This window comes from Nocardia sp. NPDC052566, from assembly GCF_044547285.1.
Lineage (GTDB): Bacteria > Actinomycetota > Actinomycetes > Mycobacteriales > Mycobacteriaceae > Nocardia.
This window is the reverse complement of record NZ_JBIUAF010000009.1, coordinates 114007-227431: the sequence shown is the minus strand read 5'-3', so window position 1 is coordinate 227431 and position 113425 is coordinate 114007. Positions and strand designations below refer to the sequence as shown.

The 113425-nt window shown below is 67.8% G+C and carries 109 protein-coding genes, 1 tRNA gene and 1 pseudogene (2 of these 111 running past the window's edge); 41 read left to right on the top strand and 70 right to left on the bottom strand.

The annotated features are described in order from the left end of the window. Nucleotides 1–556 carry the 5' portion of a translation initiation factor IF-3 gene (gene infC / locus ACIG5A_RS41705; RefSeq protein ID WP_397250990.1) on the bottom strand. 89 nt of this gene lie to the left of the window's left edge, so only the first 556 of its 645 coding nucleotides appear in the window; its start codon is at nt 554–556; its stop codon lies off the left edge, out of view. Between the two features lie 389 nt (nt 557–945). Here infC and ACIG5A_RS41700 point away from each other — a divergent pair, with 389 nt between their 5' ends. From ACIG5A_RS41700 to ACIG5A_RS41675, 6 genes are all read left to right on the top strand, one after another. Further along, nucleotides 946–1473, top strand: a complete 528-nt coding sequence (locus tag ACIG5A_RS41700) for a DinB family protein (RefSeq protein ID WP_397250765.1) — start codon at nt 946–948, stop codon at nt 1471–1473. A 5-nt stretch (nt 1474–1478) separates the two neighbouring features. Next, nucleotides 1479–1820 carry a DUF1844 domain-containing protein gene (locus tag ACIG5A_RS41695; RefSeq protein WP_397250763.1) on the top strand — a complete coding sequence of 114 codons (342 nt, stop codon included), beginning with the start codon at nt 1479–1481 and terminating at the stop codon, nt 1818–1820. A gap of 81 nt (nt 1821–1901) precedes the next feature. Further along, on the top strand, nt 1902–2612 hold the full coding sequence (locus ACIG5A_RS41690; protein ID WP_397250761.1) for an alpha/beta fold hydrolase: 711 nt from the start codon (nt 1902–1904) through the stop codon (nt 2610–2612). Between the two features lie 69 nt (nt 2613–2681). Then, nucleotides 2682–3302, top strand: a complete 621-nt coding sequence (locus tag ACIG5A_RS41685; protein ID WP_397250759.1) for a TetR/AcrR family transcriptional regulator — start codon at nt 2682–2684, stop codon at nt 3300–3302. 51 nt (nt 3303–3353) lie between these two features. Then, nucleotides 3354–4889 (top strand): FAD-dependent monooxygenase, encoded by a 1536-nt coding sequence (locus tag ACIG5A_RS41680; protein WP_397250757.1) that lies wholly within the window; start codon nt 3354–3356, stop codon nt 4887–4889. Nucleotides 4890–4964: 75 nt separating this feature from the next. Continuing rightward, complete coding sequence (locus ACIG5A_RS41675; RefSeq protein ID WP_397250755.1) at nt 4965–5672, top strand: alpha/beta fold hydrolase; 708 nt, start codon at nt 4965–4967, stop codon at nt 5670–5672. A gap of 46 nt (nt 5673–5718) precedes the next feature. On the opposite strand, the gene uvrA is transcribed toward ACIG5A_RS41675, so the two are convergent. The 4 genes from uvrA to ACIG5A_RS41655 all read right to left on the bottom strand — a co-directional run bounded on the left by uvrA (nt 5719) and on the right by ACIG5A_RS41655 (nt 12503). Continuing rightward, nucleotides 5719–8754, bottom strand: coding sequence for an excinuclease ABC subunit UvrA (gene uvrA / locus ACIG5A_RS41670; protein WP_397250753.1), 3036 nt, complete (start codon nt 8752–8754; stop codon nt 5719–5721). 154 nt (nt 8755–8908) lie between these two features. Beyond that, a complete protein-coding gene (locus ACIG5A_RS41665; RefSeq protein ID WP_397250751.1) occupies nt 8909–9289 on the bottom strand; it encodes a hypothetical protein in 381 nt (126 codons plus the stop codon). A 62-nt stretch (nt 9290–9351) separates the two neighbouring features. Beyond that, entirely contained in the window at nt 9352–11454 is a 2103-nt protein-coding gene (locus ACIG5A_RS41660; RefSeq protein WP_397250749.1) for a glycogen debranching N-terminal domain-containing protein, read from the bottom strand. Beyond that, nucleotides 11451–12503 carry a glycosyltransferase gene (locus ACIG5A_RS41655; protein ID WP_397250747.1) on the bottom strand — a complete coding sequence of 351 codons (1053 nt, stop codon included), beginning with the start codon at nt 12501–12503 and terminating at the stop codon, nt 11451–11453. Before ACIG5A_RS41655 ends, ACIG5A_RS41660 begins: the two co-directional genes overlap by 4 nt. 403 nt (nt 12504–12906) lie before the next feature. Here ACIG5A_RS41655 and ACIG5A_RS41650 point away from each other — a divergent pair, with 403 nt between their 5' ends. Then, on the top strand, nt 12907–13539 hold the full coding sequence (locus ACIG5A_RS41650) for a response regulator (protein ID WP_397250745.1): 633 nt from the start codon (nt 12907–12909) through the stop codon (nt 13537–13539). Here the strand turns inward: ACIG5A_RS41650 and ACIG5A_RS41645 are convergent. Next, the gene (locus ACIG5A_RS41645; RefSeq protein ID WP_397250743.1) at nt 13536–14321 is read right to left on the bottom strand and encodes a sigma 54 modulation/S30EA ribosomal C-terminal domain-containing protein; all 786 of its coding nucleotides are present in this window, start codon (nt 14319–14321) and stop codon (nt 13536–13538) included. The two genes, ACIG5A_RS41650 and ACIG5A_RS41645, sit on opposite strands and share 4 nt — an antisense overlap. A 211-nt stretch (nt 14322–14532) precedes the next feature. Here ACIG5A_RS41645 and ACIG5A_RS41640 point away from each other — a divergent pair, with 211 nt between their 5' ends. Beyond that, nucleotides 14533–16263 (top strand): GAF domain-containing sensor histidine kinase, encoded by a 1731-nt coding sequence (locus tag ACIG5A_RS41640; RefSeq protein ID WP_397250741.1) that lies wholly within the window; start codon nt 14533–14535, stop codon nt 16261–16263. A 5-nt stretch (nt 16264–16268) separates the two neighbouring features. Here the strand turns inward: ACIG5A_RS41640 and ACIG5A_RS41635 are convergent, their stop codons facing one another. Further along, complete coding sequence (locus ACIG5A_RS41635) at nt 16269–17456, bottom strand: beta-ketoacyl synthase N-terminal-like domain-containing protein (RefSeq protein WP_397250739.1); 1188 nt, start codon at nt 17454–17456, stop codon at nt 16269–16271. 219 nt (nt 17457–17675) lie between these two features. Here ACIG5A_RS41635 and ACIG5A_RS41630 point away from each other — a divergent pair, with 219 nt between their 5' ends. The 3 genes from ACIG5A_RS41630 (at nt 17676) to ACIG5A_RS41620 (ending at nt 21774) form a co-directional block, all read left to right on the top strand. Beyond that, entirely contained in the window at nt 17676–19025 is a 1350-nt protein-coding gene (locus ACIG5A_RS41630; protein ID WP_397250737.1) for a diguanylate cyclase domain-containing protein, read from the top strand. 22 nt (nt 19026–19047) lie between these two features. Beyond that, entirely contained in the window at nt 19048–19368 is a 321-nt protein-coding gene (locus ACIG5A_RS41625) for an antibiotic biosynthesis monooxygenase family protein (RefSeq protein WP_397250735.1), read from the top strand. 69 nt (nt 19369–19437) lie between these two features. Then, entirely contained in the window at nt 19438–21774 is a 2337-nt protein-coding gene (locus ACIG5A_RS41620; protein ID WP_397250733.1) for a HelD family protein, read from the top strand. Between the two features lie 154 nt (nt 21775–21928). Here the strand turns inward: ACIG5A_RS41620 and ACIG5A_RS41615 are convergent, their stop codons facing one another. Further along, nucleotides 21929–22381 (bottom strand): universal stress protein, encoded by a 453-nt coding sequence (locus ACIG5A_RS41615; RefSeq protein ID WP_397250731.1) that lies wholly within the window; start codon nt 22379–22381, stop codon nt 21929–21931. 294 nt (nt 22382–22675) lie between these two features. Beyond that, nucleotides 22676–23548, bottom strand: coding sequence for a DUF6597 domain-containing transcriptional factor (locus tag ACIG5A_RS41610; RefSeq protein ID WP_397250729.1), 873 nt, complete (start codon nt 23546–23548; stop codon nt 22676–22678). 67 nt (nt 23549–23615) lie between these two features. Here ACIG5A_RS41610 and ACIG5A_RS41605 point away from each other — a divergent pair, with 67 nt between their 5' ends. After that, complete coding sequence (locus ACIG5A_RS41605) at nt 23616–24086, top strand: VOC family protein (RefSeq protein WP_397250727.1); 471 nt, start codon at nt 23616–23618, stop codon at nt 24084–24086. A 13-nt stretch (nt 24087–24099) separates the two neighbouring features. Here ACIG5A_RS41605 and uvrB read toward each other — a convergent pair whose 3' ends face one another. After that, nucleotides 24100–26265, bottom strand: coding sequence for an excinuclease ABC subunit UvrB (gene uvrB / locus ACIG5A_RS41600; RefSeq protein ID WP_397250724.1), 2166 nt, complete (start codon nt 26263–26265; stop codon nt 24100–24102). Nucleotides 26266–26532: 267 nt separating this feature from the next. Between uvrB and ACIG5A_RS41595 the strand changes: the two genes are divergently transcribed. Beyond that, a complete protein-coding gene (locus ACIG5A_RS41595; protein ID WP_397250722.1) occupies nt 26533–27162 on the top strand; it encodes a DUF402 domain-containing protein in 630 nt (209 codons plus the stop codon). A gap of 58 nt (nt 27163–27220) precedes the next feature. Next, complete coding sequence (locus ACIG5A_RS41590) at nt 27221–27742, top strand: DUF402 domain-containing protein (protein WP_397250720.1); 522 nt, start codon at nt 27221–27223, stop codon at nt 27740–27742. Here ACIG5A_RS41590 and coaE read toward each other — a convergent pair. The 6 genes from coaE to ACIG5A_RS41560 form a co-directional block, all read right to left on the bottom strand. Further along, the gene (gene coaE / locus ACIG5A_RS41585) at nt 27729–28940 is read right to left on the bottom strand and encodes a dephospho-CoA kinase (RefSeq protein WP_397250717.1); all 1212 of its coding nucleotides are present in this window, start codon (nt 28938–28940) and stop codon (nt 27729–27731) included. The genes ACIG5A_RS41590 and coaE overlap by 14 nt on opposite strands. 549 nt (nt 28941–29489) lie before the next feature. Next, nucleotides 29490–31034: a phospholipase C gene (locus tag ACIG5A_RS41580; RefSeq protein ID WP_397250715.1), complete on the bottom strand. Its 1545-nt coding sequence runs from the start codon at nt 31032–31034 to the stop codon at nt 29490–29492. Between the two features lie 124 nt (nt 31035–31158). Continuing rightward, nucleotides 31159–32541, bottom strand: coding sequence for an SPFH domain-containing protein (locus tag ACIG5A_RS41575; RefSeq protein WP_397250712.1), 1383 nt, complete (start codon nt 32539–32541; stop codon nt 31159–31161). A gap of 87 nt (nt 32542–32628) precedes the next feature. Further along, nucleotides 32629–33318: a hypothetical protein gene (locus ACIG5A_RS41570; protein ID WP_397250710.1), complete on the bottom strand. Its 690-nt coding sequence runs from the start codon at nt 33316–33318 to the stop codon at nt 32629–32631. 182 nt (nt 33319–33500) lie between these two features. Then, complete coding sequence (locus ACIG5A_RS41565; protein ID WP_397250708.1) at nt 33501–34256, bottom strand: MBL fold metallo-hydrolase; 756 nt, start codon at nt 34254–34256, stop codon at nt 33501–33503. 72 nt (nt 34257–34328) lie between these two features. Continuing rightward, nucleotides 34329–35030, bottom strand: coding sequence for a TetR/AcrR family transcriptional regulator (locus ACIG5A_RS41560; protein ID WP_397250706.1), 702 nt, complete (start codon nt 35028–35030; stop codon nt 34329–34331). 89 nt (nt 35031–35119) lie between these two features. Here ACIG5A_RS41560 and ACIG5A_RS41555 point away from each other — a divergent pair, with 89 nt between their 5' ends. Further along, on the top strand, nt 35120–35794 hold the full coding sequence (locus ACIG5A_RS41555) for an NAD(P)-dependent oxidoreductase (protein ID WP_397250704.1): 675 nt from the start codon (nt 35120–35122) through the stop codon (nt 35792–35794). A 115-nt stretch (nt 35795–35909) separates the two neighbouring features. Further along, nucleotides 35910–38141, top strand: coding sequence for an MMPL family transporter (locus tag ACIG5A_RS41550; protein ID WP_397250701.1), 2232 nt, complete (start codon nt 35910–35912; stop codon nt 38139–38141). On the opposite strand, the gene ACIG5A_RS41545 is transcribed toward ACIG5A_RS41550, so the two are convergent. Next, nucleotides 38119–38751 carry a TetR/AcrR family transcriptional regulator gene (locus ACIG5A_RS41545; protein WP_397250699.1) on the bottom strand — a complete coding sequence of 211 codons (633 nt, stop codon included), beginning with the start codon at nt 38749–38751 and terminating at the stop codon, nt 38119–38121. The two genes, ACIG5A_RS41550 and ACIG5A_RS41545, sit on opposite strands and share 23 nt — an antisense overlap. 128 nt (nt 38752–38879) lie before the next feature. Here ACIG5A_RS41545 and ACIG5A_RS41540 point away from each other — a divergent pair, with 128 nt between their 5' ends. Next, on the top strand, nt 38880–39467 hold the full coding sequence (locus ACIG5A_RS41540) for a hypothetical protein (RefSeq protein ID WP_397250697.1): 588 nt from the start codon (nt 38880–38882) through the stop codon (nt 39465–39467). 96 nt (nt 39468–39563) lie between these two features. On the opposite strand, the gene ACIG5A_RS41535 is transcribed toward ACIG5A_RS41540, so the two are convergent. The 9 genes from ACIG5A_RS41535 to ACIG5A_RS41495 form a co-directional block, all read right to left on the bottom strand. Beyond that, entirely contained in the window at nt 39564–40988 is a 1425-nt protein-coding gene (locus ACIG5A_RS41535) for an MATE family efflux transporter (RefSeq protein ID WP_397250695.1), read from the bottom strand. A 7-nt stretch (nt 40989–40995) separates the two neighbouring features. After that, complete coding sequence (locus ACIG5A_RS41530; RefSeq protein ID WP_397250693.1) at nt 40996–42087, bottom strand: PLP-dependent cysteine synthase family protein; 1092 nt, start codon at nt 42085–42087, stop codon at nt 40996–40998. Continuing rightward, nucleotides 42084–43448 (bottom strand): alanine racemase, encoded by a 1365-nt coding sequence (locus ACIG5A_RS41525; protein ID WP_397250691.1) that lies wholly within the window; start codon nt 43446–43448, stop codon nt 42084–42086. The genes ACIG5A_RS41530 and ACIG5A_RS41525 overlap by 4 nt, the downstream gene beginning before the upstream one ends. Then, nucleotides 43439–44416, bottom strand: a complete 978-nt coding sequence (locus tag ACIG5A_RS41520) for an ornithine cyclodeaminase (RefSeq protein ID WP_397250689.1) — start codon at nt 44414–44416, stop codon at nt 43439–43441. Before ACIG5A_RS41520 ends, ACIG5A_RS41525 begins: the two co-directional genes overlap by 10 nt. Continuing rightward, the gene (locus ACIG5A_RS41515) at nt 44413–45093 is read right to left on the bottom strand and encodes an ABC transporter ATP-binding protein (RefSeq protein WP_397250687.1); all 681 of its coding nucleotides are present in this window, start codon (nt 45091–45093) and stop codon (nt 44413–44415) included. Before ACIG5A_RS41515 ends, ACIG5A_RS41520 begins: the two co-directional genes overlap by 4 nt. 2 nt (nt 45094–45095) lie before the next feature. Beyond that, a complete protein-coding gene (locus ACIG5A_RS41510; protein WP_397250684.1) occupies nt 45096–45953 on the bottom strand; it encodes an ATP-binding cassette domain-containing protein in 858 nt (285 codons plus the stop codon). After that, nucleotides 45950–46693, bottom strand: coding sequence for an ABC transporter permease (locus ACIG5A_RS41505; RefSeq protein WP_397250988.1), 744 nt, complete (start codon nt 46691–46693; stop codon nt 45950–45952). The genes ACIG5A_RS41510 and ACIG5A_RS41505 overlap by 4 nt, the downstream gene beginning before the upstream one ends. 223 nt (nt 46694–46916) lie before the next feature. Next, nucleotides 46917–47936, bottom strand: coding sequence for an ABC transporter permease (locus tag ACIG5A_RS41500; RefSeq protein WP_397250682.1), 1020 nt, complete (start codon nt 47934–47936; stop codon nt 46917–46919). Further along, a complete protein-coding gene (locus ACIG5A_RS41495; RefSeq protein ID WP_397250680.1) occupies nt 47906–49513 on the bottom strand; it encodes an ABC transporter substrate-binding protein in 1608 nt (535 codons plus the stop codon). Before ACIG5A_RS41495 ends, ACIG5A_RS41500 begins: the two co-directional genes overlap by 31 nt. 424 nt (nt 49514–49937) lie before the next feature. Here ACIG5A_RS41495 and ACIG5A_RS41490 point away from each other — a divergent pair, with 424 nt between their 5' ends. Next, nucleotides 49938–50426 carry a hypothetical protein gene (locus ACIG5A_RS41490; protein WP_397250678.1) on the top strand — a complete coding sequence of 163 codons (489 nt, stop codon included), beginning with the start codon at nt 49938–49940 and terminating at the stop codon, nt 50424–50426. Between the two features lie 68 nt (nt 50427–50494). Here the strand turns inward: ACIG5A_RS41490 and rpsA are convergent, their stop codons facing one another. After that, nucleotides 50495–51961, bottom strand: a complete 1467-nt coding sequence (gene rpsA, locus ACIG5A_RS41485; protein ID WP_397250675.1) for a 30S ribosomal protein S1 — start codon at nt 51959–51961, stop codon at nt 50495–50497. Between the two features lie 245 nt (nt 51962–52206). Between rpsA and ACIG5A_RS41480 the strand changes: the two genes are divergently transcribed. Then, nucleotides 52207–53055 carry a methyltransferase domain-containing protein gene (locus ACIG5A_RS41480; protein WP_397250673.1) on the top strand — a complete coding sequence of 283 codons (849 nt, stop codon included), beginning with the start codon at nt 52207–52209 and terminating at the stop codon, nt 53053–53055. A 51-nt stretch (nt 53056–53106) separates the two neighbouring features. Here ACIG5A_RS41480 and ACIG5A_RS41475 read toward each other — a convergent pair whose 3' ends face one another. The 4 genes from ACIG5A_RS41475 to ACIG5A_RS41460 form a co-directional block, all read right to left on the bottom strand. Then, nucleotides 53107–53307, bottom strand: a complete 201-nt coding sequence (locus ACIG5A_RS41475) for a cold-shock protein (RefSeq protein WP_397250671.1) — start codon at nt 53305–53307, stop codon at nt 53107–53109. 87 nt (nt 53308–53394) lie between these two features. Continuing rightward, nucleotides 53395–53547, bottom strand: coding sequence for a hypothetical protein (locus ACIG5A_RS41470; protein ID WP_397250669.1), 153 nt, complete (start codon nt 53545–53547; stop codon nt 53395–53397). A 9-nt stretch (nt 53548–53556) separates the two neighbouring features. Beyond that, nucleotides 53557–54441 carry an SPFH domain-containing protein gene (locus ACIG5A_RS41465; protein ID WP_397250667.1) on the bottom strand — a complete coding sequence of 295 codons (885 nt, stop codon included), beginning with the start codon at nt 54439–54441 and terminating at the stop codon, nt 53557–53559. A gap of 57 nt (nt 54442–54498) precedes the next feature. Further along, nucleotides 54499–55896 carry an FAD-binding oxidoreductase gene (locus tag ACIG5A_RS41460; protein WP_397250665.1) on the bottom strand — a complete coding sequence of 466 codons (1398 nt, stop codon included), beginning with the start codon at nt 55894–55896 and terminating at the stop codon, nt 54499–54501. A 71-nt stretch (nt 55897–55967) separates the two neighbouring features. Here ACIG5A_RS41460 and ACIG5A_RS41455 point away from each other — a divergent pair, with 71 nt between their 5' ends. Further along, nucleotides 55968–56867, top strand: a complete 900-nt coding sequence (locus tag ACIG5A_RS41455; RefSeq protein WP_397250663.1) for a LysR family transcriptional regulator — start codon at nt 55968–55970, stop codon at nt 56865–56867. A gap of 218 nt (nt 56868–57085) precedes the next feature. Here ACIG5A_RS41455 and ACIG5A_RS41450 read toward each other — a convergent pair whose 3' ends face one another. The 5 genes from ACIG5A_RS41450 to ACIG5A_RS41430 all read right to left on the bottom strand — a co-directional run bounded on the left by ACIG5A_RS41450 (nt 57086) and on the right by ACIG5A_RS41430 (nt 61993). After that, complete coding sequence (locus ACIG5A_RS41450; RefSeq protein WP_397250661.1) at nt 57086–58048, bottom strand: phosphotransferase family protein; 963 nt, start codon at nt 58046–58048, stop codon at nt 57086–57088. 70 nt (nt 58049–58118) lie between these two features. Continuing rightward, nucleotides 58119–58871 (bottom strand): amino acid ABC transporter ATP-binding protein, encoded by a 753-nt coding sequence (locus tag ACIG5A_RS41445; protein WP_397250986.1) that lies wholly within the window; start codon nt 58869–58871, stop codon nt 58119–58121. 20 nt (nt 58872–58891) lie between these two features. Next, nucleotides 58892–59851, bottom strand: coding sequence for an amino acid ABC transporter permease (locus ACIG5A_RS41440; RefSeq protein ID WP_397250658.1), 960 nt, complete (start codon nt 59849–59851; stop codon nt 58892–58894). A 3-nt stretch (nt 59852–59854) separates the two neighbouring features. Continuing rightward, on the bottom strand, nt 59855–60718 hold the full coding sequence (locus ACIG5A_RS41435) for an ABC transporter substrate-binding protein (RefSeq protein ID WP_397250984.1): 864 nt from the start codon (nt 60716–60718) through the stop codon (nt 59855–59857). Between the two features lie 183 nt (nt 60719–60901). Then, nucleotides 60902–61993 carry an isocitrate/isopropylmalate dehydrogenase family protein gene (locus ACIG5A_RS41430; RefSeq protein WP_397250982.1) on the bottom strand — a complete coding sequence of 364 codons (1092 nt, stop codon included), beginning with the start codon at nt 61991–61993 and terminating at the stop codon, nt 60902–60904. A gap of 133 nt (nt 61994–62126) precedes the next feature. Here ACIG5A_RS41430 and ACIG5A_RS41425 point away from each other — a divergent pair, with 133 nt between their 5' ends. Together ACIG5A_RS41425 and trxA are read left to right on the top strand one after the other, a co-directional pair. After that, complete coding sequence (locus tag ACIG5A_RS41425; protein WP_397250656.1) at nt 62127–62648, top strand: 2'-5' RNA ligase family protein; 522 nt, start codon at nt 62127–62129, stop codon at nt 62646–62648. Between the two features lie 47 nt (nt 62649–62695). After that, nucleotides 62696–63067, top strand: coding sequence for a thioredoxin (trxA, locus tag ACIG5A_RS41420; protein WP_397250654.1), 372 nt, complete (start codon nt 62696–62698; stop codon nt 63065–63067). Nucleotides 63068–63139: 72 nt separating this feature from the next. Here trxA and ACIG5A_RS41415 read toward each other — a convergent pair whose 3' ends face one another. Then, nucleotides 63140–63610 (bottom strand): 2-keto-3-deoxygluconate kinase, encoded by a 471-nt coding sequence (locus ACIG5A_RS41415; RefSeq protein WP_397250652.1) that lies wholly within the window; start codon nt 63608–63610, stop codon nt 63140–63142. 481 nt (nt 63611–64091) lie between these two features. On the opposite strand from ACIG5A_RS41415, the gene ACIG5A_RS41410 reads away from it, so the two are divergent. The 6 genes from ACIG5A_RS41410 to ACIG5A_RS41385 all read left to right on the top strand — a co-directional run bounded on the left by ACIG5A_RS41410 (nt 64092) and on the right by ACIG5A_RS41385 (nt 70955). Then, a complete protein-coding gene (locus tag ACIG5A_RS41410; RefSeq protein WP_397250649.1) occupies nt 64092–65243 on the top strand; it encodes a hypothetical protein in 1152 nt (383 codons plus the stop codon). Nucleotides 65244–65248: 5 nt separating this feature from the next. Further along, nucleotides 65249–66457 (top strand): hypothetical protein, encoded by a 1209-nt coding sequence (locus tag ACIG5A_RS41405; RefSeq protein WP_397250647.1) that lies wholly within the window; start codon nt 65249–65251, stop codon nt 66455–66457. 11 nt (nt 66458–66468) lie between these two features. Further along, nucleotides 66469–67641, top strand: coding sequence for a hypothetical protein (locus ACIG5A_RS41400; protein ID WP_397250645.1), 1173 nt, complete (start codon nt 66469–66471; stop codon nt 67639–67641). A 131-nt stretch (nt 67642–67772) separates the two neighbouring features. After that, the gene (locus ACIG5A_RS41395; RefSeq protein ID WP_397250643.1) at nt 67773–69263 is read left to right on the top strand and encodes a serine/threonine-protein kinase; all 1491 of its coding nucleotides are present in this window, start codon (nt 67773–67775) and stop codon (nt 69261–69263) included. 229 nt (nt 69264–69492) lie between these two features. After that, nucleotides 69493–70002 carry a DoxX family protein gene (locus ACIG5A_RS41390; RefSeq protein WP_397250641.1) on the top strand — a complete coding sequence of 170 codons (510 nt, stop codon included), beginning with the start codon at nt 69493–69495 and terminating at the stop codon, nt 70000–70002. 287 nt (nt 70003–70289) lie between these two features. Beyond that, complete coding sequence (locus tag ACIG5A_RS41385; RefSeq protein ID WP_397250639.1) at nt 70290–70955, top strand: hypothetical protein; 666 nt, start codon at nt 70290–70292, stop codon at nt 70953–70955. 533 nt (nt 70956–71488) lie between these two features. Here the strand turns inward: ACIG5A_RS41385 and polA are convergent. The 8 genes and pseudogenes from polA to ACIG5A_RS41345 all read right to left on the bottom strand — a co-directional run bounded on the left by polA (nt 71489) and on the right by ACIG5A_RS41345 (nt 82611). Continuing rightward, a complete protein-coding gene (gene polA / locus ACIG5A_RS41380; RefSeq protein WP_397250637.1) occupies nt 71489–74239 on the bottom strand; it encodes a DNA polymerase I in 2751 nt (916 codons plus the stop codon). A 122-nt stretch (nt 74240–74361) separates the two neighbouring features. Continuing rightward, nucleotides 74362–76038: a DUF885 domain-containing protein gene (locus ACIG5A_RS41375; protein ID WP_397250635.1), complete on the bottom strand. Its 1677-nt coding sequence runs from the start codon at nt 76036–76038 to the stop codon at nt 74362–74364. A 77-nt stretch (nt 76039–76115) separates the two neighbouring features. Next, nucleotides 76116–76811, bottom strand: coding sequence for an ABC transporter ATP-binding protein (locus ACIG5A_RS41370; RefSeq protein ID WP_397250980.1), 696 nt, complete (start codon nt 76809–76811; stop codon nt 76116–76118). A gap of 180 nt (nt 76812–76991) precedes the next feature. After that, nucleotides 76992–77954: pseudogene (locus ACIG5A_RS41365) on the bottom strand (ABC transporter ATP-binding protein); the annotation flags it as partial. Further along, a complete protein-coding gene (locus ACIG5A_RS41360; protein WP_397250633.1) occupies nt 77951–79378 on the bottom strand; it encodes a branched-chain amino acid ABC transporter permease in 1428 nt (475 codons plus the stop codon). The gene ACIG5A_RS41360 and the pseudogene ACIG5A_RS41365, both read right to left, overlap by 4 nt. Then, nucleotides 79375–80427 carry a branched-chain amino acid ABC transporter permease gene (locus ACIG5A_RS41355; RefSeq protein WP_397250631.1) on the bottom strand — a complete coding sequence of 351 codons (1053 nt, stop codon included), beginning with the start codon at nt 80425–80427 and terminating at the stop codon, nt 79375–79377. The genes ACIG5A_RS41360 and ACIG5A_RS41355 overlap by 4 nt, the downstream gene beginning before the upstream one ends. A 104-nt stretch (nt 80428–80531) precedes the next feature. Beyond that, nucleotides 80532–81785, bottom strand: coding sequence for a branched-chain amino acid ABC transporter substrate-binding protein (locus ACIG5A_RS41350; protein ID WP_397250629.1), 1254 nt, complete (start codon nt 81783–81785; stop codon nt 80532–80534). 208 nt (nt 81786–81993) lie between these two features. Next, nucleotides 81994–82611 carry an ANTAR domain-containing response regulator gene (locus ACIG5A_RS41345; protein WP_397250978.1) on the bottom strand — a complete coding sequence of 206 codons (618 nt, stop codon included), beginning with the start codon at nt 82609–82611 and terminating at the stop codon, nt 81994–81996. A gap of 222 nt (nt 82612–82833) precedes the next feature. Here ACIG5A_RS41345 and ACIG5A_RS41340 point away from each other — a divergent pair. The 4 genes from ACIG5A_RS41340 (at nt 82834) to ACIG5A_RS41325 (ending at nt 85456) form a co-directional block, all read left to right on the top strand. Continuing rightward, a tRNA-Leu gene (locus tag ACIG5A_RS41340) sits at nt 82834–82920 on the top strand. Between the two features lie 633 nt (nt 82921–83553). Next, the gene (locus tag ACIG5A_RS41335) at nt 83554–84066 is read left to right on the top strand and encodes a monooxygenase family protein (protein ID WP_397250627.1); all 513 of its coding nucleotides are present in this window, start codon (nt 83554–83556) and stop codon (nt 84064–84066) included. Between the two features lie 181 nt (nt 84067–84247). Continuing rightward, nucleotides 84248–84874 (top strand): low molecular weight phosphatase family protein, encoded by a 627-nt coding sequence (locus ACIG5A_RS41330; protein WP_397250625.1) that lies wholly within the window; start codon nt 84248–84250, stop codon nt 84872–84874. A gap of 102 nt (nt 84875–84976) precedes the next feature. Continuing rightward, on the top strand, nt 84977–85456 hold the full coding sequence (locus ACIG5A_RS41325; protein ID WP_397250623.1) for a hypothetical protein: 480 nt from the start codon (nt 84977–84979) through the stop codon (nt 85454–85456). Nucleotides 85457–85531: 75 nt separating this feature from the next. On the opposite strand, the gene ACIG5A_RS41320 is transcribed toward ACIG5A_RS41325, so the two are convergent. After that, nucleotides 85532–86353: an acyl-CoA thioesterase gene (locus tag ACIG5A_RS41320; protein ID WP_397250976.1), complete on the bottom strand. Its 822-nt coding sequence runs from the start codon at nt 86351–86353 to the stop codon at nt 85532–85534. Nucleotides 86354–86438: 85 nt separating this feature from the next. After that, nucleotides 86439–87857: a pyruvate kinase gene (pyk, locus tag ACIG5A_RS41315; protein ID WP_397250621.1), complete on the bottom strand. Its 1419-nt coding sequence runs from the start codon at nt 87855–87857 to the stop codon at nt 86439–86441. Nucleotides 87858–88122: 265 nt separating this feature from the next. Between pyk and ACIG5A_RS41310 the strand changes: the two genes are divergently transcribed. Continuing rightward, on the top strand, nt 88123–89502 hold the full coding sequence (locus tag ACIG5A_RS41310; RefSeq protein WP_397250619.1) for an FAD-binding oxidoreductase: 1380 nt from the start codon (nt 88123–88125) through the stop codon (nt 89500–89502). 7 nt (nt 89503–89509) lie between these two features. Here the strand turns inward: ACIG5A_RS41310 and ACIG5A_RS41305 are convergent, their stop codons facing one another. The 10 genes from ACIG5A_RS41305 to ACIG5A_RS41260 form a co-directional block, all read right to left on the bottom strand. Then, on the bottom strand, nt 89510–90103 hold the full coding sequence (locus ACIG5A_RS41305) for a TetR/AcrR family transcriptional regulator (protein ID WP_397250617.1): 594 nt from the start codon (nt 90101–90103) through the stop codon (nt 89510–89512). Nucleotides 90104–90146: 43 nt separating this feature from the next. Continuing rightward, complete coding sequence (locus ACIG5A_RS41300; RefSeq protein WP_397250615.1) at nt 90147–90824, bottom strand: amino acid ABC transporter permease; 678 nt, start codon at nt 90822–90824, stop codon at nt 90147–90149. A gap of 14 nt (nt 90825–90838) precedes the next feature. Next, the gene (locus ACIG5A_RS41295) at nt 90839–91594 is read right to left on the bottom strand and encodes a transporter substrate-binding domain-containing protein (RefSeq protein ID WP_397250613.1); all 756 of its coding nucleotides are present in this window, start codon (nt 91592–91594) and stop codon (nt 90839–90841) included. Between the two features lie 250 nt (nt 91595–91844). Then, entirely contained in the window at nt 91845–92300 is a 456-nt protein-coding gene (locus tag ACIG5A_RS41290) for a TM2 domain-containing protein (RefSeq protein WP_397250611.1), read from the bottom strand. Nucleotides 92301–92449: 149 nt separating this feature from the next. Further along, a complete protein-coding gene (gene lgt, locus ACIG5A_RS41285) occupies nt 92450–93658 on the bottom strand; it encodes a prolipoprotein diacylglyceryl transferase (protein WP_397250609.1) in 1209 nt (402 codons plus the stop codon). A 28-nt stretch (nt 93659–93686) separates the two neighbouring features. After that, entirely contained in the window at nt 93687–94487 is an 801-nt protein-coding gene (trpA, locus tag ACIG5A_RS41280) for a tryptophan synthase subunit alpha (protein WP_397250607.1), read from the bottom strand. Beyond that, complete coding sequence (gene trpB / locus ACIG5A_RS41275) at nt 94484–95755, bottom strand: tryptophan synthase subunit beta (protein ID WP_397250605.1); 1272 nt, start codon at nt 95753–95755, stop codon at nt 94484–94486. The genes trpA and trpB overlap by 4 nt, the downstream gene beginning before the upstream one ends. Further along, nucleotides 95752–96570: an indole-3-glycerol phosphate synthase TrpC gene (gene trpC / locus ACIG5A_RS41270; protein WP_397250603.1), complete on the bottom strand. Its 819-nt coding sequence runs from the start codon at nt 96568–96570 to the stop codon at nt 95752–95754. The genes trpB and trpC overlap by 4 nt, the downstream gene beginning before the upstream one ends. Nucleotides 96571–96672: 102 nt before the next feature. Continuing rightward, nucleotides 96673–97359 carry a TIGR02234 family membrane protein gene (locus ACIG5A_RS41265; protein WP_397250601.1) on the bottom strand — a complete coding sequence of 229 codons (687 nt, stop codon included), beginning with the start codon at nt 97357–97359 and terminating at the stop codon, nt 96673–96675. After that, on the bottom strand, nt 97356–98903 hold the full coding sequence (locus ACIG5A_RS41260) for an anthranilate synthase component I (RefSeq protein WP_397250599.1): 1548 nt from the start codon (nt 98901–98903) through the stop codon (nt 97356–97358). The genes ACIG5A_RS41265 and ACIG5A_RS41260 overlap by 4 nt, the downstream gene beginning before the upstream one ends. Before the next feature lie 203 nt (nt 98904–99106). Between ACIG5A_RS41260 and ACIG5A_RS41255 the strand changes: the two genes are divergently transcribed. From ACIG5A_RS41255 to ACIG5A_RS41240, 4 genes are all read left to right on the top strand, one after another. After that, a complete protein-coding gene (locus tag ACIG5A_RS41255; RefSeq protein ID WP_397250597.1) occupies nt 99107–99418 on the top strand; it encodes a hypothetical protein in 312 nt (103 codons plus the stop codon). Between the two features lie 215 nt (nt 99419–99633). Continuing rightward, nucleotides 99634–100095 (top strand): peroxiredoxin, encoded by a 462-nt coding sequence (locus ACIG5A_RS41250; protein WP_397250595.1) that lies wholly within the window; start codon nt 99634–99636, stop codon nt 100093–100095. Nucleotides 100096–100151: 56 nt separating this feature from the next. Then, nucleotides 100152–100739 carry a permease gene (locus ACIG5A_RS41245; protein WP_397250593.1) on the top strand — a complete coding sequence of 196 codons (588 nt, stop codon included), beginning with the start codon at nt 100152–100154 and terminating at the stop codon, nt 100737–100739. 201 nt (nt 100740–100940) lie between these two features. Continuing rightward, entirely contained in the window at nt 100941–101360 is a 420-nt protein-coding gene (locus ACIG5A_RS41240; protein ID WP_397250591.1) for a MarR family winged helix-turn-helix transcriptional regulator, read from the top strand. A gap of 21 nt (nt 101361–101381) precedes the next feature. Here the strand turns inward: ACIG5A_RS41240 and hisI are convergent, their stop codons facing one another. Together hisI and ACIG5A_RS41230 are read right to left on the bottom strand one after the other, a co-directional pair. Further along, nucleotides 101382–101729: a phosphoribosyl-AMP cyclohydrolase gene (gene hisI / locus ACIG5A_RS41235; protein WP_397250589.1), complete on the bottom strand. Its 348-nt coding sequence runs from the start codon at nt 101727–101729 to the stop codon at nt 101382–101384. A 23-nt stretch (nt 101730–101752) separates the two neighbouring features. Then, entirely contained in the window at nt 101753–102166 is a 414-nt protein-coding gene (locus ACIG5A_RS41230) for a MarR family winged helix-turn-helix transcriptional regulator (protein ID WP_397250587.1), read from the bottom strand. A gap of 77 nt (nt 102167–102243) precedes the next feature. Between ACIG5A_RS41230 and ACIG5A_RS41225 the strand changes: the two genes are divergently transcribed. Beyond that, a complete protein-coding gene (locus tag ACIG5A_RS41225; RefSeq protein ID WP_397250585.1) occupies nt 102244–102609 on the top strand; it encodes a DMT family transporter in 366 nt (121 codons plus the stop codon). A 35-nt stretch (nt 102610–102644) separates the two neighbouring features. Continuing rightward, nucleotides 102645–102962: a DMT family transporter gene (locus ACIG5A_RS41220; RefSeq protein ID WP_397250583.1), complete on the top strand. Its 318-nt coding sequence runs from the start codon at nt 102645–102647 to the stop codon at nt 102960–102962. An 84-nt stretch (nt 102963–103046) separates the two neighbouring features. Here ACIG5A_RS41220 and ACIG5A_RS41215 read toward each other — a convergent pair whose 3' ends face one another. From ACIG5A_RS41215 to hisD, 10 genes are all read right to left on the bottom strand, one after another. Further along, nucleotides 103047–104018, bottom strand: coding sequence for a TIGR03564 family F420-dependent LLM class oxidoreductase (locus ACIG5A_RS41215; RefSeq protein ID WP_397250581.1), 972 nt, complete (start codon nt 104016–104018; stop codon nt 103047–103049). Nucleotides 104019–104161: 143 nt separating this feature from the next. Continuing rightward, nucleotides 104162–104935, bottom strand: coding sequence for an imidazole glycerol phosphate synthase subunit HisF (gene hisF / locus ACIG5A_RS41210; RefSeq protein ID WP_397250579.1), 774 nt, complete (start codon nt 104933–104935; stop codon nt 104162–104164). 4 nt (nt 104936–104939) lie between these two features. Continuing rightward, nucleotides 104940–105746, bottom strand: a complete 807-nt coding sequence (locus ACIG5A_RS41205; protein ID WP_397250577.1) for an inositol monophosphatase family protein — start codon at nt 105744–105746, stop codon at nt 104940–104942. Nucleotides 105747–105756: 10 nt separating this feature from the next. Next, on the bottom strand, nt 105757–106488 hold the full coding sequence (priA, locus tag ACIG5A_RS41200) for a bifunctional 1-(5-phosphoribosyl)-5-((5-phosphoribosylamino)methylideneamino)imidazole-4-carboxamide isomerase/phosphoribosylanthranilate isomerase PriA (protein ID WP_397250575.1): 732 nt from the start codon (nt 106486–106488) through the stop codon (nt 105757–105759). An 11-nt stretch (nt 106489–106499) separates the two neighbouring features. Further along, entirely contained in the window at nt 106500–107057 is a 558-nt protein-coding gene (locus ACIG5A_RS41195; protein WP_397250573.1) for a hypothetical protein, read from the bottom strand. 95 nt (nt 107058–107152) lie between these two features. Further along, the gene (locus tag ACIG5A_RS41190; protein WP_397250571.1) at nt 107153–107521 is read right to left on the bottom strand and encodes a hypothetical protein; all 369 of its coding nucleotides are present in this window, start codon (nt 107519–107521) and stop codon (nt 107153–107155) included. Then, entirely contained in the window at nt 107518–108150 is a 633-nt protein-coding gene (gene hisH, locus ACIG5A_RS41185; protein ID WP_397250569.1) for an imidazole glycerol phosphate synthase subunit HisH, read from the bottom strand. Before hisH ends, ACIG5A_RS41190 begins: the two co-directional genes overlap by 4 nt. Continuing rightward, on the bottom strand, nt 108147–108761 hold the full coding sequence (hisB, locus tag ACIG5A_RS41180; protein WP_397250567.1) for an imidazoleglycerol-phosphate dehydratase HisB: 615 nt from the start codon (nt 108759–108761) through the stop codon (nt 108147–108149). Before hisB ends, hisH begins: the two co-directional genes overlap by 4 nt. 31 nt (nt 108762–108792) lie before the next feature. After that, a complete protein-coding gene (locus ACIG5A_RS41175; RefSeq protein WP_397250565.1) occupies nt 108793–109926 on the bottom strand; it encodes a histidinol-phosphate transaminase in 1134 nt (377 codons plus the stop codon). A 74-nt stretch (nt 109927–110000) separates the two neighbouring features. Next, entirely contained in the window at nt 110001–111338 is a 1338-nt protein-coding gene (gene hisD, locus ACIG5A_RS41170; RefSeq protein WP_397250563.1) for a histidinol dehydrogenase, read from the bottom strand. Nucleotides 111339–111571: 233 nt separating this feature from the next. On the opposite strand from hisD, the gene ACIG5A_RS41165 reads away from it, so the two are divergent. Beyond that, on the top strand, nt 111572–112228 hold the full coding sequence (locus ACIG5A_RS41165; RefSeq protein WP_397250561.1) for a Uma2 family endonuclease: 657 nt from the start codon (nt 111572–111574) through the stop codon (nt 112226–112228). 8 nt (nt 112229–112236) lie between these two features. Here the strand turns inward: ACIG5A_RS41165 and ACIG5A_RS41160 are convergent, their stop codons facing one another. Further along, nucleotides 112237–112659 (bottom strand): hypothetical protein, encoded by a 423-nt coding sequence (locus ACIG5A_RS41160; RefSeq protein ID WP_397250559.1) that lies wholly within the window; start codon nt 112657–112659, stop codon nt 112237–112239. Nucleotides 112660–112888: 229 nt separating this feature from the next. Between ACIG5A_RS41160 and ACIG5A_RS41155 the strand changes: the two genes are divergently transcribed. Beyond that, nucleotides 112889–113425, top strand: the 5' portion of a protein-coding gene (locus tag ACIG5A_RS41155; RefSeq protein WP_397250557.1) for a TerD family protein. The gene runs 45 nt beyond the window's last position; 537 of the gene's 582 nt are visible here — the first part of the coding sequence; its start codon is at nt 112889–112891; the stop codon falls past the right edge of the window.

The following is a 113425-nucleotide window of genomic DNA, read 5'->3' as shown; positions in this document are numbered from 1 at the left end:
GCGGCCGGGCCGTCGACTCCTGCTGAGCCTTCACCCGCGTCTTCGCACCCTTGTGGGGAGCGAGGACCATGGTCATATTCCGGCCGTCCTGCTTGGCCGAAGTTTCCACGAAACCCAGGTCGGCGACGTCAGCGGCGAGCCGCTGCAGCAACCGGTAGCCCAGTTCGGGTCGCGACTGCTCACGTCCGCGGAACATGATCGTCACCTTGACCTTCGACCCGGCCTCGAGGAAGCGCATCACGTGGCCCCTCTTGGTCGCGTAATCGTGGTCGTCGATCTTCGGGCGGAGCTTCTGCTCCTTGATCACGGTCTGGACCTGGTTCTTCCGGGACTCACGCGCCTTCTGCGCCGTCTCGTACTTGAACTTGCCGTAGTCCATGATCTTGCAGACCGGCGGACGGGCATCCGGGGCAACCTCGACGAGGTCGAGATCCGCCTCCATGGCGACGCGTAGTGCATCTTCAACACGCACGATCCCAACCTGCTCGCCGCCAGGTCCGATGAGTCGGACCTCGGGAACACGGATGCGATCGTTGATGCGGGTCTCAGTGCTGATGGGGCCTCCTAGGTCAAGCGGTGTCGTCATAACGACCGCACGCAATAACTGCAACCCCTGTTCAACACGAAGGCCCCGGTGCGGTATTCCGCCACGGGGCCCGATGTCGACCGGTCAACGCCCACGAGGCGCACCCTCGTGTTCGACCTCGCACGCCGGTTCTCCGAAGAGAACCCTCGCACAAGAAACCCGCCCCCGAGAGGGCGGGTGACCGGGACCGTTGCCCTGTACGATCGCTCGTCGGTAACGGTGGGAGTCGGGCTCCACTTATGTGCCCCGATGAATCCCGGGGCGGTCGTCAGCGGAAAGTCTAGCATTGCCTTCGGCTATGACCGAATCGGGTCGAAACTCGCTTGCTCCCGCCCCGTCCGCCTGCCACGCTCGCCCGCGTGTCCACCTCCCGCCGCGACCTGCTCCGCTGGCAGTTCGACCTGACCTGGTCGCTCACCGAGATCCACCTCGACGCCCTGCGCCCGGACGAGTTCCTCTGGGAACCCGCACCGCTCACCTGGACGGTACGCCCCGATGCCGAGGGGGTGTGGTGGCCGGATTGGGCCGAGACCGAACCCGATCCCATCCCTGTCCCGACCATCGGCTGGCTCACCTGGCATATCGGCTGGTGGTGGGGCGCCGCCGTGCGCGATATCGAGGGCAAGCCCCCACTCGCCAGGGAGCGAGTGCCGTGGCCCGGTGACGGTGCGGCGGCTATCACCTGGCTGCGCGACCTGCGCGCGGAATGGGTGCGCGCGCTCGATGAACTCACCGAGACCGACCTCGATCGCCCCTCCGCCCACCCGTGGCCCGCCGACGCCGGGCTGACCGTCGCGCATCTGGCGGGGTGGGTGAACGCGGAGCTGATGAAGAATGTCGCCGAGATCGGCCAGGTGCGGCTGCTGCGGGCGGCATCGCTAGCCTGATGGGCATGACTGAAGAGCTCGACACCTCCGTGCGCGAACTGGCCGACATTCCCGCGGTAGAGGTGATCAGCCGTGCCGCGGTGATGCTGATGAGTTCGGCGGCGGAGAAGCTCGGGCTCGCCGACGAGGATCCGGACAACAGCCCCCGCCGCGATCTCGACGAGGCCCGCCGCGTCATCACCGCGCTGGCCGGCCTGGTCACCGCCTCGGTGGAGTACCTCGGCCCGCATGCCGGTCCGATCCGCGAGGGCTTGCAGTCGCTGCAGCGCGCGTTCCGCGAATCGTCGGCCCACCCGGACGAGCCGGGCAAGGGCCCCGGCGAGAAGTACACCGGTCCCGTCTTCTAAAGGGGGCCCACGCACGCGGGGTGCGGCGTTATTGCGCCGAATCACCAACGGCGGCAAGCGATCGGTGGAAATATCCGTCTCGTGACGACGCCGATCCTGCTCGTGCCAGGCTTCTGGCTCGGCGCATGGGCTTGGGACGAGGTCGCCGCCGAGCTGCGCGGACGTGGCGACGAGGTATACGCGCACACCCCGCGCGGGGTGGATCCGGCGGACCCGGAACGGCTTTCGGTGACGTTGGCAGAGCAGGCGATGGGGATCGTCGAGGCGATACCGGCGGGGCGGCGGGCGGTGCTGGTGGCGCACAGCGGGGCGGGGGTCACCGGATATCTGGCGACGGATCTGGCGCCCGGACGGTTCGAGCGGGTCGTCTATGTCGATACCGCGCCCGCGCATGAGGGGTTCGCGGTCAATCCCGGACTGGATCCGGCGCTGCGCGAATGGGAACTGCCGCAGTGGTCGGAGTTCGCGGCCAGCGGCGCGAGCCTGGACGGCCTCGACGACGCGGCACTTGCGCGGTTTCGCGCGCGGGCGATATCGGAGCCCGCCACCATCGCGGCGGCGCCGCTGCGGCTGAGCGACAGGACCGCACGCCTCGCGATCCCGTCGACGGTGATCTGCTGTAGCTTCAGCGCCGATTACGCCAGGCAGCAACGGGATTCGGCGGATCGCACGATGTTCGACGAGCTGAATCCGGTGGACGCCGACTACGCCGATCTGCCGACCGGGCACTGGCCGATGTTCTCCCGGCCGAAGGAACTCGCCGAGCTCATCCACACGCTCGCCCATCCCTGATCCAGGCGGCCAAAAACTTTCCCACTGGGAAACGTTGCCCAATGGGCAACTTTTACCTACGCTGGTGTCATGCCAGAGGAACCGACGCTCGGCCTGCGGGAACGCAAGAAGCTCGACACCCGCAAGGCGCTGAGCGATGCGGCGCTCGAGCTCGCCTTCGAACGCGGCATGGACAACGTCACCCGTGAGGACATCGCCGCCCGTGCGGGCGTCTCGGTACGCACCTTCAACAACTACTTCGCCGGCAAGCACGAGGCGCTGGCCTACCGGCAGCTCGAGCGCATGCGTCGCACACTGACCGCGTTGCGAGCGCGTCCGGCCGCGGAACCGATCTGGACGGCGATCACCGCGGCCGTCTTCGAGGTGCTCGAGGCCGACGGCGCCGGTCTCGCACCACCGAATCCCGAACAGCTACAGGAGATTCGCAAAGTGTCCAGTGCGGCCGAGATACGCGCAGCGGTGTCGAAGGATGCGTCCAGCGACTGGGTCGAGGCGATCGCCGAGCGCACCGGCACCGATCCGCGCCACGACATCTACCCGCGCCTGGTCGCGGGCGCGGTCGGTGCCGTCTACGAGGCCGCTATGGACGCCTACATGCACGCCGACCCGCCGGTCTTGATCACCACGCTGCTGCGCCGCGGCTTCGACGCGGTGATCGCCGGACTACCTGATCCGTCGGCCGGTCGCTGACCAGCCACTCCCCCAACGGGATTCGCAACCATAAATCGAGGTGTATTCGTCATGCCCGAAATATCTACCGACGTAGTCATTTCCGGTGCCGGACCGAACGGGCTCATGCTCGCGTGTGAGCTGGCCCTGGCTGGGGTGCGGCCGATCGTGCTGGAACGACTCGCCGGGCCGAGCCCCGAGCCGAAGGCGAACGGCCTTGTCGGTCAGTTGATCCGGTTGCTGGACATGCGGGGGCTGTATCACGAATTCGGCGGCGCGCCCGGCGCTCCTCAGCCGATACCGGCGTACATCTTCAGCGGGCTGCCGGTGTCCTTCGCCGCGATGCCGGACAATCCGATGTATGCGCTATTCCTGCCGCAGCCCCGGCTCGTCGCCCTGCTGGACAAGCGCGCCCGCGGGCTCGGCGTCGACATCCGGTGGGGCCATGAGCTGACCGACTTCGCCCAGCACAGGACCGGTGTCGATATCACCGTACGCGGACCCGACGGAACCTACGCCATCACCGGCGCCTTCCTGATCGGCGCCGACGGCGGAAAGAGCTTCGTACGCAAGCGATCCGGCATCGAGTTCCCTGGCAGCACCACGAATGGCCTCGCCAGGATCGCGCACGTCCATCTGCCCGAGGAATTCCGGACCACGGACGGAACCACCTTCGACATTCCCGGGTTCGGCCCGCTTCCGTTCGGGCACAACCGTTTCGACACCGGCATGTTCGCCTTCGCCGAACTCGAACGCGGCAGGCCGATACTCGCGACAACGGAGTTCGACGGCGATCCCGTGGCCGAAGACGTGCCGATGACGCTCGACGAACTGCGCCACAGCCTGCGGCGGGTGCTCGGCGTCGAGGTGCCGATCGAGCCGCCGCGTGGGCCGGGCCCACATGCGCTGCGCCGGATGGATGCCGTCAACACCAGGCAGGCGGAGCGCTACCGTGACGGAAGAGTCCTCCTTGTCGGCGATGCCGCGCATGTGCACTCCGCGATGGGTGGGCCAGGCCTGAACCTCGGCATGCAGGATGTCGGCAACCTCGGCTGGAAACTCGCGGCGCAGGTAAACGGCTGGGCGCCACTGGGATTGCTCGATACCTATCACTCGGAGCGGTATCCGGTCGGCGAACGCGTCATGACGAGCTCACTGACTCAATCCGCGCTCATGCGACCGGGGCCGGAAGCGGCCGCCGCGCGCGAACTCTTCGCCGAACTGCTCAGGACGCCGACGGGCGCCGCCCACATCGCCCACCTGCTCGCCGGTTCCGATACCCGCTACGACATCGGCGACGATCATCCGCTGTCCGGGCGGATGGTGCCCGATCATCAGGTAGTCACCCCGGACGGGTCGAGGCGGGTCGCCGAACTGCTGCGCGCGGCGCGTCCCGTCCTGCTCGACTACACCGGCCGCGCCGCCGATCCCGCCGCGGGCTGGCGCGACCGCGTCGACGTGGTCACCGCGACCAGCCCCGGCGCACCGGCCGCGGCGATACTCGTCCGCCCGGACGGCTATGTGGCCTGGGCGGCGGACGAGCTCGGCGACGACGATGCCGTCCGGCTCCTTGCGGCGCTGACCCGCTGGTTCGGCGCGGCGCGCTGACCCGAGACGTATTGTGCGAGTTGCCATCCCGTCACCCGATCAGGACGCTTGACCAACTTGTGCCATGCTCTAGCGATGGCACGGTTACTCCTGGCTCCTGGATTCTGGCTCGGCGCGTGGGCGTGGGATGAGGTCGCGGATGTGCTCCGCGCGCACGGCGACGAGGTGCGGGCGCTGACCCTGCCCGGCCTCGACCCGGACGACGAGAACCGGCTGGACGCGACCCTATCGATGCAGGCACAGGCGATCGTCGACGCGGTCCCCGCGGACGAGACCGTGGTACTCGTCTCGCACTCCGGCGGCGGCGCGTGCGCCTACATGGCGACCGACCTTGCGCCGGAACGGTTCTCGCACTCGATCTATGTCGACACCTCACCGCTACCGAACGGCTTCGTGATCAATTCCGCCCTCGATCTCGCGGTGCGCGAATATCCGCTGCCGGATTGGCCACAGCTCGAGGCCGAGGGGAACAGCCTCGACGGGCTCGGCGAGGCGATGCTCGCGGCGTTCAAGGAGCGCGCGGTCTCGGAGCCGACCGGTATCGCGGGCGGACCGCTGGAGCTGAGCGACCGCACGGCGCGCCTATCCGTCCCGACGACCATCATTTGCAACAGCTTCACCGCCGAAATGGTGGTGAAACTGCGGGACGCGGGCGAACTTCCGATGTTCAGCGAACTCGCGCGGATCGATGCGGAGTACATCGACCTGCCGACCGGGCACTGGCCGATGTGGTCCAAGCCGAAGGAACTCGCCGACCTGATCCACACCGTCGCCAACCGCTGACCGCAGCGCGGCCGCCCCGGAAGTCCAAGGGCGGCCACACTATCGGCTAGCGCAGCGCGGCGGCCTTCTTCGACAGCCGCTTGGCCGCGACGCTCGCCTTCGCCGCCGGATCCGTCTTCGCCACGGCGGTATTCGCCGCCTTCGCCGGAGCCTTCTTGGCCGCGGTCTTCTTCGCCGCCGCCTTGGTCGCCGCGGTCTTGCTCACCGCCGCCTTCTTCGGCGCGGCGGGCTGGGCGAGCACCTCGCGCAGGAACTGCCCGGTGTAGCTGTCCGCCACCTCGGCGACATCCTCCGGCGTGCCCTCGGCCACCACGGTGCCACCGCCGGAACCACCCTCCGGCCCCATATCGATCACCCAGTCGGAGGTCTTGATGACGTCCAGGTTGTGCTCGATGACGATGACCGTATTGCCCTTGTCCACCAGCCCGTTGATCACCTTCAGCAACTTGCGGATGTCCTCGAAGTGCAGACCCGTCGTCGGCTCGTCGAGGATGTACACGGTGCGGCCGGTCGAGCGCTTCTGCAGTTCGGCCGACAGCTTCACCCGCTGCGCCTCACCGCCCGACAGGGTCGGCGCGCTCTGCCCGAGGCGCACATAGCCGAGGCCGACATCGACGAGCGTCTTCAGGTACCGATGGATCGAGCTGATCGGCTCGAAGAATTCGGCGCCCTCCTCGATCGACATGTCGAGCACCTCGGCGATGGTCTTGCCCTTGTAGTGCACCTCCAAGGTTTCCCGGTTGTACCTGGCGCCGTGGCACACCTCGCACGGCACATACACATCGGGCAGGAAGTTCATCTCGATCTTCAGCGTGCCGTCACCCGAGCACGCCTCGCAGCGGCCGCCCTTCACGTTGAAGGAGAACCGGCCCGGCTGATAGCCGCGCACCTTGGCCTCGGTGGTGGCCGCGAACAGGGTGCGGATCTTGTCGAAAACACCGGTGTAGGTGGCGGGATTCGAGCGCGGCGTGCGCCCGATCGGCGACTGGTCGACCTGCACCAGCTTGTCCAGATTGTCGAGGCCGTTGATCCTGGTGTGCCTGCCCGGCACCTGCCGCGCGCCGTTGAGCTTGTTCGCGAGCACCGTCGCCAGGATGTCGTTGACCAGCGTCGACTTGCCGGAACCCGAGACGCCGGTGACCGAGGTGAGCACGCCGAGCGGGAAGCCGATGTCGATGTTCTTCAGGTTGTGCTCGTTCGCGCCGACCACGGTGAGCTGGCGCTTCTTGTTGATCGGGCGGCGCACCATCGGCACCTCGATCCGCTCCCGGCCCGAAAGATAGGCGCCGGTCAGTGAATTCGGGTCGGTGAGCAGTTCCTGATACGGGCCGCTGTGCACCACCTGGCCGCCGTGCTCGCCCGCGTACGGGCCGATGTCGACCACCCAGTCCGAGGCGCGGATGGTGTCCTCGTCGTGTTCGACGACGATCAGAGTATTGCCGAGATTGCGCAGCCTGGTGAGTGTTTCGATGAGCCGCCGGTTGTCGCGCTGGTGCAGGCCGATGGACGGCTCGTCCAGCACGTAGAGCACGCCGACCAGGCCGGAGCCGATCTGGGTGGCGAGCCGGATGCGTTGCGCCTCACCGCCGGACAGCGTGGCCGCGGCCCGGCCGAGGCTCAGATACTGCAGGCCGACGTCGAGCAGGAAGCCGAGGCGCGCCTGTACCTCCTTGAGCACCTGCCCGGCGATGGCGGCCTCGCGGTCGCCGAGGGTGAGCGAGTTCAGGAACGCCGAGCATTCCCCGATGGACAGGTCGCTGACCTCGGCGATCGACTTGCGCTCACCACCCGCGGCGATGGTGACGGCCAGGATCTCCGGGCGCAGCCGCGCGCCGTTGCACACCGGGCACGGCACATCGCGCATATACCCGTCGTAGTGCTCCTTCATCTGCTCGGATTCGGTGCTCTCCATCCGCCGCTGCAGGAACGGCATCACGCCCTCGAAATCGGCGTAGTACGAACGCTTCCTGCCGTACCGGTTGGTGTAGGAGACGTGCACCTGATCCGAGCTGCCCTCGAGCACGGCCTTGCGCGCCTTGAGCGGCAGGTCCTGCCACGGCGTATCCATCGAGAAGCCGACGGCCTCGGCCAGCCCGGACAGCAGCCTGGTGAAATATTCGGCGGTCTGGCCGCGCGACCACGGCGCGATGGCGCCCTCGGCCAGGCTCAGCTCCGGATCCGGCACGACCAGATCCGGGTCGACCTCCTTGCGGATGCCGAGGCCGGTGCAGTCGGGGCAGGCGCCGTAGGGCGAGTTGAACGAGAACGACCTCGGCTCGAGATCCTCGATATCGAGCGGATGGCCGTTCGGGCAGGCCAGGCGCTCGGAGAAGCGGCGCTCCCGATCGTGCGCGTGCTCGTCGCGATCGACGAAGTCGAGCACCACGATCCCGTCGGCCAGCCGCAGCGCGGTCTCGATCGAATCCGTCAGGCGCTGTTTGGAACCGGGCTTGACGGCGAGGCGGTCCACCACCACCTCGACATCGTGCTTCTCCTGCTTCTTCAGTTTCGGCGGATCGGTCAGCGGGTACACCACGCCGTCGACCCGGACCCTGGAGTAGCCCTGGGTGTTCAACTGGTCGAACAGGTCGACGAATTCGCCCTTGCGGGTACGCACCACCGGCGCGAGCACCTGGAATTTGATGCCGGGCTCCATGGCGAGCACCTGGTCGACGATCTGCTGCGGCGTCTGCTTGGCGATCAGCTCGCCACAGACCGGGCAGTGCGGCGTACCCGCGCGCGCGTAGAGCAGGCGCAGATAGTCGTACACCTCGGTGATGGTGCCGACGGTCGAGCGCGGGTTGCGGTTGGTCGACTTCTGGTCGATCGACACCGCGGGCGAGAGTCCCTCGATGAAGTCGACGTCCGGCTTGTCCATCTGCCCGAGGAACTGCCTGGCGTACGCGGACAGCGATTCGACGTAGCGCCGCTGGCCCTCGGCGAAGATCGTGTCGAACGCGAGGCTCGATTTACCGGAGCCCGATAGCCCGGTGAACACGATGAGACTGTCGCGGGGCAGGTCGAGGTCGACCCCCTTCAGGTTGTGCTCCCTCGCTCCGCGCACAGTGAGGCGTTCCGCCACCAGGTGAGTCCCTTCTCGATCGTGTTCAGCATGCCGACATGGCCCCCGCCCGTCATGCTAGGCCCGACCACCGACAAGTTCGGCCGAGCACCCACCACCTGCGTAAACAATGGGCGCCCGGCGAACGGACTCGAATCGGACCAGCCGGACCGGCTCAGGCGGGCTCGCCTCCCATCTTGCCGGTCAACAGCGCGGTGATCTGCCGCATTCCGGCGTGCAGGGTCGCAAAGCCCTGGCGCATTTCACTCTCCAGCGACGTGAATCGCAGGTCCAGTTCGGCGAAACCGCGATCCACCTCGGTGCGGAGTCCATCAAGCTTCTGACCGTGTTCGATCTGCGTCTCCCGTAGCGCGTTCATCGAACCCTGATGTGCGCGCAACGTGGCACGCACATCAGAGACGTCTCGGTCGGCCCCCTGGGCCAGCACCTGCGCCGTGGCAGCGTCCCGGCACGCCTCCACCGTGTTCCGGCGCAGGCCCGCGACCTCCCCTTCCAACGCGGTGACCCGCGCTTCGAGCTCCTTGTCATTCCCCATGTGACGAGGCTATCGAAGCACTCCGACAACTTCGACTGTCATCCGAAGCGTCGCGGTTCGCCTCAGTGCTCGGGTCGGCGCAGGTCGCCGGACAATCCCTGGACATGCCAGCCGTTGTTGTCGATGGTGACGGTCAGCACATCCGAGCCGACGCGCAACCCGCTGACCCGCAACGGCTGATAGCGCTCCGGGACCACCGGCGCGACCGAGAGCACGCCCTCGGGCACGCTCGGCTCCAGCCGCAGCAGCGTGCGCAGGAACAGCAGCGGTGCGGCGGAGGCCCATGCCTGCGGCGAGCACGAGGTCGGATACGGCACCGGCGCGTCGAATTCCCCTCGATCGAAACCGCAGTAGAGCTCGGGCAGCCGATGCCCGAACCGGGTCGACGCGTCGAGCACCGCGTCGATCACCCTGGTGGCGTGCGAGGTGAACCCGTAGCGCATCAGCCCGGCGGCGCAGAAGGCGTTATCGTGCGGCCACACCGATCCGTTGTGATAGCTGACCGGGTTGTACGCGCCCATCGAGGTGGCCAGCGTGCGGATACCCCAGCCGCTGAACATCTCCGGCGACAGCAGGTGATCGGCGACCCGCGCGGCCTTGTCGTCGTCGACGATGCCGGTCCACAGGCAGTGCCCGATATTGGAGGTGAGCGCGTCGATCGGCCGTTTGTCCTTGTCGAGCCCGATCGCGAACCAGCCCTTGTCCGGCAGCCAAAATGCCTGATTGAACGCGGCTTTCAGCTTGGCGGCCTTGGCGCGCCAGCCCTCTGCCGCGGCGTGATCACCGACGCCGGCGGCGAGCGCGGCCCTGGCCAGATAGGCCGCGTATACATAGCCCTGCACCTCGGCCAGCGCGATCGGCGCCTCGGGCATGGTGCCGTCGGCGAAGTTCACGCCGTCCCAGGAGTCCTTCCAGCCCTGGTTGGCCAGCCCGTGTTCGGCGGCGCGCGCGTATTCGACGAAGCCGTCGCCGTCCGCGTCGCCGTACCGCTCGATCCACTCCAGCGCGCGGTCGGCGTGCGGCAGCAGCTGATCGCGGGTGCTCGCATCCAGCCCCCAGCGGTGCAGCTCACCGAGCAGCATCACGAAAAGCGGTGTGGCGTCGGCGGTTCCGTAGTAGGCGGTATCACCGCCGAGCAGCAGCGTCGCGGCACGGCCGAACCGCACCTCGTGCGGAATCCGGCCGGGCTGCTCCTCGGTGGCCACCCGCTCCCGTGTTCCTTGCAGCCCGGCCAGGCTCTGCAGTGTGCCGACGGCGAGCCGCCGGTCCAGCGGCAGCACCATCCACGAGGTGAGCAGCGAGTCGCGGCCGAACAGCGCCATGAACCACGGCGCACCGGCGGCGACCACCGCGCGCTCCGGATGGTCGGGATCGAAGATGCGCAGCGCGCCGAGGTCGACAACCGTGCGCTGCAGCGCCGCGGCGAATGTCTCGTCCTCGGTGTGCACCGTCGGTGAATTCTCGTACCACTCGCGCAGCCGCTGCGCGGGCGCACTGCGGCTGACCGGTGTGCCGCAGGGATAGCGCGGCGTGCCCGCCAACGAGCCGAGCGCGGGCAGGTACTCGACGCACGCGTTCCACACGCCACGCGCGGCAAGCTGCACTTGCCAGCGCAGTTCGCGCCCCGACGCCTTCGCCTCGGAGCCGCTGACGGTGACCGCGAGATCCAGTTCGGGGCGGCCGATCTCGATCGCGCCGCCGAGCGCCGAGGCGGTGGTGACCACACCCTCGCCGGTGCGCCCCTCCTTCACCTCGAACAGGTCGGCGAAGTCGGCGTCCACCTCGAGCACCACGGTGCAGCCCATCGGTTCACCGGACAGGTTGCGGATGGTGAGGTCCTCGCGCATGCCCTCGCCGACGTGCCTGCCGACGATCACCAGCGCGGTGCTGTCCGCCCGCCCCGCGTGCGGCGGGGTGCGGGCGAGCAGCGTCGCACTGTAGGGGTCGGCGTATTGGACGGTCAGCGGTTGCGGCTCGAGGCCGTCAACGGTCAGCCGCCAATGCGAGAGCACCCTGGTATCGCGAACGAACAAGCCCTCCGGGCGATTCGGGCTGATGGCGCCGCCGGTCTCGCTGATGCAGAAGGTCGAGCCCTCCACCAGCGTGACCCCGGCGCCGACCGCCTGCGGGCCACCCGGCTCGCCATCGCCCCACGGCGTTGTCATGAAACCGGAGCGGGCACAGCGGCCCGGTTCATCCGCTCACCCGTCAGAATTTTGCGATACAGCCGCTCGTGATCACGAGCCATGCGTAGCCTTCCGAAGTTTCGTTCCGCCGAGGTGCGGCATGCCTGCCGGTCGATCGTATCCACTTGGTCGAGCGCGTCGACCATAGCATCGACATCCCGGCAAAGGAATCCGGTCCTTCCATGGTCCACGATCTCCGGCGCCGCGCCATTGGGGAAGGCCAGAACCGGTGTGCCGCAGGCCAATGCCTCCGCCATGACCAAACCGAACGGTTCGGGCCATTCGATCGGATTGATCAGCGCATCCGCGTGCCTGACCAGTTCCACCCGCGGCGCGAGCGGTTCCTCCCTCGGCTCCGGATCGTCGGGACCCATCAGCGGGCGGACCCGCTCGTTGTAGTAGCTCCGCTCCTCCGGTTCACGAATCTTGGTGATCATCACCAGCTTCCGGCGCGCGAGGCGGGCCACCTGGACCGCGCGGTGCACCCCTTTCTCGGGGTTCATCCGCCCGACGAACACGACATATCCGCCACCGCCCGGTCCGTATTTGTAGGCGGACAGGTCGATACCGTGCGGGATCACCGCCGAGATGGGCACGGTGCCCGCGGCCCGGTGCTGTGCGTGCGAGATCGCGACGATGTGCGAGTGCCGCGCCATCGAGCGGAACAGCTCCTGCCGCATCGGGGTGAACGGGCCGTGATTGGTCACCACCACCGGCGGACCGTCCGCGCCCGCACCGATGAACGGGCCGAGCGAGGTGTGGTCGTGGATGATGTCCATCCCGGCGAAGGCGTCGTACGCCGCCAGGACGTGCATCAATTCCGCTTCCCCGACACCGATTTGAGGCGTCGGGTGTTCGAACAGGTGGTAGCGGCGCACCGGGCAGGTGGAGTCACCCACCGTGAACAGGTGTACGTCGTGGCCGAGTACGGCCAGACCTTCGGCGAGATTTCCGACGACCGCCTCGGTGCCACCGTAGGCGGGTGGGGGTACCGGAACCCAGGGCGGGACGATCAACCCGATCTTCATCGGCGCTGCTCGCCGACGGCGTCATCCCAGGTCTCGTCTAGTTGGCGGTCTAGCGGTGGAGGTCCCCATTGCGCGCCACATCCATTGCAGCGCGGCAGGTCTCGGGTGTCATAATTGCGAACCGCAATCGATCCACAACCGGGACAGGTTTGCGATGAGCCGAAGATGGTGCCGAAATTCAAGGTAGCTGAATATGTCATGGTCCGAGGACTCTCATGCATGGGCCCGTTCGGCCCCAATGCCACAAAGCCCTCTCTGGTCGACTTCATTGCAATCATACTCGGAACCTCCTTGGCCACTCACGCTTTTAGGGACGTTTCGTGGTTGCGCATACCCATTCCGGACTACTTTGATCGCAGTGCGACAAAACCGGATCGGGGTGCGGCAAAAACCGGAGGCGGCAATGATCACTGTGTTCCTGGTGGATGATCACGAAATCGTCCGGCGCGGGCTGGTCGATCTGCTCGACAGTGATCCCGAGCTGACCGTGATCGGACAGGCGGGCGAGGTCGCGCAGGCGATGACCGGCATTCGCTCGCTACGCCCCGATGTCGCGGTCCTCGATGTGCGGTTACCCGATGGCAACGGCATCGAACTATGCCGCGATCTGCTCGCCGAATTCGACGGCCTGCGTTGCCTGATCCTCACGTCCTATACCGACGAGCACGCCATGCTCGACGCGATTCTGGCGGGCGCGAGCGGTTACGTCGTGAAGAACATCAAGGGCATGGAATTGGCCGAGGCGATCAAACAGGTCGGCGCGGGGCGATCGCTGCTGGACAATCGCGCGGCCGCCGCGTTGAAAGCGCGGCTGCGGCGCAGCACCGAACACGACGGCCCGCTGGCCGGGCTCACCGAACAGGAGCGCAGGCTGCTCACACTGCTCGGCGAAGGGCTGACCAATCGGCAGATCGCGGCGCGAATGTTCCTGGCGGAGAAGACCGTCAAGAACTACGTGTCCCGGCTGCTGGCCAAGCTCGGCATGGAGCGCCGCACCCAGGCCGCGGTGCTGGCGTCCAAATTGCGTGAGAACTAATGGAATTCGCGACGTCCGGCGGGTACCACGATGGTGAGGTCGCCGTCGTAGCGCCGGTACAGCAGCCTGCCACGGCCACTGACCGCCTCGGTGAAGAACAGGTACGGCAGCCCGTCCCGGCATAGCAGATCGGCCGCCGCATCCTCGGTCAGCATCGGCGCCGGTTCCGAATGTACAAGCAGCGGAAGTGAATTCGCCGTGAGCGGACGTAGCGTCGGCACGGTCGGCGGCGTGCCGGTGCGCTGGCGGGCCAGCCGGACGCCGAGCTGATCGGCCCAGGACACCACGGCGTCCTCACCGGTTTCGGCGTCGATGAACAGGTAGGCGTCGTAATCCATCGCGTCCATCACCGCGATCGCCTCGGTGGGTGTACCGGTGAGCAGGGTGCACCGCTTGCGGCGAATGATGGGGCGCGGCTCGGTGATCCGCGCCAGCGGCGGGCGGGCCGGATCCGGCAACTCCCGTGACTGCTTCATGGTCAGCCTCGCGATCTGGCGATCGAGCCGTTCGGCGGCGAAGGTCACCGCGAAACCGCGCGGTCCGCTCACCTGGATCCGGGTCGGCGCGCCGCGGAGCCGAATGTTGGCCTGTACCAACGTCGGTTCTTCCGCACTCGTCGGTGCGGTGACCCGCACCCGCACCGCGGTGTCCAGCCGATGGCGGCGCAGTATCAGCCCGATCGCGCGAACCGCCCTGGTCACGTCCGCGGGTGGCACCGCACCGCTGGTGGTCACCGCGAGCTCGGGGTCCGCGGCAGTCGCCCATAGCTCCGACGAATTCATAGGGCACCTCTGCTTTCTAATCTCCCGGCCCGCTCATGCCATCACCGCAATGCCGCCGCGAACAGGGCCGAAAGTCCCCGATCGGCCAACTAGACTGTGCCGAGGCGCTGTTCACGCGTCGTCACCCCGGCGGGAGCGACGGGCCCGGAGGCGGCAGCTCGCGTCACCACGGAGGGACCCGTGAGCGCCGGCACATGACACAGGAGCCGCCATGACCGATGACACCGGCACCGGCCCCTATTCGGTGCGCGACACGCTATCTCAACTTTCGCAGCTTCGGCTCCGCGAACTGCTCAGCGAGGTCACCGAACGCGTCGAAGTGATCATCGACTCGCGCGACCGGATGGACGGCCTGGTCGAGGCGATGCTCACCGTCACCTCCGGCCTCGACCTGGACGACACGCTGCACGCCATCGTGCGCACCGCGACCAACCTGGTCGACGCGCGCTACGGCGCGCTCGCCGTGCTCGGGCACGACAAGCAGGTCATCCAGTTCATCGACGAGGGCTTCGACGACGCGATCCGCGAACGCATCGGCAGGCTACCCGCCGGCCACGGCGTACTCGGCCTCGTCTTCACCCAGACCAAACCGCTCCGGCTCGACGATCTGACGAAACACCCTGTCTCCGTAGGCATCCCACCACATCACCCGCCGATGCACAGCTTCCTCGGCGTCCCCGTCCGCATCCGCGACGAGGTGTTCGGCAGCCTCTATCTCACCGAGAAGGCGGGCGGCGCGCCGTTCACCGAGAACGACGATGTGCTCGTACAGGCGCTCGCCGCCGCCGCGGGCATCGCGGTCGACAACGCGCGGCTCTACGAATCGGCGCGCACCAGGCAGGCCTGGATCGAGGCCACCCGCGATATCGCCACCGAATTCCTGGCCGACACCGAATCCGAACGGGTGCTCGCCCACGTGGTCGATCACGCGCGCACACTCACCGGCTCGTCCCAGTCCTTCCTCGCGGGCACCGCGGCGCCCGGCGGGGTGACCGAGCTGGTGGTCACCCAATGGTCGGGGCCCGACGCCGGATTCAACGGATCGACCGTGCACGTCGAGGGCACCGCGCTCGGCGCGGCGTTCACCGGGCGCGCCGCGCTGCGGTTCGCCGAGGCCGATCCGGCCGACCTCGGCGTCGAATTGCCCGATGCCGGACCGGCGCTCGTCTTACCGCTGTGCACACCGGATTCCACCCTCGGCGTGCTCGTCACCGTGCGACCCACCGGTTCCGCGCCGTACTCCGACGAGCTGGTCGAGCTCACCGCGGCGTTCACCGATCAGGCCGCGCTGGCCATGCAGCTCGCCGAAACCCAGCGCAGGATGCGCGAACTCGACATACTCGCCGACCGCGACCGGATCGCCCGCGATCTGCACGACCACGTGATCCAGCGGCTGTTCGCCATCGGCCTCACCCTGCAGGGCGCGCTGCCGAAGGCGCCGGTTCCCGAAGTGCGCCAACGGCTCGCGACGGTGATCACCGATCTGCAGGAGGTGGTGCAGGAGATCCGGACCTCGATCTTCGACCTGCACGGCGGCCAGCGCACCGAGCTGGCCCAGCGGATCGAGGACGCGATCCGCCAGCAGACGGTGGAGACCGCGCTGCGCGCCACCGTGCAGATCAGCGGCCCGCTGTCGGTGCTCGATCCGGAGCTGGCCGATCACGCGGAGGCGGTGGTGCGCGAGGCGGTGAGCAACGCGGTGCGCCATTCGGGGGCCGACACACTCACCGTCGAGATCAGCGTGGCCGACGATCTCACCATCGTGGTGACCGACAACGGCTGGGGCATCCCGAACCACGTCATCCGCAGCGGGCTGCGCAATCTGGAGCAGCGGGCCGAAAAGGCCGACGGCAGTTTCGGACTCGGGCCGGGGACCCATGATCAGGACGGCCTGCCCGGGACCAGGCTGCGCTGGTCGGTACCGCTGCCGCGCGACGAATAAACGGCCTACACCTCGCCCAGGATCACCATCGAATTGTGGCCGCCCATCCCGAGCGACAGCTTCGCCGTGATGCCGCCCTCGAACGGTACGGGCCCGTCGAGCAGCCGGGGATGGGCGGGCGCCACGATCGGCGCGGCGGGAACAACACCGCGCTCGTAGCCGAGCGCGGCGGCGGCCACCTCGACCCCGGCCGCGGCGCCCTGGCAGTGTCCGGCAAGCGGTTTGAGGCCGTAGACGTGCGGGCGCTCGTCGAACAGCCGCGCCATCAGCGCGCGCTCGGCCGCGTCGCACTGCCTGGTTCCGGTGCCGTGGGTATTGAAATACGCGACGTCGGCTGCGGTGATGCCCGCACTCGCCAGTGCCTTCTCCGCGCAGTCGAAGATCTGCGTATGCGCCGGATCGACCGAGACCACGTGGTAGGCGTCGTTGGTCATCGCGCCGCCGAGGATGGCGGCATACGGTTGCGGCGCCCTGCGGCTCAGCACGAACGCCACCGACGCCTCCCCCATGCTGAATCCCCTGCTGCCCTGCTGGAACGGGCGGCAGGCGTCGAGCGGGTCGGCATCGGTCACCGCGGCGCCGAGCCGGACGAAGTGCTCGACCATATCCGGCGTCGCCGACATATCGGTCGCCACGCAGATGACGTCGTCGGCGATGCCCGCGTCCAGCCACAGCTTGGCGGTGACCAGCGCGACATTGGCCGAACTGCACGCGGCGGACACGTTCATCGACGGCCCGTGGAATCCGTATTCCTGCAGCAGCACCGAGATCGGGGTGGACGGCAGCAGCCGCATGTAGTCGCGCGAGCGGCGGTGCCCGTGGTCGACGAGGTAGAAATCGCGCCAGTTCACCACGTCGCCGAGCACGATCGCGTGCACGAGCCCCACGGTGCGCCCCGGCCGCCAGCCGCGCGCGATCGCGTCATCGATGGCCTCGCGTGCCGATTCGTGCATGGCGCGCCCGTAGCGGCTCGTGCTCACGGTGGGATCGCCGCCATCGGGGACCAGGGCCACCCACGCGTTCTCGGTGCGGCTCGGCCCGTAACCGCCCTGGACACTCGCCGCCGACTTGCCGCTCAGCAAACCCTGCCACAGTGCCTCCCTGCCCCAGCCGTAGCCGCTGACGGCACCGATTCCGGTGATCGTCATATGATCTTGATGCAGCTGTTCGACTTTCGGGCTGGCACCCGGCATAGCTTCGCTCCTTCGCCGGTTCCCGCGGACCGATCAGCCATCGGCCCGACAATCATCGTGTGGAGAACCGGATTCTGTAATGATCACCAGACGGAACCCGATGAAGTGCCCGAACTGTGATCGAAGCAATAGCGTCGACGGTGTGATCTTGTACACCTCGATACCAGAATAATCCCATGTTCCAATGGCCATGAACGGGTCGACGATCGGGGGTTTCGAGTGGGAGAGGACAGGGCGGCCGCGACCGTCGGCGCCGTCGAGCAGCTCGCCGAGCGGTATCGCTCGCTCGTCGAGCACACGCCCGACGGCATCTGCGTGCACGAACGCGGCGTCGTCGTATACGTCAATCCCGCTACCGTGCGGTTATTGGCGGCGGACAGTGCCGACGAGGTGATCGGCAGGCCGCTGACCGACTTCGTCCACCCCGCCTCCATTCCTGGCATGCTCGAGCGGATAAGCCATCTGAACACCAAGGGCGCGGCGTCCGATCCCACCGAGATGACGCTGATCCGCTCCGACGGCGCGCTGATCCAGGTGGAGACGGTGTCGGTGCTCACCGCATGGCACGACCATCTGGCCTATCAGGTGGTCATCCACGACCTCACCGCGCAGCGCTTGGCCGAGGCCGCGCAGCGCAGGGCCGAGCAGCACTTCACCACCGTCGTCTCGCAGCTGGAGGAGGGCGTGGTCGTCATCGATCCGGAGGGCAGGATCGAATCGATCAACCCGGCGGCCAAACGCATCTTCGGCACCGAGGACATCGATGACGCCGACGTGCTCGGCCAGGTGATCCAGTCCCTACCCCTGATCCTGCTCGACGCCAACGCCCAGCCGCTGCCGCCGACCAGGCATCCGATCGCGCGCACGCTGGCCACCGGCGAGACCATCACCGGCTACATCTTCGGCGTCGACCGGGTGGACGGGCAGCGCCGCTGGCTCTCCGGCAGCAGCAGGCTGCTCAATCCGGGTGATCCGGACTCCTCCGCGGTGTCCTCGTTCGCCGACATCACCGAATTCCGGGCCAGCCGAAGGCAATTGGAGTACCAGGCGACCCACGACTCGCTGACCGGGCTGGCCAACCGCTCGCTGATCCTGTCGCAGCTGGCCGCCGCGCTGGCCAGCAGCGAGGATCTACCGGTGTCCACGGTGCTGTTCATCGACCTGGACGGCTTCAAGGCGATCAACGACACGCTCGGCCACGCCATCGGCGACACCGTACTGCAGATCGTGGCGCAGCGATTACAGCGCGCGCTACGCGCGGACGATCTGGTCGGCAGGCTCGGCGGCGACGAATTCCTGGTGCTGCTGTCCGGGATGTCGCGGCATACCGATATCGACACGCTGGTGAGCAGGCTGCGCTCGACCATGGCCGAGCCGATCATCGCGCGCGGGCACCGGATCGAGGTGAACGCCTCGATCGGCGTCACCCCGCTCACCCTCAACGACGCACGCACCCCCGAGGCCGTGCTGCACGACGCCGACCTGGCGATGTACCGGGCCAAGCCGACCGGGCACCGCGAGGGCACGGTCACCAAGAGCCGACGGCCCAACAGCACCCACGCGTCCTGATCCGGCCTGACAAGATCGAACCGTGATCATCGAACACGCGCTGCTTCCGGTGCTGCCCGATCGGACCGAGGAGTTCGAGGCGGCCTTCGACCGAGCACGGCACATCATCTCGGCCATGCCAGGGTTCCGGTCGCTGTCGCTGTCGCGCTGCGTCGAAGCGCCGGCGACCTATCTGCTGCTCGTCGAATGGGAGCGGCTGACCGATCACACCGAGGGTTTCCGCGGCTCGCCGGAATACCTGGAGTGGAAACGGCTGTTGCATCACTTCTACGAACCGTTTCCGACGGTGCGGCATTTCGATCCGGTACCTGCGGGTGCGGCGGACCCCGCGAAGCCGCAGTAGAGTAGATAGCTCTGTTTTCGAGCGTTCGCACGCATGCGCCCGGCTCATCGCGGTGACAAGGAGTCCAGTTTGCACGACCGCCTTACCCAAGACCGTGCCGAGCGCGACGGCACCGCCGAGCGAACCCGGGAAGTCGAGCAGGAACAGGCCCACCTGTCCGTGCTCTACGACCGCCTCGACGCCATGCGCGACTACGCGCGCAACCGGCTGCGCACCGTACTGCTGGAGACCGGCGGCACGCCGCAGGCCCGCACCGAGCGCGAATCGTTCAGCCACCTCTACACCGAGGATCTGGCCAAATACGATGCCGCCGAACACGGATTGTGTTTCGGCCGCATCGATCTGGCCACCGGCGCCGACACCGCCGATCAGTCCGACGGTGACGGGCCGCGCTATATCGGCAGGCTCGGCATCCTCGACGAGAAGGACGACTACGCGACGCTGCTGCTCGACTGGCGCGCGCCGCTGGCCCGCCCGTTCTACCTGGCCACCACCGCGACGCCGGACGGGGTGACCAGGCGCCGCCATATCCGCTCGCGCAATCGCACGGTCACCGCGGTCAACGACGAGTACCTCGATCTCGACACCGCGCAGCAGGCCGGCGTGGTCGGGGCCGACGGTGGCGTCGGCAGCGAGAGCGCGCTGCTGTCCGCGCTCAACGCCGCGCGCACCGGGCATATGAACGACATCGTCGAGACCATCCAGAGCGAGCAGGACGCGATCATCCGCTCCGAGCACAAGAGCGTGCTCGTGGTGCAGGGCGGGCCGGGCACCGGCAAGACCGCCGTCGCGCTGCACCGCGCCGCGTACCTGCTCTACACCTACCGCCAGCAGCTGGCGAAGGCCGGCGTGCTGATCATCGGCCCGAACGCCACCTTCCTCGACTACATCGGCCAGGTGCTGCCCTCGCTCGGTGAGACCGGCGTGCTGCTGTCCACCATCGGCGACCTGTATCCGGGCGTCGAAGCCACCCGCGAGGATTCGCTGCGGGCCGGCGAGATCAAGGGCGCGCTCGGCATCGTCGAGGTGCTCAAGCAGGCGGTGCGCGACCGGCAGGAGATTCCGGCCGAACCGATCCGGCTCAGCTTCGACGGCTATCCGGTGCAGCTCGACCGCAAGATCGTCACCAGGGCGCGCGGCCGGGCCCGCTCCTCGCGGCGCCCGCACAACCTGGCCAGGCCGATCTTCGCCGCGTCGGTGCTCGACGCGCTCACCGATCAGCTGGCCCAGACCATGGGCGCGGACCTGTCCGGCGGCCAATCCCTGCTCAGCCGAACCGATCTCCAGGAGATCAGGGACGAGATGCGCTCGGATCCGGAGATCCAGGCGGCCATCGGCAAGCTGTGGCCGATCCTGTCGCCGCAGGAGGTGCTCGCCGATCTGCTCGCCGATCCGGCCCGGCTCGACCGCGCCGCAAGCGGTTTGAGCGCCGCCGATCGCGCGGAGCTGGTGCGCGCCGACACCGGCGAGTTCAGCGCGGCCGACGCGCCGCTGCTCGACGAGCTGGCCGAACTGCTCGGCGTCGACGACAGCGAGGAGCGCGAGCGGGCCAGGCGGCGCTGGCGGGCCCAGGTCGCCGAGGCGCAGGACGCGCTGGACATCCTGACCGGTTCCGCCTCCCAGGACCTCGAGGATCTCGACAACGAGCTCGACGCGGAAATCCTGATGGCCTACGACCTGATCGATGCCAGCCAGCTCGCCGAACGCCAGAACGTGCGCACCAGGCTGACCACCGCCGAGCGCGCCGCGGGCGACCGGACGTGGACCTACGGCCACGTCATCGTGGACGAGGCGCAGGAACTGTCGGAGATGGCCTGGCGCATGGTGATGCGGCGGATCCCGAACCGGTGGGTCACCGTGGTCGGCGATGTCGCGCAGACCGGCGATCCAGCGGGCACCTCGTCGTGGCAGGCGATGCTGGAACCGTATGTGGCGCGGCGCTGGAAGCTGACCGAGCTCACGGTCAACTACCGCACCCCGGCCGAGATCATGGACGTCGCGGCGCAGGTGCTCGCCGCCATCGATTCCGGCGCCACCGCGCCGCGCTCGGTGCGCGAGACCGGCAATCCGCCGCGTGCCTACGCGGTGCGCGAGGCCGAATTACTCGGCACGGTCAAGGAATTGGTCGCGAACGAGGACGGGCCGGGCACCACCGCGGTGATCGCGCCGCACGCACTCGTCGCCGAATTCGCCACGCTGGCCGACGAATCGGTCCGCGTGCTCACCGTGCACGATGTGAAGGGCCTGGAGTTCGACGCCGTGTATCTCGTTGAGCCGCAAGCCATTCTGGACGAGTCACCGCGGGGCCTGAACGATCTCTACGTGGCGCTCACCCGCGCCACCCAGCGTCTGGCCGTCGTGCACACCGGCGACCTGCCGCCGGTGCTCGGCGCACTCGCCCCGTAACGCCAACAGCCGCACACCTTTCTGATCCGCCCGTCGAATCGCCTGCGAATCGGCGTGCGGGAAATCAGAAGGTGTGCGGGCTGCCTCCGACTCCGCTTCGCGTCGCTCCGGCCCGGCGCGAAGCGACCTCCGGCCGCTGCGGCTGTGAGGAGTGCTAGCGGACGGTGTGCACGATCAGCACGTCCGAGCGCGACTTGCGGGCCACGTCGGACGGGACGGAGCCGAGCAGGCGCCCGGCCAGGGTGTTGAGGCCGCGGTTACCGACCACGAGCAGATCGGCCTCGACCTCCTTGACGAGCGAGAGCAGCGATTCGACCGGCTCGCCGACGATGGCGCGCTCGACAATGTTCTTGGCGCCGACCGCGACGGCCTTGTCGCGCGCGGTGCGCAGGATGTCGTTGGTGGGTGCGGAACCACGCACCTGGTAGGCCTCGTCCTTGAGGACATCGGCGGCGGCCGCGAGATCGCGGTCGTCGGTCGGGTAGTACGCGCAGGCCACGACGAGGGTCGCGTCCGAGACCCCCGCCAGCGCCGCGGCCTTCTCGACGGCGACGTACGACGAGTCCGAGCCATCGGTACCGACGACAATGGTCCGGTAGGCGGTCATTCTCTCCTCCAACTGTGGGTCGGGTGCGGCGCACAGTTGCCCCAGTAGGTCGGGCACCGGCGCAGCGACTGGGGTCGACCCTAGCGGCAAATGGACTGTAAGTAACAGAAAACGCAACACATCACACTCGCGAGTGTTGTGCCTTTCCCACCACAATCACCGCAGGTCAATCGACCATGGCCTGATCAACCTGCGCATACCCAAACGGCGCCGCCGAAACCTGTGATCGTGCACAACAGATACGAACGCTATTGTGCCGCTGGGATATTCATCACAGAACAGAACTCCCGCCCGTCATATCTTCGAGGTCACCTCGTTGCGCGAGCGCAGCGTGTTCTTGGCATATTCCAGCGGCGACATTCCGACCTCGGCGGTGAACTCGCGGGAAAAATGGGCCTGATCGAAATAGCCGAGCTCGGCGGCGAGCGCGGCGAGGTCATCGGTGCGCCCGCGCGCGAGCAGATCGGCGCCGTCCTGCAGGCGGTAGCGGCGCAGCACCCACTTCGGCCCGGCGCCGACGTAGCGGCGAAACATCCGCTGCAGCGTGCGAATCGGGATGTCGAAGCGGTCGGTGATCTGATCGACGCGGGTGAGTTCCGGATCGTGTTCCATCGCGTCCACGATGCGCAGCACCAGCCGGTAGGTGTCGTCCGCGGCGGCGCGGTGCCCGGCGAAATGGTCCTCCACGATCGCGCGGCGCCGCTCGTTCGCCGAGGCCGCGAGCACCCGCTCGGTCAGGCCGTCGGTATCCGGCAGCACCTGCGACAGCGCGACCGCCCTGTCGCGGAACGCACCGACGTCCATACCGGTGAACGCGCCGAAACCGCCTGCGCGGAAACGCATCCCGAAGGTCTCCCCCTCGCCCGACAGCTCCCTGACGTACTTCGTCGTGCACACGCCGTTGACGAAGCCGCCGCTCTGCGTCTCGGTGCGCTCGAAGGTGACGTTCACACACGGGAACGGCAGCACCTCGGCGAAATACGGTGCGCGCCCGCGTAGATCCCAGCGCACCGCCCAGTACCACTCGACGTACTCGGCCATCCGAGGTCCGGCGGACAGCCGCGCCAGCGCGCGATGGCGCGCCTGCTCCCCCGGATGCAGGATGCCCTTCTGATCCGCGAGCGCCGGCACCGGCACCGGCGCGATCGGGTCGTCAGCGGCGGTCACGAGAGGCTCCGCCGCGGTGTCGCTTTCTTACAAGACCGGCGCGACGCCGCCGAGCAGACTGATCCGCATGACGAACACCGTGAACCCCATCGCCGAGGGCTACCACTCCATCACCTGCTTCCTGGCCGTGCCCGACGGGAACAGGGCGATCGAGTTCTACTCCGCCGTCCTCGGCGCCGAAGTGATCACCCGCAACGACCTGCCCGACGGGCAGCCCGCGCACGCCGAGCTGAAGATCGGCGATTCCACCCTGCAGCTCGGCATGCCGATGCCGGACAACAACGTCCTCGCCCCGAACGGCGAATGGGTGCACACCTCGATCGTGCACTACTGCCCCGACGTCGACGCGGTCATCGCGCGCGCCATCGAACACGGCGCACGCACCGCGGAGGAGCCGCAGACCTTCGTCACCGGAGACCGCTTCGCCGTGATGATCGATCCGTTCGGCCACCGCTGGGCGATCATGACCAAGGTCGAGGAGGTCTCCCGCGAAGAGGCCGAGCGCCGGGTTACCGAATGGATGGCCACCCAGGGCTGATCCGCGCACCGGCTCAGCTCAGGCCCGCGGCGTCCATGCCGCGCAGCTCCTTCTTGAGATCCGCGATCTCATCGCGCAGGCGGCCCGCCAGTTCGAACTGCAATTCCCTTGCGGCATTCATCATCTGGGCCGTCATCTCCTTGATCAGGTCGGCGAGTTCGGCGCGCGGCATCGCCTTGATGTCGCGGCCCTCGTAGACGCCGGCGCTCACCGCCCGCCCCGGTTCGCCCTGGGCGCGGCGGCCGCGGCTGGCGTTGCGGCCGGAGCCGCCGACCTCGACCACCTCGTCGCCCGCCTCCTGATACACCTGATCCAGGATGTCGGCGATCTTCTTGCGCAGCGGCTGCGGGTCGATGCCTGCCGCCTCGTTGTAGGCGACCTGCTTGGCCCGGCGGCGATCGGTCTCCTCGATGGCGTGCTGCATCGAATCGGTGATCTTGTCCGCGTACATGTGCACCTCACCGGAGACATTGCGCGCGGCACGGCCGATGGTCTGGATAAGGCTGGTGCTACTGCGCAGGAAACCCTCCTTGTCCGCGTCGAGGATCGCGACCAGCGACACCTCGGGCAGATCGAGGCCCTCGCGCAACAGGTTGATGCCGACCAGCACGTCGTATTCGCCGAGGCGCAGCTGACGCAGCAGCTCGACGCGGCGCAGCGTATCGATCTCGGAGTGCAGGTAGCGCACCCGCACGCCGAGGCCGAGCAGATAGTCGGTGAGATCCTCGGCCATCTTCTTGGTGAGCGTGGTGACGAGCACGCGCTCGTCACGTTCGGCGCGCTGGCGGATCTCGCCGACCAGATCGTCGATCTGCCCCTTGGTCGGCTTCACCACGACCTTCGGATCGACCAGGCCGGTCGGGCGGATCACCTGCTCGACCACCTCGCCGCCGACCTGCCCGAGCTCGTACGGGCCCGGCGTGGCCGACAGGTAGACCGCCTGGCCGATCCGGTCGGCGAACTCCTCCCAGGTGAGCGGCCGGTTGTCCACCGCGGACGGCAGCCGGAAGCCGAACTCCACCAGGTTGCGCTTGCGCGACATATCGCCCTCGTACATGCCGCCGATCTGCGGCACCGTCACATGCGATTCGTCGATGACGAGCAGGAAGTCCTCGGGGAAGTAGTCGAGCAGCGTCGCAGGCGCGGAACCCGCTGGACGCCCGTCGATATGGCGCGAGTAGTTCTCGATGCCGGAGCAGAAACCGACCTGCCGGATCATCTCCAGGTCGTACTGGGTGCGCATGCGCAGCCGCTGCGCCTCGAGCAGTTTGCCCTGGCGTTCCAGCTCGGCGAGCCGCTGCTCGAGCTCGGTCTCGATATCGCGCACCGCGCGGTCCATCCGGTCCGGCCCCGCGACATAGTGGGTGGCCGGGAAGATGCGCAGCATCTCCACCTGGCGCACCACATCACCGGTGAGCGGGTGCAGGTAGTACAGCGCCTCGATCTCGTCGCCGAAGAATTCGATGCGCACCGCGAGTTCCTCATAGGACGGGATGATCTCCACGGTGTCGCCGCGGACGCGGAACGAGCCACGGGTGAACGACACGTCGTTGCGGGTGTACTGGACGTCGACGAGCAGCCGCAGCAGCGCGTCGCGATCCACCTCGGCACCGACCTCGACCTGGATGGACCGGTCGAGGTAGGACTGCGGCGTGCCGAGGCCGTAGATGCACGACACCGAGGCGACCACCACCACATCGCGCCGCGACAGCAGGCTCGACGTCGCCGAGTGCCGCAGCCGCTCGACATCGTCGTTGATCGAGCTGTCCTTCTCGATATAGGTGTCGGTCTGGGCGATGTAGGCCTCGGGTTGGTAATAGTCGTAGTACGAGACGAAGTACTCGACCGCGTTGTTGGGCAACATCTCCCGCAACTCGTTGGCCAGCTGTGCCGCCAGCGTCTTGTTCGGCGCCATCACCAGTGTCGGGCGCTGCAGCCGCTCGATCAGCCACGCGGTGGTCGCCGATTTACCGGTACCGGTGGCGCCGAGCAGGACGACATCGCGCTCGCCCGCCGTGATCCTGCGCTCCAGCTCCGCGATGGCCGCGGGCTGATCGCCCGCCGGCTTGTGCTCGCTGACCACCCGGAACTCGCCGTCGGTGCGCTCGATCGCGCCGACCGGGCGGAATTCCGAATGCGCCAGCGGCAGCTCACCAGGGATCTCGGTTGCGAAAGCCATGGTCCCAAGCCTAGAGCGCCCCACCGACAAGTTCGCCCCCGCCGGACATGCCCGGCCTCGGGGTATCCCCGCCGCCCGCGGACGGCGGGACGCCCGCGGGATCCGGCACGGGATCCCAGCCAACTCACAGCCAATCGTGACGCGTCCGAAATGTCCGTTGCCGCAACGTTATTCGCGATCCAGCGGCAAAAATCTTCGCCCGCGCACCGCGTTGTCCAGGTGTACCCTGAATTGGTTGTTCGGACGTGGGAAGGGACGGACAGGCCAATGAGCGCACTTGTTCCACTGCTTGTCGCAGCACCGGCGGTCACCGGGATCGCGGGCTATGTGGCCCGCGATCTCCGTGCGGTATGGCCGGTACACGGCACCAACGGAACCGCGATCGCACCACCCGGCCCCGCCAGACCCAAGGTCGAATACTTCAATCTCGCCGAGCTGACCAACACCGATGCCAAGGGTTTCGTCCGGCAGGTCGAGCGCTTCCACGTCGAGCCGTGGGGGCTGTACATGGCGCGCACCGTCGACGGCCCGCAGTTCCACTACCTCGAATCCTGGCTGCTGCCCGAGCTGTCGCTGCGCGCGACCATCGCGCATCGGCACGCGGGCGATCACCGGGACAAGGACTACTGCCTCGACGTCGGCGAGTTCGCCAAGATCGGCCCCAAGCGCTGGAAGGCCGTGGACCACTACCTCGACGTGGTGGTGCCGCGCGGCCGCCACGCCGAACTGCGCGGCGTCGGCGACCTGCTCGCCGCGCACGCGGCGGGGCTGATAGATACGGCGCAGGCGCATCGGGCGCTGGACCGGGCGACCGCCGCACTGGACGGCCTCGCCGCGCACGAGCACAGCGTCGACCGGTGGCTCGCCGCCCAGGACATCCACCTGACCTGGATGTAACCAGCCGCAACGCACGGTACGACTCGACGGGAGCCTCGCGCCGGTAGATTCTGATTGCATGACACAGGCATCAGTGGATATCCACCGGCCCAAGGTCGAGTATTTCGATCTCGCCGGCCTGACCAACACCGACCCGAAGGGTTTCGTGCGGCCGGTCGACCGCTACTGGGCCGAGCCGTGGGGCCTGTACATGGCACGGACCTCCGACCATCAGCAGTTCCACTACATCGAGTCCTGGCTGCTGCCCGAGCTCTCGCTACGCGCGACGGTGTTCCACTACAACCCGGAACACCGCCGCGACCAGGACTACTACCTCGACCTCGGCGAATACGCCCAGGTCGGGCCCACCAAGTGGAAGTCGGTGGACCACTACCTCGACATCGTGGTCCGCACCGGCAGGGAGACCGAGCTGCTCGATGTCGACGAGCTACTCGCCGCGCACGCCGCGGGCCTGATCGGCGCGGCCGAGGCCGAGGCGGCGGTCGCGCACGCCGCGATCGCGATCGATGGGATCGCGGCCAACGGCTACACCTTCGAGGGCTGGCTCGAGTCCCTCGGCATCACCCTCACGTGGCTGTAGCGTCGCGCCACGCCGCGGCGCGCGCATACGCCGCGTCGAACCACGGCTCCTTCACGTCCAGGTAGGCGATGGTCGCCGCCTCGCCGGTCAGCCCGGCCGCCTTGGCCTCGCCTTCGCGCTTCACCTCCAGGTATTCCGCGCGTGCCGCGGCGTCGGCGCGTAGCCAGTCGCGAAATGCCAGCGCGAACCGCTGGCCCGGCGATCCGTCGACGCGGATGTGCACGTTGGCCAGCCGCCCCGGATCGGCATTCTGGTGATATCGCTTGGCCCACAGCGCGATATCGGTCCCGGCCGGATCCTGCGGCGTCGGTTTGGGGCTGTCGTGCGTGATCTCGGGCCGGACCGGAAAACCGGCGGCGCCCAACGCATCTCGCACACCGTCGGCGACGGCCAGATCGGCGACGGTGATCTGCAGATCGATCAGATCCTTGGCGGGCAGACCGGGCACGGAGGTGGAGCCGATGTGATCGATCCGCGTCGCGGCGGCGCCACAGGCCAGCCACAGCCGGGCGATCAGCCGCTGCGCCTGGGCGGGCCATTCCGGATTCGGTTCGGCCAGCCGCAATTCGGTGCGCCTGGCCGGTGTCGCGGTGCGCAGGTTGCGCTCGAACGGCACCAGCCGCCGCTCCCACAGCCGGCGCACCTCGGCGTCGACCGCGCCGGATTCGCCATTGTTGTCGAGCAGCACGTCGGCGACCGCGCGCCGCTGCTCATCGGTGGCCTGCGCCGAAATACGCGCGCGCGCATCGGATTCGGCGACGCCGCGGAATTCGACCAAACGCCGGATTCGCGTTTCGGCGTCGACGTCGACGACGAGCACGAGATTCATCAGCGGGGCGAGGCCGTTTTCCACCAGTAATGGAATATCTTGCACGACAATGGCATCCGCGGGCGCGGCGGAAATCAGTTCGCCGGTGCGTTTGCCGACCAATGGATGGGTAATGGAATTCAGCTTCGCGCGCGCCTCGTCGCTGCCGAATGCCTTGGCCGCCAACGCGGGCCGGTCCAGGCTGCCGTCGGCCGCGAGTATGCCCGCGCCGAACGCCTCGACCAGCGCGGCCAGCCCCTCGGTCCCCGGCGCGACGACCTCCCTGGCGAGCACGTCGGAGTCGATGATCACCGCGCCGAGCTCCGCGAGAATCCGCGCGACCGTCGACTTGCCCGCTCCCATGCCTCCGGTGAGGCCGATCCGCAACATTCGACCAGTCTCGCATCCGCGCGCACCGCGAGACGCACCCCCGTGGCCCTACCGCATCGATCCCTGCCTAATACCCCGCGGCACACCGTAATCCACATACCGACCGACCATTTGGCCGATCCGTGACGACGCCGAGACCAATTCGCAACATTTCCGCCGAGACCCCGGTTCGGCGCGAGAACTTTCCGACACGCCGGGGCAATTGCTTGCGCAAAATCCACTGCCCAGCACTTTCGTTCGGCTAATCTTCGCCGTGGCGATCCAGGCCAGAACCAGCAAGCAAAGGAACACCATTGGGCACCAGAAACAACCAGACGGGTCGCCACCGCCTGGGTATGGCGGGCGGAGTGCACTGCATCCGGATCCCCGCCGTCGCGGCCGCGCTCGAGGAGCACCGCCGCACATGGTTCACCGCGTTGATCAGCCCCGCCCGACACAGCTTCGCGGCCATGCGAAAACGCTCTGCCGCTATGTCTGTCCACTGGGTGCCTGCCACCGCCAGCTGAACCCCAACTTGTGACGTGGCCCAGCCGCCCGGCTGGGCCACAGTCATGCCCGGACGATCCCGCTCGGCCTGCGCCTGGTTCCCGGCTGCTGGCGCGGCATCGCGTTGGGCGGCACCGGATACGGAATTCCCTTGGTGAGCGAACCGAGCCCGATATTCGGACCGCATTGCGCGACCGCCGCATCCATCTTCGGTTTCGGATCGCTGAATACCGGCTTCGCCGCATTCGGCGTCGAGCCGAAATCGAAGGCGGAGGTCATGTCGCCGGTCACACCGCGCCGCCATGGCGTCAAATTCGGCACATCGACGCCGAAGCGGGTTTCCAGCAGCCGCAGCTGCGAGGTGTGGTCGAAGGTCTCCGAGGCGACGAGGCCGCCGCGGCTGTACGGCGAGATCACCAGGCCGGGCACGCGGTAGCCGAGCCCGATCGGGCCTGCGATGCCCTTCGACGCGGCGACCCGGTCCAGCGGTACCGTGACGAATTCGCCGGGGGTGCCTGGCGGCGCGGTCGGCGGTGTGACGTGGTCGAAGAAGCCGCCGTTCTCGTCGTAGCTGATGATCAGCGCGGTCTTCTCCCACACCTTCGGATTCGAGGTGAGGATGTCGAGCAGCTGCACGATGCCGTAGGCGCCGAATGCCGCGGGCAGCGCGGGATGCTCGCAGTTGATCAGCGACGGGATCACCCAGGACACCGCGGGTAGTCGGTCGGCGGCGACATCGGCCTGGAAGTCGTTCGGGTACACCGGGGCCAGGCCGCGGCGGGCCAGCTCGGAATTCGGGTCGCTCGACTGGGTGAAGCAGCCGAGCATGCCGTCCAGGATCACCGAGGACAGCGGGCCGACGTCGCGGTTGTTGTAGACCTTCCAGCTGACGCCCGCGTCGGACAGGTTTTCCGGGTAGGTGCGCCAGCTGTACACGTGCTGCGGGATCAGCGCCGGCGTCTCCAGCAGCGGGCCGCCCGCCGTTCCGTCGGGATCGATGGTGGCGCTGATCCAGTACAGCCGGTTCGGGTCGGTGGGGCCGAGCACCGAGCAGTGGTAGTTGTCGCACAGGGTGAACGCGTCGGCGAGTTCGTGGTGGATCGGAATGTCCTCGCGCAGGTAGTAGCCCATCGCGGCGGGCGCGTTCGCCGGGCCGACGCTCTCGATCGACATCGGCATCCACTGATCGTTGCGGCCGCCGTTCCACGCCCGGTGCATCCCGGCCCACGAATGGTCGGGATCGTTGATGCACTCACCGTCGAGGGTGGCGCCGCGCGTGGTGTCGAGCCGGAACGGGTTGACGAACCCGTCCGGCGCCGGGCCCGCACCCGGCGTCCAGCCGTACTGCTGCCACGCCGTCGACGCCTCGTCGAAGCCGCGCACGCCCGACATGGCGCCGAAATAGTGGTCGAAGGACCGGTTCTCCTGCATGAGCAGCACGAAGTGCTCGATATCGCCGAGCCCGCCCATCCCGGCCGGATCGGCCGCGTAGGCCCGCTCGATGATCGGGTTGGCCCAGGACGCCAGCGCGCCCACCGCTCCCGCGGCCGCGGCCTTCGCCAGGAATTGCCTGCGATTGAGGCCGCTGAACGGACTTGCTGCGCACATATGGGGAGAGCCTTTCTGCCGGGCCGCCGGTTCGCGCCGACCCTACCGCCATGTTGGTCGCATGTCCGACTGAGGTTGCGACGGTGTTGCGGTGGCAGCTTACCGAGCGCGGCCGAGGCGGGCCCTACTGGCGCGCCCCTTCGGAAGACCTTGGCGCGGACCAGGTTTCGACGATGCCGGAGAGCTGAGTGAGCACAGCGGACAATCCGGACAGATCGCCACCGATCTGAATCGACTTCACCTCGGCGGGCACGGGCAGCTTCTCGACGATCTCCGGCAGCGAGTCCACCAGCGCGGCCCTGGTCGCCTCGGCGCCGCGCTCGTTGGCGTTCACCACCCGGATGCGCTCGCGCTCCAACTCCAGCAGGGCCACCTCGTGCGCGCCGCGCGCGGTGGCGGCGGAGCGGGCCAGGTCGGCATCGAGTTCCGCACCGCGCAATTCCACCTCGCGGCGCATGTTCTCCAGCCGCTCCGCATGCTGTTCGCGCTGCAGGCGCAGCGCATGTAACGCCGTCTGCTGAGCGAGATCGGCGACGGTGCGCTCGTCATCGTGTTCACGGGTGGTGCGACGCAGCCGTTCCGCGGCCTCCCGGTCGAACCGGGACGCTGCATGCTGATCGCGCAGCTCGGCCAGCTCGCGCTCGTTCTCGATCCTGCGCTCCTCGGCGGCCCGCTCGGCCGCCATCTCGCGAGCCGAAATCGCTTCTCGCGCAGTCAGTTCCGCGAGCCTGGCGATCTGATTCTGTTCGCTGCGGTACGGCTTCTGCAGGTTCTCCCACAGTGTGGACGAGCTGACCACCGCCTCCTTGATCTGCACGGTGACGATGCGCAGCCCGAGCCCGGCGCTGCCCTCGGCCACCGCCTGCAGGCGCGCGGTCAGCTCTTCGATGATGGGTTGCTTGTCGCTCAGCACATCCCGCACCCCCATCGTGGACACCTTGTCCTTGATGGCGGCCTCCGCCTGCTCGCGCAGCTGAATATTGACCAGCCGCATGGGATCCACCGCGTCGGAGAAGTCCAGCTTGCGGTAGGCGGTCGCGAAATCCTCGATGATCCACTGCACATAGCCCTGCACCAGCACGCCCTGCAGCTCGCGGCAGATGCAGTAGGCGTTGATCAGGATGGTCTGCATCGCGCCGGGCACAACGAGATACGAATCCGTCGCCGGGTTGAACCGGAACGACACCCCGAGCCCGATATGCAGCGGCTCGGCCCGCCCGCGCCGGGTGTGCACCACGAAAGCGTTGGGCGGCACCAGCACTGTGCGCCACCGCCACGTACCCGTCACCCTGACCTCCACCGGCCCGGGACCATGCCGGTCCGGAACCGGTTCGAGCCGATCCGCCCGCTTGCTCAGCACACCGCGCCGCGGCGAAGGCGGTGGTGCGCCCGCGAACCCGGCAGCGGCGGGGGCCGCGGGCATCCGCGAGCGCAGATCCCCTTCCAACGCCGCCTGCTGCGCGACGACCTGATCGAGATAGGCGTTCTTGCCCGCATTGCTCACCATGGCGGCACACCCTACCGCCGAATCCGGCCCCTCCCAATAGATCTCACACCTGATCGGGCACGACTCGCCGGTGGCGCGCCGGGATGGTCAACGCAGGCGGTCCTTGGCGGTGTTGAGCCAGTTCAGCCCGTCGCGCACAGTGGGTGAGCGGTGTGGACCGTCGTTGATGACCGGGGCGTCCCTACCGGCCTGCGGCGATGTTCCGAACGGCTGCGCCGATCCGTGTTCGGAATGTCCAGCGTCCCTGCGGGATTCGTTCGCAGTGGAGCCGGAGTCGCCGAGCAGCCGATCCAGCGGTGACCCCGGTCCGGTCCGGTCCGGCGCGAACGGGACACCGGTGGACAGTGCGCGCAGGCCGAGCGTCAGCATCTCCCCCAGCATGCCGATGCCGATCGACAGGGTCGTCGGGCGGGCGTCGTGATGCATGCCCATCGCGGCGCCCAGCGCGTTGACCCCGAAGCCCACGCCCATGGACACGAGCCAGACCACGACGGTCCCCGAGGTGTAGCGCTGCCACAGGTGCCCGTCACGTTCGAAGATCCCGATGGTAGTGCCGCGGATCGCGCCGAACACGATACCGACCACGCCGCCGACGACCAGCCAGGTGATATCGGTGCCGTTGAGGTCGGCCACCTTGGTCACGCTGTACACACCGACCGCCACCAGGATCAGCGGCGTGCCGAAGGTATCCCTCGCGTTCATCGGCTCACCACGGAATCGCTTGATCACCAGGGCGATCACGCCGACGATCACGAGGATCAACAGTCCGGTACTCATCGCGCCTCCCAGCAGCATATGCGTTGTCGCTGGGAAATCTACGAGCGACGAGGCGTCCCGAAGTCCGCCGAACGGAGGACATCCAGGAGGACCCGGGGATGATCCGCCGCCCGAGCGGACCTGGCTGCGCCATCAGCGTGCCGATCGGCGCGGCAGCCGATTCGACTGTCCCTGAACCGGACTCAGCCCGCGCGGAAGGTCGAGCCGGGCGCGGCATACGCGATCGGGCCGGTGTAGCGCGTGGCAGCGCGCGCGATGGCGTCGTCCGGGGTGAGGAACGGCCCGGCGTGCGTGAGGACCAGCCGCCGTGCGCGCGCGGAAGTCGCGGTGTCACCGGCATTTTCGGGGGTGTGGTGATCCACTGACGGTGTCGCGCTGTCCGCCTCGCACAGCAGCAGATCGCACTCCGCCGCCAGCTCGGTCAGATTCGCGCACGGTGCGGTGTCGCCGGAATAGGTCAACGCACGTCCACCGATTTCGACGCGCACCGCGAATGCCGGAATGCCGTGCGCCACTTCACTTGTCGTGAGCGACAGCGCACCGACCTCGGCCTTGTGCCCATCGTGCAGCTCGTGCACCTCGAACGCCGACTCGATCGGGCTGCGCGTCGGCCCGTTGGTGAGGAAGTGCGCCAGCCGCTCGGCAGTGCCTGCCGGGCCGTACAGCGGAATCGGCGCGGCCAGGCGGATATCCGCGTAGAGCAGCCCGTAGTAGGCGGTCAGCAGATCCGCGCTGTGATCGGCGTGCAGATGCGAAATCCAGATCGCGTCCACCTCATCCAGCCGGATATGCCGCCGCAGTTGCGCCAGGCTCCCGGTCCCCGCGTCCATCCACAACCGCGTCCCACCACCGGACACCAGGTACCCGGAGCACGCGTTGTCCGCACTCGGATACGGCGTGGCGCTCCCCAGCACCGTCACCGCTAGATCACCACTCACGAGTCGACCCTATGCGCCGTCAGCGAATGGCACACCGCGGCACGCTCGGTCGGCGCGCATCCCGGTCGGGTGTCAGAGTCCGAGGGAGCGGACGAGATCGAGCATTTCGGCGTGGTAAAGCTTTGCGGGGTCCTGTGATTGCGGGATCAGGTGGCCGTAGACCTCCAACGCGATGAGCCCGTGCATGCGGCCCCACATACGCAGCGCGAGGGCGAGGCCGGAGGGCGGCAGGCTCGGGAATTCCGCGCGGACGTGGGCGGCCAGGTCGGCGTCGAAGTCGGCCCAGTCGACCTCATCGCCGGCCTGTAGCCGCTGCGCGTGCGGCCATGCGGCGGCGACCAATTCGACCAGGCCGGTGCACGCGCGCATGCCGGCTTCCGCGGCGGGACCGCCCTGCGGCGGCTGGTAACCGAGCACCGGATCGCCGTAGATGAGCCGGAAGCCCGCAGGGTTGGCGACGGCCCAGCGGCGAACGGTGCTGCCCCAGGCGATGATCCGGCCCGCGGCGTCCGCGGCGGGCAGTGCGTCGCGCGCGGCTTCCACCTCGTCGAGCAACCCGGTGTAGACCTCGGCGATGAGCATGGTGATCAGGTCGTCGCGGGTGGCGTAGTAACCGTAGATGGCGCCCGCGGTCATCCCCATCTCCCGGGCGATGGCGCGCAACGAGATCGCGTCCGGGCCGCCCTCGGCCAGCAGGCGCAGCGCGATCGCCTTGATTTCCTGCGCCGTCTGCGCACGTAAACGCTCTCTTCGACTCTGTACGACCTCGACCACATTTGACACTCTACAGCGTTTGGCTACTATCAGCCGTGTCATTTCTGAACGGCGTGTAGTAAATCGACACTGTGTAGAGCGAGGGCATCATGGATATCGGAATCTTCGGCGCGACCGGCGTGATCGGCAGCCGCGTACTGACCGAGGCGCGCGAGCGTGGCCATCGGGTCACCGCCTTCACCAGGGACGCCGCCCGCATTCCCGCCGAGCACGGCGGCGCCGATTGGCGGGTCGCCAACTGGCTGGACATCGACAGCGTCGCCGCGGCCATCGACGGGCTCGACGTGGTGATCAGCGCGATCAACGCGGGCCACGGCGTCGACGGCACCATCGCCGAGGCGGACAACTTCGTCATCGCGGCGCGCGCGATGATCGGTGCGCTGCACCGGCATCCGTCGGTGCGGCTGATCAATCTCGGCGGCGCGGGCAGCCTGGAGATCGCACCGGGACTGCTGCTCGTCGACGGTCCGGATTTCGATCGCGGCCTGGTCGAGAACCTGCGCGTGCCGGTCGAATACCGCAAAGCGGTGCAGGCGGGCGTGGACGCGCTGAACCTGTACCGCCTGTCCAACCGCAACTGGACCTACGTGAGCCCGTCCTCCGGTCGCATCAATCCGGGCGAGCGCACCGGCCGTTTCCGCATCGGCGGCGATCAGCTACTGCTCGGCGGCGGCGATATCTCGGCGGAGGACGTCGCCGTTGCCCTGATCGACGAGGCCGAGCTGCCCCGGTTCGTGCAGCGCCGCTTCACCGTCGGCTACTGACTCCCGACGTGTCGCAGCTCACTCCTGATAGTCACTTGCACCCCGTTCCTCCGGGTTCCTAGACTGACGGGCAATACCTGACAGTCACTTTCAGGTAGCGACTTCAGGAGATGCGATGACCCGAGCAGCCGTGATCGAACGGCCGGACCGCCCGGAGCCCGCCGAACGGCTCGGCGTCGTCGGGCGCTGGGGCGTGTTCATGGCCCGGCATCGCAAGGTCGTGCTCGGTGCGTGGCTGCTGCTGGTCGTGGTGTGCGGCGCGGCCTATCCCGCGCTGCACGCCCGGCTCGGCGCGCCCGACTACTCCGTACCGGGCTCCGCGTCGCGCGAGGTGGATCGCCTTGTCGCCGAACACTTCCGGCAGCTCGGCACCGAGCAGGACCTGGTCGTCTTCCATTCGGATCGATACACCGCCGACGCGCCGGAATTCCGCGCCGGTATCGACCGCGCGCTCGATACCGCGCGCCGGACCGACGGCGTCGTCGGGGCGATCGGCCCCTTCGAAGGCAATCCGGCACTGCAGATCTCGGCGGACCGGCACACCGCCTTCGGCATCGCGGGCATCGATGGGTCGATGTCGGAGCGGGTCGCGGCGGCGAGCAGGCTGCAATCCGCGCTCGCCGCCGTCTCCGCGGCCGAACTCCAGGTCACGACCACCGGTTACGGCCCGGTCGAGGCCGGCCTGATGCGGATGGAGACCGCCGATATGCAGCGCGGCGAAGCGATCGGCCTGCCGGTGGCCGCCGCGGTGCTCGTTCTCGCGCTCGGCGCGGTCGTCGCGGCGACGGTGCCGATCGCGGTGACCGCGGCGGGCATCGCCGTCGGCGTCGGAGTCCTGTTCGGGCTCACCACCTTTCTGACCTTCGATTCGCTGGTGCTCTCGGTGGCGACGATGATCGCCACCGGCACCGCGATCGACTACGCGATGTTCATCGTCAGCAGGTTCAACGAGGAACTCACCAGGCGCGGGGTGCGTGACCGGGCGGCACGGGGTGCGATCACGCAGGCGGTCGGCGTCGCGCTGGATACCACCGGGCGGACCATCCTGGCGTCGGGCCTGATCGTGATGATCTCGCTGTGCTCACTCGCCGCGGTGGGACTGCCGATGTTGAACGGGGTGGCGATCGGCGTGGTCACCGCGGTCGTCGCCACGCTCACCGCGGCGTTCACGCTGCTGCCCGCGCTGCTCGCCACGCTCGGGCCCGCGGTGAATCGCGGTGCGCTGCCTGCCCGATTGCGCCCGGCCGAGACCAAGTCGGCGGCCGCGTCGAGCGCGTGGGCGCGCTGGGCGCGGCTGGTGATGGGACGGCCGGTCGTATTCGGCGCGCTCGGCGTCGCGCTGCTCACCGCGGCGGCGCTGCCGCTCACCGGCATCGAGTACGGCATCGACATGGGCCTGCGCTCACTCGACGGGAAGGCCACCGGGCAGGCCACGGCGCTGGTGCGCGACAACTTCGGGCCCGGGCTGCTCGCCCCGATCTCGGTGCTCGCGACGGGGACGGACGACACCCCGCTGAGCGACGAAGGCCGTTTCGCCGCAAACCAATTCGTCACCGGTCTGAGCGGCGATCCCCGAATCGCCCGGGTGCTGACGCAGCAATCCGACGGACGGTTGCTGGCGACTGTGGTGCCGCGAGAATCGTTCGACTCCACCACCGTTGCCGAACTGACCACCGATATCCGTTCCCGCGCAACGGCGATCGAGGGCGCGCGGGTACTGGTCGGTGGTACATCTGCGACCTTCGCCGATGTCTCGCAGCGGATCACCGCCCGCTTCCCGTGGGTGATCGCGCTGGTGCTGACGGTATCGCTGGCCTTCTTGATCGCCGCGTTCCGCAGCATCGTGCTCGCGGTCAAGGCGATCCTGTTGAATCTGCTCGCCACCGGCGCCGCACTCGGCATTACCGTCGCCGTATTCCAGTACGGCATCGGCGAATCCGTGCTCGGCTTCCACAGCGCCGGGTTCCTCCAGGTCTATCTGCCGATGCTGGTGTTCGCGGTGCTGTTCGGACTATCGATGGACTACGAGGTGTTCCTGATCCGGCGGATGAAGGAAGCGTGGGATCGGCATCGGGACAATACCGAAGCGGTCGCCGACGGGCTGCAGCGCACCGCGCGCCCGATCACGGCGGCGGCCGCGATCATGGTCGCGGTGTTCGCCAGCTTCGTCACCGCGGATGTGCTGGAGCTGAAGCAGATCGGGTTCGCACTCGCGGTCGCCATCGCCATCGACGCGCTGATCGTGCGGCTGGTGCTCGTCCCCGCGTTCATGCAACTGTTCGGCCGCTGGAACTGGTGGCTGCCGCGGCTCCCGAGCCGCGCGGCTAGCGGAATATCGACTCGATGAGGTCGAGCACGGTGGCGATCACCTCGGCGTAGACCTGGCGCAGCGAACCGGCGAAACCCGTTCCCGCCCAATGATCCAGCCCCGCCACGCAGCCCCAGACGGCGGTGGCGGCGGTCATCCTGACCCGTAGATCGTTGGCGTCGCGGCCCGAGCGCTGCGCGAACAGCACGCGGAACTGATCCTCCATCTCCCGCATCTGCCTGGTCTGACCGTCCTTCACCTCCGGAATGGTCAGCACGTAGTGCAGCCGGCTGCGCATGCGCGCCTCGGTCTCCGCGGTGACCATCGACTCGATCAGCGCGGGCACCAGCGGGCGCCCGATGGTGACCAGCGCGCCGATATCGAGGACGGCGCCGTCGCCGACGGTCCGCAGCACCTCGAGCACCTGCGGATCCTGTTCGTCGTAGAGGACGAGCATCTCCTTGGTGCCGAAGTAGCGATAGATCGAGCTGGGCGAGACACCGGCCGCGGCCGCCACCCGCTCCACCGTCACCGCCCGGTAGCCGTGCTCGTCGAACAGATCCAGCGCGACCCGCTGGATACGGCTCATCGCCTCGAGCTTCCTGCGCTCCCACAGAGTCGCGGCGGATTCCACGCTGACCTCGGACATCACCAGCGAGGATACCCGCGCGGGACAGCAGGCCGAACTTGTCGTACCCCGCTGCGACAATAGTTCTAGGTCGGACATCGATCGAGTTGCCGCCCAACGTAATCCGCAACTCGACAGAAGGGGGCTCCATGCCCGACGTCCATGCTTCGGCGCCCGACCCGCACGACCCGATGTCGGCCGATCACGACCGCCTCGCCGAGCTGGCGGCCGAGATCGAGCGGCACCGGTATCTGCTGCGCCACGCGGCGGACGACTATCGCGTGCGCGTCATTCAGCGCGTGCGGCACCTCGATCCGCCGGATCAGCAGCTGGTGCTCGATCAGGCGGAGCGTTTCATCGACGCGCTGATGATCAATCCGGTGCGGCACGGCGATCTCGATCTCGACGCCTACCGCGCGATCCGCGACGGTGCGCCGGTGGAGTTCGATCCGGAGCTCAGGACCTACGTGCTGCGGCGGGCGGGTCGCCCGCCGCTGGTGATCCGGCCGGGTCTGCCCGAGCATCGGCTCGGCGTGATCGCCCGGCTGGCCGGGCTCGGGCTGCGGCTGGAGCAGATCCAGGTGGTCGCGGTGACGACGGCGCAGATGGTGCCGCCGCACGAGGCGGCGGTGGCGCCGGACCAGGCGCCCGAGGTGAAGAGGGGCACCACCAAGCCCTCGCGGCGGATACCGCGCACCCGCGCGCCGGAACCGCGGAACGCGCGGCCGGGACACTGATCCCGGCCGCGCAAACCCCGCTCATTCGCCGAGCGCAGTCGAATGGCCCTGCGACACGCCGCAATCAACGGCCTGTCGACTGCGCTCGACGGATGTCTACCAGCCCGCCCGAGCCTTCCCGGGGACCGCGGCACTCGCCGGATCGAGCAGTGCCGCGGCCTCGGCCGAGCGGGTGCGGAACGAGCGCCAGACGAGCAGCGCGGTCGCGCCGAAGCCGAGGCACAGGCCGAGCCACACACCGGGCCCGCGCCAGTCCAGCCAGTAGCCGAACACCGCCATGGCGGGCACGCCGACCGCGAAATAGCCGATCAGCGTGTTCCGCATGCCCGCCGCGGTGTGCCCGATCCCGCGCAGCAGCCCGATGGCCAGGTTCTGCGCGCCCTTGCAGTACTGCTGCGCGATCGCGAACCACAGCAGGGTGGCGGCCGCGGCCGATACCGCCGCGTCGTCGCGGTGGCCGCCGAGGAACGGGGCGAGCACCGCCGCGGGGAACAGCAGATAACCTGCGCCGACCACGGTCATGAAGGCGAAGCCGAGCGCGAAGGCGCGCCGGGCGATTCCGGCGACCTCGCCCCGTCTGCCCTGCCCGACCACGCGGCTCACCAGAATCGACGAACCTTGGGACAGGCCGATATTCACCTGGTACACGATGTAGGCCAGCTGGTTGACGATATTGCTCGCCGCGAGCGCGACCGGGCCGAAACCGCCCATCAACAGGGTCGCGATCGAGGTGATCGCGGCCTCCGCGCCGTAGGTGAGCGCGATCGGCGCGCCCATCCGCACGATGCGCAGCATTGTCGCGCGCTCGGCGTGCCAGGCGCGCAGCGAGAGCAGCGGAGCCAGTACCGGGTCGCGGCGCACCGTGCGCAGATAGGTGAGGCAGGTCCACAGCTGAACGAGGGTGGTGGACAAGCCGATTCCCGCGAGGCCGAGTGTCGGCATGCCGAGCCAGCCGAACAGGAACACCGCGTTCAGCAGCGCGTTGACGCCGATGGACAGCAGCGTCACGCGCAGCAGCGACCCCGCGCGGCGCAGCCCGACGGCGAACTGGCGCAACACATTCAGCCACAGCATGGGAATCAGGCCGGGTGCCAGCGTCCAGATGATCGGCCTGGCCAGCTCGACGACGGCGGGGCGCTGGCCGAGCGTGCCGAGCGCACCGCCGAGGCCGATCAGCACGGCGGCCCCCAGCAGCGAGGTCAGCGTCGCGACGGCCAGCGCGGCACGCACGTACCCACCGACCTCACGCCGCGCCCGCTCATCGAGTTCCGTTGTCCCCGTGCGCTGTTCACCGCGCCCGGCGGCTGCCGCGATCAGATTGCCGACGCCGGTGACCATGCCGACGCACATGGTGCGCACCTGGTTGTACAGCAGCAGCGCGAGCCCGCCCGCCGCCACGGCGGCGATACCGAGCACGCCCATCATGGCCAGGTCGACCGTGGTGAGCGCCACCTGGGCGAGCTGAAGTCCGGCGATCGGCGCGGCGAGTGCGAGAATCGCGCGATAGGGGCGAATCGTCATGCGGCGCTCACGCTCCCGTCGTCGCGGTATCGAGGGCGGCAAGCCGCACCGATTCGTCGTAGGCGCGCAGCAGCCGGATCATCCGCTGATGCGCCGCCTGGTCGTAGACGCCGCGGTCGATCAGCCACTGCTCGTCGTACACCGTGTCGAGGTACTTCTCGCCCGCATCGCACACCAGCACCACCACCGTGCTGCCCGCGGGCAGATGCACCAGCCGCCGCAGCGCGAGGTGGATCGCGGCGCCCGCGGTGCCGCCGACCAGCAGTCCGGTGCGCCGCGCCACCACACGCGCGGTGGCGAACGCGTCGGTATCGCCGACCCGGCAGCCCTCGTCGATATGCTCGTAACGCACGTTGGCGCCGACCGGGAAACCCGCGGGGCTGCCCGAACCGGTCTGCCAGTACGGCGCGGCCGCGCCACCGAAGATGATCGAGCCCACCGGCTCGACACCGATGGCGTACACCCGGGAACCGAACCGGCGCAGCTGTTCGGCTGTACCGCACAGCGATCCACCCGTGCCGACGGCGCCGACCAAGTAGTCGACATCGGTGCTCAGATCTGCCAGCAGTTCCCCCGCCAGCTCACGGTAACCCGCGTTGTTGTGCGGGTTGTTGTGCTGATCGGGCCGGAACGCGCCGGTGCGCGTGGCGATTTCGCCCGCGACGCGGCGGCGCTCCACCGTGCTCGGCCCGCCGCTCTCGGCGCTGTCCACGTAGACCAGTTGTGCGCCCATGGCTTTCATGGCGCGCAACTTGTCCTTCGCGGCGTGGCCGTCCACCACCGCGGTGAAGGTGTAGCCGCGCTCCAGCGCGAGCAAGGCCAAGCCGGTGCCGGTGTTGCCCGAGGTCGGTTCGACGATATGCCCGCCGGGGCGCAGGTCACCGCTGCGTTCGGCCTGCAACACCATTTCCCGCGCCATCCGCACCTTGGCGGACCCGGTCGGGTTGAACTGCTCCAGCTTCAGCAGCAGCCGGGTGCCCGCACCGGTCCTGGCCAATTCGAGCAGCGGGGTCGCGCCGATGAGGTCGGAGGCGCGGTGCACCACGTTCTCGCGCAGCCGGGGCAGCGCGGGCAGCTCGGCCACTTTCGGTATCGTCATCGGTCGAGCCGCCATCGAATCCGGCTGCCCGAGATACTGATCTCGACCTTCGGCGGCAACGGCAACTGATGGAATTCGCTCTCGTTCTTGTCCATCTGGTAGCCGGCGGTGTTCGGGTAGATGAGCAGGTCGCCGTGCTCGGGTCGCTGCGGCAGCGGCACTTTGCGCCAGGTGAGCACGTCGTATTCCATGCAACTCGCGCCGCCGACGCAGCTGGCGATCGGTTCCGCGCCTGGATCGCGGTAGCGCGGCGCCAGGATCGGATCGGGCAGGAATTCGCTGCCCTTCCACTGCTCGGAGACACTCATGCTCAGCCCGTGCACGGTGGTGATGCCGTAATCCGCGTTCTGCTTGTATCCGAGCACCGGGAACACGGTGCAGCCCGCATCGATGAGCAGTGCGCGCCCCGGTTCGAGGAACAGCTCGATATCGTTGTCGCACAGACGCGTTGCCAGGGTCCGGCCGTCGATCGTGGTGGCCAGGACGGCGTCGAGCATGGCGGCGCCCGTCGGCTCCTGGGCGTACGGGTAGAACTTCTCGAAACGCTTTCCGGCGTGGAACCATTCGGCGCGCTGCCGTTCGGTGAAATCCGCCCAGTCGTCCGCGTCGAGGTAGCTGCACGCGAAACCACCGCCGATCGAGATCGCGGTGACCGGCAGCCCGCGGGCCTTCGCCGCCCGGCACCGGTCGATCAGCGCGTGCGCGAACTCGGCACGCGGACGCACGTCGTAGCCGTCGAGATGGAAAGAGTAGCCGAGCAGTTCGACCACCGAGGTCAGCTGGGCGCACCGGTCGATCGCGCGCTCCATATCGTGCTCGGACAGGCCGAAACGGCTGTGCGGTGCGGTGGGCGGCAAGCAGCGCAACAGGATACGCACGCGGCCGTCGGCGGCCGCGACCTGGGCGAGCCGCTCCAGTTCGTCCAGGGCGTCGATCGCGATCACACAGTCGTGGCGGGCGGCGAGCCGCAGCAGCGCGGTCGTTTTGGCCGCGCCGGTCACCCCGATATCGCGGCCACGGACGCCGTGCGCGAGCGCGTGCACCAGCTCGGGTTCGCTCGCCGCGTCGACGGCGCCGCGCAGGTCGGCCGTCGCCCGTAACCAGCAGCCCGCCTTGTTGGCCTTCTTGCCGTAGTACACCTGACCTCGAACACCGTGCGCCGCAAGCACTTCTTGGAACGCACGGAGGTTGTCCTCGAACCGGCGCGGGTAGACGAGATGGAACGGGCCGCCGACGGCGTGGTGGATATCGAAGAGCAGATGCCGGTCCTCACGTACCCGGCGTAGCCACTCCTGTTCCAGCGCGGGCAATGTCGGCAGATCGGTGGATGCGGCGCGCAAGACCGCCGTGGTCACTTCCACAGGTGCACCCGCTGTCCGCGACCGGCGGCCACCGCACGAGTCGCGAGCGCGTGCGCGACCGGGATATCGGTGATGATCATCCCGCTGGAGAAGGCGAACACCCGATCGGCGTCGTCGCGTCGGCCCACCGCACGGCCCGCCACGATATCCGGCAGTTCCGCATCGATCACCACCTCGCCATTCGAACCCGCCAATCGCGTTCCGGTGACACCCAATTGGCCCACACTGGTGGCGATCGCATAGTCGGCGCCGCGCAGCGCACCGCTGGCCACGCCCTTGCTGGCCACCGAGATCAACAACCCGCCCGGCTTCAACCATTCGGTGTGCACCCGGGGGTGCGCCGCCCGGCCGGACGCGACGACCACGATGTCGGAGTGGGCGACCGCCGACGGCACGTCGTCGACCAGTTCGATCTCCCGATCCGGGAAGTACCGCCGCATGGTGGCGATGCTCTCGGCGATACCGTCGGGATGGGTGCCGAACAACCGGAGCCGCTCCAGCCCCGGCAGCGCGGTCAGCAAGTACGGCAGCGTATTCCGTCCCTGCACCCCCGTGCCGAGCATCAGCACACTCGTAGCACCCGGTCCGGCACAGTGTTTCGCGGTGATCGCCGTCGTCGCCGGTGTCCGCGCGGCCCCGATCCGCTGGCAATCCATGAACGCGAACGGCAACCCGGTCGCGTCATCGTACAAACTGATTGTCGTGTAATACTTTTCGGCGCTCGCGCTGCCCTGCCGATACGACGTCTTGAATCCGACCTGATCCAGCGACCCGTCATATCCGAGCATCGAATACGACACAGCGTCCCGCTCCCCCTTGGGAATAGGCATCATCAACTTCACCGGGCACCGGGATTCCCCCCGCGCATATGCCAGATACCCCTCCTCGACCAATTCGATGACCTCCCCCGGGGTGATATCGATATCGGCCAGATCGCTGCGGGTCAGAACATGCAATGCGTTACTCATAGAACTCCGATGTCATTCGATTCGAACGGAAATCCGGCGGGCCGCATCGCCGCGCCGGGTACAGCAGAAGATTCGGACGTCAGGCGCACGACCCGATCGGCGCAGACGTCGAGCAGGGGAATGTCGTGGCTGATGAAGAGCACGCCGACGCCGGTACGAGCCAACTCGGTGACGGTGTGCACCACGGTGGCCGTGGTGGCCGGGTCGAGCATGGCGGTCATCTCGTCGCAGAGCAGGTAGTCCGGTCGTGCCGCGAGGACTCTGGCGACGGCGGCACGCTGCAATTGACCGTCGGAGACCTGCGCCGGATAGCGATCGAGCAGATCCGGTGTCAGACCAGCGGATTCGAGGATGCGCGACCAGTCGATCGGGCCACGCGCCAATTCCGTGATGGTCCGGCGCAGTGTCAGCCGCGGACTGCACGACCGGCGCGGCGATTGGAACAGCATGGCGATCCGGCCGTCACGGCGGCGGGACAGTGGCGTGCCGTCACAAACCACGCGACCCGCATCGGGGCAGCGCAAACCCGAAAGAACCTGCGCCAGTGTGCTTTTACCCGCGCCCGACGGTCCGGTCAGTCCGACGACCTCGCCGGAGGCCACAGCCAGCGAGAGATCATCCAGAACCCGGCGACCGCCGAGTGCGACCGAAACATGCTCGGCAGACAACGATCGCACGGTCACCGCACCCCGCCCCTGACGGGCGCAGAAGAGCGATCGCCGTAGCGGAATTCGTCGGGCAGGTTGACCAGTTCGGGGGTGGGGAACGGCAGTGACCGTAATCCGTTCTCCGGCAGTGCCGCGAGCAGGTCCGCGGTGTAGCGGTGCGCTGGGCCGGCGAGAACGGTGGTGGCGGGGCCGGATTCGACGAGGCGGGCGGCGTACATGACCGAAAGGTCGTTGCAGATGCCGGATTCGCGGAGGGCGGTGAGGTCGTGGGTGACCAGGAGGACCCGGCCGCCGTCGGCGGCGAAGGCGCCGAGCAGTTCCAGGATCGCCGACGAGCGTGCGGCATCCAGTGCGGAGGTCGGTTCGTCGGCGATGATCAGGGCGGGGTCACCGGCCAGCGCGAACGCCATGGCCGCGCGCTGGGCCATGCCGCCGGATAGTTCGTGTGGATAGCGGCGCAGTACCACCTCTTCCAGGCCGACGCGGGTGATGAGTTGGGCGGGTGTGTATTCGGTGCCCAGGTGACGGATGGTTTCGGCCAGTTGTGGTCCGATCCGGCGGACCGGGGTGAAGTAGGTCATCGCGGACTGCGGGACCAGCGCGACGGTGTGGCCGCGCGAGCGCCACAGCTGCGCGGTGTGCAGCGTGCGGTCCGCGAGTTCCAGCGTGACCGCGCCGGACATCTCGGCACGCGCGGGCAGCAATCCGGTGATCGTGGCCGCCACCATCGACTTCCCCGAACCGGATTCGCCGATCAGGCCGTGCACGGTGCCGCGCCGCACCACCAGGTCCGCCTCGGTCACCGCGTGCACCACCCGCCCGGGTCCGAGCGGGATGCGCACGGTCACCCGCCGCAGTGTCAGCGTCATCGCGAAACCTCCTGCAGTAGTTCGGCTTTGCGCTGCCAATGCCTGCCCGCCACGGAGACCGCGAGCGTCACCGCCACCAGCACACCCGCCGGGAACACCAGCAGCCACCAGTCCCCCAGCAGCAGCGAGGCCTGCGCGTCCGCCAGCAAGGTGCCCAGCGACGCCCGGTGCGGCGGCAACCCGACCCCGAGAAACGACAGCGTCGACTCGTGCCAGATGGCGTGCGGGATCAACAGCACCACGCCGATCAGCGCCTGCCCCGCCGCCACCGGCACGAAATGGGTTCGCACGATCCGCCATTCGGGCAGCCCGCGCAACCGCGCCGCCTGGACGAACTCGGCATGCCGCAGCGCGAGCACCTCACTGCGCACCACCCGCGCGATCGACGTCCAATGCGTCAGCACCAGCGACACCACGATGGCGAGCACCGATCCCCGATACATCGCCACGATCAGCAACGTCAGCAGCAGGCTCGGCAACGAGTTGACCGCGTCCACCACCCGCATGCTCACCCGATCCCACCAACCGCCGAACGCCCCCGCCGTAACCCCGACCAGCACACCGACAATCGCCGCCCCCACCGCCGTTGCCACCGCGATCACCAGCGAAACCCGCATCCCCTCCGCCACCCGCACGAACACATCTCGCCCCGCCCCATCCGTCCCGAACGGAAACTCGACACTCGGCCCCCGCCGACCGACCGCGAAATCCACCAGCGCCCCATCCACCGGCCGCACCATCGGCACCAGCACCGCATACAACGCGGCCACCACCAACACCCCGCACGCTGCGACAAGCGCGAGCCCGGGCGACCCGGTTCGAATACGGGCGACCCGCCTGGCCTGTCGCGCCCGCCGAGCCGCACTACCGGGCCCTCGGCGTGGACGCCCGGTTCGCCCCGACTCACCGTCAGATCCGCCCGCCGTCACAGCTTCCCCGGTGCCGCCCGAGTTCGCCGCCCGGCTATCCATCGGCGTCGATTCGGGGATCGATCAGAACTCCGGCCGCGTCGGCGGCGAGATTGCCGAGGAGCACCAGCGCGGTGATCAGCACCGTCATGATGGCCAGCAGCGGGAAGTCCAGTGCGCGCGCGGCTTCCACGGTCGCCGAGCCCAATCCCGGCCAGCTGAAGATGGTTTCGACCACGGTCGCGCCGACCACCAGTTCGGGTAGCCGGGCGCCGCAGAGGGTGAGGAAGGGGACGATGGCGACCGGGAGGACGTGGCGGAACGCGATGACGCGCCAGGGCAGTCCGCGTGCTTTGGCGCCCTTGATCGCGTCGCCGTCCAGGCTGCGGGCTACCGTTTCGCGCAAACCCAGTACCAGCCAAGGTAGTTGGGTCACACCGAGCAGCGTCGCGGGCAATATCAGGTGGCGGGCCGTCGACGCGGCGTCGACACCGCGACCCGGATCGGTCAATCCTGCTGCGGGGAACCAGCGCAGGGTCAGCGCGAACAGCAGTACCGCGCCGAGTGCCAGCACGAACGGCGGAACAGCTTGCAGCACAATCGCACCGGCGCTGATCGCCCGATCGGCGAGTCCGCCGCGGCGCAGTCCCGCCCACGCGCCGAGTACCGCGCCCAGCGACAGCGCGACCACACCGCCGAGCACGCCGAGCAGCAGGCTCCACGGAAGCCGTTCGGCCAGTACCTGAGTCACCGGCTGGTGGTAGGAGCGCGACTCCCCCAGTTCGCCGCGCAGCAGATCGCCGAGCCAGGACCACCATGCGCCGAACCAGCTCTGGTCCAGGTTCAATCGGTTCCGCAGGTCGGCCCGCTGGGTTTCGGTGAACGAGTCACCGTGCGCGCCGAGGTAGGCGTCGAGCGGATCGAACGGGCTGGCGGCCGCGAGCGCGAATACCGCGAGCGAGATCAATATCGCCAGCGGTACCGCCGTGGTCAATCGCCGCCCGACCAACCGCCCTGCTCGCAGTCCTCGATGATCGACGCCCATCACCGGGTCCAGCGGGATAGTCCGTACCACGGCCCCCACGCGACGCCGTGGGTGTGCGGTTCGAGCGCGGTCGGCGTCATCCGCCAGCCGTTGTCCCGCACGACGTACACGTGGTCGGTGGTGACCAGGGCGAGCATCGCCGGATCGCGGTGGTATTCGGCCTGGTACTGCCGGTACAGCTCGGTGCGCCGCGCCGGATCCGCCGCGACCCGCGCGGCGTCGAGTATCTCGTCCATCCTCGGGTTCACATAGTCGGAGGCGTTGTCCCACTTGGAGCCGACCCCCGGCACGGCGTACTTCGAGTGCAGCTTCGGATACAGCTGCGAGTCCACGGTGTAGGGCTGTCCGCCGCCGCCGAGCAGGAACGCGGTGTGCGCCAGGTACTCCGGTGTCATCTTCTTCTTGTCCACCGCGACCGGCGTGATGTCGATGCCGATCTGCTTCGCATCCGACACCACCGCCAGGGTCAGGTCGCGGCGCAGCACTTCGGTGGGGTAGTAGGCGATCTCGAACGCGGCGCGCCGCCCGTCGCGCTCCCGGATCCCGTCCGCGCCGATCCGCCAGCCCGCCGCGTCGAGCACCCGCGCCGCCTCGCCCCTGTCGAACGCGAAATCCTGTGCCGGGTCGTAGATCTCGCCGTACACCTGATTGATCAGCGTGGATATCGGCGCACCATGCCCATCCAGAATGTGCTCGACCATTCCCTTGCGATCCACCGCGTAGTTCAGCGCCTTGCGGATCGCGGGATCACCGGCGACCGGATGCCCGGACGGCAAAGTGATGGCGCGCCAATCGTTCGCGACCGCCGATACCATCCGATACCCGTTCTTGGCGGCGGCCCGCGCCAGTTCCGGCGGGAGCACTGTGCCGTCGGCCCCGTCGCGCAGCTGACCCGCCCTGGCGTTGTCGTCGTCGCTGCGCCGGATCACGAACCGCCGCACCGCTGCCCGCGCACCCCAGTAGTCGTCGCGCGCGGTGAGCACCACCTGATCCGGCCGCGATTCGGTCAGCGCGTACGGCCCGGTCCCGATCGGCTTGCGATTGAGCTCGGCCTTGTCGACCGGCCCCGGTGTGGCGAACGCCTCGGCGGGCGCGATCCCGAGGAACAGCCGGTGATCGAAATCGGCGTAGGCGCCGGTGAGTTCGAATTCGACGGTGTCCGGCCCGGTCTGCGTCACTTTGCGCAGGAAGTCGTACTCGGCGGCGATCGGCGCGGCAAACCGCGGGTCGGTCAGCGAATTGTAGGTCGCCACCACATCTTCCGGCCCGAACGCGCTGCCGTCCGAGAACCGCACATCGGTCCGTGTGCGCACCGTCCATCGCGACAGATCTCCGCCGACCGGCTCCGGCGCACCCACCGCGAGCACCGGCACCGCCGCCGGTATCCGATCGCTGACCCCCTCCTGCACCCGGTACAGGCCCTCGAAGATCTTCGACTCCCCGTTCTTCCCCTCCCCGAGCAGCGGATGAAAGTTCCCCAGCTCCTCGGTATCGATCACCACGAACTGCCCGGCATCCCCGGTCGTCGCTCCCGGCGCGGCGCACCCCGTCACGACAACGACGAATGCCGTTGCGACAGCACCTATCCCGGCGCGAAACAAAGTCATGCGAGCATAGTAAGCGTATTGACAACGCTTTTCATTATCGATAACGGGTGACGACTCCCACAATCGCCCACCCCGGCTATAGCCAATCGACGCGAGACCGTCGCGCACCAACGAGCATCCGAGCCGAAGCGCCACGCGACCCCGCCGAATGGCTACTCCGACAACACCTTCGATGTCGTCGACGGCGCAGCCCACGCGGCGCCCAGTGCTGTATCTCTACGACGCATTCGGCCCCGGCGAAAATCCACCGGGGCCGAATACTTTTCCCCCGAACGGAACTAACCAGACATTTCCGACAGCGAATTGCCGGGCGACGCGACACCAGCCCGCCATCCAGAATAAATAGCAGTCTGCTATCTCTAAACCAGTACGCTCTAGCTCGAATCTGGTTACCGACCGGAACGACAGAACGGAGTATCGCGAGATGAGTCCGACCCGTCTGTATTCGATTACCGCAGGCGCCGCACTAGCCGCAGGGCTACTGGTCACAGCGCCGCACGCCAGTGCCGACCCCATCGTCGGCCGCTGCTCAGGTGGCACGATCTCCTGGAACGGCAACGGCGGCACCGTCGACCTCGGCGGCGATATCACCGGCTGCGCCGGACATGGTTCCATCAACAGCGCGCGGCTCCGTGGCGTCAGCAACGGGCAGGGGTGCAATACGATGACCGCCCAGAACGACATGTACCTGGACTGGAGCGATGGACAGACGTCCCATCTCGTCGGCAGCTATATGACCCCGGCGAATGGCTACTCCGACAACACCATTCCGGTTGTCGACGGGCTCGGCGCGGGCCAGAAGGTGCGCGTGGTAGCCCAATACAACTTCGGCGATCCCGGCACCTGGGGATTCTGCATGGGCGGACCGAACAGCGGAACCGCCCAGGTGCTCAGCGCCGAATTCCTGCCGTGATCTGACGCCCGAAAACAACTGCGCCCCAACCGGAAACCGGTTGGGGCGCAGTTGTCAGTACTGGACGATCAGGCGTTGCCGGAGAGCTTCTCCCGCAGAGCCGCCAGCTGGGCGTCGCTGGCCAGCGAACCGCCGGCCGGCTCGGCCGCGGCCGACGAGGAGGACTGCGAACCGCTCTCGGAGGAGTAGTTGCCCGCGCCGCCGTTCGCGGCCTCGGCCGCGGCGTCGGCCGCCATCTTCTCCATCTGGGCGGTGTGCATCTTGTGGCGACGCTCCGCCTCGGCGTAGCGGCCTTCCCACTCTTCGCGCTGCTTGTCGAAGCCCTCGAGCCACTCGTTGGTGTCGGGATCGAAGCCCTCGGGGAAGATGTAGTTGCCCTGGTCGTCGTAGCTGTCGGCCATGCCGTACTTCGACGGGTCGAACTCGGCGTGGTAGTCCTCGTTCGCCTGCTTCAGCGACAGCGAGATCCGGCGACGCTCCAGGTCGATGTCGATGACCTTGACCATCGCGTCGTCGCCGACGGCGACAACCTGGTCCGGGACCTCCACGTGGCGCTCGGCCAGCTCGGAGATGTGCACCAGGCCCTCGATGCCCTCTTCGACGCGCACGAACGCACCGAACGGAACCAGCTTGGTGACCTTGCCCGGCACGATCTGGCCGATCGCGTGGGTGCGGGCGAACTGACGCCACGGGTCTTCCTGGGTCGCCTTGAGCGACAGCGAGACGCGCTCGCGGTCCAGATCGACGTCGAGGACCTCGACGGTGACCTCGTTGCCGACCTCGACGACCTCGGACGGGTGGTCGATGTGCTTCCAGGACAGCTCGGAGACGTGCACCAGGCCGTCGACGCCGCCCAGGTCCACGAAGGCACCGAAGTTGACGATCGAGGAGACCACACCCTTGCGGACCTGGCCCTTCTGCAGCTGGTGCAGGAACTCGCTGCGGACCTCGGACTGGGTCTGCTCGAGCCAGGCGCGACGCGACAGGACCACGTTGTTGCGGTTCTTGTCGAGCTCGATGATCTTGGCCTCGATCTCCTTGCCGACGTACGGCTGGAGGTCGCGGACGCGACGCATCTCGACCAGCGAGGCGGGGAGGAAGCCGCGCAGACCGATGTCCAGGATCAGGCCGCCCTTGACGACCTCGATGACGGTGCCCTTGACGGCCTCGTCCTTCTCCTTGAGCTCCTCGATGGTGCCCCACGCGCGCTCGTACTGAGCCCGCTTCTTCGACAGGATCAGGCGGCCTTCCTTGTCCTCCTTGGTGAGAACGAGGGCCTCGACCTCATCGCCCACGGAAACGACCTCGTTCGGGTCGACATCGTGCTTGATGGAGAGTTCGCGGGAGGGGATGACGCCTTCGGTCTTGTAACCGATGTCGAGCAGGACCTCGTCGCGGTCGACCTTGACGATGGTTCCCTCGACGATGTCACCATCGTTGAAGTACTTGATCGTTGCGTCGATGGCGGCGAGGAAATCCTCGGCAGAGCCGATGTCGTTGACGGCTACCTGCGGCGAGGTGACGGTGGAGGGCATGTGTGGGTTTGCTCCGGACGGATTGTGGTCGGTTGCGGACATTGGAACTTTCGGTACGCTGCGTTCTCACCGGCGCTGGTGTGATTGACGGACACTAGTGAACGTACCGCACGCAACGCACGTGATTTTCAGCACGGGTCGAACTCCGGTACGGCTGTACAGAAGACACTCGCGCGTTCAGCGTACGCGACCTTGGTCCGGCCGGGCAAACCGGTTCTCCCGCCACGCCGGTTACGCTGACCGGCGTGTCCGAAGAACGCCATGCGCAAGCGAACGCACTGCTCGGAACCGCGGGTACCGCGCGGACCAGGATCGGCTCGGCCGCGAGTCAGCAGGCCAGCCGTCGCTGGTGGGATGCCGACGCCACCCAGTACCACGAGACGCACGCGGATTTCCTCGGCGTCGACTCGCCGGGCGGCGAGTTCGTCTGGTGCCCGGAGGGCCTGCACGAGGGCGATATGCACTTCCTCGGCGAGCTCGCGGGCAAGCGGGTGCTGGAGATCGGCTGCGGCTCGGCGCCGTGTTCGCGCTGGCTGGCCGGGCAGGGCGCGCAGCCGGTCGGCCTGGACATCTCCATGCGGATGCTCGATCGCGGGCTGGACGCGATGGCGCGGGGCGGGCCGCGGGTGCCGCTGGTGCAGGCGGGCGCGGAGCATCTGCCGTTCGCGGACGAATCCTTCGATCTGGCGTGTTCGGCCTTCGGCGCGGTGCCGTTCGTCGCCGACTCCGGCCTGGTGATGCGCGAGGTGGCCAGGGTGCTCCGCCCCGGCGGTCGCTGGGTGTTCTCGGTGAACCATCCGATGCGCTGGGTGTTCCCCGACGATCCTGGCCCGGCCGGGCTCACCGCCTCGATCCCGTATTTCGACCGCACCCCCTACGTCGAGGTGGACGGCGATGGCGAGCCGACCTATGTCGAACACCACCGCACCATCGGCGATCGGGTCCGCGAGATCGTGGCCGCCGGCCTGCTCGTCACCGATATCGTCGAACCGGATTGGCCGGAATGGCTGGACCGGGAATGGGGGCAGTGGAGCCCGCTGCGCGGCGAATTGTTCCCCGGCACCGCCATCTTCATCACGCGTAAACCGGACTGAGCCGAACGCGAATCCGCGCCCCTTCCTGCGGAAGAGGCGCGGATTTCGGCGTCAGAGCGGCCGTACGTGTTCGGCCTGCGGACCTTTCGGCCCCTGGGTCACGTCGAATTCGACCCGCTGATCATCGTTCAAGCTCTTGTAGCCGCCCGACTCGATGGCGCTGAAGTGGACGAAGACGTCCGGGCTTCCGTCATCCGGGGCAATGAACCCGAATCCCTTATCCGCGTTGAACCATTTGACAGTGCCTTGCATCCTTGCTCCTGCCGTCGTGGAACCCTGACCGATCGGCCTACATCCTGACGCGTCGACCGGCAGATGTCGCGCATTTGCGCCGGGCCGTCATTTCGGTTTGCGGCCCGCTTGCTCCAGCGCGAGCCGCAGCGCGTACTCGATCTGGGCGTTGACGGAGCGGAGGTCGTCGGCCGCCCACTTGGCGATGGCGTCGTGGACGGCCGGATCGAGACGTAGCAGGAGCTTCTTGCGCTCGGCCATGGCCGGACCTCAGGAGTACAGCGTGCCGGTGTTGACGACGGGCTGGGTAGGTCGGTCACCGCACAGGACGACGAGCAGGTTGGACACCATGGACGCCTTGCGTTCCTCGTCCAGTTCGACCATGCCCTGTTCGGCCAGTCGCTCCAGCGCGAGCCCGACCATGCCGACCGCGCCCTCCACGATCTGCGTGCGCGCGGCCACCACCTGCGCGGCCTGCTGGCGGACCAGCATGGCCTGGGCGATCTCCGGCGCGTAGGCGAGGTGGGTGATCCTGGCCTCGAGCACCTCGATGCCCGCGGTGCCGGTGCGTTCGCGCAGTTCGACGGTGAGTTCCTCGGCCACCTCGACGCCGTCGCGCAGGCTGGTGCGGCCCGCGTCGTGCGCGTCGTAGGGGTGGGTGGTCGCGAGGTGGCGGACCGCCGCCTCGGACTGGGTCTCCACATACTCCTCGTAATCGTCGACGGCGAAGGCGGCCTTGAAGCTGTCCACCACCCGGTAGACGACCACGGCGGCGATCTCGACCGGATTGCCGTCGGCGTCGTTGACCTTGAGCTTCTGCGTCTCGAAGTTGCGCACGCGCAGCGAGATGCTCTTGCGGTCGGTCAGCGGCACCACCGAGAAGAAGCCCGGTTCGCTCACCGAGCCGATGTAGCGGCCGAAGAACTGCACGACCTTCGCCTCGTTCGGGTTGACCACCGTCAACCCGGTGGCCAGCAACAGCAGGGCGACCACGACGAGCGTCGCGACGATCGCCGCGACCAGCGTCGGCACGTTCTGCTCCTTCGCGACCTCCACGTACCCCCACGCCGCGCCTCCGCCGAAGCCGACGATCAGCACGAACAAACCCAGCAACACCGGGAATCCATTGACATGGAAGGCAGCCCGAAGCTTCATGACATCCTCCTGGTATCAGAGTGATATCACCATGATAGCCCCGGGCCGCCGCGCCGGCTAGTCGGTCCCGCCCGCCGGACGGATGTTGCGGTTGAAGCGGAACATATTGTCCGGGTCGTACTTCGCCTTCAGCTCCGCGAGCCGGGCGTAGGTGGCCGCGGCGTAGCCCGCGCGGGTCTGCGCCTCGTCGGCGGCGGCGCCCGCGCCGTATATGAAGTTGAGGCTGTGGCCGATGGTCCACGGCGCCAACACCTTTCGCACCAGCGCCTGCGCTTCGGGCGCGACGTCCGGCGCATCCGGATCGGAGCCGGTGATGACGCGCGCGACATAGCCCGCGTCGCGGTGATCGACGGCGATCCCGGATCGGCCCGCCGTGCCGAGCGCGCCACCGAGGTGCCGAATATCGACCACGGCTCGCACCGGTCCGCCGGGGCCGGTGACGGAAAGCAAGGCCGCCAAGGCTTCTCCGGTGAATTCGCCGAGCATGGCATTGGTGGCGGCGTAGGCGTGCGGGTGGTCCGGATCGCTGTGGATGGTGTGCGATTCGGTGTACGGCATGGTCCGCAGGTCGTCCTTCAGCCGCGCGCCGACCGCACGCAGCGGCGCGACCAGCCGCTCCCCCTCGGCCGCCGGACCGGTGAACGCGATCCGGATCGAGGCCACGTAGCGCCCGCGCAGTGGTGCGGGCAGCTGCGGAATATCCGGATACTCCAGCATGGCGACGGTGGAGGTGAGCGCCTCGGGCACGGTCGCGGTCCACTGCCGCCACGCCTCCACCGCCTCGGCGGCGAGCGGCGCGTCGAACACCAGCTGCCCGCCCCACACCTCGGTGACCGGCACCAGCTCCAGCTCCAGCGCGGTGACCACGCCGTAGTTGCCGCCGGTGCCGAGCACCGCGGCGAACAGTTCGTCGCCCGGGGTCAGCCTGCGCACCCTTCCGTCCGCGGTGACCAGCTCGATCGCCAGGACGTATTCCGCCGCGTAGCCGAATTCCCTCGCCAGCAGCCCGATTCCGCCGCCGAGGGCGTAGCCGATCACGCCGACCGACGGCGAGGAGCCGTTCAGCGGCGCGAGCCCGTGCGCGGCGGCCGCGGCCACCAGCGCGCCCGCCCGCACCCCGGCCGCCACCCTGGCGGTGCGCGCCTGCGCGTCGACGGTGATGCCGGTCATCCGCCGGGTGCTGATCAGCACGCCGCCGGCGGCGGCGACCGAGAGCCCATGCCCGGTCGCCTGCACCGCGACCGGAAGTCCGTGGCGCGCAGCGTATTCCACGGCACTGCGGACATCCTCGACGTGCACGGCGCCGACCACCAGTTCGGGGCGATGGGTGTAGTCGGTCTGGAAGCCGGCGATCTCCTGCTCGTACCCTTCGTCGCCGGGACGGAAGACCGGACCGGTGAACTGGTCGGTGTCGAGGGCCTGTGCCGCGTTGTTCGCGATGACGTTGTTTCCCATGACTTAGACAGTGCTCGACCGCAAGCCAGAAGTACAACAGCTAGTTTTTCTCATAGCTATAATCATCAGTTATGGAACTACGCCAGCTCCGCTACTTCGTCACCGTGGTCGAAGAAGCCAACTTCACCCGTGCCGCGGCCAGGCTGCACCTGGCCCAGCCCGGGCTCAGCGCGCAGATCCGGCAGCTGGAACGCGAACTGGGGCAACAACTCCTGGATCGCGGCGGCCGCACGATCACGCTGACCGAGGCGGGCGCCGCGGTGCTGCCGCTGGCGCGTGAGGCCATCGCGGCGACCGAGCGGATCGCCAGCACGGTGGACGAGTTCACCGGACTGCTGCGCGGCCACGTCCGGGTCGGGCTCATCTCGGGCGCGGCCTCCGAGGAACTCGACATGGCCGGTGTGCTCGCGGACTTCCACGATGACCATCCGCAGGTCGGCATCAGCCTCACCGAGGACACCTCCGAGCGCATGCTCGCCGCCGTGCGCTCCGGCGAGCTGGATATCGCGCTGGTCGGATTGACCGGCGCGCCACTGGATTCCGGTATCGGCGTGGACATCGTGCTCGACGTGCCCGTGGTCGCCGCCGTGGCCGCGCACGACCGCGCGCACGGCAAGAAGACCACCCTCGCCGCCCTGCGCGATCAGCCGCTGATCTGCCTGCCGCGCGGTACCGGCGTCCGCGGCGTCCTCGAACAGGCCTGCGCGACAGCGGGATTCACCCCGAACATCGCCTTCGAGGGGGCCGCGCCGCCACTGCTGCTGCAACTGGCCGCCCGCGGCCTCGGCATCGCCGTCGTCCCCGCGCTCACCGACGAGGAGGCGGCCGCGTTCGGCGTGCGCGCCATTCCCTTCACCGACGTGGAGTTGCGCGGCCGCCTCGCCCTCGCCTGGCGCACCGACCGGCCCGCCGCCCCCGCCGCGAAAGTCCTACTTGGCCAACTCCGTATCGCCATGGCGAACAAGCACTAGGCGTACCTCCGCATTCGCTCCGGCCGTGCGCGAACCGGACTCCGTCCGCTGCGCACCTCCCCGCATTCGCTCCGGCCGTGCGCGAACCGGACTCCGTCCGCTGCGTACCTCCCCGCATTCGCTCCGGCCGTGCGCGAACCGGACTCCGTCCGCTGCGCACCTCCCCGCATTCGCTCCGGCCATGCGCGAACCGGACTCCGTCCGCTGCGTACCTCCTGTCAGGCACCCCACAGGGCGTCGGCGAGGCAGTCCAGATCGGTGATGCCGGTGAGGTCGACCGGGAATCCCGCCAGCACGTCGAAATCGTGCAGGAAGGTGAAGGCGAGCATCTCGCGCGGAAAGGCCGGGGTGCGCGAGAAGCCCGCCGTGTCGAGGGCGGCCGCGAGCAGTTCGCGGTCGCCACGAAAAGCGTTGAGGTGCAACTGAACCAAGCCGTACCGGAAGTCACCGGCGTAGACGTCGTTGAAGTCGATCAGCCCGGTCACCTCCTGCCGTGCCGGATCGGCGAAAAGATTGTCCCCACTGAGATCCCCGTGCACGAACACCGGTGCGGCCCCGTCGATCAGATCGTCGACATCGGGCAGGAATCCCTCCACGGCGTCGAGCAGCGCGCCGGACAGGTGGCCCCACTCCCGATGATCGGCGACCGTCGATGACCGGCGCGGCCGCAGCATGTCCACGAATTCCCCTGCGTCGCACCCGAGTACGCCGGTGTCGATGAGCGGGACCGCGCGCAATCGCCCGATCAGCTCGCCCGCGCTACGCGCCAATGCCAGTTCGCCCTGCCGATCGGCGGCCGCGAAGCTACGCCGCCACGGCAGGCCCGCCACCGCCGACAGCACCAGAAACGGCCAGCGCCAACCGTTTTCGCTCGGCAGCAGCTCACCGCGGGCCAGCAATCGAGGGATCGGCAGCCCGTGCCCACCGAGTACCCGGTACGCCTCGGTCTCCGAGACCAGGCTTTCCGGCCCGGACCAGTACGGCGCGAAGATCTTCACCACCGTGCCGTTGTCGCCGACCACCACCGGATTCGTGCTCTCGCCCGGCACCGCGAAACTCCCCGGCTGCGTGAGTCCCACCGAGGCGAGCGCGTGTCTGGCCCACGGTTCCCACAGCCCGAGATCGTTGCGGCGACGCGCATAAGCGGCATCGGAGTCCAGCTCGCTCAGGTCCGGCAGCACGGCCCGGACAATACCGTCTCCGGCCGGGCGGCGGGCGCAGACGCACCGCCACCGGGCCGGGCGAGCGGAGTTACAGCAAACGGGACAGGAACGACTTGGTGCGCTCGTGCTTCGGGTCGGCCAAAACCTCACGCGGAGCACCGGATTCGACGACGACGCCGCCGTCCATGAAGACCAGCTGATCGGCGACCTCGCGGGCGAAACCCATCTCGTGGGTGACGACCACCATGGTCATCCCATCGGTGGCCAGCTCACGCATCACCGCGAGCACCTCGCCGACCAGCTCCGGATCGAGCGCCGAGGTCGGCTCGTCGAACAGCATCAGCTTCGGATCCATGGCCAGCGCACGGGCGATCGCCACGCGCTGCTGCTGACCACCGGAGAGCTGGGCCGGATAAGCATTCGCCTTCTCCGCCAGGCCGACTCGGTCGAGCAGTTCCTTCGCCCTGGCGATGGCGTCGGCCTTCTTGACCTTCTTGACCTGGGTAGGCGCCTCGATGATGTTCTCCAGCGCCGTGCGGTGCGGGAACAGGTTGAAATGCTGGAACACCATGCCGATTTCGCGGCGCTGCCTGGCGGCGTCGCGCGGGTGCAGCTCGTAGAGCTTGTCGCCCTTCTCCCGGTAGCCGACCAGCTCGCCGTCCACGTACAACCGACCGGCGTTGACCTGCTCCAAATGATTGATGCAGCGCAGGAAGGTCGACTTGCCGGAACCGGACGGGCCGATCAGGCACAGCACCTCGCCGCGGGACACCTCGAGCGATACGCCCTTGAGCACCTGCAGCGCGCCGAAGCTCTTGCACACCCGATCGGCGGTGATCATCGCCGGGGCATTGTTGTCGGTCATTTCGCCTTCACCACGTTCTGCGCGTCCGCCAGCTCCTGCAACTGCTTCGAGGTCAGCTGCCGCGACGCACCGCGCGAGTAATAGCGCTCCAGGTAGAACTGGCCGACCATCAGCAGGCTGGTGATCGCCAGGTACCAGGTCGCGGTGACAAGCAGCAGCGGGATCGGCTGGAAGTTGACGCCGTAGATATCGCGGGCGCGGCCCCACAGGTCGGTGCTCAGCGGGAGCGCGGCGACCAGCGAGGTGGTCTTCAGCATGCCGATGAGCTCGTTGCCGGTGGGCGGAATGATGACCCGCATGGCCTGCGGCAGCACGGTGCGGCGCATCGTCTGCGTCCAGGACATGCCGAGCGCGGTGGAGGCCTCGCGCTGGCCGTCGCCGACGGAATTGATTCCGGCACGGACGATTTCGGCCATGTAGGCGGCCTCGTTGAGGCCGAGGCCGATCGCCGCGAAGGTGAACGCTGCCTGCAGGTTCTGCACGTCGAGCTGCACGAACTGCGGCCCGAACGGCACACCGAGGCTGATCGAGCGGTACAGCGAGGGGAACAGGCCCCAGAACACGAGCTGCAGGTACACCGGGGTGCCGCGGAAGATCCAGAGGTACACCCACGCGGTGGCGCGCAGCACCGGATTGGGCGAGAGGCGCATGACCGCGAGCAGCGTGCCGAGCGTGATGGCCAGCGCCATCGCCAGCACGGTCAGCTCGAGCGTGACGACCGCGCCCTGGGTGATCCGCTCATCGAACAGGTACTTGGCGTAGGTATCCCAGCCGTAGGCCTTGTTGGTGGCGGCGCCGTAGACGAACAGTCCGGCGAGTACCAGGGTGATGCCCGCCGCGATCCAGCGGCCGGGCCTGCGTAGCGGTACCGCCTTGATCGGGTCCGGCTCGTTGCCGGTGGGCCCTAGGCCGTGTCCGGGATCGCCGGACACGGCCTGCTTGTCGAGAGACGGCATCGGTCAGCTCTCGGCGCCGTTGATGACCGACTTGGTGATCGCGCCTTCCTGGACGCCCCAGTTCTTGGCGATCTCGGTGTACTTGCCACTGTCGATCAGGTGCTGCACCGCGGCCTGCAGTGCCTTGGCCAGCGGCGAGCCCTTCGCGACGGCCCAACCGTAAGGCGCGGAATCGAACTGGGTGCCCGCGGCCTCGATCTTGCCGTTGCTCTGCTTGATGGCGTACGCGGTCACCGGGGTATCGGCGGACATGCCGTCGACCTGGCCGAGCACCACGGCCGTGGTGGCCGCGCTCTGCTCGTCGAAGGACTTCTTATCGATCGCCGGCTTGCCCTCGGCCTCGCACTTCTTGCTGCGGGCGGGGATCTCCTCGGTGTCCTGCACGGTGGAGGTCTGCACGGCGACCTTCTTGCCGCAGGCGTTGTTCGGGTCGATCGCCTTACCCACCGGCTGCGCCCACTGGCTGCCCGCCTTGAAGTAGGTGGTGAAGTCGACCTGCTGCTCGCGTTCTTTCGAGTCGGTGATCGAGGACATGCCCGCGTCGTAGGTGCCTGCCTGGATCGCCGGGATGATCTTCTCGAAGGCGGACTCGACATAGTCGGCCTTGATGCCGAGGGTGGCGGCGACGGCGTTCATCAGATCGACGTCGAAGCCGACGATCTTGCCGCTGGAATCCTTGAACTCGTTGGGCGCGTACGGAATGTTGACGCCGACGACGATCTTCCCGGACGACTTCTGCTTGTCCGGCAGCAACGCGGCGACCGCGTCGACCTTGTCGACCTTGACCTTCGCCACTTCCGGCGCACTGTCCTCGGTATTTTTCGTACAGCCAGTCAGCACGAGCGCGCCGCCGGCGATGACGCACATCGCCTGCAGGGCACGCCTGCCAAGAACCGATCGAACAGACACAGCAGCCCTCCACATTTCGGATTCGTGAAACCCGGGCGTCACCACCCGTTGGCAATCTAAGCGACCGAGACGCTTCGTGGTGGACAGTAACGGAAGATTAATCCGTTCTTCTGCTGAACACTCCGACTCACAAGTCTTCGACTACCGGCGGTGCACCCTAGCACAGACCTGCTCGGTGAATTCGCTGGTCGAGGCCAGTCCACCCAGATCCGCGGTGGCGATTCCGGCGTGGTATGCCGAGGCGATCGCGCGCTCGATCCGGTCCCCCGCGGCGCGCACGCGCTGGTCCCCGTGCCGAGTTCCCCACCAGTGCAACAGCATCGCCGCCGACAGCTGCAGCGCGGCCGGATTCGCCCTGTTGTGCCCGGCCAGCGCGGGTGCGGCACCGTGCACCGCCTGGGCCATCGCCCTGGTCGCCGAGCAGTTCAGCGAGGCGGCGAGCCCGAGCGAGCCACTGAGCTCACCGGCGAGATCGGAGAGAATGTCGCCGAACAGGTTCTCGGTCACCAGCACGTCGTAATCGCTTGCGGCACGGACCAAATGGGCCGCGGTGGCGTCGACGTGCTCGTCGTCGACCTCGATGCCGGGGTAATCGCGGGCGACGTCGTAACAGACATCACGAAACAATCCCATTGTCATGGGCAGCACATTCGCCTTGTGCACGACAGTGACGTGTTTGCGTCGCGTGGCGGCGAGCCGGAACGCTTCGTGTGCGATGCGCTCACACGCCGCCCGGGTGACGACCCCTACCGCCATCGCCACGTCCTCGGTCGGCCGGAACTCCCCCGACCCGGCGAACATATTGCGGTCGGCGTAGAAGCCCTCGCTGTTCTCCCGCACGATCACCAGGTCGATATCCGGTGCGGCGGCGCGCACACCGGCGAAGGCGCGGGCGGGCCGGACGTTGGCGTAGAGCTCGAAGCGCTTGCGGATGGCGCCACCGGGGGCGATCCGGTGTTCGGCCGGATACGAGGCGTTGTCGTGCGGTCCGAGGATCCAGGCGTCGAGGTCGGCCAGCGCGTCGAGCGTCGGCTCCGGCAGCGGGGTGCCGTGCTCGGCGAGGCCCGCGTGGCCGATCGGTAGCGGCACCCAGTCGGCAGGCGCCGCGCCCGCCGCCGCCAGCGCCTCGTCCACCACCCGCCGGGTGGCCGACACCACCTCGGGCCCGATGCCGTCCCCATCGATCAAGCCGAGTCTGATGCGGCGCTCACCGGGCCCTTCGTGGTTACGCAGGCTGCCGCCTTCGGGCCTGAGGTTCTCGCCGGGCCGCAACCCTCGCGTCGCATCCGTCACCCGGTCATCCTCCCGCAAATCCGGCGCCGATCCCGCAGCGGCCGCCGTGCGCGTCCACTACCGTGTCGTGATCATGGTGCAGTCGGTCGAATTGCTGGTGGACGACGCGGCCGATGCGGAGATCCGGCGGCAGTGGCAGTTACTCGCCGAGGCGGGCGTGGACAGCCTCGCCGGGAAGACCGCGGAGACCAATCGCCCGCACATCACCGTCGCGGTGGCCAAGCAGATGTGGCCGCGCATCGATCAAGCGCTGGAACAGTTTTCGTTCCGGCCGTTCCCGATCCGGCTCGGCGGCGTGCTGGTCTTCGGCGCGCGTCATCCGATCCTGGTGCGCCTGGTCGTCCCGTCCGAGCAATTGCTCGCGATCCAGCGGCGCCTGTTCACTCTGGTCTCCGCCTGTCCAGGCATCCCGGCGAACCTGCATCCCGACGAGTGGACCCCGCACGTCACGCTGGCCCGCCGGGTCCCCGCCGCACAGCTCGGCGAGGCCGTGCACGCGGTCGCCAGGGACCGCGATTTTCCGGCAACGGTAGTGGGTATCCGACGGTGGGACGGCGACCAGCGGCGCGAGTGGCCCGTGGGCCGTGGAAGATAAGAGTAAGCGCGTGCGTTACACGTAGGCACACGAAACGAGAGGACGTCATGGCCACCCAGACGCTGACCCAGCAGAACTTCGACGAGGTAGTCACCGGAAACGACGTGGTACTCGTCGATTTCTGGGCTGATTGGTGCGGCCCGTGCAAGAGCTTCGCGCCGACCTTCGAGAAGTCCTCGGATGCGCACCCCGACGTGGTGCACGGCAAGGTCGACACCGAAGCCGAGCAGGGGCTGGCCGCCGCGGCGAACATCCGCTCCATCCCGACCATCATGGCGTTCCGGGAGGGTGTGCTCGTGTTCGCGCAGCCGGGCGCGCTGCCGCCCGCCGCACTCGAGGATCTGGTCACCCAGGTGAAGGCCCTCGATATGGACGAGGTGCGCAAGCAGCTCGCCGAGCAGGAAGCCGCGCAGCAGTAATCCGCCGCCACGGCAACACAAGCCATACAGCGGGCCGTTCACATCACCGGATGTGAACGGCCCGTTGGTTTTTCAGGTGCCGAGCAGGTTGACCCCGGCGATCATGGCGCGCACCGTCGACTCGGCGCCGTCACCGGCGAGCGCCGCGCCCCAGCCGCGCCTGCCGTTGCATTCGCACTGCACGAAGGTGGCGGTGCCGTCGTCGGTGCGGCGCTGATGGAACTGCAGGATCTCGATCGGATAGCCCGCGTCGTAGAGCGCCGAGGTCATTGCCGCGACGGGGCTGCCGCTCGCGACCACCGTGCGCAGGTGATCGGCGAATTCGAGCGTCGCGGTGAATTCGGCGTTCCGGTTACCGGCGGGATGTGTTGTTTCGAGCGACCTGCAAGCAGTCGCTAGCGACCAGTCACTGAGCCGGATCGGCCCGGTGTGTTCGCAGTAGCGGTCGTGGAACTGTGCGGGCGTCATGCCCGCGCTCTCGGCGCGCAGGCCCTTGGGGGCGGCGGCCAGGAAGGCGTGAGTATCAAGAGTCAGGATGGTCATTGAAAGTAGGTCTTCCCGAGGAATGTCTTGCCACAGTGGACAGAGGGGACCAGCACTAACAAATCAGCAGCCCGCAGCGAGGGGGCCGGTCCGAATCAGACCCCGCTACGGCGGGTTACTACGAGCTCTAGCCGACGGGTGGCCACCATCGCGGTAAGCGGAATTAGCGCGGCGCTGTCGCGGTCTGCGACATTCAGCGGCGCGCTGTGGCGGTCGGCGGGATTCGGCACGGCATCGACAATAGGTACTCGGTGACGCAATAGCAACCATATTTCGCGTCCGATTTGCCTACTCGTGAGTATCATCCGCGCACGTCACAGGGCCGGCCGTGGCGGCGACAACCGGCGACACCGCAGCACGGGACCGCGAAGTGACGTACGATTCCGCAAGAACCACAGGAATCGGGGGGTTCGTGAATTTCGCCGCGCCAGCACCACCGCGGGGCGCAACATCGCGGGGCACATGTTGCGCGCTCACCCTTGTGACAATCCTCGCATTCGCCGTAACCGGGTGCGGCGCTGCGGTTTCCGGCACCGCGGTGCGGCAGGAAACCGATCTCGCCACCCTCGACGTCGGTAACTACCAGACCAGACCGCGCACGATCGGCAATGCCAAGAACCTGAAACAGGCCAGGGTCCGCGAGTCACAGCGCCTGTCCGACTTCGTCGCGCTCCCCTCGGAGGCGGATCCGGGCTATGTCGAGGACCAGACGGGCGGCATCCGCTCGCATCTGGTACTCAACCGCAAAGGTATGGGCGATCTGGTCATCAACGACACCTTCAACGACGTGGCCAAGGACCTGCTCGCGGGCTGGGTGAACGCCGAGAACACCGGCGGCCCGAGCGGTGACACCCCGCGCCGCACCCTCAGCATCGCGGTGCTCGAATTTCCCGACGCCAGGACCGCGGCCGAGGTCGGCCCGGTGCTCGAGCACGACGACTTCACCTACAACCCGGACAACGTACCGGTCGAGCTGCCGAAATACCCTGCGGCGAAAGCACATTGGCGGCCGATGGTGTCCTCGATCGGGTCGTGGACCATGCACGAGCGCTATGTCGTGTTCATCAAGGTCGTCGACGACACGACGGCGCCGGATCTGCCCGCGCTGGTCGCGCACACCCAGCGCATGCTCGACGTCCAGCTGCCGCTGCTCGACAAGTTCGAACCGACACCGGCCGATCGGCTGAAGACCATCCCGCTGGATCCGGACGGGCTGCTCGGCCGGACCCTGCCGACCAACCCGGCGTTCCGCTACCGGCCCGATCCCGACGGCGTTTACACCGGGCGCGGCGGGCTGACCGGCCTCGACCACGCGACGACGAGGTTCCTCACCGACGGCGACGTCGATCGCATCGCGCTCGGCGACACGCTCGTCGCCCGCAGCCGCACCGCGGGCGGCGCGCTGAACGCGTGGCGGAAGCTGGAAGCCGAGCTCAGGGAGGATCAGAAACGCATGCCGATCGACCCGCCCAAGGGCATCCGCGGCAATGTCGTGTGCTTCCGGGAACCCAACCCCACCTACTCGCTGTGCGCCTTCCAGATCGACCGGTACGTCGTGCAGGCCGTGTCCTCGCAGCGCCAGGACATCTATCAGAAGATCTCCGCCCAGTACGCGCTCCTGACGAGCAGGTGAGCGTCGTGACGAGGATCCGGGTGCCGATCATCGCGCTGCTGCTCGCGCTGGCCTCGGCGGGCAGCGTGGCCGCCTGCGCCACCACCACGGAGGGGCGAGCCGTACCGGGAATGAGCGCCGTCGATCTGACGAAGCTGAGCACCGGTCCGTTCCAGGCCGCGCCCTACGACTTCCGGCCGAAGATCGACTCCGCAGGCGATATCTTCGCCATCGAGTCGCGGCGGATGATGGCCTACCTGGCCTCCCCCTACGACGTCGACCATGACATGCCCTTCCTGGAGGACACCAGGGTCCTCGACATCGGCAGCTTCGACGACAAGTTCGGCGCGCTGCCCGGCGACTTCAAGCCGGTCGCCGAGCGCAACCATTTCATCGGCGGGGTGTTCACCACCCGATCGAACAAGAATCTGCGCGCACGCAAGTACATGACGATCGCGCTGCTTCGCTTCCCCTCCGAGGCCGCGGCGCGCACCGCGGCAACGGAATTCGCTCAGCTCTCCGCCGCGGTGCCCGGCGCGCACGACGTACCGCTCGGCGTACCGAACGCGATGGCACTCTCGGCGAACGACGCGAAAGGCAATATGTACGCATGGCGCGGCAGCTACGCCGTGCTCAGCATGGCCACCGTGCCCAAGCCGGATCCCGACGCGCTGGCCGGGCAGTTCAAGAAGGCGCTGAGCACGCAGGAGGCCCAACTCGCGCAGCTGACGCCGACACCGGTCGACGACATCCTCGACCTGCCCAGCGTCGACGATCCGATGATGCGGCTGGTGCTGCCGAAATCGAAGGTGTCCTACCGCGGCAGCTTCCGCGACGTGCTCGTCGGCGTCTACCCGCCGGTGGGTCAGCTGCACTTCGAACGCGACGCCAGGGTGGCGCCGAAGGCGTTCGCCGACACCGGCGTCGACCTGGTCGCGCAGAACGACGCGACCGTGTACCGGACCAGGGATGTCGCCTCGGCGTTCCGGCTGCAGACCGCGCTGACCACGCTCGGGCGCGACGATGAGGACTACGGCGCGCCGCCCGGCCTCATCGATGCCCGCTGCATCCTGCTCGACACCGAGGAGCCGGTGCACAACGACAGCTACCTGTGCGCGGTGGTCTACGGACGCTATGTCGCCGTCGTCGGGGCCCAGCGGGACTTCGGCACCGTCGACCCCGCCTTCCATCAGCGAGTGGCCGCCCAGTACGCGATACTGGCCAAGAGCGGATGAGGCGAGAAGCTGTGTGCAAGAACCCGATCGCGCTCGGCCTGCTGGTCGTCCTGCTCGCCCTCGCCGCAGGCTGCGGCAGATCCGAACCCGCGCGACCGGCCATCGATATCGGCAAGCTCGACTCGGGCAACTATCCGACCACACCGCGCACCATCGAGCGCAATGCCGACAACGGCGCGAATCAGGAGGGCTTCGAGCTCGCGAAATACGTTCCGCTGCTGCTGGATCTCGATCGCAGGCTGGTGTTCAGCAACCCGCCGTACGGCTCGATCGTCTTCACCCCGCGCCATCCGCCGACCCCGAATCGCGGGCTCAGCGATATCGCGGACTTCGCCAGCGTGGCGCCCGGCCTGGTGGTCGGCTTCGACACCCGCGCGCAGCGCAGGCAGTCGCCGCGGTTCGGGCTGGATGTCTCGCTCGATGTGCTGCGCTTCGAGACACCGGCACTGGCCGCCGCGGCGGTGACCAGGCTCGCCGATCGGCTCGACGCGAAATATCCGCCGAAGGGACCGCTGCCGATTTCCGGATATCCGGACGCGCGCGGCGCGCTCACCAAATACGATTCGGTCGAAACCTGGCTCAGCAGAGACGAATACCTGGTCCACACCTTTCTCGGCGATCAGCTCGCGACACCGCCCGATCCGGCGCCGCTGCTCGAGTTCACCAAGCGGATCCTCGACCGGCAGCTCGAGCTGCTGCGCGACTACCGCCCGACGCCGCAGGACAAACTGGCCCAGGCGCCCGTCGATATCGAAGGACTGCTCGGCCGCACCCTGCCGTCCAAGACCGCGCGCAGCGGCACGCCAGGGGTTTTCACCGCGCACGCGGCCCTGCACCGCGACGATCGGCCGGAGCAGACCGCGCGCTACTTCGCGGACGCGAAGGTCGATCTGGTCGCCATCGAGGCGTCGACCATCTATCGGACCGGTGACGCCGACGCGGCGGCGCGCCTGCAGGCCGCCTTCGCCGATCAGCTCGCCCGCAAGTACGACGCCTTCGCGGCGCCGCCCGGCCTGCCCACCGCGAAATGCCTGAAGAAGCGAACCGACGCGGCCACGCTGTCCAGCGACTTCACCTGCTATGTGCGCAACGACCGGTATCTGGCGCAGGTGTGGTCGAGCCAGCCGCAGGATCTGTATCAGCAGGCCGCCGCGCAATACAAGCTGCTCACGGTCGGCCGATGAAAACCCGACCGGCACAAGAGCTTGCTATGTTCTGGATACCGCCCGTCCGGCACGGGCGCGCTGACACAGCGGCCGAAGGTCGCTTCGCGCACGGCCGGAGCGAAGGCGGAGGTACGCCTAGGAGAAGTCGAATGCCGTTGCAGCCCGGTGCGATCGTCGGCGGGTACCGGGTGGTCCGCGTGCTCGGTGTCGGCGGGATGGGCACGGTCTATCTGGCGCGCAATCCCATTCTGCCGCGGCACGACGCACTGAAGGTGCTCGACTCGGACCTGTCCACCGATACCGAATTCCGCATGCGATTCGAGCGCGAGGCCAATCTCGCCGCGGGATTGAACCATCCGAATATCGTCGCGGTGTACAGCCGCGGCGAGGAGGACGGCAAGCTCTGGATCGCCATGCAGTACATCGAGGGCACCGACGCGGCGCAGGAGCTGGCGCGTGGCGCCGCGGCGATGCCGCCGCCGCGCGCGCTGCGCATCATCGCCGAGGTCGGCAAGGGACTGGACTACGCGCATCGGCGCAACCTGCTGCACCGCGATATCAAGCCGGCGAACTTCCTGCTGTCCCGCGAGGACGGCGAGGAGGACGAGCGGGTGCTGCTCACCGATTTCGGCGTCGCGAAATCCGCCGAGGACGGCCAAGACCTCACCGAGACAGGCAATTTCATGGCGACGGTGCCGTACGCGTCGCCGGAGCAGTTGCTCGGCATGCCGCTGGATCACCGCGCCGACATCTACAGCCTCGGCTGCGCCTTCTACAAACTGCTCACCGGGCAGAACCCGTATCCGGCCACCGTGCCCGCGCTGGTGATGATGGGGCATATCCACGAACCGCCGCCGCGGCCGAGCACGGTCCGGCCGGAGCTGCCGCCCGCGCTGGACGCGGTGTTCGCGCGGGTGCTCGCCAAGAATCCGGCGCAGCGCTACGGCAGCTGCCGTGAGTTCGTGCACGACGCCGAGGTCGCGCTGTACGGCCACGCCACGAATCCCCCTGGGCTGTGGACGGATCCGCGGAACCATATCCAGCCGCCGGTGGACCCGCCGCCGCTCCCCCGCCCGCCGGCCGACCGCGGCTCCCGCACTTCGCGACTGCGCAGGATATCGCTCATCGGCGTGCTCGCGCTGGTCGTCGGGTTGGTGGTCGCGGCGGGCGGCTACTTCCTCGTCACCAATCTGAACGGCTCGGGTTCCGGCGATCAGGTGGCCAGGGTGCGCGCCGAACATCCGGCCTTCGAGGGCAAGTCGATCGCCGTCTTCAACCTCACCGACACCGATATGTCGGTCGTCCTCGACCCCAGCGAGCAGGCGAAGTTCCTGCAGGCCATCGGCTTTCGCTACAGCAGCGAATACCGCACGACCACCGGCGAGAAGTCCCCGAGGCAACTCACCCTGACCAGCGGCGTGCTCCTCACCCCCGTCGACATCGTCATGGTGCTGCGCACCGACAAGGACGCGGGCAACGGCGGCCTGCGCGGACTCCCCTCCGGGCTGCTGCACTCGAGCACCACGATCGCCGTCATCGACGACCCGTCGGCGGTACAGGCGTTCCAGATCTGGACGGACCAGTCGACCGACACCGCGATCGCAAAAATCGTGCCCATGCTGGCGCGGGTCGTGAAATAAGCACAGCCGCACACTATTCGCACGCCGGAAGCATCCGATGCGGCACATCGCCGAACACACATTCGACCTGCGAGCGAAAGAGTTAGAATACGACGCGGGCTACCGGAAATGGCGGCCGAGGGCGTTATCAATTCTTGACAGACCTGCTCGTCGCGATGTTCGGATCATTCGATCCGCTCTCTGACCGGGAGGAATTTTGTCGACAGATACTGCACCGATACCGATGCACATGCCGAGAGCCGTGACGGCCGAGAGCTGGACGGCAGGCCTCAATGCCTTCCTGCTTGCCGCGCGGTTCGGGATCGGACTGGCAATTTCCGCACATGGTGCGCAGCAACTCTTCGGCTGGTTCGGCGGTGCCGGACTTTCCGAAACCGCACGGCACTTCACGTCGATCGGGTATCCGAACGGCAACAGGATGGCCATCATCGCCGGTCTCGGAGAGATCGTCGGCGGACTCGGGCTGGCAGTGGGTGTGCTCACGTTGCCCGCCGCGTTCCTCGCCGCGGCGATCCTGTTGTACACAGCGGCCATCGATGGCGGCTTCTTCACTCCGGAGGGAGTCAAATACGAACCGCTGCTTGCGGTGTGCGCTGTGGTTCTCGGCCTGTACGGCCCCGGCCGCTATGCGCTCGGCCGCTATATCCCGGCCATCCGGACCTATCAGTTCTCGTACACACAGCGCGCCGTACTGATGACGGTCGGCCTCGTCGGTGTGATGTTGGCGATTCGCAGATAAGGTGCTCCCCCGCCTCCCCGGGACTTCAGGCCAGACCGAGTGCCGCGGCCGTTAGCGTTGGCGACCGACGGCCCCGGCCTGGCCAGATTTCGGGCGTCCCCGGGGAGTCATCCGTGTACACACCAATCATCCCTGCCCAGGTCGACACCGGCATCTGTCGGTGGGGAACCCTGGACCCAGACGCTCGGCCTTCAGTCACCGACCTCTGGGTGCTCTGCCGTCATCTCGGACGGGTTTCGCTCTAAAACGGTTCGTATCAATGGCCATCTCGCTGGATAATTCATTGGGTGACCGCTGAGACGACAGCGCTGATTGTGGCCCTCGCGGGCGTTCTGGGAACCCTTAGCGCGACCCTGTTTACACAGCGCTCCGCGTTCCGGGTGCGGCAGCTGGAGAGTGAGGACCGGCGGCAAGATCGAATCGACGATCGGATGGCTGCCGACCGGCAGGCCGCGAAAATGGAGAAACAAGCCGTCTACGCCGAACTCTCTTGTGTGGCATGGGAATTTCGCTCCACCGTACGCCGCTGTGTGGTCGATCGATACTGCGGTCATGAAGTTGATTCCGTGCAGCTGGATGCTGCACGAACGAGCTTTCGCGAGGCAATGGGTCGATCAGATATGGTTCTGCCGACCCGTTGCCTGATTGTGGCCGATGAAGTCAGTCACGGACTTCACCTCGCCTACCAAGTGGCGCGCGGCGAGATGGATCCTCTCGTTCTGACACCAGAGTCGTTCGCGAGGTTTTACGGATGGATGGATGGTCCGTTAATGGAGACACTGAGGTTGTTGCGCCAGGTTCTTCGCGAGGATCTCGGCGTGCTGGCGGCATCCGGAGATATTGAAGGTTCGTGTCGACGGCTGGCGGCTGAGCGGGAGGCGTCATACGACCGGCATGCCTACCTGATGCGACTCAACCAGGCGAGCATGAATCGTGGAAGCTTGTCCTCCTGAACCGGTGTAGTGCCTGGTGTTTCCGTCAGCAGGCATAGGTTTGCGCTGGCAGTCCACTTATGCCGCATGCAACGACAGACGAGTCCCCCACCCACAGGCTCGACCGCGAACTCGAGAAAGCCATTGCTCCGCAACGGAAGTAAGCGGTTACCCGCTCTATCATCTATCTCTACGCCACAGCCTCCAGATAGCACCAGTCAGTCATCCGGCCGACCAGTATGTCATCGCTTGTCTGGACTATGGAAACACGCACGGTTGTGCCCCTGCGGTTGCTGGCTGATCGTCGCCGGTCGTCATCAATCCCGCCATTAATGACCGACGTCAGCCAACGGCATCAACAACTACCAACCCCGCCGTTCGACCGCTCATGCCGAGCCGGGCAGGAATTCGACATATCCCCGGTTCAGGGCCCAAAGTTCCCAACAACAACCAACGCTGCCGACCGTTGACAACCTCACCAACCGCAAGCTACATCGATGTGAGTACATGGAGTTACCCATGTGCGTGCGAAATCAGTTGTCGCGTTGGGTGTTCTAATGTGCAGCGGAGTCCCAGCTGCGGCCGGTGCCGACGGAGACGTCCAAGGGGACCGAGAGGCTGATGGCTGCCGACATTTGTTCGCGGGCGAGGGATTCCAGGGGTTCGCGTTCGCCGTCGGCTACTTCGAAGACGAGTTCGTCGTGGATTTGGAGGAGCATCCTGGAGCGCAGGCCTGCTGTCTGGATCGCCTTGTGCACGTTGATCATCGCCACCTTGATGATGTCGGCGGCAGTGCCCTGGATGGGGGCGTTGAGCGCCATGCGCTCGGCGGCCTCGCGGCGCTGGCGGTTGCTGGAATCCAGGTCGGGCAGGTAGCGGCGGCGGCCGAAGAGCGTTTCGGTGTAACCGACCTTGCGCGCCTGCTCGACCACCTCGTAGAGGTAGTCGCGGATGCGGCCGAAGCGGGCGAAGTAGACCTCCATCTGCTCCTTGGCCTCGGCGGTGCTGATCTTCAGCTGCGCCGAAAGGCCGTAGGAGGACAGGCCGTACGCCAGACCGTAGGACATCGCCTTGATCCGGCGGCGCATCTCCGGACTCACCTCGGAAAGCGGAATGTCGAACGCCTTGGACGCGACGAAGGTGTGCAGATCCTCGCCGGAGTTGAAGGCCTCGATCAGGCCCTCGTCGCCGGACAGATGCGCCATGATGCGCATCTCGATCTGGCTGTAATCGGCGGTCATCAGCTCCGCGTAGCCGGAGCCGACCACGAAGGTGTCGCGGATCTGGCGGCCGGTGTCGGTGCGAATCGGAATGTTCTGCAGGTTCGGCTCGGTGGAGGACAACCGGCCGGTGGCGGCGATGGTCTGATTGAAGGTGGTGTGGATGCGGCCGTCGTCGGCGACGGCCTTCAGCAGCCCGTCCACGGTGACCTTGAGCCTGGTGGCGTCGCGGTGCGCGAGCAGATGCTCGAGGAACGGGTGCTCGGTCTTCTCGAACAGCGATTCCAGCGCGTCGGCGTCGGTGGTGTAGCCGGTCTTGGTGCGCTTGGTCTTCGGCATATCGAGCTCGTCGAACAGCACCACCTGCAGCTGCTTGGGCGAACCGAGGTTGATCTGCTTGCCGATCACGTCGTAGGCGGCATTGGCGGCGGCGTTCACCCGGTCGGCGAATTGGCGCTGCAGCGTCTCCAGCTGATCGGTGTCGACCGCGATCCCCGCGTCCTCCAGGGTGGCGAGCACGCCGAGCAGCGGCAGCTCCATCGCGTCGAGCAGCGGCACGGATTCGATCTGGCGCAGTTCGGTGTCGAGCGCGTCGGCGAGGTCGGCGACGGCACGTGCCCGCAGCATCTCCGTCTGCGCCAGCTCGGCGTCGACGGTGTCCTCGTCGTCGAGCAGCGAGAGCTGGGGCGCCTCATCGGTTTCCGCGCGCAGCTCGCGGCGCAGGTAGCGCAGCGACAGGTCGTCGAGGTTGAAGCTGCGCTGTCCCGGCCGCACCAGATAGGCGGCCAGCGCGGTATCGCTGGTGAGCCCGCCGAGCGTCCAGCCGCGCCCGCGCAGCGCGTGCATCGCGGCCTTGGCCTCGTGCAGCGCCTTGGGCACCGCCGGATCGGCCAGCCACGTGCCGAGCGCCGCATCGTCTTCCGGCGTCAGCACGGTGACGTCGATATAGCCGCTCTCGCCGTCACCCGCCGCGATGGCGAGCGCGCGCACGTCACCGTTGACCGGGGTACCGGTGCCGACGATCGAAACACCGTGCCGCACGCCCGCTTTCGCGTGCTCGGCCAACCAGTCGGCGACCGCGCCGACGGCCAGCGCGCCACCGCTGATCTCGAAGCCGGCCTCGGCCTCCGGCTGCGGCGGCGCCAGCGTCTCGAACAGCCGGTCGCGCAGCACCCGGAATTCCAGGTCGTCGAAGAGCTGATGGATCTTGTTGCGGTCCCACGGCGCCTGCGCCAGCTGCTCGGGGGTGTAGGGCAGCGGCACATCGCGCACCATCTCGGTGAGCTGGCGGTTGAGCACCACGCTGCTGAGGTTGGCCCGCAGCGCGTCGCCGACCTTGCCCTTGACCTCGTCCACCTTGTCGACCAGCGTGTTCAGGTCACCGTATTCCCGAATCCACTTCGCGGCGGTCTTCTCCCCCACGCCGGGAATGCCGGGCAGGTTGTCGCTCGGGTCGCCGCGCAGCGCCGCGTAATCCGGGTACTGGGCCGGGGTGAGCCCGTACTTGGCGAACACCTCCTCCGGGGTGAACCGGGTGAGATCGGAAACGCCCTTGCGCGGATAGAGCACCGTCACATCGTCGTTGACCAGCTGGATGGCATCGCGGTCGCCGGAGACGATGAGCACGCGGAAGCCCTCGGCCACCGCCTGCGTGGTGAGGGTGGCAATGATGTCGTCGGCCTCGAAGCCGTCGATCGCCATCACCGGGATGCCCATCGCGCCGAGCACGTCCTTGGTGAGCTCGACCTGTCCGCGGAATTCGTCCGGGGTCGCGCTGCGATTCGCCTTGTACTCCGGGTACGCCTCGGTCCGGAACGTCTTGCGTGACACGTCGAACGCCGTCGCGATATGCGTGGGCTTCTCGTCGCGCAGCAGGTTGATCAGCATCGCGGTGAATCCGTACACCGCGTTGGTGGTCTGCCCGGTGACCGTCTTGAAGTTCTCCGCCGGTAGAGCGAAGAACGCCCGATAGGCGATCGAATGCCCGTCCAGCAGCAACAGAGTCGGCCGTTCGCCAGAGGACCCCGCAGCGGTGTCGGATGCGGTGGCGGAACGCTGAGCAGTCGTGGGTGAACTCACGCGCATGAGTCTAGGGACCGCCACCGACAAGCCGATACGCCGACACGACTTCGCCTCGCTGGCGCTCGGCTACGTCGCGCCGGCGTACGCCGCTGTGTCGATCGTTCACTCGCTCCGCTCGCTCACACCTACAGAGTTGCGATCAACTCCCGCAGCACCGGCAGACTGACCGATCCGGAGCCGAGCACCACATCGTGGAACGCCTTGATGTCGAACCCGGCGCCGAGCCTGGCGTGCGCCTGCATCCGCTGCCGCCGGATCTCGAGCGAGCCGACCTTGTACGAGACGGCCTGGCCCGGCATCGCGAGGTAGCGGTCGACCTCGATGGTGATCTCGGTCAACCCGATCGGCGCGTTGGCGACCATGAAGTCGATCCCCTGCTGCCTGGTCCAGCCCTTGGCGTGCAGCCCGGTGTCGACCACCAGTCGGCAGGACCGCAGTGAGTCGGCCGCCAGCATGCCGAGCCGGTCCACATCGTTGTGGTACAAACCCATTTCGTCGGCAAGCCGCTCGGTGTACAGCGCCCAGCCCTCGACGAACGCCGTGTTGGCGAACGACTGCCGCTGGAAGCGCGGCAGATGATCGAGTTCGTTGGCGATGGCCAGCTGCAGGTGATGGCCGGGGATGGCCTCGTGATAGGCGATCCCTACCGTCGTGTGGCGGTGCTGGGTCGCCGGCTCGTTCAGGTTGACGAAATAGGTGCCGGGCCGGGAACCGTCCGCGGCGGGCGGCAGGTAGTAGGCGGGCGGCGAATCGGCGGCCATGAACTCCGGAATGGCCACGATGTCACAGGATTCCTTGGGCAGCCGCCCGAACCAGTTGCCCATCTCCGCGTTCGCGAGTTCGAGCGCGTCGCGCGCGACCGCCATGATCTCGTCGCCGGTGCGGTAGCGCAGCGCGGGATCCTCGAGCAGCCTGGTGAAGATCTCGCCGAGATCCTCGGTGCCGAACAGCCTGGCGCCGACGGTCGCGTACTCCTCGCGCAGCGCCGCGATTTCGGCGAGACCGATCTCGTGGATCTCCTCGGCGCCGAGGTCGGCCAGCGTGGTGTGCCTGCGCAGCTGCCGCCGGTAGATGTCCTCGCCGTCGGCGCCGAGCCAGCACAGGCCCGGCTTGTCGTCGGGGCGGGCGGCGGGCAGCAGGTCATCGGCGAGCGCGTCGCGGTAGCGCCGGAACGCCGGGCGGATCACCTCGCGCACCACCTCGGCGAGCTCGGCGCGCCACGCGCCCTCGCCGTCCCAGTCCGGCGGACCGGCGAAGGTGGCGAACGGGTCGGCCGCGGGATCCGAGCCGAGGTATTTGTCGAGCATGTTGAGCGAGCGCTCGATGGTGACGCGCGCGGGCGTGCGGCCCGCGGCGAGCCCGGCGCGGAACCGTTGCACCGCTTGGTCGAGCATGCCGCCGAACTTGCGGTAGCGCTCGAGCAGCGCGAGCGCGTTGGCCGGTTCCGGCGCGTTGGTCTGCCCGGCTATCAGGAGCAGCCCGGCGTGAATGCCGTCCATCTGGTCCGAGGCCAGCTCGACCGGCCGCCACCCCAATTGGTCCACCCCCGTGGCCAATTCGGCGCGCAGCAGGCCGCTGGTGACCCGATCCTGGGCACTCAGCCGCGTCTGGTCCAGTGCGTCCAGCTCGGTGAGCAACCCCTGCCACGTCCGCAGCAGCGCCTGTTCGGCCGCCTCCGACAAATCCTCGATGCGGTCGTCGAACCGCCGATCCCCCAGCAGCGTCGCCTGACTCGGATACGCCTCCAGCACGGAGTCCCAATACCGGTCGGCCAGGCCGATCAATTCGTCATGCCCATCCATGAGCACTCATCATGCCCGAGCGGGACGACAACGGCCCGCGCTTATTCGATAAGCGCGGGCCGTGCTTGCGGCAAGACTCAGCCGACGCCGAGATAGGCCGACTTGACCGCGGTATCGGTCAGCAGCTCCCGGCCGGTGCCCGACTTGGTGACCTCACCGGTCTCCAAGATGTAGGCACGGTCGCTGCGCGCCAGCGCCTGCTGGGCGTTCTGCTCGACGAGCAGCACGGTGGTGCCCTGCATGTTGATCTCGCTGATGATCCGGAAGATCTGCTGGATCACCATGGGCGCCAAGCCCATCGACGGCTCGTCGAGCAGCAGCACCCGCGGGCGGGCCATCAGCGAGCGCCCGATGGCGAGCATCTGCTGCTCACCACCGGAGAGCGTGCCGCCGACCTGCTTGCGCCGTTCGGCCAGCCGGGGGAAGAGATCGAAGACCCACTCCAAGGTCTTCTCGTATTCGCTCTTCTCCTTGAATGCCCTTCCGTAGCAACCCATGTCGAGGTTCTCCTGCACCGTCATGCCGGGGAACACACCGCGGCCCTCCGGTGACTGGATCAACCCGTTGGTCACCCGCTCGTGCGCCTTCATCTGGGTGATGTCCTGACCGTCGAACAGGATCTTGCCCCTGGTCAACGGCAGCAGGCCGGACAGCGCGCGCATGGTCGTGGTCTTGCCCGCGCCGTTGGCGCCGAGCAGGGTGACCAGCTCGCCGTCCGCGACCTTCAGCGAAATCCCGTGCAGCGCCTGGATTCTGCCGTAGTTGACGACCATGTCCTGCACCTCGAGCAGCGGCGGCGCCGACCCGAAATCGCGCTCGGCGGGCGCGCGATGCGCACCGGCCGGTTCCGGTTCGCGCACCTGCACCGGTTCGCCGACCGCCGGCTCGGAATCGATTGCCGGTTCGGAATCGGCTGCCGCCGAAGCGATTTCCGGCTGGGTGACCTCGGCCGCCGCGACATCGGTATCGGGCACACCGAGATACGCCGCGATGACCGCTGGATCATCCCTGATCTCGTTCGGCAGCCCGTCGGCGATCTTGCGCCCGAACTCGAGCACGACGATCCGGTCGGTCACGCCCATCACCAGGCGCATGTCGTGCTCGATGAGCAGCACGGTGAACCCGTCGTCGCGGATCTTGCGGATCAGATCCATCAGCGCGGCCTTCTCGGCCGGGTTGAAGCCCGCGGCGGGCTCGTCGAGGCACAGCAGCTTCGGCTCGGTGGCGAGCGCGCGCGCGATCTCCAACCGGCGCTGGTCGCCGTAGGACAGATTGCGCGCCTTCTCCACCGCACGCGGTGCGATACCGACGAAGTCGAGCAGCGCCATACCGCGTTCGATCGCGTCGCGTTCCTCGCGGCGGTGCCGCGGGGTGCGAATGATGGCACCGGGCACCGAGGTCTTGTGCCTGGCGTCGGTGCCGACCACCACGTTCTCCAGCGCCGTCATCTCGTTGAACAAGCGGACGTTCTGGAAGGTGCGCGCGATACCGAGGCGGGTGATCTCGTTGCGCTTGGATTTCGTCAGCGGTTTGCCGTCGAAATACACGATGCCCGATGCGGGTTTGTAGACACCGGTGATCGCGTTGAAGCAGGTGGTCTTGCCCGCGCCGTTGGGCCCGATGAGCCCGAGGATCTCGCCGCGGCGGATCTCGAAGCTCACATTGTCCAGCGCGGTCAGACCGCCGAACTTCACCGTCAGGCCGTCGGTGCGCAGCAGCGATTCACCGACCGCCGTCTCGATTTCACGCTGCGGCGCAACCGCTTTCGCGACCTCCTCGGCGTCGCCGAGGCCGAGGCCGGGCAGCACCGCGGTGACGTCGACCTCGCCCGCGCTCTGCACCTCGGGTTCGGCGGCGTAGCCCGCGGCGACGTCCTCGTTGTCGAATAGCGCGTCACCCGCGCCGGGCCCGGTCATGCGCCCGCTCCGTTCTGCTCGGGCCCCGACGGCCTGCGGACCGCCTGGTAGACCTGCCTACCGTAGGTGAGCAATTTCTGCCGCACCGGGAACAGGCCCTGTGGCCGCAGAATCATCATCACCACCAACGCGATACCGAAGTACAGATATTTGAGGTCGCCCAGGTTCTGGGCGCCGCCCTGCCGGAACAGCAGCACACTGCCGAGCAGCAGCGAGGCCATGACGCCGGTGAACACCAAACCGGTGATCACACCGCGTCTGGGCCAGCGTTCCAGGTCACGGCCGCGGAACTTCCAGAACAGCGCGAGGCCGATGAACGCGACCACGTCGATGATCAGCAGCACGTAGCCGGTCGACTCGTTGGACACCAGGTTCACCGAGGCGAGGCGGTCCGGCAGGTAGGCGACGATGAACGCACCGGCCAGCACGCCGAGCTTGTTGCCCGAACCGCCGATGACGACCGCGCACAGGAACAGCATCGAGTTGACGATGTCGAACCGGGTCGGGCTGATGAACTGCACCTGTCCGGCGTAGAGCGCGCCCGACATGCCGCCGACCGCGGCGCCGATCATGAACGCCCACAGCTTGTACTTGAACGTCTGCACGCCCATGATCTCGGCGACGTCCTCGTCCTCGCGGATCGCGACCCAGGCGCGGCCGACGCGGCTGCGTTCCAGGTTGCCGACGATCAGCAGCATGATGATGATCAGCACCATGCCGACCCAGTACCAATAGGTTCCGTAACTGGCCCGGTCGAGGATGTTCGCCGAACCCGGCGTGCCGGTGTTGCCCGCGGAGAAGACACCGCTCGGCTTGGCCGCGGATTCGGCGACGTGCGGGTAGGCGACCTCGGAGAGGCCGAGGCTGCCGTTGGTGATCTCGCCGAGGTTGTCGGCGAGCAGGCGGACGATCTCACCGAAGCCGAGCGTCACGATCGCCAGGTAGTCGCCGCGCAGGCGCAGCGTCGGTGAACCGAGTATCAGCCCGGATATCGCGGTGACGATGGCGGCAAGCGGCAAGCAGACCAGCCAGGCCCACTTCGTGTCGAGCCAGCCGCCGTCGGTCTGATTCCACGGGCTGTCTTTACTGGTGAGCAGGCCGACGGTGTACGCGCCGACCGCATAGAAGCCGACGTAGCCGAGGTCGAGCAGACCCGCTTGGCCGACAACGACATTCAGGCCGATGGCGAGCAGGCAGAACATCGCGACCTTGGCCATCACCAGGCCGAAGTTGTAGGCCGGCGTATCGATGAACGGCGGCGGGAACAGCGGTAGCAGTGCGAGCAGCAGGATGAACGGCACGCCGACACCCCACTGCGCGGGCCTGCTCAGTCCCTCCCACCAGGTCCGGATGGCGTCACCCGCGCCGTGGCGCGGCTTTGCCGGTGGCGCAGGCGATTTGGGCGCCGTTTTCGTATCCGTCATGCGCGTGCCCTTCCCAGACTTTCGCCGAGGATGCCGGTCGGGCGGATCATCAGCACCAGAACAAGCACCACGAACGCGACGACGTCACGCCACTGGGTGCCGAAGAGAATTTGGCCGTACTGCTCTACCACGCCGAGGATGACGCCGCCGAGCAGCGCACCGCGCAGGTTGCCGATACCACCGAGCACCGCGGCGCTGAACGCCTTGATGCCGAGGATGAACCCGCCCGAGTAGATGATGCCGCTCGGCACCCGGATGGAGAACAGGACTGCCGCCGCGCCGGCGAGCACGCCGCCGATGAGGAAGGTCAGCATGATGATCCGCTCCCGCGAAACACCCATCAGCGTCGCGGTATCGGGATCCTGGGCGACCGCGCGGATACCGCGGCCGAACTTGGTCCGGTTGATCACCACCTCGGTGCCGATCGCGAGGATCACCGCCGCGATGACGATCAGCAGCATCACGTTGGTGACGCTGGCGCCACCGAAGCTGAACTGATCGGTCGGCTCGATGAGCTGAACGCGCTGCTGCGCGTTGGTGCCACCGAGAATGCCCCACTTCTCGGGCACCGGAATCTTCGGCAGGATGAAGTGCACGAATTCCTGCAGCACGAACGACATACCGATCGCGGTGATGAGGAAGCTCAGCGGCTTGGCGCCGCGCATGCGCAACGGCCGATAGGCGATGCGCTCCAATCCGACCGCGGCGCCGCCCGCTATCAGCGCGCCGATGATGCCCGCCATCGCCAGATAGACGACGGTGAGTACCGCACCTTGGGTATAGACATCCGGTGCTGGGACGAATTGGAAGATCAGCAGCCCGATCAATTGCCCGAACAGGCCGAGCATGAATATTTCCGAGTGCGCGAAATTGATGAGCCGCAGCACGCCGTAGACCAGTGTGTAGCCTACTGCGACCAAGGCATAGATAGCGCCATAGGTCACTCCGTCAACGGTCAGTTGCCAGAAGTTATCGATCACTCCGTGATAGTCGAAGCCGATCGATCCGCCGACTAGTTGTACAGCGTCGGCCATTGCTGTTGTTGTCATTCGTATTTCGCCCTCATTCATTCGCCCCGCACGACACAGCACGTATGGGGATTCGCGCGAACCCCCATACGTGCTGCGCGATGTCGTGCCGCTGGGCTACTTGGCTACTTGACCGTGTAGATCCAGATCAGCGCGTTGGTCAGCTCACCGTTCGGGCTCCACTTGTAATGACGGGCCAGGCCGTCGCCGTCGTAGCCGCGCACGAAGTCGAGCAGGGCGGGGCGGGCCACCTTGCCGCCGTCGATGCCCTTGGCCAGGATGGTGGCCAGGTCGTATGCCTCGACCGAGTACACGCCGGAGGGCTGGCCGTTCAGCGCCAGGTAGTCCTTGGCGAACTTCTCCGGAGCCGGACCACACGGGCAGGTCAGCGTCGCGCCCTTGGCCGCACTACCGGCCTGCTTGATGAACTGCGGGTCGTTCACGCCGTCGGGACCGACGAAGACCGACTTGACGCCACCGGACTTCAGCTGCGACGCCAGCGGGGCGCCCTCGGCGTAGTAGCCGGCGTAGAAGACCGCGTCCGCGTTCGCGGACTTGATCTTCGTGACGGTGGCCGAGAAGTCCTTGTCACCAGCCTTGATGCTGGCCGCGCAGCTGGCGTCGGCGGCAGAGCCGAGGCCCTCCTTGATGCTCTTGGCCAGACCCGTGCCGTAGTCGCTGTTGTCCTCGACCACGCAGACCTTCTTGTAGCCGGCCGAGTTGACCAGGTACTTGGCCACCGAGGGGCCCTGGACGTCATCGTTGGCCAGGCCGCGGAAGAACGAGGTCCAGCCGTTCTGGGTCAGCGTCGCGTTGGTCGCCGAAGCGGTCACCGAGACCAGGCCCGCGTCGCTGAGCACCTTGCCGGTCGCCTTGGTCTCACCGGAGAAGGCGGGGCCGATCAGGCCGATCACCTTCGAGTCGCTGACGACCTGCGGGATCACCGAGGTGGCCTTCTGCGGATCGCCCTCGGTGTCGAAGGACTTCAGCGTGATCTGGCAGCCGGGGTTGGCCTTGTTGTGCTGATCCAGCGCCAGCTTCGCGCCTAGCTGAATGTTGATGCCGAGCTGAGCGTTCGGTCCGGTGAGCGCACCGGCGAACGCCACGGTGGTGTCCGGCGCACAGGTCGCCTTGCCGTCACCGGCCGGGTCGGCAGCCTTGGCCGGATCGGACTTCGCGACTTCCTTGCCGCTGGTGTCCACCTGGGCGACCGGCGTGATGGTCAGTCCAGAAGAGTTGGTCGAGCCGGTGCCGGTGGAGCTCGCTCCCCCCTTGTCACCAGTCGATTTGTCGCTACAACCCGTCAGCACCAGCGCGGCGGCGGCGCCGATGGCCAAAACGCCCCGCGTTGTACGACCGCGCCATGTCGAACTAAGCACGTTTCACCTCTACGTCCAAAGCTCCCCCCGGGGTCGCCGAGAGGGGACCGACCACGTCAGCCCGGTCAGAACATAGCCTTGGCGCGTTAGATCCGCATCACATTCGGGTCATGGAGATGACATCGTTTCGAATAGTTCTTCACGAACGCGTTTCCCGTACGTAAAATTTCCAGCCACGACGCCGCCGGATGTCACTGACGGGTCAGGTTCACTGAGGAGTCAGATTCTCCAGCACGACTTCGGCGACGGCCTTCATCGTCGTCCTGCGGTCCATCGCCGTTCGCTGAATCCACTTGAACGCCTGCGGCTCGGAAAGACCCTGCGTCTGCATCAGCACACCCTTGGCCCGCTCCACCAGCTTGCGCGTCTCCAGCCGATCCGAAAGATTGGCCACCTCGCTCTCCAGCGCGGTGATCTCATGGAACCGGCTCGCCGCCAACTCGATGGCCGGCACCAGATCCGACTTGGTGAACGGCTTCACCAGATACGCCATCGCGCCGGCGTCACGGGCACGCTCGACCAGGTCGCGCTGACTGAACGCGGTCAGGATCACCACCGGCGCAACACGTTTCGACGCGATCTCGGCCGCGGCATCGATACCGTCACGGCGCGGCATCTTCACATCCATGATCACCAGATCCGGCCGGTGCTCGACCGCCAGATCCACCGCCTGCTGGCCGTCACCGGCCTCACCGACCACCAAGTAGCCCTCTTCGGTCAGCATCTCGACCAGGTCCATACGGATGAGCGCCTCGTCCTCGGCGACGACGACCCGCTTCGCCCCGGCGTCCCGCTTCGTGCCGGCGCCCCCTGCTGTGTTGCTCATAGGTAGACCCCTCTGGTTCAGATGCCTGTCCCGACACGCCGAAGGGTGGCCGTGGCCGTGCTTGACCGCCATCGACCTTCCACGCCCTGCCGAGTGATGTAAAGAGTACCTTTCACTTCGGCATAGAACGTATATACCCTGCGCAAACCGCGTCGCGCTGGCGTCGGTGGACAACCCATTCGCCTCTAGCCACCCCCACCCGCTATAGTTCTCACCCGGTGCGCCGATTTGGCGGAACTGGCAGACGCGACGGTCTCAAAAACCGTTGTCCGAAAGGACGTGTGGGTTCGAGTCCCACAATCGGCACCAACTTCCGCTGGAGCCCCCTGCTCGCGCTTCGCGCTTCGCCGGGGGCTCCAGTTGGTAATCACATTGGGGGCGCAGCCCCCAAACCCCGCTCGGCGGGGCTTCGCCCTCCGAACCCCCCGCGTCGCAGTCGCTTTGGGGGCGGGCGTATTCCTTCTCCTGGTTGTTCCTTCCTCCGCAGGGGACCCTCGTCGCGGGATTGCCCGTCGGTTCGTGGCTCGCTCGCCAGGCATGTGCTGCTCGGTCGCTGGCTCGCGGTTTGCTCGCCGGTTCGCAGCCCGCCGGTTCGCAGCCCGCTTGCCGGGTCGCGGCCCGGTCAGCGGATCCGGTTATCGCCGAGCGCAGTCGAATGGCCGTATGACACGCCGTGTGGGAGGGCCATTCGACTGCGCTCGCGGGGACCGTTGGTTCTTCAGGTCGAGGGCGGCGAGCGGATCCGGCAGTGGCGGCGCGGCGGTGTCGGCGGATTGGCCGATGGCCCAGGCGATGTGGGCGTCCGGGTGGATCAAGGAGGCCGGTGCGGGGGGGCGTCGGTGGGGCGGGCGTATGGCTGGTCCGGCGATCGAACCGTTGGGTCGAGTGGGGCGTAGTTCAGCGTAGGGTGGCTGCAACACCCGAGAGCGGAGGTGTGCCGGTATGCGGGTGAACAGGGCGACGGTTGATCTGGGTGGGTATCCGGATCTGGTGGTTGTCTATCTCGGGATGCGGGTGCATCGGGTGCGGGGGATGCTGCGGCTACTGGGGGTGGGGCCGAAGCTCTACAGCTCGCATCGGGAAGGGCCGGAGGGGTTGCTGTCGCACGAGGACGTGATCTGGTCGCTGTTTCCGCCGCACTGGGGGGCGCGGCAGTATTGGCGGGATCTGGACAGCCTCGAGCGGTGGACCCGGTCTGCGCCGCACCGGGATTGGTGGCAGCAGTTCCTGAAGGACTCCGGGGGCACCGGGTTCTGGCACGAGGCCTACTTCCTGCGCGGTGGCATCGACGCGGTCTACGACGATATGGCGCCGGACATCGGGCTCACTCGGTTCGCGCCGGTGGTCCCGGCGCGCGGGCGGATGTTCTCCACCCGGGGGCGGATACAGGACGCGCCGCCGAAGGTCGCGCCGGTGGTTTCCGAAACCGCTTATTACCCAGCCGAATCCGAGTGATAGCGGACACAGTTCGGTATGCGATGTTTCATTGTGCAATCACTCGGGTAGCTTCGTAGCGTCGATCCGGCGACGTCTGTTCGTGTACGGGAATCGACGCTCAGATGAATATGTCGTCGGTACCTCGCGATTCGCGGGATTCCAACTTTGGGTTGGGTATCCGGCGATTTACCGTATCTCTATGCATGTCCTGTTCGTCTGCAACGGCAATGTGTGCCGCTCGGCGATCGCCGAGCGACTCACTCGCGCGATTGCCGTCGAACACGAGTTGACCGGCCTCACCGCGGAGAGCGCGGGAACCCGTGCCCTCGTTGGTTTTCCGATCGAACCACTGGCCGCCCAGGCCGTCACCGGACTCGGCGCCGACCCGTCGAACTTCAAGGCGCGCAAGCTGAAGCCGGAACTGATCGACCGCGCCGATCTGGTGCTCGCGATGACTCAGCAGATCCGCGATCAGGCCATCGACCTGGCCTTCGGTGCCGGACCGCGCACCTTCACCCTGCTTGAGGCATACCGGATCGCCAAGGTGACCGGCGCGCGCACCATCGCCGAATTGCACAGGGCGCGCAACGATCTGTCGATGGTCGGGCGGGAGAGCATCGCCGATCCGGTCGGCCTGTCCGAGCAGGCCTACTGCGAGGTCGGCGATCGGATCGCCGAGGCACTGGTGCCGCTGCTGCTCGCGCTCGCGCCGCACGATCAAATCCGCCCCGACGACGACGAACGCGCCGGTCTGGTGATCCAACCCGGCGCGGCGCCCGCGCCCTTATCGGCATTCCTGGCCGCCCAGCGCGGTGGTTTGCGTTAGCCCCGACGCGTGTTTCGCATAGGGTGATTGACGCATTCCGGTGAAAAGGGATTACACTCCCCGGCGGACAAACTTCCGCCGTACACAGGACAGGAATCAGACATGCCGAAACGCATTTCGGATGTTTCCCTCCATGTTTATGTGACACCGGAGACCCTCGACGACGCCGTGGAAACGGTACGGTCGGTGGTCGACTCCCACCTGCGCAACCGCGATATCTTCGCGTGGCGCTTCACCCTCCCGGTCGAACCCGACGACGCGACGCATCGCACGCTCGAAACCCAGTGGTACGCCGATCATCCCGGCGGCGAGCCGGGCGCCTGCCGCACCTACGAGATCGCGATCAGCCTGGTCGGCGCCGCCAGCCGCCTCACCGAGGCGAACGTGGCGGCGCTGGAACAGAAACTGGCGCTGGCTATCTCGGCGCTCACGCCCGCACCGCCCAGCGCCACCATCCCGTGGACCATCCGGGCCACCCACCGCGAGACGTCGGCATTCGACACGAATCGCGAGCTGCCCGCCTCGCCGCGTATTCAGGCCAGGCCTGGGCGCCCCGAAAGTGGCGTCGGCGACCGGCGGTAACGTAACAGTTGAGTCAGCCGGTCCCCGGCGAGTTACCCATGTGCTCACGACATCGGTTGCCCCGACCGTGAGTATCTATCCCCTGGCAGGGAAGTGGCGGATAACGCCTTCCTGCACCGTCGTGGCGAGTAATTCGCCTGTCCTGGAGAAGAATCGGCCTGTCGCCAGTCCCCTGGAGCCCGCGGCGACCGGGGATTCGGTGGCGTAGAGCGCCCACTCGTCGAAACGGAACGGCCGGTGGAACCAGATCGAGTGGTTCACCGTCGCGGCGATGATCCGGTCGAGGCCCCACGAGAGCCCGTGCGTGGTGATGATCGAGTCGAGCACCGTGGTGTCGGACGAATAGCCCAGCGTCGCAACGTGGACCAGCGGATCGTCGGGCAGGCGGCCGTCCGCCTTCATCCACACCCGGTTGTGATTGAGCCGCTCGCCGGTGCCCTTCATGATCCAGGCCGGGTCGTTCGTGTAGCGCATATCGATCGGGTGCGGCGCGTTGATGAACATCTCCAGCTTGTCCTCCAAGCCTTCGAAGCTCTCCTCTACCCGCGGCAGCGTCTCGGGGGCAGGCACGTCCGGCGGCTCGGAGGCGTGCTCGAGCCCCTTACCCCAATCCTGGAACGCGGCGAGCATGACGAACAGCTCATGCCCGTCCTGCGTCGCGGTGACCGTGCGATTGGCCAGCGAGCGCCCGTCGCGGTGGCGGTCGACCCGGTACTCGATGGGCTGCTTCACGTCGCCGCCGCGCACGAAATGCGCGTTGATCGCGTGCACGGGGCGGTCGCCGACCGTGCGGCCCGCCGCCATGATCGCCTGCGCGACCAGCTGACCACCGAACGTGCGGCTCCACACCTTCGCCGGGTGTTGCCCCAGGAAGACGTCCTCGTCGACCTGCTCCATATCGAGCAGGCCGAGCAGCACACCGAGATCCGAATTACCGGCAGCCTCACCGAGACCGACCGCACCACCTAGGGAAGCACTCAATCTAGTGGTCCTCCTCGCCAATACGGTGCACGTGGATCAGGTTGGTGGAGCCTACGGTGCCGGGCGGGGAACCCGCAACGATCACCACGAGGTCACCCTTCTGGTACCGCTCCATCGAGAGCAGGGCGACATCGACCTGGTGGATCATCGCATCCGTGCTGTCCACTGTGGGAACAATAAACGTTTCAGTTCCCCATGTCAGCGACAGCTGGCTACGCACCTCCGGCAGGGGGGTGAACGCGAGCAGCGGCAGCGGGGTGTGCAGCCGGGCCAGGCGGCGCACGGTGTCACCGGACTGGGTGAACGCGACGAGCGCCTTCGCGTTGAGCCGCTCGCCGATATCGCGCGCGGCGTAAGAGATGACACCGCGCTTGGTGCGCGGCACGTGGGTCAGCGGTGGCACCCTGGTCGATTCGGTCTCGACCGCGTGCACGATGCGCGCCATGGTGCGCACCGTCTCGATCGGGTACGCGCCGACCGAGGTCTCACCGGACAGCATCACCGCGTCGGCGCCGTCGAGCACGGCATTGGCCACGTCGGAGGCCTCGGCGCGGGTCGGGCGCGAGTTCTCGATCATCGACTCCAGCATCTGGGTCGCCACGATCACCGGCTTGGCGTTCTCGCGCGCCATCTGAATGGCGCGCTTCTGCACCAGCGGCACCTGCTCCAGCGGCAGCTCGACGCCGAGGTCGCCACGCGCGACCATCACCGCGTCGAAGGCGAGCACGATGGCCTCGAGGTTATCGATGGCCTCCGGCTTCTCCAGCTTGCCGATCACCGGCACCCGGCGGCCGACGCGATCCATCACGTCGTGCACCAGCTCGACATCCGAGGGCGAGCGCACGAAGGACAGCGCGATGAAGTCCACGCCGAGCTTCAGCGCGAATTCCAGGTCCTCGATATCCTTTTCGGACAGCGCGGGCACCGACACGTCCATGCCGGGCAGCGACACGCCCTTGTTGTTGGAGACCGGACCGCCCTCGGTCACCCGGCAGACCACGTCGTTGCCTTCGACCTGGATAACGGTGAGGCCGATCTTGCCGTCGTCGACGAGCAGGCGGTCGCCCGGCTTGGCGTCCTTGGCCAGTTCCTTGTACGTAGTGGACACGCGGTCGTGGGTGCCCTCGACATCGTCGACGGTGATGCGCACCTCTTCGCCCGCCGCCCAGACGGTCTTGCCCTCTTTGAATCGGCCCAGCCGGATCTTCGGTCCCTGCAGGTCGGCAAGGATGCCGACCGCTCTGCCGAGGTGGTCCGAGGCCGCGCGTACCTTCTTGTAGTTCTCGGCGTGGTCGGCATGTTCGCCGTGGCTGAAGTTCAGCCGAGCCACGTCCATTCCACTCTCGACGAGTTCGCGGATTCGTTCCTCGGTCGCCGTGGCCGGGCCGAGCGTGCACACAATCTTCGTCCGTCGCATCACGGGTAGAGCCTAGTCCCGCCCGGTACCCGCGGCCTGCTGTGCCCCAGGTGAAAGCTTGGTGAAAAAAATGAACGGCGAGTTGGTGAAACATACGAACGCTTGCACCGCGCGCAACATGCCTGGCCAGCGACGATGCGGTCGAACGGACACCGTAAAAGTTACTGGCCGGTAGATTGCCCGCTGGATGCTCCTGAGGTTTCAGAAGCGCGGGATACGTTGGTTCGGACACGTAGTCGCGGCACTCCGCTGAACCGGTTGGGGTTTGATGTTTCTCGAAGAGTTGCGGTCGGCGGTTCCCGCCGATCGAGTGATCACCGATGCCGACATGCTCGCGCGTTATCTGCACGACGAAGCGGAGTGGGCCGGGTACGCACCGCCGCTCGCGGTGCTGCGGCCGCGCACCGCGGAAGAGGTGCGCGACGCGGTGCGCGTATGCCTGCGCCACCGCGTGCCGATCGTGCCGCGCGGTGCGGGTACCGGACTGTCCGGCGGCGCCAATTCGATTCGCGACTGCCTGATCATCGCGTTCGATCAGATGAACGCCATCAAGGAGATCGACCCGCTGGAGAAGCTCGCGGTGGTCGAACCCGGTGTCGTCAATGACGATTTACGGCGCGTGGCGGCGGAGTCCGGACTGTGGTACCCGCCGGATCCGGCGAGTTCGCCGTGGTCGACCATCGGCGGCAATGTCGCGACCAACGCGGGCGGCATCTGCTGCGTCAAATACGGGGTGACCAAGGATTACGTGCTCGGGCTGCAGGCGGTCACCGGCACCGGCGAACTGGTCCGGCTCGGCAGGCGCACGGCCAAGGGCGTCGCCGGTTACGACCTCGCCGGGCTGATGGTCGGCTCCGAGGGCACCCTCGGGGTGATCACGGAAGTCACTGTGCGCCTGCGGCCGAGCCGCGCGGCCGAGCGGACCGTGGTCGGCTACTTCGATTCCATCGTGAGCGCGGGACAGGCGGTCGAGGCCGTCGCCTCGGCGGGTGTCACGCCCTCGGCGCTGGAACTGGTCGACCGGCAATCGCTGCTGGTCGTCGACGCGTGGAAGAACATGGGCCTGTCGGTCGACGCGAATGTGCTGCTGCTCGGCCGCATCGACGAACCGGGCGAGCTCGGCGACCGCGCCGCCCTCGACCTGCGCGAGTGTTTCGACAAGGCGGGCGCGACCTGGAGCGCGACCTCCACCGACCAGGCCGAGGCCGATGCGCTGTTCGAGGCGCGGCGGCTGGTCTATCCCGCGATGGAGCGGCTCGGCCCGGTGCTGACCGAGGACATCTGCGTCCCCATCGGCGCGGTCGCCGAGATGCTCGCGCGCATCGAAGGCATTGCCGCGCAACGCGATACGACCATCGCCAATATCGCGCACGCCGGCGACGGCAACCTGCATCCGCTGCTGATCGCGCCGAACGACGACGCGGCCGCCAAGGCGCGGGCCCAGTCGGCCTTCGACGACATCATCGATGCGGCGATCGCCCTCGGCGGCACGGTCACCGGCGAGCACGGCGTCGGCCTGCTCAAGATGTCCGGGCTCACCAAGGAGCTCGACCCCGTCGTGCTCGATATGCACTACAGCGTCAAGCGGGCGCTCGATCCGCACAACCTGCTCAACCCGGGCAAGGTCATCGCGAACCGACTCGGCTGAACAGCGATTACGAAATGTAGGCGTGAAAGAGGGCGCGCAGGCCACAGGCGAGTGGCGCACGGTCGTCGTCGCCGCGTGGCCAGGCGAAGCGCTGCAAGGCGAAGCCGTCGACGAGGGCGACGACGGCGCGCGCGCCCTCACCCGGATCCTTGGCGCCCGCGATACGCAGGACCTTCTCCGCCGCCGCTTCGAAGGCCGCCATCATGCGATGGGCGAGCTCCTGGATCTGCGGACGGTACGGGCACTGCGCGTAGATCGTGAACACCGCGGCGAGGAACGACTGCGGCACGTCGAGGAGCAGATCGACGTACCGCTCGACCATCTCGTCGGTGCCGAGCGACTGGTCGGCGATCTCGGCGGCGACGGTATCGATCCGCGCGAGCAACTGGGTGACCATCATGTCCATCGCCTCGGCGACGAGTTCGTCGATCGAGGCGAAGAAGTAGCTCGTCGTCGACAGCGGGACCTGCGCCTTCGTCGCGATGGCGCGATGGGTCGCCGCTGTCACCCCACCTACCGCGATGACCTCGACCGCGGCTTCGAGCAGGGCCGTGCGACGGGCCTGGCCCGCCGCACGATGGGTCGGTGGCCGGATGGGCATCCCGTGATTCTAGTCGTCTCTGGACAGGCGTCCGAACCGGCGGTCAGGTCCGCTGCTTGGCAACGTGCCTGGCCAGCCGGGTTTCCAGCCGGGTCTGACCGAAGCCGAGGATCAGGCAGATCACCCAGTAGTAGATCGCCGCTACGCCGTACAGGGCGAAGAAATCGAAGGTCGGCGCCGCCGCGATCTGGGCGACCCGCAACAGCTCGGTCACCAGAATGGTCGAGGCCAGCGAGGTGTCCTTGACCAGCGAGATGAGCGTATTGGACAGCGGCGGCACGGCGATCCGCGCGGCCTGCGGCAGGATGACCAGCCGCAGCTCCTGCGAATAGGTCATGCCGAGCGCCTTGGCCGCCTCCCACTGCCCGTGCGCGACGCTCAATATCGACGCGCGCACCACCTCGGCGGCATAGCCGCCGACGTTGAGGCTGAACGCGATCACCGCCGATGGGAAGGGGTCGATGACCACGCCGAACTGGGGCAGCGCGTAGAACACGATGAACAGCTGCACCAGCAGCGGCGTGCCACGGATAATCGAGATGTAGAACCGGGCGGCCGCCGAGAGCGGCCGCACCGGCGACATCCTGGCCAGCGCCACGAACAGGGCGATGGCCAGGCCGAGGACGAAGCTGATCGCGGTGAGCGGGAGGGTCTTGTTCACCGTGGCCTGCAGCATCGGCCACAGGTTGTGCCAGATCAGCTCCCGCGTAGCGGCATCCATATATCGGCTGCCGGCTACTTGCTCACGTCGGTGCCGAAGTACTTGTCCGAGATCTTGGCCAGCGTGCCGTCGGCGCGCAGCTGCTCCAGCGCCTTGTCCACGTCGGTGATCAGCGCGTCACCCTTGCGCGCGGCGAAGGCCTGCTTGCTGGTCTCGCCGGTCTTGCCCGCGACCTTGACGCCGGTGTCGCCGGTCTTCTTGGTGTACTCGGCGACGGCGAGCGTGTCGTTGAGGGTGGCGTCGACGCGGCCGTTCTTCAGCAGCTGGATGGCCTGCACGAAGCCCTCCACCGCCTCGACCTTCGCACCGGCGCCCGCGGCGACCTTGCCCCAGTTGCTGGTGGCCGACTGCGCGCAGGTCTTGTCCTTCAGGTCGGCCAGCGTGGTGATGCCGTTGGTATCGGACTTGGTGACGATCACGCCCTCGGAGGTGGTGTACGGCTGCGACAGCGCGTACTTGTTCTGCCGGTCGGCGTTCACCGTCACCTGGTTGGCCACCAGATCGAAGCGCTTGGACTCGAGACCGGCGAAGATCGCGTCCCACGGGGTCGGCACGAACTCGACCTTCTTGCCGAGCTTGCCCGCGACCGCCTGGACCACCTCGATGTCGTAGCCGGTGAGCTTGCCGTCGGAACCCTGGAAGCTGAACGGCGCGTAGGTGCCTTCGGTGCCGACCTTGAGCACGCTCGGATCCTCGCTGCTGCCGCAGGCGGACAGCCCGGTGGCGGCGACGATGGCGAGCATGGCGGCGGCGAACAGCTTGCGACGCACGGAAACCCTCTCTTCGGTGCGTGGGGTGTCCACACACGGCACACAGATCCGATCCAAAGTACGCCTGGATCGGTTCGACAAACAGTATCTCGATCATGGTGCGCCGAACTCTTGAACACTCCCGTTTTGTCCGGAACACCAGACCGGACGCGTCAGCGCCCGCCCGGAGACAGCGCAGCGGGCACCGCGATCCGAAGATCGCGATGCCCGCCGGATTCAACCCCTGCGACGTCGCCCCCGAGCGGCGCGATCAGTCGCGCAGCGGACGGCCTTCCGCATCGCGCACGTTGCCCATCAGCATCATGATGCCGTCGATGAGCGCCCACACGCCGCAGCCACCACAGGTGAGCAGCTGGGCGACGCCGATTCCGGTGTGGCCCAGGTAGAAACGGCCGATGCCGAAGCCACCGATCAGGATCTGCAGCAGACCCGCCGTCATCTTCGACTTCTCCGAGAACGGCTCACCGAACTGGTTGCGGCCCCACGGCGCCTCCGGATCGATGCCGCCCTGCCCCGGGTACGGTGCGGGCTGCTGACCGTACGGATCGGGCTGACCGTACTGCGGCTGCCCGTATTGCGGCTGCGGTTGTCCGTACTGCGGTTGTCCGTACTGGCCACCGGTGTCGGGCTTGTTCAGGTCCGGACCGGTTCCGGGCGGGCCGTATTGCGGGCCCTGCCCCGGGTTCTGCTGGTACGGATCAGTCATCAATGTCCTCCTCATCAATGCGGGTGCTCCCCCGCCTCTCCGCGACTTATGCCGGACGTCGACGCCGCGACAGTGTCGTCGCGGACCGGCGGTTGGCTGCGTGGCCGAGTGTCGGGCGTACCCGAGGAGTTACCGATGTTCTTACGAAATCAGTTGTCCCTTTCGGGGGTTGCGCCCTTTACCGACCGCACAGCCGTGTCCGGCTCGGCGGCTGCGCCTGACTGTACTGCGTCCGGCTCGGTTGCGCTGACCGTCTCAGCTGCCGATTTGTCCTCCGCCATCGCGTTTTCGGCGGATTCCACTTCGTTATCGCCGGAAGTGCCCGCGGTGTTGCCGGTGGATTCGGTTGCCGCGGAATCGGACTCGTCGGTCTTCTCCAGCGACACCTCCTTCTCGGACGCGTCGCCGCTCGCCTCCGCGACGGTCCGCTCAGCGGACTGTTCGCCGGCCGCACCGAGCGCGCGCAGCTTGGCGAACTCCCACGGCCACGGGCGCGGCGCGCCGGGCTGCAGCTGTTCGGCGGTCTCGCGGCCCTTGGTCGCGAAGACGAAATAGGCGATGGCCGCGAGGAATACGATCGCCGAGGTGAACGAGTTGACGCGGATGCCGATGATCTTGGTGGCCTCGTCGTCGCGCATCAGCTCGACGAAGAAGCGGCCGAAGCAGTACCCGGCGACGTAGAGCGCGAACAGGCGGCCGTGGCCGATGCGGAAGCGCTTGTCGATCTGCACGAGCAGCACCACGATCAGCACGTTCCAGATCAGCTCGTACAGGAACGTCGGGTGCACGACCTTGTCGACCACACCGGTGGACGTACCGTTGAGCATGTCGAGCTTGCCGCTCTCGTCGAAGCGGCGGTAGATCTCCAGGCCCCACGGCACATCGGTCTCGCGGCCGTACAGCTCCTGGTTGAAATAGTTGCCGAGGCGACCGATGGCCTGCGCCAACAGGATCGGCGGCGCGAGTGCGTCACCGAGCGCGGGCAGCGGGATCTTGTACACCCGGCAGCCGATCCAGGCGCCGACGCCGCCGAGCAGCACCGCACCCCAGATGCCGAGGCCGCCTTGATAGATCTTGATGATGTCGAACGGATGGCCGTTGGCGCCGAAGTACTTCTGATAGTCCGTGGCCACGTGGTAGAGCCGCCCGCCGATCAGGCCGAACGGCACCGCGAACATCGCGACATCGAGGATCGCGCCCGGCTGCCCGCCGCGCTCGCGCCAGCGCCGCTCGCCCCACCAGATGGCGACGACGATGCCGAGGATGATGCACAGTGCGTAGGCGCGCAGCGGGAGCGGGCCGAGGTGCCACACACCCTGCGAAGGGCTCGGAATATAGGCCAGGACTTGTAAGGTCACGGGCCCACCGTAGCGGAGCGGCCGTCGATTACGACGCGACGGTCGCGGAGCGCACGCCCTCGGCGAGTTCCTCGGTCAGCGCGCGCACCGCGTCCAGGCTTTCGCCCGCGGCGGTGACCAGCGCCGACCCCACGATGACACCGTCGGCGTACCCGGCGATCTCGGCCGCCTGCGCACCCGATCGCACGCCGAGGCCGACGCCGATCGGGATATCGGAGTGCGCCCTGATCCGCGCGCACAGCGCGGGCGCCGCGGACGACACCGCGTCGCGCGCACCGGTGACACCCATGGTCGAGGCGGCGTAGACGAACCCGCGGCTCGCCTCCAGCGTCTTCACCAGGCGCTCCTCGGTGGACGACGGCGCGACCAGGAAGATGCGGTCCAGATCGTGCGCGGCCGAGGCGACGAACCAGTCGTCGGCCTCCTCCGGGATCAGGTTCGGCGTGATGATGCCCGAGCCGCCCGCGGCGGCCAGGTCGCGCGCGAAACGGTCGACGCCGTACTGCAGCACCGGATTCCAGTAGCTCATCACCACGGCCTTGCCGCCCGCCGCGGTGATCGCCTCGACGACGGAGAACACGTCCTTCACCCGCACACCGCCGCGCAGCGCCTGCTCGGCGGCGGCCTGGATGGTCGGGCCGTCCATCACCGGGTCGGAGTAGGCGACGCCGACTTCGATGATGTCGCAACCGGATTCGACCATGGTGCGGCACACCTCGATGGAACCGGCCAGATCCGGGTAGCCCGCGGGCAGGTAGCCGATCAGCGCGGCCCGGTTCTCGGCACGGCAGGCCGCGAAGGTGTTGGCGAGGCGGGACTGCTGACTCACTGGGTGTCTCCGTTCGCGTGTTCGTCGAACAGCCCGAACCAGCGCGCCGCCGTATCCATGTCCTTGTCGCCGCGGCCGGACAGATTGACCACGATCACCGCGTCCTTGCCCAGTTCCTGGCCGAGCTTCAGCGCACCGGCCACCGCGTGCGCGGATTCGATCGCCGGGATGATGCCCTCGGTGCGGCTGAGCAGCAGCAGCGCGTCCATCGCCTCGGCATCGGTGATGGGCTGGTATTCGGCCCGGCCGATGTCCTTGAGATAGGCGTGCTCCGGGCCGACGCCCGGATAGTCCAAACCGGCGGAGATGGAATGGGATTCGATGGTCTGGCCGTCCTCGTCCTGCAGCAGGTACGAGTAGGCGCCCTGGAAGGCGCCCGGCGTGCCGCCGGTGAAAGTGGCGGCGTGCCTGCCGGTTTCGACGCCGTCGCCGGCCGCCTCGTAGCCGACCAGGCGCACGGCGGGATCGTCGATGAAGGCGTGGAAGATGCCGATGGCGTTGGAGCCGCCGCCGACGCACGCGGTGACCGCGTCGGGCAGCCTGCCGACCATGGCCTGGATCTGCGCGCGTGCCTCCATGCCGACGACGCGCTGGAAATCGCGCACCATCATCGGGAACGGGTGCGGGCCCGCGGCGGTGCCGAAGCAGTAGTAGGTGGCGTCGGCATTGCTCACCCAGTCGCGCAGCGCCTCGTTGATCGCGTCCTTGAGCGTCTGCGAGCCGGTGGTCACCGAGACCACCTCGGCCCCGAGCAGCCGCATGCGCGCCACGTTCAGCGCTTGGCGCGCGGTGTCGACCGCGCCCATGTAGATGACGCACTCGAGCCCGAGCAGCGCGCACGCGGTGGCGGTGGCCACGCCGTGCTGGCCCGCGCCGGTCTCGGCGATAACCCTGGTCTTGCCCATCCGCTTGGCGAGCAGCGCCTGGCCGAGCACGTTGTTGATCTTGTGCGAACCGGTGTGGTTCAGGTCCTCACGCTTGAGCACGAGGCGCGCGCCGCCCGCGAACGCGGCGAGGCGCTTGCACTCGAACATCGGCGACGGGCGCCCGGTGTAATCGCGCTGCAGGCGGTCGAGTTCATCGAGGAAGGCCGGATCGAGCCTGCACTTCTCGTATTCGGCGGTGACCTCCTCGATCACCGCCATCAGCGCCTCGGGCACATGCCTGCCGCCGTAGACACCCCAGTGTCCGCCGAGATCGGGCTCGTGCGCGCTGCGGTGGTGAACTCCGGCGCTCGCCTTGGGTAGTGCGGTCACGTCGCCGGTCACCGGCCCCGCCGCGCGGGCTTCGGGCAGGACGGGTGGGTGCCCGCGGTCACCAGTTCGGAGACGGCGGCACGTGGGTCGCCGCTGGTCACCAGGCTCTCGCCGACCAGCACCGCATCCGCGCCCGCACCGGCGTACGCCAGCAGGTCGGCGGTGCCGTTGACACCGGACTCGGCGATCCGGATGACCTCGGTGGGCAGGCCGGGCGCGATCCGCGCGAAGACGTCGCGGTCCACCTCGAGCGTCTTGAGGTTGCGTGCGTTCACGCCGATCACCGAGGCGCCCGCCTCCAGTGCGCGGTTCGCCTCCTCCTCGGTGTGCACCTCGACCAGCGCGGTCATGCCGAGCGATTCGGTGCGGTCGATGAGCGAGGAGAGCACGTCCTGCTCCAGCGCCGCGACGATCAGCAGGATCACGTCGGCGCCGTGCGCGCGCGCCTCGTGGATCTGGTAGGGACCGACCACGAAATCCTTGCGCAGGATCGGGATGTGCACGGTGGCGCGGACCGCGTCCAGATCGTCGAGGGAGCCGCCGAAGCGGCGGCCCTCGGTGAGCACGCTGATGATCCTGGCGCCGCCGTCCTCGTAGGCCTTGGCCAGGCTGGCCGGGTCCGGGATGGAGGCGAGCTGGCCCTTGGAGGGGCTGGCACGCTTGACCTCGGCGATGACGCCGATGCCGTCTTCGAGCAGTGCCGCACGGGCGTCCAGTGGTGCGGGCGCCGCGGCCGCGGCGGCCTTGATGGCCTGGAAATCCAAGAGGGCTTCCCGCGCGGCCACGTCCGCGCGGACCCCGTCGAGAATCGAGTCGAGTACCGTCATCTGGCTCGAATCCTTTCTGGGGAGACGGACTTGCTGCCTGAGAATCCCCCCAGGCGCTGTCTCACCGATGCTGACAAAGAATAAATGGACGTAGATGCCGCGTTAACGGCGGGGCTGTGTTTCGGATTGCTCAGCGGAACCACCGTCCTCGGTCGGATCGGTGCCCGCGTCGATGGCATCCCAGAGCACGCGCTCGGAGAGTTTGCCGGACACCGGTTCCTGGCCCGTGCCCGCCCGCTGCTTGGTGACCTGCTCGGTCGCGGCGGCCTTGCGGAACACGGGATTGTCGTATTTGCCGGACAGCCGAGCGGTCTGCTCGGGCATCCTGGCGAGCAGCACACCCGCGGCGAAGGCCGCGAGCGCCGCGATCAGGGTGAGCGCGGCCGGGAAGGGTGCGGTGACCACCTCGGTCACCGTGGCCCGCCCGGGTAGCTCGGCCAGCGCACCGGCCCGTTCCGGCGTCGCGCCCTTGCCGATGAGCAGGGCGAAACCCGGCACCGCGGTCACCGCGGCGACCAGCGCGATCAGCACGCCGATCACCCGCCGCGGCCAGCCGCGGGTGGCGAGCACGGCCGCGATCGACGCGAGCAGCACCAGCGCGAGCGGGGTGAGCGCACCGAACCACACGCCGCCGTTCAGCGCGTCGGTGCGCGGTTCGGCGAGGCCGTCGCTGGACGACACCGTCACCCAGGTCATCCTCGACGCGCCCCACATCAGGGCGGCGGCGATCGCGAGCAGTGCGATCGCGCCGACCGGGTATCTCCCCTTGGCGGGAACCGGCTCGGTCACTGCACCCCTTCACCGTCCGCGGCGTAGGCGCGCACGGTCTTCGCGGCGGCGATCGCCTTGAGCACCGCCATCGCCTTGTTGCGCGATTCGACGTCCTCGTACTCCGGATCGGAGTCGGCGACCACGCCCGCGCCCGCCTGGACGTAGGCGGTGCCGTTCTTGAGCAGCGCGGTGCGGATGGCGATCGCGGTATCGGCGTCGCCCGCGAAGTCGAGATAGCCGACGACGCCGCCGTAGACGCCGCGCCTGGTCGGCTCGAGCTCCTCGATCAGCTGCATGGCGCGCACCTTCGGCGCACCGGACAGCGTGCCTGCCGGGAAGCACGCCTTGACCGCGTCGAGCGCGATCTTGCCCGCGGCCAGCCTGCCCGACACCGTCGACACCAGATGCATGACGTGGCTGTAGCGCTCGATGTGGCGGTACTCGGTGACCCGCACGGTGCCCGGCTGGCAGACCCGCCCGAGATCGTTGCGGCCGAGATCGACGAGCATCAGGTGCTCGGCGTTCTCCTTCTCGTCGGCGAGCAGCCCCTTCTCCAGCAGCAGATCGTCCTCCTCGGTGGCGCCGCGCCACCGGGTGCCCGCGATCGGATGTGTCGTCGCCACACCGTCTTTCACGGTCACCAGGGATTCCGGGCTGGAGCCGACGATGGAGAACGCGGTGTCGCCGTCGCCGTCCGGGATGTGGATCAGGTACATGTACGGGCTCGGATTCGACGCGCGCAGCATGCGGTACAGATCGAGCGGGCTGCCGTCGTAATCCATTTCGAACCGTTGCGACAGCACGACCTGGAACGCCTCGCCCGCCTCGATCTCCTTGACCAGGCGGCGCACGCCCGCGCCGAATTCCTCGGAGGTGCGCTTGCGCCGGAAGTCCGGCTCGGGCTGTTCGAAGACCGACACGGTGGACGGTGCGGGCGCGGCCAGCGCGGCGGTCATCCGATCCAGGCGGTCCACCGCGTCGTCGTATGCCTCGTCGACCCGCTCGGCGGTGCCGTTCCAGTTGACCGCGTTGGCGATCAGCGTGATCGCGCCCTCGTGGTGATCGAACGCGGCCAGGTCGGTGGCGAGCAGCAGCACCATCTCCGGCAGCCGCAGATCGTCGGTCGCGAGGGTGGGCAGCCGCTCGATCCGGCGCACCGCGTCGTAGCCGAGGTAGCCGACCATGCCGCCGGTCAGCGGGGGCAGGCCGGGCAGCCGCTCGGTCTTCAGCAATTCGAGCGTCTCGTGCAGGGCGACCAGCGGATCGCCGCCCGACGGCGCGTCGACCGGGATGTTGCCGAGCCAGGCGGCCTGGCCGTCGATCACGGTGAGCGCGGACGGGCTGCCCGCGCCGATGAACGACCAGCGCGACCAGGAGCGTCCGTTCTCGGCGGACTCGAACAGGAAGGTTCCCGCCCGGCCGTCCGCCAGCTTGCGGTAGGCCGAGAGCGGAGTTTCGGAGTCCGCCAGCACCTTTCGGGTCACCGGAACCACCCGGTGCTCCGCGGCCAGCTGATGGAACTGTTCACGGGTCGTTGTGGTGGGAGTCGACGCGCCGGGCATGGCCCCATCATCCCAGAGTGTTCGGCGCCGCCTTGCGGTCGGCCCGGGACAAGCGTTCGAAACGACCGCTCGGTTCCGATGCCACGCACTAGCCTGTGGCGGGCGTCACTAGACTCGCTCCGTTCGTTGCAAGTCGCGATTCATGGCACGACGCAGTTCCGGTTCCACCTCGTATGCGGTATCCCTTTCGAGAGGAGCAATTGATGTACCCCTCGCAACCGGTAGCGCCGGAGGGCCCTCGGCACGCCGCCCCTGGCTCGATGTCCCCCCATTCGGCACGGATGGTCGGACTCAACCAGGTAGGCGGCGGACAGCCCGCCACGACGACAAGTGCCCTGGCCTCGTTCGTCACCTATGTCAAGGCACTGGAAGCCCTGGACAAGCACCACTTTCCCGACGAGTACGCCACGCACAGCGATCGCATCAGGGAACTGAAGCCGCTGCTGCGCGCGCACGGCATCCTCGACGTCATGCAGATCAAGAACCCGGAAGTCGCCGCGCTGATCGGCGCTTGAGTTATCGGCCGCGCCTCCGGCGCGGCGTGTTCGCGGCCCCTGTGTGGCTCGCGTCCGACCGGCCGAGACTCGCGCCTGCGGCGCATGCGCTTCGGCCGGCCGGACGCGAGCCGGGCCGCGAACCAACAATGCTCGATCCCGATTCGCGCGAAACCTGTTGCCCACGCCAGGGTCCCGGTCCGACGTCCGAGCCGAACAGGTGTACCGTCCAGTTCATGGAGACAGGCCAGCTCGCCCCCGCGTTCGAGCTTCCCGATCAGTCCGGCACCCTCCGTTCGCTCGACGCACTGCTCGCGGACGGACCACTGGTCCTGTTCTTCTACCCCGCTGCCAACACCCCGGTGTGCACCGCCGAGGCGTGCCACTTCCGTGATCTGTCCGCCGAATTCGCCGCGCTCGGCGCGTCGTGCGTCGGCGTCAGTACCGACGGTGTCGACACCCAGGCCGGTTTCGCCGCCAAGCAGGGGCTCGGCTATCCGCTGCTCTCCGATACCGGCGGGAAGGTCGCCGCGGAGTTCGGCGTGAAGCGTGGGCTGCTCGGTAAGCTGGCGCCGGTCAAGCGGCAGACGTTCGTCATCGATACCGATCGCACCGTGCTGAGCGTGATCACCGGTGAGCTGCGCGCCAACGTGCACGCCGACGAGGCGCTGAATTTCCTGCGCAAGCGCGCCGGGTAGGAAAACGCCGGGGCGATAAGCCCGTTATGCCTGGTCGGCCCCCTTACCCTGAAGCCATGACTTCGAGCGACGGGCAGAAATCCGCGGTAGCCGTCTGGCGCACGCGCATACTCGGCGGGCTTGCCGTCCTCGCCGTCCTGATCGTCACCTACTTCATCCTCGCCGCGTTCATTCCGCGCTGGTGGGCCCAGCGCGTCGGCGATCTGGTCGGCAAGAGCTTCGCCAAGGGCATCGCCTGGGGACTGATCTACGGCGGACTGTGCACCGCCATCCCGCTGTTCCTGCTGCTGTTCGCGGTGCTCTGGTGGCGGCGAAGGGCGGGCAAGTTCGTCGCCGGGGCCTGTGCGGTGATCGCGATCATCCTGGCCGTCCCCAATCTCATGACGCTGGCCGTGGTGCGCGGCACCGGCAACGCGGCCGAAGCCGGACGTCAGATCATGAACGTCGAGGCGCCCGCGTTCCGCGGGGCGACGCTGGCAGGCGCGATCGCCGCGGCGGTGCTCTTCCTGCTCGCCGCGTTCCTGATCATCCGGCGCGGCTGGCGCAAGCGCAGGGCCGCCAAGCAGGTCACACCGTCCGCACCGGCGCCTGCGCCCACTCCGGTCACCGCGGACACGGAGGCGACACGCCAAAAAGACGTGTGAGTGACCTCACGTCCATTTGCAACTCCATGACGGTCGAGCGAAGCCGTGGCAAACTCGTTGCTACGGGTGACTGTGAACATGCTTTTCAATAATCGCTAGGCGAACTAACGAAACCACGTCACTTGGCTGGAGAGAAGGCACACAGTGACGAAATGGCTCGACCCCGTCGAACAACGAGCTTGGCGCGCGATAGTTGCGTTGATGACACGTCTACCAGGCGCTTTGGATACCCAATTGCAGCGCGAATCCGGGGTAACCCATTTCGAATACTGGGTACTCATGCTGCTGTCGGAGGAGCCGGGGCATCGATTGCAGATGAGTGACTTGGCCCACAAGGCAAATGCATCGCTATCGCGTCTGTCCCATGTTGTGTCGAAGCTCGAGCGCATGGGGTGGGCCCAGCGGTATGCCACCACCGGCAGGCGCGGCGTGCAGGCCGTGCTCACCGACGACGGCTATCTGAAGGTGGTCGAAGCCGCACCGGGTTATCTGGATGCGGTGCGGCGCTTGGTATTCGACGAATTGGAGCCGGGCCAGAAGGCCCAGCTCGCCGAGCTCACCGAGATACTGTCGACCCGCGTTTCCGATACCCTCAACGGCTCGCGCAGGCCCGATTCCTAGCGCGGGACAGCGGATTCCGGCTCAGGACACGGCGGACAGCAGCACGTCCGAATCGAAGCAGGTGTGCGCGCCGGTGTGACACGCCGCGCCCTCCTGATCGACGACGAGCAGCAGCGTGTCGCCGTCGCAGTCGAGGCGGACCTCGTGCACGTACTGGGTGTGGCCCGAGGTCTCCCCCTTCACCCAGTACTCCTGGCGCGAGCGCGAATAGTAGGTCGCCTTACGGGTTTCCAGCGTGCGGGCCAGCGCCTCGTCGTCCATCCAGGCCATCATCAGCACCGCGCCGGTGGCGCGTTCCTGCGCGACGGCGGCCACCAGGCCCGCCTCGTTGCGCTTGAGCCTGCTGGCGATGGCGGGGTCGAGTGTCATAGGCATTGTTATAACAGCCCCTTTCAGCCCAGCGCCCGGCGCAGGGCGGTCGCTGTGCCGTCCACCTCATCCAGTGCGGCGGTCAGCGTCGCGCGGTAGGTGTCGCGCGCTTCGCGATGTTTGGCCCTGCCCTTGTCCGTGATCACGGTGTAGACCCCGCGCCGATCATCCGGGCACAGATCGCGGAAGGCGAGGCCCGCGGCGTCGAGCCGCCCGACCAGCCTGGTCACCGAGCTCTGGTTCAGCCCGACCTTGGTGGCGAGATCCTGCATCCGTAGTTCGCCGTCGGGCGCCTCGGCCAGATAGCCGAGCGCACGGAACTCCGAGAGCCCGAGCCCGTGCCCGCGCTGCACCGCCGTGCCGAGCCTGGCCTCCACCTGGGAGTACAAGCCGGACAACCGGTTCCACATCTGCTCGTCACGATCGACATTTGACACAACTTATTTGTACATGCATACTTCTCCTCACGCAAGATAGTTGCATATACATGCAAATGAATCTGGAGGAGCTTCTCATGGCCTGGATGTACCTGATGATCGCGGCGGTCTTCGAAGTGGTCTTCGCACTGGCGACGAACGCGACGCACGGGTTCACCGTGCTCGGACCGTCGTTGCTCACCGCGGCCGCCGCGGCGGGCGGCATCTTCTTCCTCAGCCTGGCGCTGCGCACGCTGGATGTCGGTGTCGGCTACACGATTTGGACCGGAATCGGCTCGGTGGGCACCGTCACCTTCGGGACGCTGATCTTCCACGAATCGCTGAACGTCTGGAAGGTGCTCGCCTTCGTACTGATCATCGGCGGCGTACTCGGGCTCAAGCTGGCCGACACGCTCGCCAAGCGCACCGAGCAGCCCGCCGTGGCGCGACCGGTCGCCGCCTGACATCCGTAAAACCAATCCCGACAGGAGTATTCGTCATGTCTTGGATCTACCTCGGCATCGCCATCGTCTTCGAGATCGCCTTCGCGCTCGGCACCAACGCGACCAAGGGCTTCACCAAGCTCTGGCCGTCGGTCTTCACGCTGCTCGCCGCGGCGGGCGGCATCTTCACGCTCAGCCTGGCCCTGCGGACACTGGATGTCGGTGTCGGCTACACGATTTGGACCGGAGTCGGCTCGATCGGCACGGTGATCCTCGGCGCGCTGGTCTACAAGGAGAAGATCACCCTGCCCAAGCTCGCCTCGTTCGCCGCGATCATCGCCGGTGCGCTGCTGCTGCGCGCGGCGGGTGCCTGACCTCTCGCACACCCGGTGGTTTCCCGCACACCGCATCGCCTGCGATGTGATGTGCGGGAAACCATGTGGTGTGTGGCTGGCGGGTCAGGCCTTGCGGGCGAGTTCGCCGAGGAGCTTCCAGGTGCGCAGGCGGTCGGCGTCGGTGCCCAGATCGGTGTTGCCGACGACGATTTCGGTGGCACCCGCCTCGAAGTACGCGGCGAGCCCGGCCGCGACCCGCTCCTCGTCGCCGATGATCGCGAGGTCGGCCGCGCTTGCGGCGCCGGACAATTCGATCACCCGGCGGTAAGAGGGGATGTCGTTGTAGAAGCCCATCTGCGCCTCGGCGGCCGCGCGGGCCGCCGCCGGATCCGCGGTGACGAGCGCGGGCACGACCGCGACGATGCGCGGACTCGGCCGACCGGCCGCCGCGGCGGCCTCGGTGATCGGCGCGACGATGTGCTCGGCCAGCGCCTTCGGGCCGACCAGATAGGGCAGGGTGCCGTCGGCGAGTTCGCCGGTGACGCGCAGCGCCTGCGGGCCCATGGCCGCGACCAGGATCGGCGCCGACGGCGTCGCACCCGCCACCGCGGCGGGCAACGGCGGTGCGGCGGTGAGGGTTTCGCCGCGGAACTCGGCCGAGCCGGTATCGAACAGGCTGCGCAGCGCGGTCAGGAATTCGCGCAATCGCACGATGGGACGGTCGTAGGTGCCGCCGTAGGCAGCCTGGGCGATCTCCGCCGCGCCGAGACCGACACCGAGGGTGAACCGGCCGTGCGTCGCGGCCTGCGCGGTCTGCGCCTGGCTGGAAACGAGCAGCGGATGCCGCCCGGCGATCGGCACCACGGAGGTCCCCACCTCGAGTTCGGGCACCTCTCGACCGACGATGCCCGCCACCGAGATGCTGTCGTGGGTGAACAGCTGGCCGAGCCATACCGAGCGCACACCGGCGTCGGCGGCCTCGCGGCCGTACTCGACGGCAGCGTCCACGGCATTGGCCGTGGCGTCGAGTGCAAAGGGGGACAACGCAATGCCTATCCGCCTCCCCGCGCCTTCTGCCGGTCGTGAGTGCCTCATGCGTTGCGCCGCGGGCCGGCGGTTGGGAGCACAGCCATTGTCGGACGTACCCCGGGAGTTACCCATGTGCCAACGAGATCTGTCGACCGGTTCACGAAAAACCAATGACCGCTGACTAATTCGCGCACGTTCACCCCACGAGCCTAGCGGACGGTGATGTCCTCGGCGCGCATGGCGGATTTGACCTGGCCGATGGTGAGATCGCCGAAATGGAAGACGCTGGCGGCGAGGACGGCGTCGGCGCCCGCGTGCACGGCGGGGGCGAAGTGCTCGACCGCGCCCGCTCCCCCGCTGGCGATCACCGGGACGGTGACGGCGGCGCGGACCGCGCGGATCATCGGCAGATCGAAGCCGACCTTGGTGCCGTCGGCGTCCATCGAGTTGAGCAGAATCTCGCCGACGCCCAATTCCGCACCGCGCACGGCCCATTCGACGGCGTCGATACCGGTGCCGCGCTTACCGCCGTGCGTGGTGACCTCCCAGCCGGACGGCGTATCCGGCTCACCGTCCGGCACGGTGCGCGCGTCCACCGACAGCACGATGCACTGCGAACCGAACCGCTCCGACATCTCGCGCAGCACCTCGGGGCGGGCGATGGCGGCGGTGTTCACCGACACCTTGTCCGCGCCCGCACGCAGCAGCCGGTCCACATCCGCCACCGTGCGCACGCCGCCGCCGACGGTGAGCGGGATGAAGATCTGCTCGGCGGTGCGAGTCACCACGTCGATCATGGTGCCTCGGTCGCCGGTGGACGCGGTGACATCGAGGAAGGTCAGCTCATCGGCGCCCTGGGCATCGTAGGCCGCGGCCAGCTCGACGGGATCGCCCGCGTCGCGCAGGTTTTCGAAGTTCACGCCCTTGACCACCCGGCCCGCGTCCACATCCAGACACGGAATCACGCGTACCGCCAGTGTCATTCGTTCATCCCTCTTCACTCACCATGCAGATCATTTCCAGAAGTTCTTCGTGCACACCGGGCGCCGCGGCGAGCACCGAGCCCGAGGTGATGGTCCACGGCGCGCCCGCCAGATCGGTGACCACCCCGCCCGCGGCGCGGACCAGCGCGACACCGGCCGCGTTGTCCCACGGATGATGGCCGAACACGATGGTCCCGCCGAGCACGCCGGACGCGGTGAACGCCAGATCGATGCCGGTGGAACCGTGCATCCGCACCCGGGAGGACAGCCTGCTCAGCGGGCCGAGCAGATCGAAGCGGAACTGGCCGGGAATGCGGCCCTTCGCATCGACATTGAAGGTGCCGAACCCGATCATCGCCTCGGCCAGCTTGCTGTGCGGCAGCGAGGGCAGCGGTTCGCCGTCGAGCAGCACCGGCCCGCCGAGCGCCGCCGCGTAGCGCCGGCCGAGCATCGGCAGCCAGGTCAGGCCGAGCACCGGCTCGCCGTCGTGCACCAGCGCGAGCAGCATGCCCGACAGCGGGTGCCCCTGCGAGTAATTGAAGGTGCCGTCGATCGGGTCGAGCACCCAGGCGGTGCCCGAGGTCAGCTGCGGTCCGCCGAATTCCTCGCCGTGCACCCCGATTCCGGTCTGCTGCTCGAGCCGCGCGGAGACGGTGCGCTCCAGCTCCAGATCGAATTCGGTGGCGAAATCGTTGCGGCCCTTGATCACCGCGCTCGGCGCGCCGACTCCTTCGAGGAAGCGCGCTGCCGCGATATCGAGGGTTTCGCTCGCGATGGCGAGCAGGGCGGGCAGATCGAGGGTGGCGGCCATCGGTTGCTGGTCAGCGCACCGCGGCGAGTGCCTCGGGCAGCGTGAAACGGCCCGCGTACAACGCCTTTCCGACGATCGAGCCCTCCACCCCCTCCGGCACCAGCTGGGCGATGGCGATCAGGTCCTCGACGGTCGACACGCCGCCGGAGGCGATGACCGGCGCGTCGGTGGCGGCGCAGACCTCGCGGAGCAGATCGAGGTTGGGGCCGGTGAGGGTGCCGTCCTTGGTCACGTCGGTGACCACGTAGCGGGTGCAGCCGTCGCGCTCCAGGCGCTCGAGCACCTCCCACAGGTCGCCGCCGTCGCTGACCCAGCCGCGCCCGCGCAGCCGGTACTCGCCGTCGATGATGCGCACGTCGAGGCCGACGGCGATGCGCTCGCCGTGCCTGGCGATGGCGCTGGCGCACCACACCGGGTCCTCCAGCGCGGCGGTGCCGAGGTTGACCCGCGCGCAGCCGGTGGCCAGCGCGGCCTCCAGCGTCGCGTCGTCGCGGATACCGCCGGACAGCTCCACCTTCACGTCGAGTTCGCCGACGACCTCGGCCAGCATGTCCCGGTTGGAGCCGCGCCCGAAGGCCGCGTCCAGATCCACCAGATGCACCCATTCCGCGCCGGCCTGCTGCCATGCCAGCGCCGCCTCGCGGGGCGAGCCGTAGCTGGTTTCGCTACCGGCCTCTCCCTGTACGAGGCGCACGGCCTCTCCATTGGCGACATCGACAGCGGGTAGCAGCACAAGACTCACAACTGAACAGCTTAGTGGTTCGCCGTCGCTGTCCCGCCTCCGGCCTGCGGATATGCGGGTGCGAGTCGCTGCTGCGCCAGGATGTGGGCGCGGTAACAGACCAGGGCGGCGACGATGGCGAACACGGCGGTCAGCGCCGATGCCGCGATGCGCAGGCCCTGCCCGATCAGGAACTCGTTCGCGGCACGCTCGATCTCGTCGAGGGTGTGGCTGTTCCGCTCGTCGAACAGCACCGTCGCCCGCGGCCACTGGTACAGGATCGACAGCAGGAACTGTCCGCTGATCAGCGCGGCGAGCGAGGCGGCGAGCCAGCCCCTTGCGATGCGGTACCTGAGCACCGCAACCAACGCGATCAGCGCGCACAGGGTGAGCGCACCGCCCAACGGGCGCATCACATCTCCCACCGCGACCACCGACATGAACCGCTGGGTCAGCTCCAGCGAGTCGGGGATATCGCGAAAGATATTGGGATACAGCAACACTGTCTCGGCGACGGTCGCCGCGAAGGCGAACCCGGCGACCGCCGCGTACCCCCCGACGATCACCCCCGCGATGGTGACGGACCTCATATCGACCTCCTCGAGTCGACGGTAGATCCGTGGCGGGACAACCGAATCCGGCATCCACCCGCATACACGCTCAGGGTCTCCCCTGAGCGGCGCGCCTACTGCTCTTCGGTGACTTGCCGGGACGCCCGATGGAACCAGACCCGGGCGGCGTGGGTGTTGAGCAGGATCAGGTAGAGCGCGGGGGCGACAAGCAGCCACAGTCCCGCGAACACGCCGTCGGAGAGCGCGAGCACGCCCCGCATCGCGCCGATGGCGCACAGGAACAGCAGAACTGTTCTGGCCCAGGACTTTCCGAGCTGTACGAAAACGGCAAGGCCGACGTAGAGCAGTCCGTGCACCAGTTGGACCGCCAGGTACGGCCCGCCTTGCGACAGGCCGTACAGCGCGACGTAGATCCCGCCGACGTACAGCAGGATGACCAATGCCTGCACCGTGCCCGGCATGGGGCCGCGCGGCGAACTCACAGAGACTGAATCCAATTCCGCAGCAGGTGGGCGCCCGCGTCGCCGGACTTCTCGGGGTGGAACTGGGTCGCCGAGAGCGCACCGTTCTCGACCGCGGCCAGGAATGGGGTGCCGTGCTCTGCCCAGGTGAGTTTCGGCGAGGCGAAGTGCTCGCTCGGTGGCAGGTCCCAGGTTTGGGCGGCGTAGGAGTGCACGAAGTAGAAGCGGGTGTCGGCGTCCATACCCGCGAACAGCACGCTGTCCTTCGGCGCGGAGACGGTGTTCCAGCCCATATGCGGCAGCACGGGGGCCGACAGACGTTCGACGACACCGGGCCACTCGGCGCAGCCCTCGGTTTCCACGCCGAATTCGACGCCGCGTTCGAACAGGATCTGCATGCCGACACAGATACCGAGGACGGGGCGGCCACCCGCCAGGCGCTGGCCGATCATCCGCTCGCCGCGCACCTTGCGCAGACCATCCATGCACGCGGCGTAGGCGCCGACGCCGGGAACGACGAGACCATCCGCGGCGAGGGCGATCTTCGGATCCGCGGTCACCTCGACCTGCGCGCCCGCGCGAACCAGCGCGCGCTCGGCGGAGTGCAGGTTGCCCGAGCCGTAGTCCAGCAGGGCGACGCGAACAGTCACAACGTCCCCTTGGTCGACGGCACACCGCTCACCCGCGGGTCGAGTTCGACGGCGGCGCGCAAAGCCCGTGCCACCGCCTTGAATTCGGCCTCGGTGACGTGGTGCTGGTCGCGTCCGTAGAGCACACGCACGTGCAGTGCGATGCGCGCGTTGAGCGCGATCGACTCGAAGACGTGGCGGTTCAACACGGTGGAATACGGTGCGCCAGGGCCGGATCCGGGGATCACGGCGTGCAGCAGGTGCTCCGGTTCACCGGTGTGCACACAGTACGGGCGCCCCGAGACGTCGACCGCGGCGTGCGCCAGCGTCTCGTCCATCGGGATATAGGCGTCGCCGAACCGGCGGATACCGCTCTTGTCCCCCAAGGCTTTACCCAGCGCCTGGCCGAACACGATCGCGGTGTCCTCCACCGTGTGGTGTGCCTCGATATCGATATCGCCCTCGGCGCGCACGGTCAGATCGAAGCTGGCGTGCGCGCCGAGCGCGGTCAGCATGTGGTCGTAGAACGGGACGCCGGTGGTGATCTCGGTCTTGCCGGTACCGTCCAGGTCCAGCTCGACGACGATGCTGGACTCCTTGGTGATCCGCTCGACCCGCGCGGTCCTACTCATATCTTGTTTCCCATCGATATCGGGTGCTGGTTCATCGGACCATCAGGCCGGTGTCGGCGACTGTGGCGCTCACCCGCAGGAATTCGTCGTTCTCCGCGGCGAGGCCGATGGTGGCGCGCAGGTAGCCGGGGATGCCGACATCACGGATCAGCACGCCGCCGTCCAGGTACTGCTGCCAGGCGCGCGGCGCGTCGGTGAACCGGCCGAACAGCACGAAGTTGGCGTCGCTCGGGATCACCTCGAAGCCGAGCTCGCGCAGCGCCGCGCTCACCCGGTCGCGCTGTGCCGCCAATTCGGCGACGCTGCCCAGTGTTTCGTCGGCGTGCCGCAGCGCGGCGCGCGCGGCGGCCTGGGTAACCACCGACAGGTGATACGGCAGGCGCACCAGCAGCATCGCGTCGATCACCGCGGGTGCGGCCACCAGGTAACCGAGCCTGCCGCCCGCGAAGGCGAACGCCTTGCTCATGGTGCGGGTCACCACCAGCTTGGCCGGGTAGGCGTCGATCAGCCCGAGCGCGCTCGGCTGGGCCGAGAATTCGCCGTATGCCTCGTCGACCACGACGATGCCGGGCGCGGCATCGAGGATGCGCGCCAGATCCGGACGCGAAATGCTGTGCCCCGTCGGGTTGTTCGGGCTGGTCACGAAGACAACGTCGGGCCTGCGCTCGGCGATCGCGGCCACCGCGTAGTCGACGTCCAGGGAGAAATCGGCGTTGCGCTTGGCCTCGATCCACTCGGTGTCGATGCCCTCGGCGATGATCGGGTGCATCGAGTACGAGGGCACGAATCCCAGTGCACTGCGGCCCGGCCCGCCGAATGCCTGCAGCAGCTGCTGCAGAATCTCGTTGGAGCCGTTGGCCGCCCACACGTTCGCCGTGTCCACCGCGACACCGGTCTGACCGGTGAGGTAGGCGGCGAGCTCACCGCGCAGCGCGACGGCGTCGCGGTCCGGGTAGCGGTGCAGATCGGCGGCGGCGGCGCGGATGGACTCCGCGATATCGTCGACGAGCGCCTTGCTCGGCGGGTGCGGGTTCTCGTTGGTGTTGAGCTGCACCGGCACCGCCAACTGCGGTGCGCCGTAAGGCTTCTTACCGCGCAGGCTGTCGCGCAGCGGCAGCTGGTCCAGGCTGATTCCGGCCCCTGGCACGGTGACTCCGGCGGTCATGACAGTGCCTCCTGATGTCATGACCGCTAGGCCTGCGTGGTTACGCTGCGCTGCCGCCTCCGGCCCTGACGCGGTCATGACAGTGCCTCGAATCGTACGGTCACGGCCTGGCCGTGGGCGGGCAGATCCTCGGCGTTCGCCAGCGCGACCACGTGTCCTGCCACGTCTTTCAACGCCGCCTCGGTGTATTCGACGACGTGGATGCCGCGCAGGAAGGTCTGCACGCTCAAACCCGAAGAGTGCCTGGCGCATCCGGCCGTGGGCAGCACGTGGTTGGAGCCCGCGCAGTAGTCGCCGAGGCTGACCGGTGCGTACGCGCCGACGAAAATCGCACCGGCACTGCGCACCCGGGCCGCGACGGCGGACGCGTCGGCGGTCTGGATCTCCAGGTGCTCGGCGGCGTAGGCGTTCACCACGCGCAGCCCCTGCTCGATATCGTCGACCAGCACGGTGCCGGACTGCTTGCCGGACAGCGCTTCTCGCACCCGGTGCGCGTGCTTGACCACCACAAGCTGCGCGGTCAGCGCCGCGTCGACGGCATCGGCCAGCTCGGCGCTGTCGGTGACGAGCACGCTCGCGGCGAGCACATCGTGTTCGGCCTGGCTGATCAGATCGGCCGCGACATGCACCGGATCGGCGGTCGCGTCGGCCAGGATGGCGATCTCGGTCGGCCCGGCCTCGGCGTCGATGCCGACCAGCCCGCGGCACAGCCGCTTGGCGGCGGTGACGTAGATATTGCCGGGACCGGTGATGAGGTCGACCGGCTCCAGCTGCGCGCCGTCGGTATCGGTACCGCCGTAGGACAGCAGCGCCACGCCCTGCGCGCCGCCGACCGCCCACACCTCCTCGACGCCGAGCAGCTGCGCGGCCGCCAGGATGGTCGGGTGCGGCAGCCCGCCGAACTGCGCCTGCGGCGGCGAGGCCACCACCAGCGAGCCGACACCCGCGGTCTGCGCGGGCACCACGTTCATCACCACGCTCGACGGGTACACGGCATTGCCGCCGGGCACATACAGCCCGACCCGCTCCACCGGCACCCACCGCTCGGTGACGGTGCCGCCGGGCACCACCTCGGTGGTCTTGTCGGTGCGGCGCTGATCGCCGTGCACCTTCCTGGCCCGCGCGATGGACTCCTCCAGCGCCGCGCGCACCGCGGGGTCCAGCTCGTCGAGCGCCTTGACCAGCTCGGCCGCCGGCACGCGCACGGTCGCGGGGATCACGCCGTCGAACTTCTCGCCGAATTCCAGCGCCGCCGAGACACCGTGGTCCCGGACCGCCTCGACCACGGGCCGCACCTGATGCAGCACCGAGTCCACGTCGACTCCCCCGCGCGGCAGCGCGGCGCGCAGCTCGGCAACGGAGGGAGTACGACCGCGCAAGTCGACGCGGGCGAGCTCGAGGCGGGATGTCATGGGATTGGCGATCCTTGTCTGTGCGGGTTGTTCCGACGCCGAACGGTCGGTTTCCACCGCCCGGCTCCGGGTACCAGCCTAGTGGGCGCTTGCCAGTGGTTTTCCGCTGCGGGTCGCTTCGCGGGACACACTGATCAGACCGCTCGGTTCGAACCGCGGCGGCGAAGCAAAGCGCCGTAGGTCGTCCACCAGGATCGTCGTGCGCCGACAACGCGCCCGATTACGATGACAGCATGTCCGTTCCGCAGATTCAGCGGCCCGACCTCCCCGAACGCATGACGTGGGAGGAACTGGAGCGACTTCCTGACGAGATCGCTAAGCAGATCGAACTGTGGGATGGACGGGTGGTGTGGGTTCGACGAGGCCCCGCCGAGCACCAAGTGTTCACCCGCAGGCTGACCAATGCGATCGAACGTTGCACGCGAAGTGCCATGTCGGAGCAACCCGAGCACTGCTGGCGTGCTGAGCTCGAAACCAACGTTTTCCTTGGAGGTGCGGGGAAATCCGACTTCATGACACCCGACTTTCTCGTATTCCGCTGCCTCGCATCCCCGTATCAAGATGTGCGCGCCGACGACACACTGCTCGTGGGCGAGGTTTTGTCACCATCCAACAATCCGACCAACCGGGAAGCGAAGAAGGGCCGCTACGCTGGCGCCGGAATTCCGTGGTACTGGGAAGTCGCCACGGCACCGGACGCGAGCGCGATCGCCGCAGTCCGCGCCTACGTGCTGGAGACGGCACCCGGGCATATCCCCGAGGGTGTCCATCCGCTGCGGTCCGCCAACTATCTACTGGTCGACGAGTGGACTCCCGACGACGACGGCGACGGCATCGCCATCAACTTCCCTTTCCCGATCCGGATTCCCTGGACCGAGCTGGAGTATTGACCCACCCACTACCGCAGCCGGGTGTAGACGAGGTCGAAGTCGTGCTCCCATTTCTCGCCGTCGCTCGACTTCTCCCAGGCGCCGCGCAGTGTCGAGCCGGAGTCGTCGAGGGTCGCGGTGAAGCGCTGGGAGAAGCCGAGTGCGTCGCGCCAGATGCGCCAGGAGCTGTCGACGAAGGTGGAGCGGTACACGCGGGAGACGCCGCGTTCGTCGTGGTAGAGGGCGGTGAAACCGCGCTGGGCGTCGTCGGCGCCGAGGATCCAGGTGCCGTCCGGTACCGGATCGGGCATCGTATTGCGGAAGAGTAGGTAGGCACGGTCGGCCAGCCACTCGACGACGCTGCGTCCCGCCGGACCGGGAAATTGCGGGCTGCCGACCTCCCACTCGCCGACCAGCACCGCGAGTTCTTCGAGCGTGACTTTCGATGGCATCGACCGTCTCCTCGTACCTGCGCCGGGACGCCAACCATTCTCGACCGGATCACCGTCCGACACGCCATATCCGCGGCGAATCACCGAATCGGCACGCACATGGCTTGCCGGAACGCTGACCTGCACGGATGCCCGGCGAAACGCGTTGCGCCCCGGAGTGTTCGCGCATGGGGCACCGGGAAAACGCTGTGCGGCATGGCGATAACCGACCGCCGGTACTGTGAACCGCATGATCACGCTCAGAAAAGAAGACGGCGCCGCGGATCTCGCCGGGATCACCAAACTCACGGTGGGAGTGAGCTGGGATCCCTCGGGCGGTACCAGCGGCGGCCTGCTCGGCATGGCGCGCCGCAAGAAGGGTGTCGACCTCGATCTGATCGCCATCCTCATGCAGGGCAGCGAGCCGGTGCGGTTCGCGGGCCTGGATTCCTTGGACCCGTTGGGCAACGGCTCGGTCCAGCACACCGGCGACGAGCTGACCGGCGCGGCCGCGGGTGACGACGAGTCCGTGCATGTCACCTTCGCCACTGTGCCGACCGCCATCGATGCGATCGTCTTCATCGCCGCCGCCTTCAAGAAGGGCAGCTCGTTCGAGAAGGCGAACAACATCTCGTTCAAGATCTATGACGCGAGCGGCGGCAGCACGCAGCAGGTCGCCGATATCTGGCCGTCGCTGCTCGGCACCGACAACGCCAATGCCATCTGCCGCGCGTTCCGCTCCGGTCCCGTATGGCAATTGGAGGTGCTCGACCGCAAGGGCAAGATC

What these genes read in the sequence shown, in the direction of transcription:
- ACIG5A_RS41695 (WP_397250763.1), top strand. Translation starts at nt 1,479, where the DNA reads ATGACTGAAGAGCTCGACACCTCCGTGCGCGAACTGGCCGACATTCCC.
- ACIG5A_RS41685 (WP_397250759.1), top strand. Translation starts at nt 2,682, where the DNA reads ATGCCAGAGGAACCGACGCTCGGCCTGCGGGAACGCAAGAAGCTCGAC.
- ACIG5A_RS41680 (WP_397250757.1), top strand. Translation starts at nt 3,354, where the DNA reads ATGCCCGAAATATCTACCGACGTAGTCATTTCCGGTGCCGGACCGAAC.
- ACIG5A_RS41675 (WP_397250755.1), top strand. Translation starts at nt 4,965, where the DNA reads ATGGCACGGTTACTCCTGGCTCCTGGATTCTGGCTCGGCGCGTGGGCG.
- ACIG5A_RS41665 (WP_397250751.1), bottom strand. Translation starts at nt 9,289, where the DNA reads ATGGGGAATGACAAGGAGCTCGAAGCGCGGGTCACCGCGTTGGAAGGG.
- ACIG5A_RS41660 (WP_397250749.1), bottom strand. Translation starts at nt 11,454, where the DNA reads ATGACAACGCCGTGGGGCGATGGCGAGCCGGGTGGCCCGCAGGCGGTC.
- ACIG5A_RS41655 (WP_397250747.1), bottom strand. Translation starts at nt 12,503, where the DNA reads ATGAAGATCGGGTTGATCGTCCCGCCCTGGGTTCCGGTACCCCCACCC.
- ACIG5A_RS41650 (WP_397250745.1), top strand. Translation starts at nt 12,907, where the DNA reads ATGATCACTGTGTTCCTGGTGGATGATCACGAAATCGTCCGGCGCGGG.
- ACIG5A_RS41645 (WP_397250743.1), bottom strand. Translation starts at nt 14,321, where the DNA reads ATGAATTCGTCGGAGCTATGGGCGACTGCCGCGGACCCCGAGCTCGCG.
- ACIG5A_RS41640 (WP_397250741.1), top strand. Translation starts at nt 14,533, where the DNA reads ATGACCGATGACACCGGCACCGGCCCCTATTCGGTGCGCGACACGCTA.
- ACIG5A_RS41635 (WP_397250739.1), bottom strand. Translation starts at nt 17,456, where the DNA reads ATGCCGGGTGCCAGCCCGAAAGTCGAACAGCTGCATCAAGATCATATG.
- ACIG5A_RS41615 (WP_397250731.1), bottom strand. Translation starts at nt 22,381, where the DNA reads ATGACCGCCTACCGGACCATTGTCGTCGGTACCGATGGCTCGGACTCG.
- ACIG5A_RS41605 (WP_397250727.1), top strand. Translation starts at nt 23,616, where the DNA reads ATGACGAACACCGTGAACCCCATCGCCGAGGGCTACCACTCCATCACC.
- uvrB (WP_397250724.1), bottom strand. Translation starts at nt 26,265, where the DNA reads ATGGCTTTCGCAACCGAGATCCCTGGTGAGCTGCCGCTGGCGCATTCG.
- ACIG5A_RS41595 (WP_397250722.1), top strand. Translation starts at nt 26,533, where the DNA reads ATGAGCGCACTTGTTCCACTGCTTGTCGCAGCACCGGCGGTCACCGGG.
- ACIG5A_RS41590 (WP_397250720.1), top strand. Translation starts at nt 27,221, where the DNA reads ATGACACAGGCATCAGTGGATATCCACCGGCCCAAGGTCGAGTATTTC.
- coaE (WP_397250717.1), bottom strand. Translation starts at nt 28,940, where the DNA reads ATGTTGCGGATCGGCCTCACCGGAGGCATGGGAGCGGGCAAGTCGACG.
- ACIG5A_RS41580 (WP_397250715.1), bottom strand. Translation starts at nt 31,034, where the DNA reads ATGTGCGCAGCAAGTCCGTTCAGCGGCCTCAATCGCAGGCAATTCCTG.
- ACIG5A_RS41575 (WP_397250712.1), bottom strand. Translation starts at nt 32,541, where the DNA reads ATGGTGAGCAATGCGGGCAAGAACGCCTATCTCGATCAGGTCGTCGCG.
- ACIG5A_RS41570 (WP_397250710.1), bottom strand. Translation starts at nt 33,318, where the DNA reads ATGAGTACCGGACTGTTGATCCTCGTGATCGTCGGCGTGATCGCCCTG.
- ACIG5A_RS41555 (WP_397250704.1), top strand. Translation starts at nt 35,120, where the DNA reads ATGGATATCGGAATCTTCGGCGCGACCGGCGTGATCGGCAGCCGCGTA.
- ACIG5A_RS41550 (WP_397250701.1), top strand. Translation starts at nt 35,910, where the DNA reads ATGACCCGAGCAGCCGTGATCGAACGGCCGGACCGCCCGGAGCCCGCC.
- ACIG5A_RS41545 (WP_397250699.1), bottom strand. Translation starts at nt 38,751, where the DNA reads ATGTCCGAGGTCAGCGTGGAATCCGCCGCGACTCTGTGGGAGCGCAGG.
- ACIG5A_RS41540 (WP_397250697.1), top strand. Translation starts at nt 38,880, where the DNA reads ATGCCCGACGTCCATGCTTCGGCGCCCGACCCGCACGACCCGATGTCG.
- ACIG5A_RS41535 (WP_397250695.1), bottom strand. Translation starts at nt 40,988, where the DNA reads ATGACGATTCGCCCCTATCGCGCGATTCTCGCACTCGCCGCGCCGATC.
- ACIG5A_RS41530 (WP_397250693.1), bottom strand. Translation starts at nt 42,087, where the DNA reads ATGACGATACCGAAAGTGGCCGAGCTGCCCGCGCTGCCCCGGCTGCGC.
- ACIG5A_RS41520 (WP_397250689.1), bottom strand. Translation starts at nt 44,416, where the DNA reads ATGAGTAACGCATTGCATGTTCTGACCCGCAGCGATCTGGCCGATATC.
- ACIG5A_RS41510 (WP_397250684.1), bottom strand. Translation starts at nt 45,953, where the DNA reads ATGACGCTGACACTGCGGCGGGTGACCGTGCGCATCCCGCTCGGACCC.
- ACIG5A_RS41505 (WP_397250988.1), bottom strand. Translation starts at nt 46,693, where the DNA reads ATGGTGCGGCCGGTGGATGGGGCGCTGGTGGATTTCGCGGTCGGTCGG.
- ACIG5A_RS41495 (WP_397250680.1), bottom strand. Translation starts at nt 49,513, where the DNA reads ATGACTTTGTTTCGCGCCGGGATAGGTGCTGTCGCAACGGCATTCGTC.
- ACIG5A_RS41490 (WP_397250678.1), top strand. Translation starts at nt 49,938, where the DNA reads ATGAGTCCGACCCGTCTGTATTCGATTACCGCAGGCGCCGCACTAGCC.
- rpsA (WP_397250675.1), bottom strand. Translation starts at nt 51,961, where the DNA reads ATGCCCTCCACCGTCACCTCGCCGCAGGTAGCCGTCAACGACATCGGC.
- ACIG5A_RS41475 (WP_397250671.1), bottom strand. Translation starts at nt 53,307, where the DNA reads ATGCAAGGCACTGTCAAATGGTTCAACGCGGATAAGGGATTCGGGTTC.
- ACIG5A_RS41470 (WP_397250669.1), bottom strand. Translation starts at nt 53,547, where the DNA reads ATGGCCGAGCGCAAGAAGCTCCTGCTACGTCTCGATCCGGCCGTCCAC.
- ACIG5A_RS41465 (WP_397250667.1), bottom strand. Translation starts at nt 54,441, where the DNA reads ATGAAGCTTCGGGCTGCCTTCCATGTCAATGGATTCCCGGTGTTGCTG.
- ACIG5A_RS41460 (WP_397250665.1), bottom strand. Translation starts at nt 55,896, where the DNA reads ATGGGAAACAACGTCATCGCGAACAACGCGGCACAGGCCCTCGACACC.
- ACIG5A_RS41455 (WP_397250663.1), top strand. Translation starts at nt 55,968, where the DNA reads ATGGAACTACGCCAGCTCCGCTACTTCGTCACCGTGGTCGAAGAAGCC.
- ACIG5A_RS41445 (WP_397250986.1), bottom strand. Translation starts at nt 58,871, where the DNA reads ATGATCACCGCCGATCGGGTGTGCAAGAGCTTCGGCGCGCTGCAGGTG.
- ACIG5A_RS41440 (WP_397250658.1), bottom strand. Translation starts at nt 59,851, where the DNA reads ATGCCGTCTCTCGACAAGCAGGCCGTGTCCGGCGATCCCGGACACGGC.
- ACIG5A_RS41435 (WP_397250984.1), bottom strand. Translation starts at nt 60,718, where the DNA reads ATGTGCGTCATCGCCGGCGGCGCGCTCGTGCTGACTGGCTGTACGAAA.
- ACIG5A_RS41425 (WP_397250656.1), top strand. Translation starts at nt 62,127, where the DNA reads ATGGTGCAGTCGGTCGAATTGCTGGTGGACGACGCGGCCGATGCGGAG.
- trxA (WP_397250654.1), top strand. Translation starts at nt 62,696, where the DNA reads ATGGCCACCCAGACGCTGACCCAGCAGAACTTCGACGAGGTAGTCACC.
- ACIG5A_RS41415 (WP_397250652.1), bottom strand. Translation starts at nt 63,610, where the DNA reads ATGACCATCCTGACTCTTGATACTCACGCCTTCCTGGCCGCCGCCCCC.
- ACIG5A_RS41395 (WP_397250643.1), top strand. Translation starts at nt 67,773, where the DNA reads ATGCCGTTGCAGCCCGGTGCGATCGTCGGCGGGTACCGGGTGGTCCGC.
- ACIG5A_RS41390 (WP_397250641.1), top strand. Translation starts at nt 69,493, where the DNA reads ATGCCGAGAGCCGTGACGGCCGAGAGCTGGACGGCAGGCCTCAATGCC.
- polA (WP_397250637.1), bottom strand. Translation starts at nt 74,239, where the DNA reads ATGCGCGTGAGTTCACCCACGACTGCTCAGCGTTCCGCCACCGCATCC.
- ACIG5A_RS41375 (WP_397250635.1), bottom strand. Translation starts at nt 76,038, where the DNA reads ATGGATGGGCATGACGAATTGATCGGCCTGGCCGACCGGTATTGGGAC.
- ACIG5A_RS41370 (WP_397250980.1), bottom strand. Translation starts at nt 76,811, where the DNA reads ATGGTCGTCAACTACGGCAGAATCCAGGCGCTGCACGGGATTTCGCTG.
- ACIG5A_RS41360 (WP_397250633.1), bottom strand. Translation starts at nt 79,378, where the DNA reads ATGACGGATACGAAAACGGCGCCCAAATCGCCTGCGCCACCGGCAAAG.
- ACIG5A_RS41355 (WP_397250631.1), bottom strand. Translation starts at nt 80,427, where the DNA reads ATGACAACAACAGCAATGGCCGACGCTGTACAACTAGTCGGCGGATCG.
- ACIG5A_RS41345 (WP_397250978.1), bottom strand. Translation starts at nt 82,611, where the DNA reads ATGAGCAACACAGCAGGGGGCGCCGGCACGAAGCGGGACGCCGGGGCG.
- ACIG5A_RS41335 (WP_397250627.1), top strand. Translation starts at nt 83,554, where the DNA reads ATGCGGGTGAACAGGGCGACGGTTGATCTGGGTGGGTATCCGGATCTG.
- ACIG5A_RS41330 (WP_397250625.1), top strand. Translation starts at nt 84,248, where the DNA reads ATGCATGTCCTGTTCGTCTGCAACGGCAATGTGTGCCGCTCGGCGATC.
- ACIG5A_RS41325 (WP_397250623.1), top strand. Translation starts at nt 84,977, where the DNA reads ATGCCGAAACGCATTTCGGATGTTTCCCTCCATGTTTATGTGACACCG.
- ACIG5A_RS41320 (WP_397250976.1), bottom strand. Translation starts at nt 86,353, where the DNA reads ATGGAGCAGGTCGACGAGGACGTCTTCCTGGGGCAACACCCGGCGAAG.
- ACIG5A_RS41310 (WP_397250619.1), top strand. Translation starts at nt 88,123, where the DNA reads ATGTTTCTCGAAGAGTTGCGGTCGGCGGTTCCCGCCGATCGAGTGATC.
- ACIG5A_RS41305 (WP_397250617.1), bottom strand. Translation starts at nt 90,103, where the DNA reads ATGCCCATCCGGCCACCGACCCATCGTGCGGCGGGCCAGGCCCGTCGC.
- ACIG5A_RS41300 (WP_397250615.1), bottom strand. Translation starts at nt 90,824, where the DNA reads ATGGATGCCGCTACGCGGGAGCTGATCTGGCACAACCTGTGGCCGATG.
- ACIG5A_RS41290 (WP_397250611.1), bottom strand. Translation starts at nt 92,300, where the DNA reads ATGACTGATCCGTACCAGCAGAACCCGGGGCAGGGCCCGCAATACGGC.
- trpC (WP_397250603.1), bottom strand. Translation starts at nt 96,570, where the DNA reads ATGACGGTACTCGACTCGATTCTCGACGGGGTCCGCGCGGACGTGGCC.
- ACIG5A_RS41260 (WP_397250599.1), bottom strand. Translation starts at nt 98,903, where the DNA reads ATGCCCGGCGCGTCGACTCCCACCACAACGACCCGTGAACAGTTCCAT.
- ACIG5A_RS41255 (WP_397250597.1), top strand. Translation starts at nt 99,107, where the DNA reads ATGTACCCCTCGCAACCGGTAGCGCCGGAGGGCCCTCGGCACGCCGCC.
- ACIG5A_RS41250 (WP_397250595.1), top strand. Translation starts at nt 99,634, where the DNA reads ATGGAGACAGGCCAGCTCGCCCCCGCGTTCGAGCTTCCCGATCAGTCC.
- ACIG5A_RS41245 (WP_397250593.1), top strand. Translation starts at nt 100,152, where the DNA reads ATGACTTCGAGCGACGGGCAGAAATCCGCGGTAGCCGTCTGGCGCACG.
- ACIG5A_RS41240 (WP_397250591.1), top strand. Translation starts at nt 100,941, where the DNA reads ATGACACGTCTACCAGGCGCTTTGGATACCCAATTGCAGCGCGAATCC.
- hisI (WP_397250589.1), bottom strand. Translation starts at nt 101,729, where the DNA reads ATGACACTCGACCCCGCCATCGCCAGCAGGCTCAAGCGCAACGAGGCG.
- ACIG5A_RS41225 (WP_397250585.1), top strand. Translation starts at nt 102,244, where the DNA reads ATGGCCTGGATGTACCTGATGATCGCGGCGGTCTTCGAAGTGGTCTTC.
- ACIG5A_RS41220 (WP_397250583.1), top strand. Translation starts at nt 102,645, where the DNA reads ATGTCTTGGATCTACCTCGGCATCGCCATCGTCTTCGAGATCGCCTTC.
- ACIG5A_RS41215 (WP_397250581.1), bottom strand. Translation starts at nt 104,018, where the DNA reads ATGAGGCACTCACGACCGGCAGAAGGCGCGGGGAGGCGGATAGGCATT.
- hisF (WP_397250579.1), bottom strand. Translation starts at nt 104,935, where the DNA reads ATGACACTGGCGGTACGCGTGATTCCGTGTCTGGATGTGGACGCGGGC.
- ACIG5A_RS41205 (WP_397250577.1), bottom strand. Translation starts at nt 105,746, where the DNA reads ATGGCCGCCACCCTCGATCTGCCCGCCCTGCTCGCCATCGCGAGCGAA.
- ACIG5A_RS41195 (WP_397250573.1), bottom strand. Translation starts at nt 107,057, where the DNA reads ATGAGGTCCGTCACCATCGCGGGGGTGATCGTCGGGGGGTACGCGGCG.
- hisB (WP_397250567.1), bottom strand. Translation starts at nt 108,761, where the DNA reads ATGAGTAGGACCGCGCGGGTCGAGCGGATCACCAAGGAGTCCAGCATC.
- ACIG5A_RS41175 (WP_397250565.1), bottom strand. Translation starts at nt 109,926, where the DNA reads ATGACCGCCGGAGTCACCGTGCCAGGGGCCGGAATCAGCCTGGACCAG.
- hisD (WP_397250563.1), bottom strand. Translation starts at nt 111,338, where the DNA reads ATGACATCCCGCCTCGAGCTCGCCCGCGTCGACTTGCGCGGTCGTACT.
- ACIG5A_RS41165 (WP_397250561.1), top strand. Translation starts at nt 111,572, where the DNA reads ATGTCCGTTCCGCAGATTCAGCGGCCCGACCTCCCCGAACGCATGACG.
- ACIG5A_RS41160 (WP_397250559.1), bottom strand. Translation starts at nt 112,659, where the DNA reads ATGCCATCGAAAGTCACGCTCGAAGAACTCGCGGTGCTGGTCGGCGAG.